This window comes from Cupriavidus sp. 2TAF22 (assembly GCF_052115045.1).
Classification (GTDB): Bacteria; Pseudomonadota; Gammaproteobacteria; order Burkholderiales; family Burkholderiaceae; genus Cupriavidus.
Genome location: NZ_JBFRFX010000019.1, coordinates 1 through 109,675, shown reverse-complemented (window position 1 = coordinate 109,675; position 109,675 = coordinate 1). Strand labels below are relative to the sequence as shown.

The 109,675-nt window shown below is 66.0% G+C and carries 120 protein-coding genes, 1 tRNA gene and 1 pseudogene (1 of these 122 cut by a window edge); 25 read left to right on the top strand and 97 right to left on the bottom strand.

All coding sequences use genetic code 11. The features are described 5' to 3' along the window. Together AB4Z48_RS22820 and AB4Z48_RS22815 are read right to left on the bottom strand one after the other, a co-directional pair. A protein-coding gene (locus AB4Z48_RS22820) for an acyl-CoA synthetase (protein ID WP_441618110.1) crosses the window boundary here: on the bottom strand, positions 1–845 show its 5' portion. It extends 661 nt beyond the left edge of the window; the window shows 845 of its 1,506 coding nt (coding positions 1–845); the start codon lies at positions 843–845; its stop codon lies off the left edge, out of view. Then, positions 845–1,756, bottom strand: a complete 912-nt coding sequence (locus tag AB4Z48_RS22815; protein WP_441618108.1) for an SDR family oxidoreductase — start codon at positions 1,754–1,756, stop codon at positions 845–847. Before AB4Z48_RS22815 ends, AB4Z48_RS22820 begins: the two co-directional genes overlap by 1 nt. Positions 1,757–1,892: 136 nt before the next feature. On the opposite strand from AB4Z48_RS22815, the gene AB4Z48_RS22810 reads away from it, so the two are divergent. The 4 genes from AB4Z48_RS22810 (at position 1,893) to AB4Z48_RS22795 (ending at position 6,339) form a co-directional block, all read left to right on the top strand. Continuing rightward, a complete protein-coding gene (locus AB4Z48_RS22810) occupies positions 1,893–2,819 on the top strand; it encodes a LysR substrate-binding domain-containing protein (protein ID WP_441618106.1) in 927 nt (308 codons plus the stop codon). Between the two features lie 154 nt (positions 2,820–2,973). Then, positions 2,974–3,504 carry a winged helix-turn-helix transcriptional regulator gene (locus tag AB4Z48_RS22805; protein WP_441618104.1) on the top strand — a complete coding sequence of 177 codons (531 nt, stop codon included), beginning with the start codon at positions 2,974–2,976 and terminating at the stop codon, positions 3,502–3,504. After that, positions 3,497–4,912 carry an MATE family efflux transporter gene (locus tag AB4Z48_RS22800; protein ID WP_441618102.1) on the top strand — a complete coding sequence of 472 codons (1,416 nt, stop codon included), beginning with the start codon at positions 3,497–3,499 and terminating at the stop codon, positions 4,910–4,912. The genes AB4Z48_RS22805 and AB4Z48_RS22800 overlap by 8 nt, the downstream gene beginning before the upstream one ends. A 293-nt stretch (positions 4,913–5,205) precedes the next feature. After that, the gene (locus tag AB4Z48_RS22795; RefSeq protein ID WP_441618100.1) at positions 5,206–6,339 is read left to right on the top strand and encodes a metallophosphoesterase; all 1,134 of its coding nucleotides are present in this window, start codon (positions 5,206–5,208) and stop codon (positions 6,337–6,339) included. 144 nt (positions 6,340–6,483) lie between these two features. Here the strand turns inward: AB4Z48_RS22795 and ettA are convergent, their stop codons facing one another. From ettA to AB4Z48_RS22775, 4 genes are all read right to left on the bottom strand, one after another. After that, positions 6,484–8,151 carry an energy-dependent translational throttle protein EttA gene (gene ettA, locus AB4Z48_RS22790; RefSeq protein WP_441618098.1) on the bottom strand — a complete coding sequence of 556 codons (1,668 nt, stop codon included), beginning with the start codon at positions 8,149–8,151 and terminating at the stop codon, positions 6,484–6,486. 117 nt (positions 8,152–8,268) lie between these two features. Then, on the bottom strand, positions 8,269–8,994 hold the full coding sequence (locus AB4Z48_RS22785) for a FadR/GntR family transcriptional regulator (protein WP_441618096.1): 726 nt from the start codon (positions 8,992–8,994) through the stop codon (positions 8,269–8,271). A 79-nt stretch (positions 8,995–9,073) separates the two neighbouring features. Further along, complete coding sequence (locus tag AB4Z48_RS22780; protein WP_441618094.1) at positions 9,074–10,147, bottom strand: Ldh family oxidoreductase; 1,074 nt, start codon at positions 10,145–10,147, stop codon at positions 9,074–9,076. Further along, positions 10,147–10,905, bottom strand: a complete 759-nt coding sequence (locus AB4Z48_RS22775; RefSeq protein ID WP_441618093.1) for an SDR family NAD(P)-dependent oxidoreductase — start codon at positions 10,903–10,905, stop codon at positions 10,147–10,149. Before AB4Z48_RS22775 ends, AB4Z48_RS22780 begins: the two co-directional genes overlap by 1 nt. A gap of 401 nt (positions 10,906–11,306) precedes the next feature. Between AB4Z48_RS22775 and AB4Z48_RS22770 the strand changes: the two genes are divergently transcribed. The 10 genes from AB4Z48_RS22770 (at position 11,307) to AB4Z48_RS22725 (ending at position 20,387) form a co-directional block, all read left to right on the top strand. Further along, positions 11,307–13,013, top strand: coding sequence for an IlvD/Edd family dehydratase (locus AB4Z48_RS22770; protein WP_441618180.1), 1,707 nt, complete (start codon positions 11,307–11,309; stop codon positions 13,011–13,013). A gap of 33 nt (positions 13,014–13,046) precedes the next feature. Then, positions 13,047–13,997: a C-terminal binding protein gene (locus AB4Z48_RS22765; RefSeq protein ID WP_441618091.1), complete on the top strand. Its 951-nt coding sequence runs from the start codon at positions 13,047–13,049 to the stop codon at positions 13,995–13,997. A 49-nt stretch (positions 13,998–14,046) separates the two neighbouring features. Further along, the gene (locus AB4Z48_RS22760; protein ID WP_441618089.1) at positions 14,047–15,219 is read left to right on the top strand and encodes an ABC transporter ATP-binding protein; all 1,173 of its coding nucleotides are present in this window, start codon (positions 14,047–14,049) and stop codon (positions 15,217–15,219) included. After that, complete coding sequence (locus AB4Z48_RS22755; protein ID WP_441618087.1) at positions 15,216–16,538, top strand: ABC transporter substrate-binding protein; 1,323 nt, start codon at positions 15,216–15,218, stop codon at positions 16,536–16,538. The genes AB4Z48_RS22760 and AB4Z48_RS22755 overlap by 4 nt, the downstream gene beginning before the upstream one ends. A 205-nt stretch (positions 16,539–16,743) precedes the next feature. Continuing rightward, a complete protein-coding gene (locus AB4Z48_RS22750; protein ID WP_441618178.1) occupies positions 16,744–17,643 on the top strand; it encodes a carbohydrate ABC transporter permease in 900 nt (299 codons plus the stop codon). After that, positions 17,640–18,515, top strand: coding sequence for a carbohydrate ABC transporter permease (locus tag AB4Z48_RS22745; RefSeq protein ID WP_441618085.1), 876 nt, complete (start codon positions 17,640–17,642; stop codon positions 18,513–18,515). The genes AB4Z48_RS22750 and AB4Z48_RS22745 overlap by 4 nt, the downstream gene beginning before the upstream one ends. Positions 18,516–18,656: 141 nt before the next feature. Beyond that, a complete protein-coding gene (locus AB4Z48_RS22740) occupies positions 18,657–18,875 on the top strand; it encodes a hypothetical protein (RefSeq protein WP_441618084.1) in 219 nt (72 codons plus the stop codon). Between the two features lie 69 nt (positions 18,876–18,944). Next, on the top strand, positions 18,945–19,439 hold the full coding sequence (locus AB4Z48_RS22735) for a M48 metallopeptidase family protein (protein ID WP_441618176.1): 495 nt from the start codon (positions 18,945–18,947) through the stop codon (positions 19,437–19,439). A gap of 51 nt (positions 19,440–19,490) precedes the next feature. Then, entirely contained in the window at positions 19,491–19,685 is a 195-nt protein-coding gene (locus AB4Z48_RS22730; RefSeq protein WP_441618082.1) for a hypothetical protein, read from the top strand. 162 nt (positions 19,686–19,847) lie between these two features. Further along, positions 19,848–20,387, top strand: a complete 540-nt coding sequence (locus AB4Z48_RS22725; protein WP_441618081.1) for an ester cyclase — start codon at positions 19,848–19,850, stop codon at positions 20,385–20,387. A gap of 16 nt (positions 20,388–20,403) precedes the next feature. Here AB4Z48_RS22725 and AB4Z48_RS22720 read toward each other — a convergent pair whose 3' ends face one another. Both AB4Z48_RS22720 and AB4Z48_RS22715 read right to left on the bottom strand, forming a co-directional pair. Further along, positions 20,404–21,726, bottom strand: coding sequence for a PQQ-dependent sugar dehydrogenase (locus AB4Z48_RS22720; protein ID WP_441618080.1), 1,323 nt, complete (start codon positions 21,724–21,726; stop codon positions 20,404–20,406). A gap of 395 nt (positions 21,727–22,121) precedes the next feature. Further along, positions 22,122–22,886: a ParA family protein gene (locus AB4Z48_RS22715; RefSeq protein ID WP_441618078.1), complete on the bottom strand. Its 765-nt coding sequence runs from the start codon at positions 22,884–22,886 to the stop codon at positions 22,122–22,124. A 671-nt stretch (positions 22,887–23,557) separates the two neighbouring features. On the opposite strand from AB4Z48_RS22715, the gene AB4Z48_RS22710 reads away from it, so the two are divergent. Further along, a complete protein-coding gene (locus AB4Z48_RS22710) occupies positions 23,558–23,896 on the top strand; it encodes a DUF1484 family protein (protein ID WP_441618076.1) in 339 nt (112 codons plus the stop codon). Between the two features lie 140 nt (positions 23,897–24,036). On the opposite strand, the gene AB4Z48_RS22705 is transcribed toward AB4Z48_RS22710, so the two are convergent. From AB4Z48_RS22705 to petA, 6 genes are all read right to left on the bottom strand, one after another. After that, positions 24,037–24,112 (bottom strand) — tRNA-Thr (locus AB4Z48_RS22705). Positions 24,113–24,185: 73 nt separating this feature from the next. Continuing rightward, positions 24,186–24,683 (bottom strand): ClpXP protease specificity-enhancing factor, encoded by a 498-nt coding sequence (locus AB4Z48_RS22700; RefSeq protein WP_441618074.1) that lies wholly within the window; start codon positions 24,681–24,683, stop codon positions 24,186–24,188. 69 nt (positions 24,684–24,752) lie between these two features. Further along, positions 24,753–25,364, bottom strand: coding sequence for a glutathione S-transferase N-terminal domain-containing protein (locus AB4Z48_RS22695; protein ID WP_441618072.1), 612 nt, complete (start codon positions 25,362–25,364; stop codon positions 24,753–24,755). Between the two features lie 256 nt (positions 25,365–25,620). After that, positions 25,621–26,364, bottom strand: a complete 744-nt coding sequence (locus AB4Z48_RS22690; RefSeq protein WP_441618070.1) for a cytochrome c1 — start codon at positions 26,362–26,364, stop codon at positions 25,621–25,623. A gap of 37 nt (positions 26,365–26,401) precedes the next feature. Further along, complete coding sequence (locus AB4Z48_RS22685; RefSeq protein ID WP_441618068.1) at positions 26,402–27,805, bottom strand: cytochrome b; 1,404 nt, start codon at positions 27,803–27,805, stop codon at positions 26,402–26,404. 2 nt (positions 27,806–27,807) lie between these two features. Next, positions 27,808–28,425 (bottom strand): ubiquinol-cytochrome c reductase iron-sulfur subunit, encoded by a 618-nt coding sequence (gene petA / locus AB4Z48_RS22680; protein ID WP_441618066.1) that lies wholly within the window; start codon positions 28,423–28,425, stop codon positions 27,808–27,810. Between the two features lie 211 nt (positions 28,426–28,636). Here petA and mscL point away from each other — a divergent pair, with 211 nt between their 5' ends. Continuing rightward, positions 28,637–29,071 carry a large conductance mechanosensitive channel protein MscL gene (gene mscL / locus AB4Z48_RS22675; RefSeq protein WP_441618064.1) on the top strand — a complete coding sequence of 145 codons (435 nt, stop codon included), beginning with the start codon at positions 28,637–28,639 and terminating at the stop codon, positions 29,069–29,071. Between the two features lie 45 nt (positions 29,072–29,116). On the opposite strand, the gene AB4Z48_RS22670 is transcribed toward mscL, so the two are convergent. Next, entirely contained in the window at positions 29,117–29,863 is a 747-nt protein-coding gene (locus AB4Z48_RS22670; protein ID WP_441618062.1) for a Nif3-like dinuclear metal center hexameric protein, read from the bottom strand. 19 nt (positions 29,864–29,882) lie between these two features. Here AB4Z48_RS22670 and AB4Z48_RS22665 point away from each other — a divergent pair, with 19 nt between their 5' ends. Further along, positions 29,883–31,079 carry a Do family serine endopeptidase gene (locus AB4Z48_RS22665; RefSeq protein WP_441618060.1) on the top strand — a complete coding sequence of 399 codons (1,197 nt, stop codon included), beginning with the start codon at positions 29,883–29,885 and terminating at the stop codon, positions 31,077–31,079. A 503-nt stretch (positions 31,080–31,582) separates the two neighbouring features. Here the strand turns inward: AB4Z48_RS22665 and AB4Z48_RS22660 are convergent. The 26 genes from AB4Z48_RS22660 to AB4Z48_RS22535 all read right to left on the bottom strand — a co-directional run bounded on the left by AB4Z48_RS22660 (position 31,583) and on the right by AB4Z48_RS22535 (position 52,581). After that, positions 31,583–32,674: a porin gene (locus tag AB4Z48_RS22660; RefSeq protein ID WP_441618058.1), complete on the bottom strand. Its 1,092-nt coding sequence runs from the start codon at positions 32,672–32,674 to the stop codon at positions 31,583–31,585. Positions 32,675–32,918: 244 nt separating this feature from the next. Next, positions 32,919–33,716, bottom strand: a complete 798-nt coding sequence (gene tatC / locus AB4Z48_RS22655; RefSeq protein ID WP_441618056.1) for a twin-arginine translocase subunit TatC — start codon at positions 33,714–33,716, stop codon at positions 32,919–32,921. Positions 33,717–33,870: 154 nt separating this feature from the next. Continuing rightward, positions 33,871–34,383, bottom strand: coding sequence for a Sec-independent protein translocase protein TatB (gene tatB, locus AB4Z48_RS22650; RefSeq protein ID WP_441618054.1), 513 nt, complete (start codon positions 34,381–34,383; stop codon positions 33,871–33,873). A gap of 118 nt (positions 34,384–34,501) precedes the next feature. Beyond that, on the bottom strand, positions 34,502–34,735 hold the full coding sequence (tatA, locus tag AB4Z48_RS22645; protein ID WP_441618052.1) for a Sec-independent protein translocase subunit TatA: 234 nt from the start codon (positions 34,733–34,735) through the stop codon (positions 34,502–34,504). A 183-nt stretch (positions 34,736–34,918) separates the two neighbouring features. Beyond that, entirely contained in the window at positions 34,919–35,275 is a 357-nt protein-coding gene (locus tag AB4Z48_RS22640) for a histidine triad nucleotide-binding protein (protein WP_441618051.1), read from the bottom strand. Between the two features lie 220 nt (positions 35,276–35,495). Further along, positions 35,496–35,873, bottom strand: coding sequence for a phosphoribosyl-ATP diphosphatase (locus AB4Z48_RS22635; protein ID WP_441618049.1), 378 nt, complete (start codon positions 35,871–35,873; stop codon positions 35,496–35,498). Continuing rightward, positions 35,870–36,277, bottom strand: coding sequence for a phosphoribosyl-AMP cyclohydrolase (gene hisI / locus AB4Z48_RS22630; RefSeq protein ID WP_441618047.1), 408 nt, complete (start codon positions 36,275–36,277; stop codon positions 35,870–35,872). Before hisI ends, AB4Z48_RS22635 begins: the two co-directional genes overlap by 4 nt. A 23-nt stretch (positions 36,278–36,300) precedes the next feature. Then, complete coding sequence (hisF, locus tag AB4Z48_RS22625; RefSeq protein WP_441618045.1) at positions 36,301–37,071, bottom strand: imidazole glycerol phosphate synthase subunit HisF; 771 nt, start codon at positions 37,069–37,071, stop codon at positions 36,301–36,303. 76 nt (positions 37,072–37,147) lie between these two features. Next, positions 37,148–37,894 (bottom strand): 1-(5-phosphoribosyl)-5-[(5-phosphoribosylamino)methylideneamino]imidazole-4-carboxamide isomerase, encoded by a 747-nt coding sequence (gene hisA / locus AB4Z48_RS22620; protein ID WP_441618043.1) that lies wholly within the window; start codon positions 37,892–37,894, stop codon positions 37,148–37,150. A 93-nt stretch (positions 37,895–37,987) separates the two neighbouring features. Further along, entirely contained in the window at positions 37,988–38,641 is a 654-nt protein-coding gene (hisH, locus tag AB4Z48_RS22615; protein ID WP_441618041.1) for an imidazole glycerol phosphate synthase subunit HisH, read from the bottom strand. After that, positions 38,638–39,261 (bottom strand): YchE family NAAT transporter, encoded by a 624-nt coding sequence (locus AB4Z48_RS22610; protein ID WP_441618039.1) that lies wholly within the window; start codon positions 39,259–39,261, stop codon positions 38,638–38,640. The genes hisH and AB4Z48_RS22610 overlap by 4 nt, the downstream gene beginning before the upstream one ends. Positions 39,262–39,414: 153 nt before the next feature. After that, positions 39,415–40,008, bottom strand: coding sequence for an imidazoleglycerol-phosphate dehydratase HisB (hisB, locus tag AB4Z48_RS22605; RefSeq protein ID WP_441618037.1), 594 nt, complete (start codon positions 40,006–40,008; stop codon positions 39,415–39,417). Between the two features lie 4 nt (positions 40,009–40,012). After that, positions 40,013–41,113, bottom strand: a complete 1,101-nt coding sequence (gene hisC / locus AB4Z48_RS22600; RefSeq protein ID WP_441618035.1) for a histidinol-phosphate transaminase — start codon at positions 41,111–41,113, stop codon at positions 40,013–40,015. Positions 41,114–41,209: 96 nt separating this feature from the next. Next, a complete protein-coding gene (hisD, locus tag AB4Z48_RS22595; protein WP_441618033.1) occupies positions 41,210–42,547 on the bottom strand; it encodes a histidinol dehydrogenase in 1,338 nt (445 codons plus the stop codon). A gap of 51 nt (positions 42,548–42,598) precedes the next feature. After that, positions 42,599–43,261 (bottom strand): ATP phosphoribosyltransferase, encoded by a 663-nt coding sequence (gene hisG, locus AB4Z48_RS22590; protein ID WP_006159652.1) that lies wholly within the window; start codon positions 43,259–43,261, stop codon positions 42,599–42,601. A 50-nt stretch (positions 43,262–43,311) separates the two neighbouring features. Continuing rightward, positions 43,312–44,562: a UDP-N-acetylglucosamine 1-carboxyvinyltransferase gene (gene murA, locus AB4Z48_RS22585; protein ID WP_441618031.1), complete on the bottom strand. Its 1,251-nt coding sequence runs from the start codon at positions 44,560–44,562 to the stop codon at positions 43,312–43,314. A 185-nt stretch (positions 44,563–44,747) separates the two neighbouring features. Beyond that, the gene (locus tag AB4Z48_RS22580) at positions 44,748–45,002 is read right to left on the bottom strand and encodes a BolA family protein (protein WP_441618029.1); all 255 of its coding nucleotides are present in this window, start codon (positions 45,000–45,002) and stop codon (positions 44,748–44,750) included. 68 nt (positions 45,003–45,070) lie between these two features. Then, a complete protein-coding gene (locus AB4Z48_RS22575) occupies positions 45,071–45,841 on the bottom strand; it encodes an ABC transporter permease (RefSeq protein ID WP_441618174.1) in 771 nt (256 codons plus the stop codon). Positions 45,842–45,897: 56 nt separating this feature from the next. Continuing rightward, positions 45,898–46,848 carry an ABC transporter ATP-binding protein gene (locus AB4Z48_RS22570; RefSeq protein WP_441618027.1) on the bottom strand — a complete coding sequence of 317 codons (951 nt, stop codon included), beginning with the start codon at positions 46,846–46,848 and terminating at the stop codon, positions 45,898–45,900. 252 nt (positions 46,849–47,100) lie between these two features. Further along, on the bottom strand, positions 47,101–47,505 hold the full coding sequence (locus AB4Z48_RS22565) for an STAS domain-containing protein (RefSeq protein ID WP_441618025.1): 405 nt from the start codon (positions 47,503–47,505) through the stop codon (positions 47,101–47,103). Positions 47,506–47,563: 58 nt separating this feature from the next. Next, positions 47,564–48,187: an MlaC/ttg2D family ABC transporter substrate-binding protein gene (locus tag AB4Z48_RS22560; RefSeq protein WP_441618172.1), complete on the bottom strand. Its 624-nt coding sequence runs from the start codon at positions 48,185–48,187 to the stop codon at positions 47,564–47,566. Between the two features lie 217 nt (positions 48,188–48,404). Beyond that, positions 48,405–49,232, bottom strand: a complete 828-nt coding sequence (locus AB4Z48_RS22555) for an MlaA family lipoprotein (protein ID WP_441618023.1) — start codon at positions 49,230–49,232, stop codon at positions 48,405–48,407. Continuing rightward, positions 49,229–49,747 carry an outer membrane lipid asymmetry maintenance protein MlaD gene (gene mlaD, locus AB4Z48_RS22550; RefSeq protein WP_441618021.1) on the bottom strand — a complete coding sequence of 173 codons (519 nt, stop codon included), beginning with the start codon at positions 49,745–49,747 and terminating at the stop codon, positions 49,229–49,231. Before mlaD ends, AB4Z48_RS22555 begins: the two co-directional genes overlap by 4 nt. Positions 49,748–49,796: 49 nt before the next feature. Then, on the bottom strand, positions 49,797–50,573 hold the full coding sequence (mlaE, locus tag AB4Z48_RS22545; RefSeq protein WP_441618019.1) for a lipid asymmetry maintenance ABC transporter permease subunit MlaE: 777 nt from the start codon (positions 50,571–50,573) through the stop codon (positions 49,797–49,799). After that, on the bottom strand, positions 50,570–51,391 hold the full coding sequence (locus tag AB4Z48_RS22540; RefSeq protein WP_441618017.1) for an ABC transporter ATP-binding protein: 822 nt from the start codon (positions 51,389–51,391) through the stop codon (positions 50,570–50,572). Before AB4Z48_RS22540 ends, mlaE begins: the two co-directional genes overlap by 4 nt. 152 nt (positions 51,392–51,543) lie before the next feature. Then, complete coding sequence (locus AB4Z48_RS22535) at positions 51,544–52,581, bottom strand: Bug family tripartite tricarboxylate transporter substrate binding protein (protein WP_441618015.1); 1,038 nt, start codon at positions 52,579–52,581, stop codon at positions 51,544–51,546. A 359-nt stretch (positions 52,582–52,940) separates the two neighbouring features. On the opposite strand from AB4Z48_RS22535, the gene AB4Z48_RS22530 reads away from it, so the two are divergent. Then, positions 52,941–53,468, top strand: coding sequence for a GNAT family N-acetyltransferase (locus AB4Z48_RS22530; RefSeq protein ID WP_441618013.1), 528 nt, complete (start codon positions 52,941–52,943; stop codon positions 53,466–53,468). Positions 53,469–53,562: 94 nt separating this feature from the next. Here AB4Z48_RS22530 and AB4Z48_RS22525 read toward each other — a convergent pair whose 3' ends face one another. From AB4Z48_RS22525 to pilM, 11 genes are all read right to left on the bottom strand, one after another. Beyond that, positions 53,563–55,026 carry a glutamate synthase subunit beta gene (locus tag AB4Z48_RS22525; protein ID WP_441618011.1) on the bottom strand — a complete coding sequence of 488 codons (1,464 nt, stop codon included), beginning with the start codon at positions 55,024–55,026 and terminating at the stop codon, positions 53,563–53,565. 135 nt (positions 55,027–55,161) lie between these two features. Then, the gene (locus AB4Z48_RS22520) at positions 55,162–59,937 is read right to left on the bottom strand and encodes a glutamate synthase-related protein (RefSeq protein WP_441618009.1); all 4,776 of its coding nucleotides are present in this window, start codon (positions 59,935–59,937) and stop codon (positions 55,162–55,164) included. A gap of 370 nt (positions 59,938–60,307) precedes the next feature. After that, entirely contained in the window at positions 60,308–61,030 is a 723-nt protein-coding gene (locus AB4Z48_RS22515; RefSeq protein WP_441618007.1) for a transposase, read from the bottom strand. A gap of 148 nt (positions 61,031–61,178) precedes the next feature. Continuing rightward, positions 61,179–62,336, bottom strand: a complete 1,158-nt coding sequence (locus tag AB4Z48_RS22510; protein WP_441618005.1) for a deoxyguanosinetriphosphate triphosphohydrolase — start codon at positions 62,334–62,336, stop codon at positions 61,179–61,181. A 50-nt stretch (positions 62,337–62,386) separates the two neighbouring features. Further along, positions 62,387–63,493, bottom strand: coding sequence for a 3-dehydroquinate synthase (gene aroB / locus AB4Z48_RS22505; RefSeq protein ID WP_441618003.1), 1,107 nt, complete (start codon positions 63,491–63,493; stop codon positions 62,387–62,389). Then, positions 63,480–64,091, bottom strand: coding sequence for a shikimate kinase (locus AB4Z48_RS22500; RefSeq protein ID WP_441618170.1), 612 nt, complete (start codon positions 64,089–64,091; stop codon positions 63,480–63,482). Before AB4Z48_RS22500 ends, aroB begins: the two co-directional genes overlap by 14 nt. 267 nt (positions 64,092–64,358) lie before the next feature. After that, on the bottom strand, positions 64,359–66,542 hold the full coding sequence (gene pilQ, locus AB4Z48_RS22495) for a type IV pilus secretin PilQ (protein WP_441618002.1): 2,184 nt from the start codon (positions 66,540–66,542) through the stop codon (positions 64,359–64,361). Then, positions 66,539–67,069, bottom strand: coding sequence for a pilus assembly protein PilP (locus AB4Z48_RS22490; protein ID WP_441618168.1), 531 nt, complete (start codon positions 67,067–67,069; stop codon positions 66,539–66,541). Before AB4Z48_RS22490 ends, pilQ begins: the two co-directional genes overlap by 4 nt. Continuing rightward, positions 67,069–67,755 carry a type 4a pilus biogenesis protein PilO gene (locus AB4Z48_RS22485; protein ID WP_441618001.1) on the bottom strand — a complete coding sequence of 229 codons (687 nt, stop codon included), beginning with the start codon at positions 67,753–67,755 and terminating at the stop codon, positions 67,069–67,071. Before AB4Z48_RS22485 ends, AB4Z48_RS22490 begins: the two co-directional genes overlap by 1 nt. 2 nt (positions 67,756–67,757) lie before the next feature. Beyond that, positions 67,758–68,420: a PilN domain-containing protein gene (locus AB4Z48_RS22480; protein WP_441617999.1), complete on the bottom strand. Its 663-nt coding sequence runs from the start codon at positions 68,418–68,420 to the stop codon at positions 67,758–67,760. 18 nt (positions 68,421–68,438) lie between these two features. Then, positions 68,439–69,509: a type IV pilus assembly protein PilM gene (gene pilM / locus AB4Z48_RS22475; protein ID WP_441617997.1), complete on the bottom strand. Its 1,071-nt coding sequence runs from the start codon at positions 69,507–69,509 to the stop codon at positions 68,439–68,441. 372 nt (positions 69,510–69,881) lie between these two features. On the opposite strand from pilM, the gene AB4Z48_RS22470 reads away from it, so the two are divergent. Next, positions 69,882–72,257 carry a penicillin-binding protein 1A gene (locus tag AB4Z48_RS22470; protein ID WP_441617994.1) on the top strand — a complete coding sequence of 792 codons (2,376 nt, stop codon included), beginning with the start codon at positions 69,882–69,884 and terminating at the stop codon, positions 72,255–72,257. Positions 72,258–72,330: 73 nt separating this feature from the next. On the opposite strand, the gene cyaY is transcribed toward AB4Z48_RS22470, so the two are convergent. Beyond that, positions 72,331–72,666: an iron donor protein CyaY gene (gene cyaY, locus AB4Z48_RS22465; RefSeq protein ID WP_441617992.1), complete on the bottom strand. Its 336-nt coding sequence runs from the start codon at positions 72,664–72,666 to the stop codon at positions 72,331–72,333. Positions 72,667–72,811: 145 nt separating this feature from the next. On the opposite strand from cyaY, the gene AB4Z48_RS22460 reads away from it, so the two are divergent. Both AB4Z48_RS22460 and lysA read left to right on the top strand, forming a co-directional pair. After that, the gene (locus tag AB4Z48_RS22460; RefSeq protein ID WP_441617990.1) at positions 72,812–73,057 is read left to right on the top strand and encodes a hypothetical protein; all 246 of its coding nucleotides are present in this window, start codon (positions 72,812–72,814) and stop codon (positions 73,055–73,057) included. Positions 73,058–73,059: 2 nt separating this feature from the next. Next, complete coding sequence (gene lysA, locus AB4Z48_RS22455; protein WP_441617988.1) at positions 73,060–74,328, top strand: diaminopimelate decarboxylase; 1,269 nt, start codon at positions 73,060–73,062, stop codon at positions 74,326–74,328. Positions 74,329–74,435: 107 nt separating this feature from the next. Here the strand turns inward: lysA and msrQ are convergent, their stop codons facing one another. From msrQ to AB4Z48_RS22415, 8 genes are all read right to left on the bottom strand, one after another. Then, complete coding sequence (msrQ, locus tag AB4Z48_RS22450; RefSeq protein WP_441617986.1) at positions 74,436–75,140, bottom strand: protein-methionine-sulfoxide reductase heme-binding subunit MsrQ; 705 nt, start codon at positions 75,138–75,140, stop codon at positions 74,436–74,438. Then, positions 75,140–76,144: a protein-methionine-sulfoxide reductase catalytic subunit MsrP gene (msrP, locus tag AB4Z48_RS22445; RefSeq protein WP_441617984.1), complete on the bottom strand. Its 1,005-nt coding sequence runs from the start codon at positions 76,142–76,144 to the stop codon at positions 75,140–75,142. Before msrP ends, msrQ begins: the two co-directional genes overlap by 1 nt. Positions 76,145–76,276: 132 nt before the next feature. Then, positions 76,277–77,074, bottom strand: coding sequence for an anti-sigma factor family protein (locus tag AB4Z48_RS22440; protein WP_441617982.1), 798 nt, complete (start codon positions 77,072–77,074; stop codon positions 76,277–76,279). Further along, positions 77,074–77,622, bottom strand: coding sequence for an RNA polymerase sigma factor (locus AB4Z48_RS22435; RefSeq protein ID WP_441617980.1), 549 nt, complete (start codon positions 77,620–77,622; stop codon positions 77,074–77,076). Before AB4Z48_RS22435 ends, AB4Z48_RS22440 begins: the two co-directional genes overlap by 1 nt. Positions 77,623–77,646: 24 nt before the next feature. Next, positions 77,647–78,087 carry a COG4315 family predicted lipoprotein gene (locus tag AB4Z48_RS22430; RefSeq protein ID WP_441617978.1) on the bottom strand — a complete coding sequence of 147 codons (441 nt, stop codon included), beginning with the start codon at positions 78,085–78,087 and terminating at the stop codon, positions 77,647–77,649. 149 nt (positions 78,088–78,236) lie between these two features. Beyond that, positions 78,237–79,409: a c-type cytochrome biogenesis protein CcsB gene (gene ccsB / locus AB4Z48_RS22425; protein ID WP_441618166.1), complete on the bottom strand. Its 1,173-nt coding sequence runs from the start codon at positions 79,407–79,409 to the stop codon at positions 78,237–78,239. Between the two features lie 68 nt (positions 79,410–79,477). Beyond that, entirely contained in the window at positions 79,478–81,715 is a 2,238-nt protein-coding gene (locus tag AB4Z48_RS22420; protein WP_441617976.1) for a cytochrome c biogenesis protein ResB, read from the bottom strand. A 199-nt stretch (positions 81,716–81,914) separates the two neighbouring features. Continuing rightward, complete coding sequence (locus tag AB4Z48_RS22415) at positions 81,915–82,574, bottom strand: c-type cytochrome (protein WP_441617974.1); 660 nt, start codon at positions 82,572–82,574, stop codon at positions 81,915–81,917. Between the two features lie 575 nt (positions 82,575–83,149). On the opposite strand from AB4Z48_RS22415, the gene yihA reads away from it, so the two are divergent. The 3 genes from yihA (at position 83,150) to AB4Z48_RS22400 (ending at position 86,472) form a co-directional block, all read left to right on the top strand. After that, positions 83,150–83,854 carry a ribosome biogenesis GTP-binding protein YihA/YsxC gene (gene yihA, locus AB4Z48_RS22410; protein WP_441617971.1) on the top strand — a complete coding sequence of 235 codons (705 nt, stop codon included), beginning with the start codon at positions 83,150–83,152 and terminating at the stop codon, positions 83,852–83,854. Between the two features lie 319 nt (positions 83,855–84,173). Beyond that, positions 84,174–85,166: a porphobilinogen synthase gene (gene hemB, locus AB4Z48_RS22405; RefSeq protein ID WP_441617969.1), complete on the top strand. Its 993-nt coding sequence runs from the start codon at positions 84,174–84,176 to the stop codon at positions 85,164–85,166. A 10-nt stretch (positions 85,167–85,176) separates the two neighbouring features. Further along, positions 85,177–86,472, top strand: a complete 1,296-nt coding sequence (locus AB4Z48_RS22400; RefSeq protein ID WP_441617967.1) for a magnesium transporter CorA family protein — start codon at positions 85,177–85,179, stop codon at positions 86,470–86,472. Positions 86,473–86,496: 24 nt separating this feature from the next. On the opposite strand, the gene dsbD is transcribed toward AB4Z48_RS22400, so the two are convergent. The 34 genes from dsbD to AB4Z48_RS22230 all read right to left on the bottom strand — a co-directional run bounded on the left by dsbD (position 86,497) and on the right by AB4Z48_RS22230 (position 107,744). After that, positions 86,497–88,365 (bottom strand): protein-disulfide reductase DsbD, encoded by a 1,869-nt coding sequence (gene dsbD, locus AB4Z48_RS22395; protein ID WP_441618164.1) that lies wholly within the window; start codon positions 88,363–88,365, stop codon positions 86,497–86,499. 165 nt (positions 88,366–88,530) lie between these two features. Further along, a complete protein-coding gene (gene cutA, locus AB4Z48_RS22390; RefSeq protein WP_441617965.1) occupies positions 88,531–88,881 on the bottom strand; it encodes a divalent-cation tolerance protein CutA in 351 nt (116 codons plus the stop codon). A 158-nt stretch (positions 88,882–89,039) separates the two neighbouring features. Continuing rightward, positions 89,040–89,435, bottom strand: a complete 396-nt coding sequence (rplQ, locus tag AB4Z48_RS22385; protein ID WP_130393142.1) for a 50S ribosomal protein L17 — start codon at positions 89,433–89,435, stop codon at positions 89,040–89,042. Between the two features lie 162 nt (positions 89,436–89,597). Next, complete coding sequence (locus AB4Z48_RS22380; protein ID WP_441617963.1) at positions 89,598–90,578, bottom strand: DNA-directed RNA polymerase subunit alpha; 981 nt, start codon at positions 90,576–90,578, stop codon at positions 89,598–89,600. A 181-nt stretch (positions 90,579–90,759) separates the two neighbouring features. Then, positions 90,760–91,383, bottom strand: a complete 624-nt coding sequence (gene rpsD / locus AB4Z48_RS22375; protein WP_441617961.1) for a 30S ribosomal protein S4 — start codon at positions 91,381–91,383, stop codon at positions 90,760–90,762. Between the two features lie 298 nt (positions 91,384–91,681). After that, positions 91,682–92,083 (bottom strand): 30S ribosomal protein S11, encoded by a 402-nt coding sequence (gene rpsK, locus AB4Z48_RS22370; RefSeq protein ID WP_017225223.1) that lies wholly within the window; start codon positions 92,081–92,083, stop codon positions 91,682–91,684. 24 nt (positions 92,084–92,107) lie between these two features. After that, positions 92,108–92,473, bottom strand: coding sequence for a 30S ribosomal protein S13 (gene rpsM / locus AB4Z48_RS22365; RefSeq protein WP_020203842.1), 366 nt, complete (start codon positions 92,471–92,473; stop codon positions 92,108–92,110). 19 nt (positions 92,474–92,492) lie between these two features. Beyond that, on the bottom strand, positions 92,493–92,609 hold the full coding sequence (gene rpmJ, locus AB4Z48_RS22360; protein WP_006160433.1) for a 50S ribosomal protein L36: 117 nt from the start codon (positions 92,607–92,609) through the stop codon (positions 92,493–92,495). A gap of 31 nt (positions 92,610–92,640) precedes the next feature. Further along, complete coding sequence (infA, locus tag AB4Z48_RS22355; protein ID WP_010812378.1) at positions 92,641–92,859, bottom strand: translation initiation factor IF-1; 219 nt, start codon at positions 92,857–92,859, stop codon at positions 92,641–92,643. Positions 92,860–92,882: 23 nt separating this feature from the next. Next, the gene (gene secY / locus AB4Z48_RS22350; RefSeq protein WP_020203843.1) at positions 92,883–94,226 is read right to left on the bottom strand and encodes a preprotein translocase subunit SecY; all 1,344 of its coding nucleotides are present in this window, start codon (positions 94,224–94,226) and stop codon (positions 92,883–92,885) included. A gap of 48 nt (positions 94,227–94,274) precedes the next feature. Continuing rightward, on the bottom strand, positions 94,275–94,709 hold the full coding sequence (gene rplO, locus AB4Z48_RS22345) for a 50S ribosomal protein L15 (protein ID WP_441617958.1): 435 nt from the start codon (positions 94,707–94,709) through the stop codon (positions 94,275–94,277). Positions 94,710–94,729: 20 nt separating this feature from the next. Next, a complete protein-coding gene (gene rpmD, locus AB4Z48_RS22340; protein ID WP_006160440.1) occupies positions 94,730–94,912 on the bottom strand; it encodes a 50S ribosomal protein L30 in 183 nt (60 codons plus the stop codon). A 13-nt stretch (positions 94,913–94,925) separates the two neighbouring features. Then, the gene (gene rpsE, locus AB4Z48_RS22335) at positions 94,926–95,444 is read right to left on the bottom strand and encodes a 30S ribosomal protein S5 (protein ID WP_006160449.1); all 519 of its coding nucleotides are present in this window, start codon (positions 95,442–95,444) and stop codon (positions 94,926–94,928) included. A gap of 21 nt (positions 95,445–95,465) precedes the next feature. Further along, the gene (rplR, locus tag AB4Z48_RS22330) at positions 95,466–95,822 is read right to left on the bottom strand and encodes a 50S ribosomal protein L18 (RefSeq protein WP_441617956.1); all 357 of its coding nucleotides are present in this window, start codon (positions 95,820–95,822) and stop codon (positions 95,466–95,468) included. Between the two features lie 11 nt (positions 95,823–95,833). After that, positions 95,834–96,367 carry a 50S ribosomal protein L6 gene (rplF, locus tag AB4Z48_RS22325; RefSeq protein WP_441617954.1) on the bottom strand — a complete coding sequence of 178 codons (534 nt, stop codon included), beginning with the start codon at positions 96,365–96,367 and terminating at the stop codon, positions 95,834–95,836. A 9-nt stretch (positions 96,368–96,376) separates the two neighbouring features. Continuing rightward, positions 96,377–96,772: a 30S ribosomal protein S8 gene (gene rpsH, locus AB4Z48_RS22320; RefSeq protein WP_017225229.1), complete on the bottom strand. Its 396-nt coding sequence runs from the start codon at positions 96,770–96,772 to the stop codon at positions 96,377–96,379. A gap of 27 nt (positions 96,773–96,799) precedes the next feature. After that, positions 96,800–97,105: a 30S ribosomal protein S14 gene (gene rpsN / locus AB4Z48_RS22315; protein WP_035807814.1), complete on the bottom strand. Its 306-nt coding sequence runs from the start codon at positions 97,103–97,105 to the stop codon at positions 96,800–96,802. Positions 97,106–97,114: 9 nt separating this feature from the next. After that, entirely contained in the window at positions 97,115–97,657 is a 543-nt protein-coding gene (rplE, locus tag AB4Z48_RS22310) for a 50S ribosomal protein L5 (protein WP_441617951.1), read from the bottom strand. Between the two features lie 25 nt (positions 97,658–97,682). Continuing rightward, positions 97,683–97,991, bottom strand: coding sequence for a 50S ribosomal protein L24 (gene rplX / locus AB4Z48_RS22305; protein WP_441617949.1), 309 nt, complete (start codon positions 97,989–97,991; stop codon positions 97,683–97,685). Between the two features lie 9 nt (positions 97,992–98,000). After that, on the bottom strand, positions 98,001–98,369 hold the full coding sequence (gene rplN / locus AB4Z48_RS22300; protein WP_017225233.1) for a 50S ribosomal protein L14: 369 nt from the start codon (positions 98,367–98,369) through the stop codon (positions 98,001–98,003). A 276-nt stretch (positions 98,370–98,645) separates the two neighbouring features. Further along, a complete protein-coding gene (gene rpsQ / locus AB4Z48_RS22295) occupies positions 98,646–98,924 on the bottom strand; it encodes a 30S ribosomal protein S17 (protein WP_020203849.1) in 279 nt (92 codons plus the stop codon). Then, positions 98,921–99,115: a 50S ribosomal protein L29 gene (gene rpmC / locus AB4Z48_RS22290; RefSeq protein ID WP_020203850.1), complete on the bottom strand. Its 195-nt coding sequence runs from the start codon at positions 99,113–99,115 to the stop codon at positions 98,921–98,923. Before rpmC ends, rpsQ begins: the two co-directional genes overlap by 4 nt. An 11-nt stretch (positions 99,116–99,126) precedes the next feature. Beyond that, a complete protein-coding gene (gene rplP / locus AB4Z48_RS22285) occupies positions 99,127–99,543 on the bottom strand; it encodes a 50S ribosomal protein L16 (protein WP_006160465.1) in 417 nt (138 codons plus the stop codon). Positions 99,544–99,545: 2 nt separating this feature from the next. Beyond that, a complete protein-coding gene (gene rpsC, locus AB4Z48_RS22280) occupies positions 99,546–100,349 on the bottom strand; it encodes a 30S ribosomal protein S3 (protein ID WP_441617947.1) in 804 nt (267 codons plus the stop codon). 9 nt (positions 100,350–100,358) lie between these two features. Next, on the bottom strand, positions 100,359–100,688 hold the full coding sequence (rplV, locus tag AB4Z48_RS22275) for a 50S ribosomal protein L22 (protein ID WP_020203852.1): 330 nt from the start codon (positions 100,686–100,688) through the stop codon (positions 100,359–100,361). Between the two features lie 9 nt (positions 100,689–100,697). Continuing rightward, positions 100,698–100,973: a 30S ribosomal protein S19 gene (gene rpsS / locus AB4Z48_RS22270; RefSeq protein ID WP_420994480.1), complete on the bottom strand. Its 276-nt coding sequence runs from the start codon at positions 100,971–100,973 to the stop codon at positions 100,698–100,700. Between the two features lie 21 nt (positions 100,974–100,994). Continuing rightward, positions 100,995–101,825 carry a 50S ribosomal protein L2 gene (gene rplB, locus AB4Z48_RS22265; RefSeq protein WP_441617944.1) on the bottom strand — a complete coding sequence of 277 codons (831 nt, stop codon included), beginning with the start codon at positions 101,823–101,825 and terminating at the stop codon, positions 100,995–100,997. Positions 101,826–101,827: 2 nt separating this feature from the next. After that, positions 101,828–102,142: a 50S ribosomal protein L23 gene (rplW, locus tag AB4Z48_RS22260; RefSeq protein ID WP_006160473.1), complete on the bottom strand. Its 315-nt coding sequence runs from the start codon at positions 102,140–102,142 to the stop codon at positions 101,828–101,830. Continuing rightward, complete coding sequence (gene rplD / locus AB4Z48_RS22255) at positions 102,139–102,759, bottom strand: 50S ribosomal protein L4 (RefSeq protein WP_441617942.1); 621 nt, start codon at positions 102,757–102,759, stop codon at positions 102,139–102,141. The genes rplW and rplD overlap by 4 nt, the downstream gene beginning before the upstream one ends. Before the next feature lie 11 nt (positions 102,760–102,770). Next, positions 102,771–103,421, bottom strand: a complete 651-nt coding sequence (gene rplC / locus AB4Z48_RS22250; RefSeq protein WP_441617940.1) for a 50S ribosomal protein L3 — start codon at positions 103,419–103,421, stop codon at positions 102,771–102,773. A 365-nt stretch (positions 103,422–103,786) separates the two neighbouring features. Continuing rightward, a complete protein-coding gene (locus AB4Z48_RS22245) occupies positions 103,787–104,278 on the bottom strand; it encodes a flavin reductase family protein (protein WP_441617938.1) in 492 nt (163 codons plus the stop codon). A 1-nt stretch (position 104,279) separates the two neighbouring features. Next, complete coding sequence (locus tag AB4Z48_RS22240) at positions 104,280–105,521, bottom strand: styrene monooxygenase/indole monooxygenase family protein (RefSeq protein ID WP_441617936.1); 1,242 nt, start codon at positions 105,519–105,521, stop codon at positions 104,280–104,282. A 95-nt stretch (positions 105,522–105,616) separates the two neighbouring features. After that, complete coding sequence (locus AB4Z48_RS22235) at positions 105,617–106,405, bottom strand: SDR family oxidoreductase (RefSeq protein ID WP_441617934.1); 789 nt, start codon at positions 106,403–106,405, stop codon at positions 105,617–105,619. A 103-nt stretch (positions 106,406–106,508) separates the two neighbouring features. After that, positions 106,509–107,744, bottom strand: a complete 1,236-nt coding sequence (locus tag AB4Z48_RS22230; protein WP_441617932.1) for a dienelactone hydrolase family protein — start codon at positions 107,742–107,744, stop codon at positions 106,509–106,511. Between the two features lie 255 nt (positions 107,745–107,999). On the opposite strand from AB4Z48_RS22230, the gene AB4Z48_RS22225 reads away from it, so the two are divergent. Beyond that, positions 108,000–109,013 (top strand): AraC family transcriptional regulator, encoded by a 1,014-nt coding sequence (locus tag AB4Z48_RS22225; protein ID WP_441617930.1) that lies wholly within the window; start codon positions 108,000–108,002, stop codon positions 109,011–109,013. A 107-nt stretch (positions 109,014–109,120) separates the two neighbouring features. Here AB4Z48_RS22225 and rpsJ read toward each other — a convergent pair whose 3' ends face one another. After that, the gene (rpsJ, locus tag AB4Z48_RS22220) at positions 109,121–109,429 is read right to left on the bottom strand and encodes a 30S ribosomal protein S10 (RefSeq protein WP_006160488.1); all 309 of its coding nucleotides are present in this window, start codon (positions 109,427–109,429) and stop codon (positions 109,121–109,123) included. Between the two features lie 95 nt (positions 109,430–109,524). Next, positions 109,525–109,675, bottom strand: a pseudogene (gene tuf / locus AB4Z48_RS22215) (elongation factor Tu); the annotation flags it as partial.

Here is a 109,675-nt window from a genome sequence, read left to right as displayed (position 1 = left end):
GCGCGCTTGACCTCGGGCGCGCACGGCGCGCCGGTGGAGGCGACGAAGCGCAGCGACGACAGGTCATAGCGCGCGCGCAGCTCGGCCGGTACCTTGAGCATGCGCACGTACATGATGGGCACCAGATACAGCACGTCGATGCGGTGCTTTTCCACCAGCGCCAGCACCTGCTCCGGATCGAAGCGCGCGCACAGCACCAGGCGCTCGCCCATCTGCAGCACGTTCTGGATGAACACACCCGGCGCGCTGTGGTACAGCGGCGCGGCCATCAGCGCGCGGCAGCCGGGCACGATGCCCATGGTCTGCGCCACCACCGAGCGCATGCGCTCGAGCTGCGCGTCCAGCGTGCCCAGCGGCACCGGCGCGCGCAGCACGCCCTTGGGGCGGCCGGTGGTGCCGGAGGTGTAGGCCATGTGGCCGCGCGGCGCCACGCGGGGGCCGTCATAGGGTTGCTGCGCGGCGAGCCAGCCGTCGTAGTCGGTGGCGCCGGCGGGCAAGGCTGTGTCGGCTTCCGCCACCGCCAGCACCTGCACGCCTTCCGGCACCACCGCGCGCACGCCGTCCAGCAGGCCGGCATGGACGATCAGCGCGCGCGCGCCGCTGTCGGTCAGCAAAAAGCGGATTTCCTCGGCGGTGAAGTGCCAGTTGATCGGGCAGTAGTAGGTGCCGGCGATGCGGCAGGCATGCACGATATCGGCGAAGACCGGATCGTTGCGCAGCAGCACGGCGACCACGTCGCCCTCGGCCAGGCCCAGCGCGCGCAGGCCGCCGGCCAGGCGCGCGCCGCGCTCGAGCAATGCGTCGCCGCTGCGGTGGGTGTCTTCGAACCAGAGGTCTGCGGCCATCAGTCGTCTCCTGCTTGCGTGGGGGTGGGGGCGTTCACGGTGCGGTTGGCGCGGTCGGCGGCGTTCTTCGCCGCGATGCGCTCGCGCGCGGCCTGCCACTCGGCATCGCCCCAGCCCAGGTACTGCTTGAAATAGGCGCCGTTGGCGAGGTAGTCGCCGCCGTCCAGCGCGATGGTCTGCCCGTTGATCCAGGAGTTGTCGCGCGCCAGCAGGAAGGCGGCCAGGTTGCCGATGTCCTGCGGCTGGCCGATGCGGCCGGTGGGGTTCTGCCCGCTGAGCTGGTCCTGCTGCGAATCCTGCGGGCGCAGGCGCGAGCCCGCGCCTTCGGTCGGGATCACGCCGGGCGCGATGGCGTTGCAGCGGATGCCGTGGCGGCCCCACTCCACCGCCAGCGACTTGGTCATCGCGTCCACGCCGGCCTTGGACATGGCGGACGGCACCACGAACGGCGAGCCGGTCCAGACCCAGGTCACCACGATCGACAGCACGGAGCCGGGATGGCCGTCGCGGATCCAGCGCTTGCCGACCGCCTGCGTGGTGTAGAAGGTGCCGCGGAAGACAATGTCGGAAATCGCGTGGAAGCCGTTGGGCGAGAGATCCTCGGTGCGGCTGATGAAATTGCCCGCGGCGTTGTTGACCAGGCAATCCAGCGGGCCGTGCGCGGTCCAGATGGTCTCGATCATGGCATCCACGGCGGCGGCGTCGCGGATGTCCACGGCATGGGTCACCACCTTGGCGCCGTGCCGGTCGCGCAGCATCTGCGCTGCCTCGTCGAGCACCGGCAGGCGGCGCCCGCACAGGTGCAGTTCGGCCCCCAGGCCGGCCAGGCGCTCGGCCATGATCAGGCCCAGCCCGGTGCCGCCGCCGGTGATCAGCACGCGCTGCCCGGCGAAAAGATCGTCCTTGAACATCTTGTCTCCTGTTTGGCCCCGCGCATGCCTGACCGGCGGGGAAAGCACACTGTAGCCCCGTCATGCGGCATCGACAATTCCCGCTCCCCGACTCACAATGTTGCGCCATATGTGACAATCCTCCATGGAATCCCGGATGGACCTGAACCTGATCCAGGCTTTCGTCGACATCGTCGAAGCCGGCAATTTGTCCGAGGCCGGCCGCCGGCGCGGCGTCACGCGCTCGCAGGTCAGCCGTCAGCTGCGCGAACTCGAGCACCAGGCCAACGCCCAGCTGCTGCGCCGGACCACGCGCCGGCTGGAGCTGACCGAGCCGGGCCACGCGCTCTACCAGCACGGTTTGCGCATCCTGCAGGAGGTGGCTTCGGCCCAGGCCGAGATCGACAGCCTGGGCAAGACCCTGCGCGGACATGTGCGCGTGAGCGTGCCGACCGGGCTGGGCGACACCTTCATCGCGCCGCTGCTGCTGGAGTTCGCCGGGCAGCACCCTGGCATCTCGCTGCGCGTGTTCTTCGCCAACCGCGTGGTGGACCTGATCGCCGCGGAAATCGACGTGGCCCTGCGGGTCACCTCGAAGCCGCAGCTGGACCACGTGGCGCGCGACGTCTGCGCGATCGACTGGCAGCTCTTTGCCGCGCCCGCCTACCTGGCCCGCTGCGGGACGCTGCGGGCGCCGGCGGACCTGGCGCGCTGCCAGTTCCTGTGCCCGCCCTATGCCGCGCGCCGCTTCGTGCTCACGCTGGACCGCGGCGAGCAGCGCGAGCAGGTGGCGCTGGTGCCGCACCTGCAGTCCGAGCATTTCCCCTTCCTGATGCGCGGCGTGCGCGACGGCCACGGCGTGGGCCTGCTGCCGGTCTACGCCGCCTGGGAGGACATGCGGGACGGCCGGCTGGTGCGGGTGCTGCCCGAATGGAACGCCGAAGGCCTGGGCAACCGGCTCTACATCATCACCACGCCCAACCTCCACCCGTCCATGGCCACGCGCGCCCTGATCGACTTCCTGCGCGAGCGGATCCCGGCGCTCGACGTGTTCGCCGCCGGGGGCGGCGGGCCGCCTTCCTGATCCGCCGCGCGCGGCGCGGCGGGAAAGGCACTGCGGGAAATCCGGCAAGCTTTCAAATTGCAAGTTAATATGCGTGGAACTGGCTTGCAAAACGAAAGCTACGGTGCGGATCCGATCCCGCCGACCCGCAAGCCGCATGGAGAAGACAAGGAATATGGGACACACAGACTTTGCCAGCATGCCTTGCCCGATTGCCCGCTCGATGGCGGTGCTGGGCGAGCGCTGGGCCATTCTCTTGCTGCGCGAGGCGTACTACGGCAGCACGCGTTTCGACGAATTCCAGCGGCACCTGGGCATTGCGCCCAACATCCTGAGCGCACGCCTGAAGACGCTGGTCGAGCACGACATGCTCGAGCGTGTGCCTGTGCCCGACAGCACGCGGCACATGTACCGCCTGAGCGCGAAGGGCCGTGACTTCTTCCCGGCATTCGTGGCGCTCAAGGCCTGGGCCGACCGCTGGATGAACGACGAGCGCGGCCCGATGACCTTGTTGCTGGACAAGCACACCGGTGAGGAGATCAAGGCGCATGCGCTGACGCGCGCCGATGGCCGCGCGCTGACGCTGGACGATCTTCGCGTGGCGCCTGGCCCGGCCGCCAACGGCTACCTGCGCCGCCGCTTCGGCGAGGCGGACCACGCGAAGGGCGAAGCGCAGACGAGCGCAACGGTGGCCGGCGATGCGTGAAGCGCAAGCCAACCCGCTGGCTGCAGCGGTACTCGCATCCGCCGCATCCGCCGCATCAGCCGCATCCGTCGCGGCTGCCGGCGCGCCCGCCCTGCAACCGCCGTTGCGCGAGTTGACGCGCCGTATCCTGGTGCTGGCCGCGCCCACCAGCCTGATCGCCCTCCTGCAGGCCACCGCGCAACTGATCGAAACCTGGCTGGCGGCGCGCCAGGGCACGGCGGCACTGGCCGGCTGGGCAGTGGTGCTGCCCTTCGCGCTGTTGCTGCAGCAGATGTCCACCGGCGCCATGGGCGGCGGCGTGGTCGCCGCCATCGCGCGCGCGCTCGGCGCGGGCAAGCGCGACGAGGCTTCCTCGCTGGTACTGCATGCGCTGATCATCGCGCTCACCGCGGGCCTGGTGTTCGCCGTGACGCTGGCCGGTTTTCCGCGCGGCATCCTCGGCGCGGTGGCCGGGCAGACCGCCGCCGACGCGGCCGCCACCTACGCGATCTGGCTGTTCGGCGCCGGCGCCGTGCCGGCCTGGCTGGCCAACACGCTGGCCTCGGTGCTGCGCGGCGGTGGCCGCCATGCGCTGGCGGCGCGCGTGCTGTCGCTGATGTGGATCGCCTTCCCGGTGCTGGCCTGGGCGCTGGCGGAGCCGGCCGGCATGGGCCTGGCGGGCATCGGCGCGGCGCTGGCCACGGTGTCGTGGGCAGCGGCCCTGGCGATGGCCGCCGTGGTGCTGCGCGGCGGTGCGGGCTTCGCGCCCACGCTGCGCGTGCGCCCGTCGCGTGCGCTGTTCGGTCGCATCCTGTCGGTGGGGCTGGTGGCCTGCCTGCTGGCCTCGGTCGCCAACCTGACCACCATCCTGGTGACGGCGCAATTGCGTCACTACGGCACCGCGGCGGTGGCCGCCTACGGCATCTCCGCGCGGCTCGAGTTCCTGATGATTCCGCTGGCCTTTGGCGTGGGCTCCGCGCTGACCGCGCTGGTGGGCCGCGCAGTGGGCGCGAACGACTGGACCACCGCGCGCCGCACCGCATGGGCCGGAGCCTTGCTGGCGCTGGCGGTGGCCGGCGCGGTGGGGGCTGCGGTGGGGCTGGCGCCGGCCGCCTTTGCCGGGCTCTTCACCAGGGATGCCGAAGTCGCGGGCATCGCCGCGCGGGCCTTGTCCTGGGTGGCGCCGGCCTTCGGCGGCTTCGGCCTGGGCATGGCGCTGTACTTCGCTTCGATGGGCGCGGGCCGCATGGGCTGGCCGGTGGCGGCCGGGGTCTCGCGCATCGCGCTGGCCGCCGGCGGCGGCTGGGTGCTGGCCAACATGGCCGGCATGGGGCTGGACGGGCACTTTCTTGGGGTGGCGCTGGGCATCAGCGCCTACGGCGTGGTCACCGCCTTCGGCGTGCGCGGCGGGAGCTGGGCGCCGCGCTGAATGGCGCGCCGCGCCGGGCCATTCAGGCTTTTTCTTGCAGGCGATGCGGGGGCATTCGGCAAGCGGGCCGGCGCGGCGCACGATGTGGACAATTCCCGGCTCGCCCTTGAATCTGCGCTCGCCCAGCCTCACCTAGTGAGTTCGCGCGCGGCGCACTGCGACGGCACGGACCGGGCATGGCGATGACGGCGCCGATGGCGGCACTGATGCCCGCCAAGGCGGCCCGGCAATGCGCGCAGCGGCTCCCCGGACCCGGCATGCGCCGGATCCGCCTCTCACTCCCTGGAGGTGGCATGCCCCCTCGCACCACCGTTTTCGTGGCCGCCCTCGTGGTCGGCTTGCTGCATGGCTATATCGGCCTGCGCCTGCTGCCCGACCTGCCGGTGGCCTTCGCCTTCAAGGCGCTGGCCGTAGCCTGGCTGGCGCTGTCCTGGCCCCTCATTCCCGCCGGCCTGCTGGCGCGGCGCCTGGACCAGCCCTGGTCCGACGCGCTCACCTGGGTGGGCATGCTGGCGATGGGCTTCTTCTCCTCGCTGCTGGTGCTGACGCTGGCGCGCGACGTGCTGCTGCTGGCCAGCGCCGTCACCGGCTGGCACCCTGCCTGGCTGCTGCCGCGCACGGCCGCCGCGGTGCCGGTGCTGGCGCTGGTGGTCACGGCGCTGGGCTTCTTCAACGCACGCCGGCTGGCGCAGGTGGTGGACGTGGAGGTGCCCATCGCCGGGCTGCCCGACGCGCTGCACGATTTCACCATCGTGCAGATCAGTGACATCCACGTCGGTCCCACCATCAAGCGCCCCTACCTGGAGCGCATCGTGGCGCGCGTCAACGGCCTGAATCCGGACGCCATCGCCATCACCGGCGACCTGGTCGACGGCACCGTGCGCGAGCTGGCGGCGCACACCGCGCCGCTGGGCAGCCTGCGCGCGCGCCACGGCACCTACTTCGTCACCGGCAACCACGAGTACTACGCCGGCGCCGATCCCTGGATCGCCGAACTGCGCCGGCTGGGCCTGCGCGTGCTGATGAATGAACACGTGGTGATCGGGCAGGACGAAGAGGCCCTGGTGCTGGCCGGCGTGACCGACTATACCGCCCACCGCTTCGATGAAAGCCATCGCAGCGACCCGGCTCGCGCGCTGGCCGGCGCCCCGGCCGTGGCCGCTGCGCGCGTGCTGCTGGCGCACCAGCCGCGCACCGCGCAGGCCGCCTCCGACGCGGGCTTCGACCTGCAGTTGTCCGGCCATACCCACGGCGGGCAGTTCTGGCCCTGGACGCTGTTCGTGCCGATGCAGCAGCCTTACGTTGCCGGGCTCAAGCGCCATGAGGCGATGTGGGTCTATGTGAGCCGGGGTACCGGCTACTGGGGGCCGCCCAAGCGCTTCGGCGCGCCGTCGGAGATCACGCGGCTGCGGCTGGTGCGCAAGTAGGCGCGGCCGGGCAATCGAAGAAACGAAAAAGGCCTCGCATTGTGCGAGGCCTTTGTGCTTGCGGCGACGGTGGCTTGTCGATGGCTGTCGCCCCGCTCCCGTTTATCGGAGCGGGGCGACAGCCGTGCCTTCGATACGCCAGTCTCAGCGTGCGATCGGCTTGTAGCGGATACGCTTGGGCTTGGCGCCTTCCTCGCCCAGGCGGCGCTTCTTGTCCGCCTCGTATTCCTGGTAGTTGCCGGGGAAGAACTCCACGTGCGACTCGCCTTCGAAGGCCAGGATGTGGGTGGCGATGCGGTCCAGGAACCAGCGGTCGTGGGAAATCACCATCACGCAGCCGGCGAATTCCAGCAGTGCGTCTTCGAGCGCGCGCAGGGTTTCCACGTCGAGGTCGTTGGACGGTTCGTCGAGCAGCAGCACGTTGCCGCCGGCGATCAGCGTCTTGGCCAGGTGCAGGCGGCCGCGCTCACCACCGGAGAGCGTGCCCACGTGCTTCTGCTGGTCCGAGCCCTTGAAGTTGAAGCGGCCGATATAGGCGCGCGACGGCGTTTCATAGCGGCCCACGGTAAGCACGTCGGCGCCGCCGGAGATTTCCTCGAACACGGTCTTGCTGCCGTCCAGCGCGTCGCGGCTCTGGTCCACGTAGGCCAGCTTCACGGTCGGGCCGACCTTGATCTCGCCGCTGTCCGGCGTTTCCTTGCCGGTCAGCATGCGGAAGAAGGTCGACTTGCCGGCGCCGTTCGGGCCGATGATGCCGACGATGGCGCCGGGCGGCACCTTGAAGCTGAGGTCGTCGATCAGCAGGCGGTCGCCGTAGGCCTTGCTCACGCCGTTGAACTCGATCACCTCGTTGCCCAGGCGCTCACCCGCCGGGATGAAGATTTCCTGGGTTTCGTTGCGCTTCTGGTATTCCTGGCTGTTCAGTTCGTCGAAGCGGGCCAGACGCGCCTTGGACTTGGCCTGGCGGCCCTTCGGGTTCTGGCGTACCCACTCCAGTTCCTTGTGCAGCGCTTTCTGGCGGGCCGACTCGCTCGACTCTTCCTGCTTCAGGCGCGCTTCCTTCTGGTCCAGCCAGGAGCTGTAGTTGCCCTTCCAGGGAATGCCGTGGCCGCGGTCCAGTTCCAGGATCCACTCAGCCGCGTTGTCGAGGAAGTAGCGATCGTGGGTCACCGCCACCACGGTGCCGGGGAAGCGCGTGAGGAACTGTTCCAGCCAGTCCACCGATTCCGCATCCAGGTGGTTGGTGGGTTCGTCGAGCAGCAGCATGTCGGGGCGCGAGAGCAGCAGGCGGCACAGCGCCACGCGGCGCTTTTCGCCGCCGGACAGGTTGCCCACCTTGGCGTCCCATGCCGGCAGGCGCAGCGCGTCGGCGGCGATCTCCAGCTGCAGCTCAGCGTTGTTGCCGTCGCTGGCCGAGAGAATGGCTTCGTACTTGGCCTGCTCGGCGGCCAGCGCGTCGAAATCCGCGTCCGGCTCGGCATATGCGGCATAGATCTCGTCGAGCTTCTTGCGCGCTTCGAACACGCCGCCCAGCGCCGCTTCCACGGACTCGCGCACGGTCTGCTCGGGGTCGAGCTGCGGCTCCTGCGGCAGGTAGCCGATATTCAGGTTGGGCATGGGCGTGGCTTCGCCCTCGATCTCCTTGTCGATGCCCGCCATGATCTTCAGCACGGTCGACTTGCCCGAGCCGTTCAGGCCCAGCACGCCGATCTTGGCGCCCGGGAAGAAGGACAGCGAGATGTCCTTGAGGATGTGACGCTTGGGCGGAACGATCTTGCCCACGCGGTTCATCGTGAATACGTACTGTGCCATGCGAATCCGATGGAATTGAGATAACCGGTCAAGTGTAGCAAAGCCGCTCCGGCCCCGGCCCGCCGGGACGGCCATGACGGTCTTTTCGGGCCGTTTTTCAGGCCCGTGGCGCGGCCGTCAGGGCGCGGGTCGCGCGCGCCGGCGCGCGCGGGTCAGGCTGGAGGTCAGGCGGCGGTAGGCGATATCCATATGCCGCTGCATGGCCGCGCGTGCCAGTTCGGGGTCCTTGCCGCGCAGCGCCGCCAGCACTTCGCGGTGCTCGGCGATCGCCTGGGCCCACACCTCGGGCGTCTCGAAGTGGCTGTGCAACTGATCGAACAGCGCGCCCAGGCGCAAATCGAACAGCCGCCGGACCACGCCCGCCAGCACGCTGTTGCCGGTGGCTTCAGCCACCCGCACATGGAACAGGCGGTCGGCGTCGAGCGGCTTGATGCCGGCGGCGGCATCCTCCGCCATCTGCTCGATCGCCCGCTCGATCGCATCGAACTGGGCCTTGCGCCCCGTGCGCGCGGCCAGCGCGGCGACCTCGCCCTCGACCAGCGCGCGCGCGCGGATCAGTTCGAGCGGGCCTTCCTCGCCGGACAGGTCAAAGCCGCCATTGGCGGGCGACGGCGGCGCGCAGACATAGATGCCCGAGCCCATTCGCACTTCGATATAGCCTTCGACCTCGAGCGCGATCAGCGCTTCGCGCAACGACGGGCGGCTCACGCCGAGCTGCACCGACAGGTCCCGCTCGGCCGGCAGGCGCGAGCCCACGGGGAACTCGCCTGCCAGGATGAGCGCACGCAGCTGGTTGCTGATCTGGCGGTAGAGCCGTTGCGGTTCGATCGATTGGATAGGCATGGACAAGCGGACCGGGTGGCCTGGGACGAAGCATCAGGGCGCGGATTATACGCTGGCGGTTCCCTCCGGCCGGCGCCCTTCAGCCAGCCAGCGGCGCGGGGAACGGCACCCCGTGGCGGGCCGCGCAGGCCCGCAGCGCGGGGGCAATGGTCGGATACAGCAGCACGCCCTCGCGCAGCTGGCGTTCGCGCAGCGCCAGACCGCGATCGCCCGGCATGCGCACGGCGGCCACGCCGGGGCGCGGCGGGTTGCGCCGGCAGGCTTCGCCGATCCAGTCGGCCTGGCGCAGGAAATCCGCCAGTCCGCCAAAGGCATCGGGGTCATAGAGCGCGATAAACACCGTGGCGCCCCAGCCATCGCCGCGCGCGGCGTCGTCGGCGCGGCCGCGGCCGGCCAGCGCGCCGGTCAGCGCCTCGACCAGCAAGGCCAGGCCGAATCCCTTGTGCCCCGCCTCCAGCCCGCCCAGCGGCAGGATGGTGCCGGGCGGACTTGCCGCGAGCACGGCCGGGTCGCGGCTGGCATGGCCCTGCGCATCGAGCATGCAGGCCTGCTCGTATTGCTGGCCGGCCTGATGCAGGCGCGCGCTCATGCCATTGGTGACGAGCGAAGCCGAGATATCCACCAGGAAGGGCGTGGTGGACGTTGGAATGCCGGCGGCGATCGGGTTGGGCGTGAACACGGCGCGCGTGCCGCCGTGCGGCGCCACGCTCTGCACCGACGGATCGGAACTGGAGAGCAGCATCATGAAGCCCTGGCCAGTGGCACGCAGCAGGTAGCTGGCCAGGCAGGCGATATGGTGGCTGCGCCGGATCACCAGGGCGGCGCTGCCGTACTGGCGCGCGCGTGGCACCAGCGCATCGATGCCCTGCGTGACCAGCCACGGCCCCGGCAGGCGCCGCCCGTCCCACAGCAGCGAAGGGCCGCGGTCCGCCAGTGTCTCGGCCATGCCGCCGCCGGCCATGGTGCCGTTTTCGATTTCCTTCAGGTAGGGCGCCAGCAGGGCCAGCCCGTGGGTATCGTGGCCCAGCAGGTCACCGTCGACCAGCACCTCGGCCACGGCCTGGGCCGGTGCGGCCTCCATGCCCGCGGCGCGCAGCAGCGCGCTGGCGAAGCCGGTGAGCGCGGACGGGTTGTAGCGTTCGGAGGCGTTCATCAGTAAGTGGCCCGGCCGCCGGAGATGTCGAACACGGCGCCGGTCGAGAAGGAACACTCGGACGATGCCAGCCAGGACACCAGTGCCGCCAGCTCCTCCACCTTGCCGAAGCGGCCCATGGGGATCCTGGACAGCATGTAGTCGATATGCTGCTGCGTCATCTGCGCGAACATGCCGGTCTGCACCGCCGCCGGCGTGATGCAGTTCACGGTGACGCCGCTCTGCGCCAGTTCCTTGCCCAGCGATTTGGTCAACGCCATGACGCCGGCCTTGGATGCACTGTAAGCCGAGGCATTGGGGTTGCCCTCCTTGCCCGCCACCGAGGCGATGGTGACGATGCGCCCGTAGCCGCGCGCGCGCATCTGCGGCGCCAGCGCACGGCAGCACAGGAAGGTGCCGCGCAGGTTGATCTCCATGACGCGGTCCCACTCCTCCACCGGATACTCCCAGGTGGTGGTGTTGGCGCCGGTGATGCCGGCGCTGGTGACCAGGATATCGACGGCGCCCGCCGCGCGCAGCGTGGCATCGCGCGCTGCGTCGACCTGGTCCGCCTTCGCCACGTCGACGCAGAGCAGATGAGGCCGTGCCTTGCCGAAGGCCGCGCCCGCCGCCTCCAGCGCCGCGGCATTGCTGTCCCACAGGCTGATGCTGGCGCCGCCTTCGGCAAGGCGCTGCGCGACAGCCAGCCCGATGCCCGCCGCGCCACCGGTGACGACCGCGTGACGACCTGAAAAATCGTATCGATTGCGCTCCGGCACGTCGTTCCTCCTGGATTACCCTGGGTTGCGCCAAGGGCGGCTCGCGCGGCCAGATTGGTTTGACCAGTTGGCCAGTGCGCGGAAGGTCCGCTGGATTCTAGGCAGCACATCGGCGAAAGTCCAGGTGCAATTCGGGCCGCCGCCCCGATTGCGTCGCCGCTCCCGACGCGCGTCATTGGTAATACCAGTTTACCTGTTGAAGCTCCTGAACTAGACTGCGCTCACTCGGCATGCGCAGCCGCAAGGCAGCGGCTGTCGTGCGCATCCGTATCTGCATTGCACAATAAAAGCAGGCATCGGCAGTCACGACAGCAAGGCGCTTGTCGTTGCTGCGCGGGTGCCGCAGAACGCAGGAGACCCGAGTGAACGACGAAAAGCCGCCGGCGCCCCCGAAACCCCCGATGCGCCGCAGCCAGGCCTGGTTCGGCCGCCTAGACCGCGACGGATTCATCTACCGCTCGTGGCTGAAGAACCGCGGCATCCCCCACGATCAGTTCGACGGCCGCCCCGTCATCGGCATCTGCAACACCTACTCCGAGCTCACGCCCTGCAACTCGCATTTCCGCACGCTGGCCGAGCAGGTCAAGATCGGCGTGTGGGAAGCCGGCGGTTTCCCGCTCGAGTTCCCGGTGATGTCGCTGGGCGAGACCATGCTGCGCCCGACCGCGATGCTGTTCCGCAACCTCGCCAGCATGGACGTGGAGGAATCCATCCGCGGCAACCCCATCGATGGCGTGGTGCTGCTGATGGGCTGCGACAAGACCACGCCGGCGCTGATGATGGGCGCGGCCTCCTGCGACCTGCCCACCATCGGCGTCTCGGGCGGCCCGATGCTCAGCGGCAAGTTCCGCGGCGGCGAGCTCGGCTCCGGCACCGATGTCTGGAAGATGTCGGAAGAGGTGCGGGCCGGCCAGATGTCGCAGGAAGACTTCTTCGAGGCCGAGAGCTGCATGCACCGTTCGCATGGCCACTGCATGACCATGGGCACCGCCTCGACCATGGCCAGCATGGTCGAGGCCCTCGGCATGAGCTTGCCCGGCAACGCCGCGATTCCCGCCGTGGACGGGCGCCGCAACGTGCTGGCGCGCGCCTCGGGCCGGCGCATCGTCGAGATGGTCAGGGACAACCTGGTGATGTCGCAGATCCTGACGCGCCCGGCCTTCGAGAATGCGATCCGCGTCAACGCCGCCATCGGCGGCTCGACCAACGCCGTGATCCACTTGCTGGCCATTGCCGGACGCATCGGCGTCCAGCTCGGCCTGGACGACTGGGACAGCATCGGGCATGAGCTGCCATGCCTGCTCGACCTGCAACCGTCCGGGCGCCACCTGATGGAGGATTTCTACTATGCCGGCGGCCTGCCGGCGGTAATCCGCGAACTGGGACCGGTGCTCGCGCGCGACACGCTGACAGTCAACGGCAAGACGCTGTGGGACAACTGCAAGGACGCGCCCAACTGGAACCGCGAGGTCATCCTCGCCTTTGATGCGCCCTTCAAGCCCAGTGCCGGCATTGCCGTGCTGCACGGCAACCTGTGCCCCGATGGCGCGGTCATCAAGCCCAGCGCCGCCACGCCGGCGCTGCTCAGGCACACCGGCCGCGCGGTGGTGTTCGAGGACAGCGAGCATATGCACCAGCGGCTCGACGACGAAACCCTCGACGTCGACGAAAACTGCGTGCTGGTGCTGAAGAACTGCGGCCCGCGCGGCTACCCCGGCATGGCCGAGGCCGGCAACATGCCGCTGCCGCCCAAGCTGCTGCGCAAGGGCATCACCGACATGGTGCGGGTCTCCGACGCGCGCATGAGCGGCACCGCCTACGGCACGGTGGTGCTGCACGTGGCCCCCGAGGCCGCGGCCGGCGGCCCGCTCGCACTGGTGCAGGACGGCGACCTGGTGGAGCTCGACGTGGCCGCGCGCAAGCTGCACCTGCATGTCGGCGATGAAGAGCTGGCGCGCCGGCGTGCAGCCTGGCAAGCGCCCCCGCTGCCGATGACGCGCGGCTGGACCCGGCTCTACGTCGAGCACGTGCAGCAGGCCAACCTGGGCGCCGACCTCGACTTCCTGGTGGGCAGGAGCGGGGCCGGCGTGCCCAAGGACAATCACTGAGGCATCGCCACCGAGACGCGAGCGAGCACAACGATGAAAATCCTGATCACGGACTACGATTTCCCGGATGTGGATCTCGAACAGGCGCTCTACCGCGACGCCGGCATCGAGGTCGTCACCGCGCAGTGCCGCAGCGAGCAGGATGTGATCGACGCCGCGGCGGGCTGCCAGGGCCTGCTGGTGCAATACGCGCCGGTCAATGCACGGGTGTTCGCCGCGCGCCCGGAGATCCGCGTGGTGAGCCGCTACGGCGCCGGCTTCGATACGGTGAACACCGCGGACGCGCGCGCGCACGGCATATGGGTCGGCAACTCGCCGGACTATGGCGTGGGCGAGGTGGCCACCCATGCGCTGGCGATGATGCTGTCGCTGCTGCGGCACATTCCCTTCTACGACCGCGACGTCAAGGCCGGCACCTGGCATTTCGGCAGCGCCGGCGAGCTACGGCGGGTCGGCGACATGACGCTGGGCATCCTGGGCCTTGGCCGCATCGGCAAGCGCATGGCGCATATCGGCCGCAACAGCTTTGCCCGCGTGATCGCATGCGACCCCTACCTGATCGACGGCGACTTCCCGCCCTATGTACAGCGCGTGGACCAGGAGACCCTGTTCGCGCAGGCCCACGCCATCTCGCTGCACGTGCCGCTGAACGATGAAACGCGCGGCATGGTGGGCGCCGCGCTGCTCGATCGCATGCAGCCCGGCGGCGTGCTGGTGAATACCGCGCGCGGGCCCGTGGTCGACATCGACGACTTGCTGGCGGCGCTGGACTCGGGCCGGCTCGACGGCGCCGCACTGGATGTGCTGCCGGTCGAACCGGCCGCCGACGCACGCCTGCTGCGCCATCCGCGCGTCGTGCTGTCGCCGCATGCGGCCTTCTACTCGACGGTGGCGGAAAAGGAATTGCGGCGCAAGGCCGCGCAGAACCTGGTCGACTGGGCCGTGCGCGGCCGCCCGACCTATGTGGTGGTGGCAGGCAGCTAGCTGGGCTGCAGGCAGGCCCCGACAAGAGCGGTAACCGGAGACACGAGGCATGGCATCGGTACAGATTCGAGGCGTCGAGAAGGTCTTTGGCGGCACCCAGGTCATCCGCGGCGTGGACATCGACATTCCCGATGGCCAGTTCACCGTGCTGGTCGGGCCGTCCGGATGCGGCAAGTCCACCTTGCTGCGCATGATCGCGGGCCTGGAGGAGATCACGACCGGCGAGATCGCCATCGGGGACCGGGTGGTCAACCAGTTGCCGCCCAAGGAGCGCGACATCGCCATGGTGTTCCAGAACTATGCGCTCTACCCGCATATGACGGTCTACGACAACATGGCCTTCTCGCTCAAGCTGGCCAAGGCGCCGCGCGAGGAGATCAAGCAGAAGGTGGACAAGGCCTGCGCCATCCTCGGCCTGGGCGCGCTGCTGGAGCGCTATCCCCGCCAGCTCTCGGGAGGCCAGCGCCAGCGGGTGGCGATGGGGCGTGCGATCGTGCGCGACCCGCAGGTGTTCCTGTTCGACGAGCCGCTCTCCAACCTCGACGCCAAGCTGCGCGTGCAGATGCGCGCGGAGATCAAGGAGCTGCACCAGCGCCTGCGCACCACCTCGGTCTACGTGACGCACGACCAGATCGAGGCCATGACCATGGCCGACCAGATCGTGGTGATGCGCGACGGCCGCGTGGAGCAGCGCGGCAAGCCGCTTGAGCTCTACGACCGGCCCGACAATCTCTTCGTGGCCGGCTTCATCGGCTCGCCGGCGATGAACTTCGTGCCAGGCACACTGCGCCGCCAGGGCGGCACGGCCACGGTCGAGTTTGCCGACGGCAGCCGCGTGCCCGCTCCCGCGCGCCTGGACAACAGCGCCGGCACCGACGGCCAGCGCGTGATCTACGGCGTGCGTCCGGAGCACCTGGACCTGGGCCCGCCCGGCCAGGGCCTGCCAAGCCGCGTCGCGGTGGTGGAGCCCACCGGTGCCAACACCGAGGTCTACTCGCGCTTCTGCGAGACCGAGTTCATTTCGATCTTCCGCGAGCGCCACAACTTTGCCGCGGGCGACATCCTGCACCTGGTACCCGACCACCAGCACACCCACCTGTTCGATGCCGATTCGGGCCAGGCGCTGTTGCGGTACGACGCGCCGCCGCCGGCGGGCGACCAGGGAAACAGGCATGACCAGCACGGGGCAGAACCCCTGACCACGGAGGAGACAAAGCAATGAGCACGACGACCCGCTTCACCAGACGCGATTTCCTGGCATCCACGGCTGCCGTGGCTGCCACCACGGCGCTGGGCGGACATGCCTTCGCCGCCCCGGCGCCGTTGCAGTACAAGCCGGAAGCCGGCGCCAAGCTGCGCGTACTGCGCTGGAAGCGCTTCGTGCAGGGCGACGAAGACCTGTGGAACGCCAACACGAAGAAATTCACCGAGCTGACCGGCATCGAGGTACGCGTCGACAACGAAGGCTGGGAAGACGTGCGGCCCAAGGCCGCGGTGGCGGCCAGCGTGGGCAGCGGCCCGGACATCATCGTCGGCTGGTTCGACGACCCGCAGCAGTACCCCGACAAGCTGGTCGACCTGTCCGACCTTGCCGGCTACCTGGGCGGCAAGTATGGCGGCTGGTACGACGTGTGCCGCAAGTACGGCACCCATAACGGCAAATGGATCGGCCTGCCGCTGGGCGTGGTCGGCAATGCGCTGGTCTATCGCGAGAGCCACGTCAAGGCTGCCGGCTTCGACACCATTCCCAAGGACACCGCCGGTTTCCTCAAGCTCTGCCAGGGCCTCAAGGCCAAGGGCACGCCCTGCGGCTTCGCGCTCGGCAAGGCGGTCGGCGACGGCAACAACTGGGCGCACTGGCTGCTGTGGTCGCACGGCGGCATGCTGGTCGACACCAAAGGCAAGGTGGTGGTCAATTCGCCCGAGACCTGGGCCGCGCTGGAATACGCCAAGCAGCTCTACGCCACCTTCGTGCCCGGCACGCTGTCATGGCAGGATCCGTCGAACAACAAGGCCTTCCTCGACGGGCAGGTCAGCCTGACCGCCAACGGCATCTCGGTCTACTACGCGGCCAAGAATTCCAAGGAGCCCAAGTTGCAGGAGATGGCGCAGGACATCCAGCATGCGCACTTCCCCATCGGCAACTCCGGCAAACCCACCGAGCTGATGCAGATCACGCAGATGATGCTGTTCAAGTACTCCAAGTACCCGAACGCGGCGAAGGCCTACCTGCAGTTCATGATGGAGCCGGAACAGTACAACCCGTGGATGGAGGCCGCCATCGGCTACGTCAGCCAGCCGCTCAAGGCTTACGAGGCCAATCCGATCTGGACCGTCGACCCCAAGCACACCGTCTATCGCGACTCCGCCGCGCTGATGCTCGACAACGGCCACGCGGGCCCGCTCGGCACCGCCTCGGCGGCATCCATGGCGGACTACATCGTGGTCGACATGGTGGCCGAGGCAGCCAGCGGCTCCAAGACCCCCAAGGAGGCAGCGGCGCGCGCGGCGCAGCGTGCCACGCGCTACTACAAGGCCTAGCGCTCGCCGGCGCTTGCCGCGCGGCATCGCCCGTGGCTAGCTCCCGCCCCCCGCCGCGCGGGGGAGGGAGCGAGGCAGCGTGCAGCTGGGCACGCCGGGCAAGCGGCGGCCACATGAAACCAGGCCCCTGGGACAAGGAGCTCCGATGGAACAAGGCATCGACAAGGCAATTGCCACGCCACGGCGGCCACCGCCGCGCGCACCCATGCTGTCCAGGCTGATGAACCACCGGCATGCGCTCGGCATGCTGTTCATGCTGCCGACCGGGCTGTTGCTGCTGCTCTTCCTGACTTATCCGCTCGGGCTTGGCGTCTGGCTCGGCTTCACCGACACCAAGATCGGCGGCGCCGGCGAATGGATCGGCCTGGCCAACTACGACTACCTGGTTGGCGACTCGCTCACGCAGCTGGCGCTGTTCAACACGATCTTCTACACCGTGGTGGCGAGCGTGCTGAAGTTCGTGCTGGGCCTGTGGCTGGCGCTGCTGCTCAACAAGAACCTGCCGTTCAAGTCCTTTTTCCGCGCCATCGTGCTGCTGCCGTGGATCGTGCCGACGGCGCTGTCCGCGCTGGCCTTCTGGTGGATCTACGATGCCCAGTTCTCCGTCATCAGCTGGACCCTGGTCAAGCTCGGCCTGATCGACCGCTATATCGACTTCCTGGGCGATCCCTGGCTGGCCCGCTTCTCCACCATCGCCGCCAATGTGTGGCGCGGCATTCCCTTCGTCGCCATCTCGCTGCTGGCCGGGCTGCAGACCATCTCGCCCACGCTGTACGAGGCGGCATCGATCGACGGCGTCACACCCTGGCAGCAATTCCGCTATGTCACGCTGCCGCTGCTCACGCCGATCATCGCGGTGGTGATGACCTTCTCGGTGCTGTTTACCTTCACCGATTTCCAGCTGATCTATGTGCTCACGCGCGGCGGCCCGCTCAACGCCACCCACCTGATGGCCACGCTGTCCTTCCAGCGCGCGATCTCGGGCGGCTCGCTGGGCGAAGGCGCGGCGATCGCCACCATGATGGTGCCCTTCCTGCTGGCGGCGATCCTGTTTTCTTACTTCGGCCTGCAACGGCGCGGCTGGCAACAGGGAGGCGACAAATGAAAGCGACCACCGCGCCCGAGCAACAGGGCATGGACTACCTGCAGTCGCTCCCGCGGCGCTGGGTGACGATCTACATCCCGCTGGGCATCTTCGTCTTCGTGCTGCTGTTCCCCTTCTACTGGATGGCCATCACCGCCTTCAAGCCGGACGGCGAACTGCTGATGGGCACCGCCAACCCGTTCCTGGTGATCGCGCCAACCCTGGCGCACTTCAAGAAGCTGCTGTTCAACACGCCGTATCCGGCCTGGCTGCTCAACACCGTGATCGTCTCCACGGTTTCCACCTTCGCCTCGCTGGCGGCCAGCGTGCTGGCCGCCTACGCCATCGAGCGGCTGCGCTTCCAGGGCGCCAAGCAGGTCGGCCTGGCCATCTTCCTGGCCTACCTGATCCCGCCCTCGATCCTGTTCATCCCGCTGGCGTCGATCGTGTTCCAGCTCGGCCTGTTCGATACGCGCTGGGCACTGATCCTGACCTATCCGACCTTCCTGATCCCGTTCTGCACCTGGCTGCTGATGGGCTACTTCCGCTCGATCCCCTATGAGCTGGAAGAATGCGCGCTGATCGACGGCGCCACGCGCTGGGAGATACTGGTCAAGATCATCCTGCCGTTGGCGGTGCCGGGCCTGATCTCGGCCGGCATCTTCGCCTTCACGCTGTCGTGGAACGAGTTCATCTACGCGCTGACCTTCATTTCCTCGTCCGAGGTGAAGACGGTGCCGGTGGGAATCGTCACCGAGCTGATCGAGGGCGATGTCTACCACTGGGGCGCGCTGATGGCGGGCGCCCTGCTGGGTTCGCTGCCGGTGGCGCTGGTGTATTCCTTCTTTGTCGAGTACTACGTGTCGGGCATGACCGGGGCGGTCAAGGAATAGGCGCGGGTGGCAGTGGCAGGCAATGGCAGGCAATGGCACGCAATCGCACCGGGCAGGCTAAAATGCGGCCTGCCCTGCCGCGCACGCCGCGGCGCCATTTGACACCGTTGCCCCCAGGCAACCGCTTCGCCACCCCGCCCGATGAGCAAACCCGCCCGCACGCTTACCTTCAAGTGCACCAAGTGCACCAAGCCCGTCACGCTGTTTCTGCAGAAAACGTCGGCCTGCTCGCATCTCCAGCCCTACCAGGGCTGGTGCAAATGCGGCGAACTGATGCGCCACGCTACCGGAGAGCAGGACGCCGTCCAGGCTTTCGTGGCGACCGGCGAGATCAGCCACCACCATCACCACCATCACTAAGCCACGGTGAGCCAAGGCAGCAGCCCCGCCTTCGCCGGCAATACCTGGCGCCCCGGCGCCAAGGATCCGCTGCGCTTTCTCGGCGGCTATCCGCCGGACGTGCTCGAACAGGTGCGCCAGATGGTGGCAGCCAACCGGCTCGGCGATCACCTGAGCAAGAAATATCCCGAACGCCACGCCATACAGACGGACCGCGCGCTGTACGAATACACCGGTGAGCTGAAGCAGGACTTCCTGCGCAGCGCGCCGCCGCTGCACAAGGTGGCCTTCGACGCCAAGATCGACACGGTGCACCGCGCGCTCGGCCTGCACACCGCGATTTCGCGCGTGCAGGGAGGCAAGCTCAAGGCCAAGAAGGAAATCCGCGTGGCTTCGGTATTCAGGCAAGCGCCGCCGGAGTTCCTGCGCATGATCGTGGTGCACGAGCTCGCGCACCTGAAGGAAAGCGATCACGACAAGGCGTTCTACCGGCTCTGCGAATACATGGAGCCGGCCTACCACCAGCTCGAGTTCGACACGCGGCTGTTCCTGGCATGGCGGGAGCTGGAGCCCGCGCAAGACTAACTAGCCGGCCACGGCCGCTGTCTTGCAGTAGCTTCCCTGCGCCGCCACCCGGTGCCGCATGCACACCTGCACCTCGCCCGCGGGCGCAGCCGCTTCCACCAGCGCGGCAAGACGCGCCAGCACAAGGTCCGCCATCGCGGCCTGCACCGGCGCCATGGCCAGCCCGACAGCGCTGCCGCCACGGCATTCGTCAAGGTACTGCGCAAGGTCGTCGGCGCCGATGGCGGCTATCTCACGCTGACCTGAGACTTTGCGGACGCCGGCCTGGCATGCGCCACAGGCCGACCCAATTAACAAACATGATTTGAAATTGATAGCGATATGACTATGTTTATCAATTTCAGATTGAATTCTATAGTGAGGACAACACCAACCGCGCCATCGCATTCACCGACACGGAGACCTCCGATGAAAACCACCCTCCTCGCCGCCGCGCTGGCCACCGCCGCATTGCTCTCGCTCTCACAGAACGCCACCGCCGCCAAGCAGGCCGATGAACTCGTTCGTCCGCAGCACGTGGCCGAAGCCGCCAGGCAGCCAGCCAACGCCGCCGTGCTGCTGGCCGCGCGCCGCTACGCCACCTTCTGGAACACCGGCGACGAGCGCTACGCCAGGCTCGCGCTCGACCCCGGCTTTACCGACCGCACGCTACCGCCCGGCCGCGAGCAGGGATTGCCGGGGCCGCTGCAGGCGTCGAAGGGATTCCGCACCGCCGTGCCGGACCTGAGCGCGCAGATGGAAGACGTAGTGATCGCCGGCGACCGCGCCGCGGTGCACCTGCGCTTTCGCGGGCATTTCACCGGGCAGTTCGGCAACGCCAAGGGACAAGGCCAGGCAATCGACTTCCAGGCCTTCGACCTGTACCGCGTGGCTGGCGGCAAGATCGTGGAGAACTGGCATCTGGAGGACAACCTCACGCTGCTCAAGCAGATGGGCGTGAACCAGTAGTGGTGACTTCGGGCGGCTACTTCGCCGCCGATACCCGCCACACGACGTTGCCCACATCGTCCGCCACCAGCAACGCGCCGCCCTTGTCGATAGCAACGCCAACGGGCCGTCCTTGCGCATCGCCGTCCTTGGTGAGGAAGCCCGTCAGCACGTCGACCGGCGCGCCGGCCGGCCTGCCGCCGGAGAACGGCACGAAGATCACCTTGTAGCCGCTATGCGGCTTGCGGTTCCACGAACCGTGCTGGCCGACGAACATGCCGTCCCTGAACCGCGCCGGCAGCGTATTGCCGACAGACGAGGCCAGGCCGAGCGATGCCGTGTGCGGGCCGACGGCGTAGTCGGGCGCGATGGCCCTGGCTACCATCTCCGGCCGCGGCGGCTTTACGCGGACGTCTACATGCTGGCCGTAGTAACTGAATGGCCAACCGTAGAACGCGCCGTCCTTCACCGAGGTGATGTAGTCCGGCACCAGGTCGCTGCCGATTTCGTCGCGCTCGTTCACCGAAGTCCATAACGCGCCGCTGACCGGCTCCCACGCCATGCCATTCGGGTTGCGCAGGCCGCTGGCGAAGACGCGGTGCGCGCCGGTCCCGGGATCGACCTCCCAGATGGCGGCGCGCCCCTCCTCCACGTCGATGCCGTTCTCGCCCACATTGCTGTTTGAGCCCACCGTGACATACAGCTTGCTGCCGTCCTTGCCGGCGATGACGTTCTTGGTCCAGTGATGGTTGATCGGGCCAGCCGGAAGGTCCACCACCTTGACGCCGGGCGCGGTGATTTCGGTCTGGCCCTGCTGATAGGGAAAGCGCAGCACCGCGTCGGTATCGGCCACGTAGAAATCGTTGCCGACCAGCACCATGCCGAACGGCGAATTCAGGTCCTTGAGAAAGACCGAGCGCGTATCGGCCACGCCATCGCCATTGGTATCGCGCAGCAGCGTGATGCGGTTGGCGCTGGGCACGCCCGCGCCCGCGCGTTTCATCACCTGCGTCATCACCCAGCCCCTGACGCCCCTCGCGTCATCCGGCTTGGGCGGTGCGTTGGTTTCCGCCACCAGCACATCGCCGTTCGGCAGCACGTAGAGCCAGCGCGGATGATCGAGCTTGTCGGCGAACGCCACCGTGGCCATGCCCTGCGCAGCGACCGGCTTTGCGCCATCCACCCAGCCCCGGGCGGGCGCGATGTTCACGGTGGGCAGCATCGTCTTGTTGGGCGGCGGCAGCTCTGGATTCACGCCCGTGCCGGCCGAAACCGGCAAGGTTGCCGAATCGCCGCAGGCGGCCAGGCAAGCCACCATCAATACGCACAAGGACAAGGCCGGCAAGCGCTGCAAAAGCATGATGGGCTACCCCGCAATGGAAAGACTGAGCGCCCGCGATGCGAAGCCGCAGGCGATAGCGAAACCACGCCGGCCCGTGCGAAAGCCGGGCCGGCGGACGCATCCATATTCACTATAGGGGCAGCGGACTGGCCGTACTGTCAGCCAAACCGCAGGCGCGCGTAGGACAACGACGGCGGCCGCATCATCACCGCGTGCCCCTCACGCGCCACGCCATTCAGTCGCAGGCGTAGCGGAACGCGCCATCCAGGTCCACCGGCAGCACCCGCGTGCGCAGGTGAGCGGCTTTGGAGGAAACGGATTTGAGGGCGGCTTCCGGGCAGCGCTCAAGTGAACTTGCCCCGCCTAAGCTAGCCAGATTGCATGACCAGAAGACAGGCCGCCGGAGCTTGCCCCTATCCGACCAGTTCGCGATGCAATGCCACGTATTCCTGGGCGAGCTTGTGCCGCGGGTCCAGGTAGATCATCGGCCTGGCGTGCTGATGGGATTCGCGGATCTTCACCGACGAGGACAGGCGCGAGCCCAGCACCGGCAAACCTTCGCTCACCAGTTCGTCCACCAGCTGCTGGGGCAGGCTGGCGCGCGGCTGAAACTGATTGATCACGATCCCCTCCACTTCCAGCGCCGCATTATGGTCCTGCTGGATCTCCTTCACGTTGTCCAGCAGCGTGTACAGGGCGCGGCGGGAAAAGTCGTCGCAGTCGAATGGAATCAGGCAGCGCTCGACGGCAATCAGGGCCGAGCGGGTGTAGAAGTTCAGTGCCGGCGGCGTATCGATATAGATTGCATCGTACGTATCCAGCTCGTTCAATGCATCGCGCAGCTTGTAGATCTTGTAGCGCGATTCGAGCTTGCCATGCAGCGCATCGAGATCGGGGTGCGCCGGCATCACGTCGAGATTCTCGAACTGTGTCGAATGCACGAAGGAAGAGAACTCAACCGGCTTGAAGCTGTAGGTCAGGGCGGTCTCGAAGAAATCCGCCACCGTCGGGGTCGCTTCGCCGGCCTGCTTGCCGAGCAGATACTGGCTGGAATTTCCCTGCACATCCAGGTTGATGACCAGGGTGCGCAAGCCTTCGCTGGCACTGATTGCCGCCAGGTTGCACACAATGGTCGACTTCCCAACACCGCCCTTCTGATTGAATACGACGCGCCGCATTTGCCCTCCCCCGTGGAATTCTCCCGACTGAAGGCAAGAGCTTACCGTCAGGCCGCTCGTTGTGCCTGCACTGCAGCATCAAGATTCGACTTGATTGTGGGGCGCGCTTCCGTGGGCGGGCCGGCAGCGTCACTTCGTTGCGGACCAGGACGACTCCAGCAGAATGCCGGAAAGCTTCGGCTGCTTCTGGTGACGACCCATTTTTCACCCGCCCTTCTTTCGTTTGTATTGCCGGCTGGACAGGGCTTTACGGCTGGATTTGATAGATATTACACAAGGTGTTAAATATGGTATCCGTGGTCGTCGGTTGGATTGACATGGATGGTGGGGTCATCAAGAATGACTCATCGCCGAAACAACGGTGATCGGGTTTAGCAGCCTGAAACGTCCAAGGCGGACAGCCGCGCCATGCGGCTATCTTTTCGTCCGCGATGCCCTCGCACGTCCATACCATGGGCGGGCCTGGGTGGGGAGCCTCCGGGCTCGCCGGCATCCTTGGACACCGGTCTGCTAACCCGCCCTGTGCCCGCCCACCCCGTTTAGCAGCGGAAGGCGGGTGAAACCCTGTCCAAGGAGGCTGCAAATGCCTGTTGTTTTCGCTCGTGCTGAGCAAACGCAGATCCAACGCAAATCCTGTTCGCTGCAAGCATTAGTTCGTGAGGAGGGGACTCATGACTGAGCAGGCCGAAACGACGCTAGCACCAATCGGGCATATGCAGCGTGACCTGTTGGCCGAGTTGCACGGCCTTGCACTATGGAAAGAGGATTCTGCAGCAACGCGTATCCACGAGATCGTCAGTCAGTTGATAGCGATCGAGGAGCAAGTACGAGGCAATGTCCTTGAGCAATGCGATCGACTTCTGCAAGTCAGCGCGGCAATACGGTTGATGTTGACGCTCCTGGATCAGGACGATGCGGCATGCGCCGAGCCCTCGGGGTTGCACTGCATGCTCTCGCTGCTAAAGAGTCGACTCGACTCGGCAGTTGATGGCGTGCAGGGGATGTATTGAGGACCAGGTGATGCCTCGGTGATGCCTCAACGGTCAGCCCCTGAAAAAACACCTTGCCCGGCGACCACGCACTTCCTAAGTGAGCGCGAGCCTGCAAAACGAAAACGGCCCCCAATCGCTTGGAGGCCGTTTTCAAATTCTGGTGCCGGCTGCAGGACTCGAACCCGCCACCTGATGATTACAAATCAACTGCTCTACCTGATGAGCTAAGCCGGCATGTTTGGTGCAGACAGCGATTCTACTGCATGCGGCGCGAAATGACGATGCCTTGATGCAGCCTGCGCCGTACTTACTTCACCACCTTCAGCGAAGGCTTCTTGGCGCCGATGCGCGAGACCGGCGGCGGCGTGGGTTCGTCGTCGCCGTTGTGGCCTTCGGTAGTGTCAGCCGTGACCGGGGATTCGCTTTCCACCGTTGACAGCTTGGGTGGCGGGTTGTTCTCGCGTTCCGTGGCGGCCTGGGTGTCGGGCACGCTGCGCTCCACCGGGAAGGCCATGCCCTGGCCGTTCTCGCGGGCGTAGATGGCGAGCACGTTTTCAATGGGTACGTCGATCTTGCGGGAGACGCCGCCGAAGCGCGCGCTGAAGCCGATCCATTCGTTGCCCATGTCCAGGCCGCTGGTGGCGTCGAAGCTGACGTTGAGCACGATTTCGTTGTTCTTGACGAACTCGCGCGGCACGCTGGTGTTGGCGTCGACGAAGACGGCGATGTATGGCGTGAAGCCGTTGTCCGTGCACCACTCGTAGATGGCGCGGATCAGGTAGGGCTTGGTGGAGGTTTCAGGCATTGGGCTTCCAGTGGCGCGGGGCGCGTTCCGGGCGGCCCGAAGCGGTGCGCCTCGGGCCGGGGGGCCGGTTTAGCGGCGCATCACCTTTTCCGACGGGGTGAGCGCTTCGATGTAGGCCGGGCGGCTGAAAATGCGTTCGGCGTACTTCAGCAGCGGCGCGGCGTTCTTCGACAGCTCGATGCCGTAATGATCCAGGCGCCACAGCAGCGGGGCGATGGCGACGTCGAGCATGGAGAACTCTTCGCCGAGCATGTACTTGTTCTTGACGAAGATCGGCGCGAGCTGGGTCAGGCGGTCGCGGATGGAGGCGCGGGCACGCTCGTGGTTCTTCTCGGCGGCCTTGCCCTTTTCGTTTTCGAGGGCGTAGACGTGCGTGAAGAGTTCCTTTTCGAAGTTGAACAGGAACAGGCGGGCGCGGGCGCGCTGCACCGGGTCGGCCGGCATCAGCTGCGGGTGCGGGAAGCGCTCGTCGATGTACTCGTTGATGATGTTCGACTCGTACAGGATGAGGTCGCGCTCGACCAGGATGGGCACCTGACCGTAGGGGTTCATCACCGAAATGTCTTCCGGCTTGTTGAACAGGTCGACGTCACGGATCTCGAAATCCATGCCCTTTTCGAACAGGACGAGGCGGCAACGTTGGGAGAACGGGCAGGTGGTGCCCGAATACAACACCATCATGGTTGGATTCCTTTGAAGCGGGGTCGATTGGCTGGATCGGTATTCTGGCAGAACCGCTATGCAGAAAGCAAATTAGATGATATTAAATCACTTTTGTGCGTGATTTTGGCGGGTAAATGCGCTTTGTATGGCACTTTTGCCATTATCGGCAAGCGATCCATTCAAGCGAAAAGGGCTGGGGCGAACGTCGGTTTCGCGACGCCCGCGCCAGCCCCCTGCCCCTTCGGGGCTTGCGCCCCTCGGGCTTTACTGCCGATTACTTGATGTCCTTCCAGTACGAGGCGTTCAGGCGCCAGGCAAAGACGGTGAACACGCCGAGGAACATCAGCACCCACACGCCGAGGCGCTTGCGCTGGTTCTGGGCGGGCTCGGCCATCCAGTCGAGGAAGCCGACGAGATCGGTCACGGCCTGGTCGTACTCGATCGTGCTCAGCTTGCCCGGGGTGACCTGCTCGAAGCCGGCGAACTTGTGGACCTTCTCGCCGTGCTCTTCGACTTCGGCGAACTTGGCGGCGCGCTGGCCCTGCAGCTCCCACAGTACGTGCGGCATGCCGACGCTCGGGAACACCAGGTTGTTCCAGCCCGTGGCGCGGTTGTCGTCGCGGTAGAAGGTGCGCAGGTAGGTGTAGAGCCAGTCGTCGCCGCGGGCGCGGGCGATCACCGACAGGTCCGGCGGGGCCGCGCCGAAGAAGGTCTTGGCTTCCTTCGGCTGCATGGCGATGGTCATCATGTCGCCGACCTTGTCACCACTGAACAGCAGGTTCTGGCGGATCTGGTCGTCGGTCAGGCCGATGTCCTTGAGGCGGTTGTAACGCATCATGGACGCGCCGTGGCAGTTCAGGCAGTAGTTCACGAACAGCTTGGCGCCGCGCTGCAGCGAGGAGAGATCGCTGGTCTGCACGGGTGCCGGCTCGAGGGGGTAGCCCCCTTCGCTGGCCATGGCGGGCGCGGCGGCAAAGCAGGCGCCGGCCAGCGCGAGAATCGAAAGCAGCTTTTTCATCGTGTGTCCTTGTGCTTTTGTCGGGGTTCGTCCGGTCTCAGTGCGGGTGGAACGTCACGCGTTCCGGCACGGGCTTGAACTGGCCGACGCGGCTCCACAGCGGCATGGTCAGGAAGAAGGCGAAGTACAGCAGGGTGCCAAGCTGCGACACCTTTTCACCCACCGGCGACGGGGGCATGACACCCAGGTAGCCGAGCACGATGAACACCACCACGAACACGCTCAGGATGGTCTTGTGGAAAGCCGGGCGATAGCGGATCGACTTCACCGGCGAGTGGTCCAGCCACGGCAGGAAGAACAGGATCACCACCGAGCCGCCCATCACCAGCACGCCCCAGAACTTGGCGTCGATGAAGTAGAAGCCCACGGCCAGGATCACGGCGATGGCGAGCGCGCCAACCTTGATGCGGGCATCCTTGCTGCGCAGGAACACCATGCCCAGCAGCACCGCGAAGAACACCCACAGGATCGGCAGGAAGTTCGAGGTGGTGGCACGCAGCATCGAATAGAACGGCGTGAAGTACCAGACCGGCGCGATATGCGGCGGGGTCTTGAGCGGATCGGCCGGGAAGAAGTTGTTCGACTCCAGGAAGTAGCCGCCGACCTCCGGGAAGAAGAAGATCACCGCGGAGAAGATCATCAGGAAGCCGCCCACGCCCAGCAGGTCATGCACCGAGTAGTACGGGTGGAACGGGATGCCGTCCAGCGGGATGCCGTTCTCGTCCTTCTTGGCCTTGATCTCGACGCCGTCCGGGTTGTTCGAGCCCACTTCGTGCAACGCGATGATGTGCGCGACCACCAGGCCCAGCAGCACCAGCGGCACGGCGATGACGTGGAAGGAGAAGAAGCGGTTCAGGGTGGCGTCGCTGACGACGTAGTCGCCACGGATGAACAGCGACAGGTCCTGGCCGATCACGGGAATCGCCGAGAACAGGTTCACGATCACCTGGGCGCCCCAGTACGACATCTGGCCCCACGGCAGCAGGTAGCCCATGAAGGCTTCGGCCATCAGGCACAGGAAGATCAGGCAGCCGAAGATCCAGACCAGTTCGCGCGGCTTGCGGTAGGAGCCGTAGAGCAGGCCGCGGAACATGTGCAGGTACACGACCACGAAGAAGGCCGAGGCGCCGGTGGAGTGCATGTAGCGCACCAGCCAGCCCCAGGGCACTTCACGCATGATGTATTCCACGCTGGCGTAGGCCACGGGAATGCCGGCGGCGTTGAGCGTGCCGTCGGGCTTGTAGTTCATCACCAGGAAGATGCCGGTGACGATCTGGATGACCAGGACAAGCAGCGCCAGCGAGCCGAAGAAGTACCAGAAGTTGAAGTTCTTCGGTGCGTAGTACTTGGAGAGATGGTCTTCCCAGAGCTGCGTAGCGGGGAAGCGTGCGTCGATCCAGCCCAGCAGGCCAGTCGTCTTGACTTGTTTTTCGGCCGCCATGGTCAAGCGTCTCCTTTTTCATCCTTGCCGATCACGATCTTCGTGTCGGACAGGAACTGGTAGGGGGGTACGTCAAGGTTTTGCGGGGCCGGCTTGTTCTTGAACACGCGGCCAGCCAGGTCGAAGGTCGAACCGTGGCAGGGGCATAGGAATCCGGGGTCGGAACCGAGCTGGGGATTGGAGCCGGCGCCGAAGGGGCCGGAGGGCGAGCAGCCCAGGTGGGAGCAGATGCCCACCACGACCAGGAGGTCCTTGTGGTCGGCGCGCGAGCGGGTTTCGTTCTTGCAGTACTCGGGCGTCTTCATGGTGAAGGGCACGTCCGAGTTGGGGTCGGCGACTTCGGCATCGGTCTTCTTGAGCGACGCGAGCATTTCCTCGGTGCGCTTCAGAATCCAGACAGGCTTGCCACGCCATTCCACGGTCATCATTTCGCCCGGCTTCAAGGCGCTGATATCAGCCTCGACTGGTGCTCCGGCTGCCTTGGCTTTCTCTGACGGCGCGAACGTGCTGACGAACGGCACTGCGACCGCCACGCCTCCGATGCCGCCAGCGACTGACGTCGCAATCAACCAATTGCGGCGACCCTTATCCACGTTCTTCACGTTTTGCTGGTCACTCATTCCAAACCCCAGGGGATGTCAAATTAGATTTTGCGTCAACCGTAAATTGTACCTTAGGCACATGAGGCATTGAAAGGCGCAGAGTTACTCACGTTCGCGCGATAATCGGACAGAAATCAGCTATGTGGCCTGCAGGCTTGCGTTACGGGCAGTGATGCGGCAGGCTTTTGTCCTGACGACCGTTCAAACCAAGCAACAGAGGGAGAAAAGCATGGGGATGATCTCGGAGTTCAAGACCTTCGCAATGCGCGGCAATGTGATCGACCTGGCCGTGGGCGTGATTATCGGCGCGGCGTTCGGCAAGATTGTCGATTCGGTGGTGAACGACCTGATCATGCCGGTGGTCGGCCGCATCATCGGCAAGCTCGACTTCTCCAATATGTTCGTCGCGCTATCGGATCCGCCCGCGGGCGTGCCGCACACGCTCGATGCCCTGAAAAAGGCCGGCGTGCCGGTCTTTGCCTACGGCAACTTCCTGACCATCCTGGTCAATTTCCTGATCCTGGCCTTCATCATCTTCATGATGGTGCGCGCCATCAACAAGCTGCGCGCCGAAGAGCCGAAGGTGGAAGCGCCTGCGGCCACGCCGGAAGACGTGGTGCTGCTGCGCGAGATCCGCGACAGCCTGAAGGCGCGCCAGGCCTGAGCGCGCAAGGCCCGGGTGGCGGGCGCATGCCGCGCCCCGCCGCTGTCAGACCGGGTTCGGAATATCGATGAAGGTATGGCGCAGGCCGAACTGCTGCGCCAGGTGCTCGCCGAGCGAGCGGATGCCGTAGCGTTCGGTGGCATGATGCCCGGCCGCCAGGTAGGCCACGCCGCTCTCGCGCGCGAGATGGGTGGTCTGCTCGGAGATCTCGCCGCTCAGGTAGGCATCCACGCCGGCTGCCACGGCACCGTCGAAATAGCCCTGGGCACCGCCGGTGCACCAGCCCACCGTGCGAATCATTTGCTCGGGATCGCCGATGGCGAGCGGTTCACGCTCGAGCACGCCGCCCACGTGGGCGGCCAGCGCGGCGAGCGGCATGGGTTGCGGCAGGGTGCCGGTCCAGCCGAGCTGGTCGTCGCCAAATCGACCGGTGGGTGTAAATCCTAATTGCAAGCCGAGCTGGGCGTTATTGCCGAATTCCGGATGATTATCGAGCGGCAGGTGATAAGCCAGCAGGTTCACATCGGCCCCGAGCAGGCGTTTCAGGCGGGCGTGTTTTTGGCCGATTACGCGGGCGTCTTCGTTTTTCCAGAAATAACCGTGATGAACCAAAATGGCATCGGCACCCGCCTCGATGGCGGCTTCGACCAATGCCAGGCTCGCGGTCACGCCGGTGACGATATTTTCCACTTCAAGGCGGCCTTGCACTTGCCATCCGTTCGGGCAATAGTCTTTGTATCGAGGGACCTGAAGCAGGTCGTTCAAGTACAATTCAAGATCTTTTGTTTTCATTTTCTGCCCAAACTCCAATATGTTGCGCCGATTCTGGCTGTTCTTTGCTCAGGCTGTCACCGTCGTGCTGGCCGTGTGGTTCGTCGTGGCCACGCTAAAACCGGAATGGCTGCAACGCGGCCGGGTGGCCGTGCAATCCGGGTCGCCGATCGTCGCGCTGAAGGAGGTGGTGCCCAACATTGCGGGTTCCTCGGCGCAGGGCTCCTATAGCGACGCGGCGCAGCAGGCGATGCCGGCGGTGGTGAACATCTTCACCAGCAAGAATGGCAGCAAGCGCACACCCAACAACCCGCAGGCGGAAGATCCATGGTTCCGGTTCTTCTTCGGCGACCGCCTCCCGGAACGGCAGGAACCGGTATCCAGCCTCGGCTCGGGCGTGATCGTCAGCGCGGAAGGCTACATTCTAACCAACCACCATGTGGTGGACGGCGCCGATGAGATCGAGGTGGCCCTCACCGACGGCCGCAAGGCGAATGCCAAGGTGGTTGGCTCGGATCCGGAAACCGACCTGGCCGTCCTGAAGATCACGCTGAAGGACCTGCCCGCGATCACGCTGGGCCGGATCGAGAACGTCAAGGTTGGCGACGTGGTGCTGGCCATCGGCAACCCGTTCGGCGTCGGCCAGACCGTGACCATGGGCATCGTGTCGGCGCTGGGCCGCAGCCACCTGGGCATCAACACCTTCGAGAACTTCATCCAGACCGATGCTGCCATCAACCCGGGCAATTCGGGCGGTGCGCTGGTCGATGCGCAAGGCAACCTGCTGGGCGTCAATACCGCCATCTATTCGCGCTCGGGCGGCTCGCTGGGCATCGGCTTCGCCATTCCGGTGTCGACCGCGAAGCAGGTGATGGAATCGATCATCTCCACCGGCACGGTGACGCGGGGCTGGATCGGCGTGGAACCGCAGGACATGACGCCGGAGATCGCCGAGTCGTTCGGGCTCGAAGCCAAGGAAGGGGCCCTGATCGCCGCCGTGGTCCAGGGTGGCCCGGCCGACAAGGCCGGCGTGAAGCCGGGCGATGTGCTGGTCTCCGTCGATGGCCAGACCATCACCGACACTACCGCTCTGCTCAATGCCATCGCCCAGCTCAAGCCGGGCGCGGAAATCAAGATGAAGGTGGTGCGCCGTGGCAAGCCGATCGAGCTGGCAGTCATGATCGGCAAGCGCCCCCCGCCGCCGCGCCGCGCGATGCCGCTCGATGAGGAGGAATAAGCCGCCGCGCAGCCGCGCCCGCCCGGCCTGAGCCTTGCCTGACCCCGCCTTTCGTGGCGGGGTTTTTTGTTTCCGGGGTGGCAGTGCTGGCTGCGCTTGCCGATGCCGGCTTCGGCGCATTGAAGCCGCGAAAGCGTACCCGGTGCTGCGCTCACGGCAGTCCCGGCGGCTACGTGAACGAAATCGCGCAAAAGCTGTGCATCGAAGCCGGGAGCGACGCGCGGGCCCGGGAAGCAGCCGGCTGCGCAAGAGCGATTGAGCGCCACGGCCGGCCCCTCCCGCCTGGCCGGCATGCCATCCAGGCCGCCACGCTGTCCGCCGGCGCTGGCCCATGGGTAGTCAGCTTGCACGATACGGGAATGCGCCCTGCCCCGTCGCGAAGCCGGACAAAGGCGACAGCAGACAGCCGTGCCCCGGGCGCCAAAAACAAAACGCCGGCATCCTTGCGGATGCCGGCGTTTTGAGTTCAAGCCAATCTAGAGCGAGCTTACGCCCGCGCTAAATTAGAACTTGTGGCGAACACCAACGATGCCGCCGAACTGGTTGCCACCAGTTTGGACGGTCGGACCAGACGTAATTTGGTCGTTGAAGCCATTCACGCTCAGAGCCGAATTGCCACCCTTGTTGAGGATGTACGTAGCCGAGGCGTACAAGTCGGTACGCTTCGACAGCGCGTAGTCGGCGGTCGTCACGAACTGCCACGGGTTAGCCTTGGCGTTACGCAGGTTCTGGTAGTAAGCGGAGCCCGACAGCGAGAAAGCCGGGGTCAGCTGATAGCCCAGACCAACCCAACCCAGGTTCGAGGCGGTGTTCAGCACGCCGGAAGCACCCGGCAGGGCCACGTTGTTGTAAGCGTGAGCGTAGCGGTAGCCAGCGTAGACCTTGGCCGGACCGAATGCGTAGGTGCCAGCGATGGTCGCGCGACGGATCAGCTGATTGCCGTTGTTGAGAGTTGCCGTCGAGACGTTCGATTGGTCATAAGCAGCACCAACCGAGAACGGGCCTGCAGCGTAGCTCGCCAGGAAGCCGTACTCGCGGCCGTTGGTGAAGTTACCCGCAACCTCTTGGTTGTTGTTGTTGAAGCTGTAGAAGGCCGAAGTGGTCAGGCCACCGAAAGTGCCGGTGTACTTGACGGTATTGTCGGCGCGGGCAGCGAATTCCGGAGCCGTCGCGGTAATGCTGTAACGGGTCGAAATGGCCATCGGATCATAGATCAGGCCGAAATCATAGAACGTGGTCTGCTGGCGGCCCAGGGTCAACGTGCCGTACTGGCTCTGCAGGCCGACGTAGGCGTTACGGCCGAACAGACGATTGCCTTGAGCCGAAGTACCGTTGTCAACGTTGAAGCCGCTTTCCAGGACGAAAATGCCCTTCAGGCCGCCGCCCAGGTCTTCCACGCCACGCAGGCCCCAACGCGAACCGGACTGGTTGCCCGACTGCAAGGCAAACAGGTTGTGGTTGCCGTTGGTAGTTGCGTTCTTGTTGGTGTATTCAATACCAGCGTCAACAACGCCGTACAGGGTCACGCTCGATTGGGCATACGCACCACCAGCGGCCAGGGCAGCGACAGCGGCTGCAAACAGTTTCATCTTCATATCGACACTTTCCTTGTCAACTGATTGGGAAATCTTGGCTTGCCCAAGTGCTTGGGCGACGCATTTACCTCACGTCTGCTGCGTATTATGGGTCAGCCCCCCCGGCCGCCAGAAGGCTTTTTCGTCGTAAACCGTGGATTGCGGGGGATTTTGTTGTGATGTCGCAACAGCCTGGAAGCGCATTTTCACCGTTTTGGTGCAAAAGTTGCGCCCCCAAGCTTTGCTTCCGAAGCGGTACGCGTTCTCAGTCCGCCTGCGCTTCGCTGGCTGCCGGGTCTGCCGCGACGGGTCGCGAGGTGAAGCGGGCCATGATCAGTCCCAGCTCGTAAAGTGCTACCAGCGGCACGGCCAGCAGCAGTTGGGACAGCACATCGGGCGGTGTCACCACGGCGGCGATCACGAAGGCGCCGACGATCACATAGGGGCGGATCTGCTTGAGCTTTTCCAGCTCGACCACGCCAAAGCGCACCAGCACGATCACCACCACGGGCACCTCGAAGGTAATGCCGAACGCCAGGAACATGGTCATGGCGAAGCTGAGGTATTTATCGATGTCCGTCGACATCTCGGCCCCCAGCGGGGCGTTGTAGTGCGCCATGAAATGGAACACCGTGGGGAACACCAGGAAGTAGGCGAAGGCCACGCCGCAGATAAACAACAAGTAGCTGCTGCTGACCAGCGGGACAATCAGCCGCTTCTCATGCTGGTACAGGCCGGGCGCGACAAACTGCCAGATCTGGTACAGCACCCATGGCAACGCGACCAGGAAGGCCACCAGCAGCGTGACCTTCATCGGCACGAAGAACGAGCCGGTCACGTCGGTGACGATCATCCTGCCGCCCTTGGGCAGCGACTCCATGAGAGGCCGGGCGAACAGGTTGAAGATATTCGGTGCCCAGTAGACCAGGCAGACGAAGACCAGGATCACGCCGGAGGCAGCCTTGACGATGCGCGAGCGCAGCTCCACCAGGTGAGAGATGAAGGTTTCCTGCTGGCCTTCGTCCTGCGGGTCTTGGGGATCTTGGGAACGGGAGTCGCTCATGGCGTGGACCGCTCAGCCCGGCGGGCTGGCATCGAAAAATCGGTGACAAAATCGGCGATGTTACGCCGGCGCGGAGCGCATGTCGGAGCGCAAGTCCGAACGCACGACAGCGACAGCCGGCCGGGTACCGGCGTGTTGGCAGACCCGGTCATGCTCAATCGAAGAAAGAGCGTGCGGGACCGGTGGCGGGACGGTGGCGCTTGACGCGCGCGGCGCCGGATTGCGCCCATACGCGGACATTGTGCTGGCGCTTGAACCACAGCGGCCGCGCGCCTTGCTTGACGCGCCAGCTCTTGCGGCCGTTATGGAGCTTGTGCGCCGTATCCCAGGAAGGCACATAGCCGCTGTCCACGGCCGCCCCGCCCGGCGCGGTGCCGGCATCGGTGCCGGACAGCGCATCGTTGAAGGACTGGGTGTGCTCGTGCACTTCCTTGTGGATGGTGCGCTCGACATCGCGCGCGGCATCCTCGAACTCCGTGCGCATCTTGCGCAGTTCGTCGAGTTCGACCTCGCGGCTGACTTCCGCCTTGACGTCGTTGATATAGCGCTGCGCGCGGCCGACCAGGGCGCCGACCGTGCGCGCCACTTTCGGCAGCCGCTCGGGACCGATCACCACCAGCGCCACCGCGCCGATCAGTGCAAGCTTGGAAATGCCGAGATCGATCATGCGAGCGTCGAAAGGGAGGTGCCGCCGCCAAGTCCCGTGGCGCGCGGGACCTCACGCAGGCTTGGCACTGCTGGCGGGTGGGATGACATCGGATGAGCCGGCAAGGATCGCATCGCGCTTACTGCTGGCGCGACTTTTCCTTGGCTTCCACGTCGATGGTGGTGCTGTCGCGCAGTTCCTTGGCCGGCGCGGCTGCCGCGGCGTCTTCGCCATTGGGGTCCTTCATGCCGTCCTTGAAGCCCTTCACGGCGCCGCCCAGGTCCTGGCCGATATTGCGCAGTTTCTTGGTACCAAAAACCAGCATGACGATCACCAGCACGATGAGCCAGTGCCAAATGCTAAACGAACCCATTTTCTGCTCCTGATGAAGCCGGGGGCGGCGCCTTGCCACCCCGGCTCGTTGTTCCGTCACTGAAGGCCATGCCGGGCGACGGTTGCCGGCATGGCGTCTGACCGTGGACGTCCGGCCCGCGGTCCTGCATGGTTTGGCTGCAAGCCTGGCGCGACGCCGGTCCTCAGGACCTGGGCGTCGGGATCAGGGCAGCGGCACCTTCCACTGGTTGCGCGGGCCGCCAAGTACGTGCAGGTGGAGGTGATAGACCTCCTGCCCGCCATCCGGGCCGGTATTGATCACCGTCCGGAAACCGTTCCCGCAGCCTGCAGCACGCGCCAACTCCGGCACCTTCAACATCATTCTAGCAAGCACAGCGCTCTCGCCGGTTCCGCAATCGGCCAGCGAATCGACATGCGCCTTGGGGATAACGAGGAAGTGTACCGGGGCTTTCGGGTGGATATCGTGGAAAGCCAGCATTTCGTCGTCTTCGTAGACCTTGTTCGACGGAAGCTCGCCGGCCACGATCCGGCAGAAGATGCAATTTTGCTTTGAATTCATGAAAATTTCATTGCGTGCCGCAAATCGAGCCGCGCAGTGCGCCACGAGGCGCCCCCGCCGCGGCCTGCCAGGAACCGATCGGCGAAGCCGCCGGCCACCCATAATATAGCGCACAGTGCACACAGCTTATGCGTGAGCTTGCGCAGGCTGGCGAGCCGGTCGGCATCCGATGCGTGCGCCGCACCGCTCCCGCCGCGTTCCTGCCGCGATATCCTCAGGTTCAGGCGCCGGGCTCGCGGCGCGCCTTTTCCTCGAGCCCGGACAGCCCTTCGCGGCGCGCCAGCTCATTGACCACGTCAGCCGGTTCCAGCCCGAAGCGCGCCAGCAGGACCATGCTGTGGAACCACAGGTCGGCCACTTCGTAGACCACCTTGCCGACGGCTTCCTCGCCCAGCCCGGCGGCGCGCGCGTCCTTGGCCGCCATCACGGTCTCGGTGGCTTCCTCCCCGATCTTCTTCAGGATGGCGTCGTCGCCCTTGTGGAAGAGGCGCGCCACATAGGATTTGTCGGGATCGCCGCCATTCTCGGGCTTGCGCGATTCCAGCACCGCAGCCAGGCGCGCCAGCACGTCGGTGCTGCTTGCTTGCGTGTCGCTCATGGCTTGGCCGCGTAGATGGTGGACGGATCTTTGAGCACCGGTTCCACGGTCTGCCAGTCGCCGTTGTCGGTATCGCCCTCGAACTTCTGGAAGAAGCATGAGTGCCGCCCGGTGTGGCAGGCGATGCCGTCGTTCTGCGTGACCTTGAGCAGCACCACGTCTTCGTCGCAGTCCAGGCGGATCTCGTGGACCTTCTGCACGTGGCCGGACTCTTCGCCCTTGTGCCACAGTCGCTTGCGCGAACGCGACCAGAACACCGCCTCGCCAATCTCCACGGTGCGCTGCAGCGCCTCGCGGTTCATGAACGCAAACATGAGTACATCGTTCGAGCCGATTTCCTGGACGATCACCGGCACCAGGCCGTTATCGTCCCACTTAACCTTGTTGAGCCACTTCTTTGCCATGTCGGTTCGCCGTGTTCCAGATTTCAGATCCGCACCGGAATGCCCTCGCGGGCCATGAATGCCTTTGCCTCGCCAACGGTGTGCTCGCCGTAGTGGAAGATGCTGGCGGCCAGTACCGCGTCGGCACGGCCCAGCTTGATGCCGTCGGCCAGGTCCTGCAGCCCGCCCACGCCGCCGGAGGCGATCACCGGGATCGATACGGCGTCGCTGACCGCGCGCGTGAGTTCCAGGTCGAAGCCGCTCTTGGTGCCGTCCCGGTCCATGCTGGTGAGCAGCAGTTCGCCCGCGCCGCGCGCGGCCATCTCGCGCGCCCATGCCACGGCGTCCAGTCCGGTGGCCTTGCGCCCGCCATGGGTGAAGACTTCCCAGCGCGCCGGCTCGCCTGGCGCCGAGCTGCGCTTGGCGTCGATCGCCACCACGATGCACTGCGAGCCGTAGCGCGCGGTGGCATCCGACACCAGCTGCGGGTTGGCGATGGCCGAGGAGTTGACGCTGATCTTGTCCGCGCCGGCATTGAGCAGGCGCCGCACGTCTTCCACGGCGCGCACGCCGCCGCCCACCGTCAGCGGGATAAAGACCTGGGAAGCAACCGCCTCGATGATGTGCAGGATCAGGTCGCGGCCGTCGCTGGTCGCGGTGATATCGAGAAATGTGATTTCATCGGCGCCTTGCTCGTCATAGCGGCGGGCGATCTCGACCGGGTCGCCCGCGTCGCGCAATTCGACGAAGTTGACACCCTTGACCACCCGCCCGTTGGTCACGTCGAGGCAGGGGATGATACGTTTGGCTAGCATGTGATTCCTTGCCCGCCACGGCGCCTGCACGTGCGGGCGCCGGTGGCTGCAATTGTCGCGCGGGAGGCGCGTTGTCTTACTGCTCGGCGCCGAGCTTGTCGGCAAGTGCCTGGGCTTCGGCGAAATTGAGATCGCCCGAATAGATCGCACGGCCGCAGATCACGCCTTCCACGCCATCCTTCTGGACACGGCACAGGCGTTCGATATCGGCAAGGTCGGACAGCCCGCCGCTGGCGATCACCGGAATCGTCGCCGACTGCGCCAGCTTGACAGTGGCATCGATGTTGATGCCCTGCAGCATGCCGTCGCGGCCGATATCGGTGTAGATGATGGCTTCCACGCCGTAGTCCTCGTACTTGCGCGCGAGGTCGGCGACTTCGTGGCCCGTCAGCTTGCTCCAGCCATCGGTGGCGACCTTGCCCTCGCGGGCGTCCAGGCCCACGATGATATGGCCGCCGAACGCCGTGCAGGCATCCTTGAGGAAGCCGGGATTCTTGACCGCGGCCGTGCCGATGATGACGTAGGACAAGCCGCCGTCGAGCCAGCGCTCGATGGTGTTCAGGTCGCGGATGCCGCCCCCCAGCTGGATCGGGATCTCATCGCCCACCTCGGCGATGATGGCCTTGATGGCAGCTTCATTGCGGGGCTTGCCCACGAACGCCCCATTGAGGTCGACCAGGTGAAGGCGCCGTGCGCCCTGATTCACCCAGTGACGTGCCATGGCGGCGGGATCTTCGGAAAAGACGGTGGCCTGGTCCATGTCGCCTTGTTTGAGGCGTACACATTGACCGTCCTTCAGGTCGATGGCCGGAATGAGCAACATAAGCGTGAAGAGCGTTTGATTGAAAGAGAAGAAAGATGAGCCTAGGCCAGCATGGCCGTTCGGCCCGGTCCCGGTAAAGTCACTATATGAGGATCAGGGATTCCAGTGCACGAAGTTCCGGTAGATCTGCAAGCCCATGGCGGCGCTTTTTTCAGGGTGGAACTGCGTAGCGAAAATATTATCGCGCGCCACCGCGCTCGTAAATACGACTCCGTACTCGGTCTCGCCGGCAATATGCGCCGGATCCTGCGCATGCACGAAATAGCTGTGCACGAAATAGAACCAGCTCTCGTCGGGTATCCCTGCCCACAACGGATGAGAGCGGGCCTGCCGCACGCGGTTCCAGCCCATCTGCGGCACCTTGAAGCGCGAGCCGTCCGGCTGGGTCATCCCCTCCAGTTCGAAGCGGATCACCTCGCCGGGCAACAGGCCCAGGCACGGGGTGCTGCCGCCGGCCGTCCTACTTTCCTTGCTCAGGTCGAACAGCATCTGTTCGCCAACGCACACTCCCAGCAGCGGCTTGCTGGCGGCGGCCTCGATCACGGCCTCCTGCAAACCCGATGCGCCGAGCGCGGCCATGCAGTCCGGCATGGCTCCCTGGCCCGGCAGCACCACGCGGTCCGCCGCGCGGATCGCCGCGGGGCGGTCCACCACCTGCACATCCGCCTCCGGCGCCGCGGCACGCAAGGCCTGCGCCACCGAGCGCAGGTTGCCCATGCCGTAATCCACAATTGCTATGGTAGTCATGATTTCAAAACAGGCAACAATGTCTTCAGCCCGTCCACAATGAATTCTACGGCCAGCGCCGACAGGATCAGGCCCATCAGCCGCGTGCCGATATTGATGCCGGTGCGCCCGATCACGCGGGCAATCGGGTCAGCGGCGCGGAACGTCATATATACCACTGCGCCGAGCGCCAGTCCGATCCCGACCAGGATCAGCAACTGGTACCAGTGCTGCGTCTTGCCAGCGTAGACGATTACCGTGCTGATCGAACCGGGTCCGGTCAGCAGCGGCAGCGCCAGCGGCACCACCGCGACGCTGGCCTTGGCTTCGGCTTCATCTTCCTCCTCCGGCGTCGCCTTGGTGCGGCCGGTCTGGGCATTGAGCATGTTCATGGCCATCATGATCATGATCAGGCCGCCGCCCACCTGCAGCGAAGCCACCGAGATATTGAAGAACTCGATGATCTGCTGGCCCAGCAAGGCGGAGATACCCACCACGATCGCCACCGAAATGGACGCGATCTTGATGGTGTGCAGCTTTTCCTGCTCGGTCTGCTGGTTGGTCAGGCTGATAAAGAACGGAATCGCCCCGATCGGGTTGATCAGCGCCAGCAGCGAGATGAACGACTTGAGCGTATCCATCGGGTTGGGCCTGGGCCGTTGGTCTGGCGTGAATGGCGCACGGATATCGTACGCGTCTCGCGCCAAGGTCTGCATCGGGTACCGCGTTGACCGGAGGTTATCGCAGGCAACGCTTAGCTTGCCGGCGCGCGCGGGTGGCGGCGCCGGCCGGATTCAGCCTACCAGGGTGCCCTTGGTCGACGGGATTGTATTGCCCGCGCGCGGGTCCATCTCCACCGCCATGCGCAGTGCGCGGCCGAACGCCTTGAACACGGTCTCGCACTGGTGGTGGGCATTGATGCCGCGCAGATTGTCGATATGCAACGTGACCGCGGCATGGTTGACGAAGCCGCGGAAGAACTCGATGGTGAGGTCCACGTCGAAGCTGCCCACGCGCGCGCGGGTGAACGGCACGTGGAACTCCAGGCCGGGGCGGCCGGAGAAATCGATCACCACGCGCGACAGGCATTCGTCCAGCGGCACGTAGCTGTGGCCGTAGCGGGTGATGCCCTTCTTGTCGCCGATGGCCTTGGCGACGGCCTGGCCAAGCGCGATGCCGACGTCTTCCACCGTGTGGTGGTCGTCGATATGGGTATCGCCGGTGGCTTCGACTTCGAGGTCGAACATGCCATGGCGGGCAATCTGGTCCAGCATGTGGTCGAGGAACGGCACGCCGGACGCCAGCTTCTGGCGGCCGGTGCCGTCGAGATTCAGGGAAACGCGGATCTGCGTTTCCGAAGTATTGCGGGTGACCTCTGCAACACGCATGGTGTTAATCCTGCAACGCCGCGGCAAAGGCGGCGAGAAATTGCGCGTTCTCTTCGGGAGTGCTGACCGTGACGCGCAGACAATTGGCCAGCAACGGGTGCATTTTACCCACGTTCTTGATCAAAACCTTGCGTGCGAGCACGCCTTCGAACACCCGCGCGGCGTCGGGCACGCGCACCAGCAGGAAATTGGCGTCGCTGGGGAACACCGTCACCCCGGGCATGGCGGCCAGCGCGGCGGCCACGGTGGTGCGTTCGGCGCGCAGCTGCGCGGCCTGCTGGTCGAGCACGTCCACGTGCTCCAGCACGAACAGCGCCGTGGCCTCGGTCAGCACGTTGACGTTGTACGGCGGGCGCACCTTGTCGAACTGCGACAGCCATGCCGGTGCGCCTGCCAGGTAGCCCAGGCGGATGCCGGCCAGGCCCAGCTTGGATACCGTGCGCATCACCAGCAGGTTGCCGAACTCGGCCAGGCGCGGCATCCAGGTGTCCTGCGCGAACGGCTGGTAGGCCTCGTCCACCACCACCAGGCTGTGGCTGACCTCCCCCTGCGCGGCACGCACGATGGCTTCCATGTCGGATGCATCGAACAGGTTGCCGGTCGGATTGTTCGGGTAAGCCAGGTAGACAATGGCGGGCTGGTGCTCGGCCATGGCCGCCAGCATGGCGGCGCGGTCCAGCGTGAAGTCCGCGTTGAGCGGCACCCCGACGAACTCGAGCCCGGCGAACTGCGCCGACATGGCATACATGACGAAGCCCGGCACCGGCGCCAGCACCTTGGCGCCGGGCCTGGCCACGGCCAGCGCGAGGATGCTGATGAGCTCGTCCGAGCCGTTGCCCAGCAGCACGTCCATGCCGGCCGGCACCTGCATCACCGTCTTCAGGCGCGCGCGCAGCGCTTCGCTGCTGGGCACCGGATAGCGGTTCAGCGCCACCTCGGCCAGGCGCGCGGCCAGCTGCCCGCGCAATGCGTCGGGCAGGGTGTAGGGGTTCTCCATGGCGTCCAGCTTCACCAGACCGTGCGAATCCGCCACATGGTAGGCGCCCATGGCGCGTACGTCGTCACGGATGATGCGTTCGATCAGGGAAGGCTGCACGGCTGACATTGGATTTACCTCTGAGTGAGTGTCGGTGAAACGGTTGGTGGCTGCGGGTGGCCGGCGGCGGGCATCCCGCCCGCCGGCCACCCGGCCTCAGTTACCTCAGTTGCGCCTGAGGCGGTACTCCGCGCTGCGCGCGTGGGCCTGCAGCCCTTCGCCGTAGGCCAGTTCGGCGGCGATCTGGCCGAGCATCTGCGCGCCGTGCTCGCTCACCTCGATCAGGCTCGAGCGCTTCTGGAAGTCGTATACGCCCAGCGGCGACGAGAAACGCGCGGTGCGCGAGGTGGGCAGCACATGGTTGGGGCCGGCGCAGTAGTCGCCCAGCGATTCGCTGGTGTAGCGCCCCAGGAAGATGGCGCCGGCGTGGCGGATCCGCTCGGCCCAGTGGCGCGGGTTCTCGGCGGAAATCTCGAGGTGCTCGGGCGCGATCGCGTTGGCGATCTCGCAGGCCTCGTCCATGTCGCGCACGCGGATCAGCGCGCCACGCCCGGTCAGCGATGCCCGGATGACATCGCGGCGCGGCATGCTGTCGAGCTGGCGGCGGATGCTCAGCTCCACTTCGGCCAGGTAGTTGGCGTCCGGGCACAGCAGGATGGACTGCGCCAGTTCGTCGTGCTCGGCCTGCGAGAACAGGTCCATCGCCACCCAGTCCGGGTCGGTGGTGCCGTCGCAGATCACGAGGATTTCGGACGGGCCGGCAATCATGTCGATGCCGACGGTGCCGAACACGCGGCGCTTGGCGGCGGCCACGTAGGCGTTGCCCGGCCCGACGATCTTGTCTACCTGCGGCAGCGCGGCGGTGCCGTAGGCCAGCGCCCCCACCGCCTGCGCGCCACCGATGGTGAACACACGGTCCACCCCGGCGATCTGCGCCGCGGCCAGCACCAGTTCGTTGCGCACGCCGCCCGGCGTGGGCACCACCATGATCACTTCCTTGACGCCGGCCACGCGCGCCGGAATCGCGTTCATCAGCACGGACGAGGGGTAGGCAGCCTTGCCGCCCGGCACATAGATGCCGACGCGGTCCAGCGGCGTCACCTTCTGTCCCAGCACGGTGCCATCCGACTCGGTGTACTCCCAGCTATGGCTGCCGCACTCGATCTTCTGCTTCTCGTGGTAGCCGCGCACGCGTGCCGCCGCGGCCTCCAGCGCCGCGCGGCGCTTGGGCTCGAGCTCTTCGAGTGCGGCTTCCAGCTCGGCCTGCGAGATTTCCAGCGCGGCCATCGAAGCGGCTTCGACGCGGTCGAAGCGCTGCGTGTATTCCAGCACCGCGGGGTCGCCGCGGTCCTTCACGTCGGCCAGGATCTGCGCGACGGCGCGCTCGATGGCTTCGTCCTCGCCCGCCTCGAAGGCCAGCACCTGGCGCAGTTCGGTGGCGAAGCCCGGCTCGGTCGAATCCAGCCGGCGGATTACCAGGTTTTCCATAGCGTTCTCGTTCATGACTCCATTCCCCGGGTCCATGCCCTAGTCCTTTCCATGCCGCTCACAGCCTCAGGCCAGCGCGGCGGAGGCCCGCTCAAACGCGTCGAGGATCGGGGCCAGCCGCTCGCGCTTGAGCTTCAGGGCAGCCTGGTTGACCACCAGGCGCGACGAGATCTGCGCGATCTCCTCCACTTCGACCAGGTTGTTGGCACGCAAGGTCCCGCCGGTGCTGACCAGGTCGACGATGGCGTCGGCCAGCCCCACCAGCGGCCCGAGTTCCATCGAGCCATACAGCTTGATCAGGTCCACGTGCACGCCCTTCTTGGCGAAGTGCTCGCGCGCGGTCTGCACATACTTGGTCGCCACGGCCAGCCGCGCGCCCTGGCGCACCGCACTGGCGTAGTCGAAGCCGGCCGAGGTCGCCACCGACATGCGGCACTTGGCGATATTCAGGTCGATCGGCGCGTAGAGCCCGGCCATGCCGTGCTCCATCAGCACATCCTTGCCCGCCACGCCAAAATCGGCCGCGCCGTACTGCACGTAGGTCGGCACGTCGGAGGCGCGCACGATGATGACGCGCACGTCCGGATCGGACGTGGGCAGGATCAGCTTGCGGGAAGTTTCCGGATCCTCGGTCACGTGGATGCCGGCCGCCTCGAGCAAGGGCATGGTTTCGGTGAAGATCCGGCCCTTGGAAAGGGCCAGCGTCAACTGGGTCGGGGAGGGGCTCATCTGTGTCCTTGTTCTGGCTCTCTTGTCGGGCGCGTGGCGTGCGCTTGCGCTCAGGCGATGCGGCGGATCTTGGCGCCCACCGCCGACAGCTTGTCTTCCATGCGGTCGTAGCCGCGGTCGAGGTGATAGATGCGGTCGATCACGGTCTCGCCCTCGGCCACCAGGCCGGCGATCACCAGGCTGGCGGAAGCGCGCAGATCGGTGGCCATCACCTTGGCGCCCGACAGCCTGGGCACGCCGGTGACCACCGCGGTATTGCCTTCGACCGCGATGTCGGCGCCGAGCCGGCCCAGCTCCTGCACGTGCATGAAGCGGTTTTCGAAAATGGTCTCGGTGATGCGCGCGACGCCGCCAGCGATGCTGTTGAGCGCCATGAACTGCGCCTGCATGTCGGTGGGGAACGCCGGATACTCGGCGGTGCGGAAGCTCACCGACTGCGGGCGCTGACCCATCCGCAGGCGAATCCAGTCCTCGCCGGTCTCGATGGCGGCGCCCGTTTCGCGCAGCTTGTCCAGCACGGTGTCGAGGATGCCCGGCGAGACGCCGCGCAGCACCACGTCGCCCAGCGTGGCCGCGGCCGCGCACAGGAAGGTGCCGGCCTCGATGCGGTCGGCGATCACCGAATGGCTGGCGCCGTGCAGGCGCTCCACGCCCTGCACCACCAGGCGGTCGGTGCCGATGCCTTCGATGCGGGCGCCCATCTTGACCAGCAGGCGCGCCAGGTCGGTCACTTCCGGTTCGCGCGCGGCATTCTCCAGCACGGTCTCGCCTTCGGCCAGGGTGGCGGCCATCAGCAGGTTCTCGGTGCCGGTCACGGTAATCATGTCGGTCACCACGCGTGCGCCCTTCAGGCGCCTGGCGCGGGCGTGGATGAAGCCATGCTCGATGGTGATCTCGGCGCCCATGGCCTGCAGGCCCTTGATGTGCTGGTCGACCGGGCGCGCGCCGATGGCGCAGCCGCCGGGGAGCGAGACGCGCGCCTCGCCGAAGCGCGCCACCAGCGGACCGAGCACCAGGATCGAGGCGCGCATGGTCTTCACCAGTTCGTACGGCGCTTCGGGCGAATTGACGTCAGCGCCGTTCAGGGTGACGCGCGCGCCGTCCTGCTCGGCCTTCACGCCCATCTGGCGCAGCAGCTTGAGCGTGGTGCGTACGTCCTGCAGGTTAGGCACGTTGTCGAGCGATACGGTGTCGGCCGCCAGCAAGCCCGCGCACAGGATCGGCAGCGCGGCATTCTTGGCGCCCGAGACGCGGATCTCGCCTCGCAGCGGGCCATTGCCCTGAATCTCGAGTTTGTCCATCTTTTCTCGTTTCTGGCCGGTGCACAACACAAGCTGGCGTCCGGCGTCGTTCGTCACGTTCCGTTGCAGCGCGCCAAGGCGCACGGCCACGGGATCTGGTACCCGCGGGCCGCCCGCGCCGGGCGGCCCTGTTTGTCACGTCCGGCCTGTCGGGCGGCCAGCTTGTCTGTGCGGTGGACGCGGCCTTACTTGGCCTCGCCCGCCTGCGCCTGCCATTCGGCCGGCGTCAGCGTCTTCATCGAGAGCGCGTGGATCTCTGCGCGCATGCGGTCGCCCAGCGCGGCGTAGACCTGCTGGTGCCGCTGGATCAGGCGCTTGCCGTCGAACTGGGCGCTGACGATGGTGRCGAAGAAGTGCTGGCCGTCGCCCTCCACTTCGAGGTGTTCGCAGGACAGCCCCTGGGCGATGTAGTCCCTGACTTGTTGCGGTGTAGGCAGCATGATGTGTATTGGCGTTGGTTCGCGTGCGGGTCCGTGGCGGGTCGGCGTCAGGCGGCGTTCAGTGGCGTTCAGTGGCGCAGCTTGTAGCCGCTCTTGAGCATCCGCAGCGCAATGGCCGCGAGCACCACGAAGGCGGTGCCCACCACCGCCAGGCTGAAGGTCGGCGCAATGTCGGAGACGCCGAAGAAGCCGTAGCGGAAACCGTCGATCATGTAGAAGAACGGGTTGGCGTGCGACACCGCCTGCCAGAACGGAGGCAGCGAGTGAATGGAATAGAACACGCCGGACAGGAAGGTGGCCGGCATGATCAGGAAATTCTGGAAGGCCGCGAGCTGGTCGAACTTCTCGGCCCAGATGCCCGCGATCAGCCCCAGCGTGCCGAGGATCGCCGCACCCAGCAGCGCGAACACCACGATCCAGCCGATATTGGCGAAATGCAGGTTGGCGAACCACGCCGTCACCAGCAGCACGCCCAGGCCCACGGCCAGGCCGCGCACGATCGACGCCACCACGTAGGCGCCGAACATCTCCCAGTGCGACAGCGGCGGCAGCATGATGAACACCAGGTTGCCGGTGATCTTGGACTGGATCAGCGAGGACGAACTGTTGGCGAACGCGTTCTGCAGCACGCTCATCATCACCAGGCCCGGCACCAGGAAGGCGGTGTAGCTGATCTGGTCGTACACCTTCACGCGGTTCTCCAGCACATGGCCGAAGATCAGCAGGTACAGGATCGCCGTGAGCACCGGCGCGGCCACGGTCTGGAAGCTGACCTTCCAGAAACGCAGCACTTCCTTGTAGAGCAGCGTGCGGAAGCCCACCAGGCCACCCACCGCCATCGGCGTCAGGTGCGCGTTGATGGCGTCCCGCCCGCCGTCGAATTCGGTCGGCATCTTCATGCTGCGGCCTCCACTGCCGTATCCGGCAGCGCACCCGGCATATGGCCTTCGCGTCGCATGATCTGCACGAACACGTCTTCCAGGTCTGCCTTGTTGATTTCCATGTCTTCGATCTCGCAGCCAGCTTCGCGGCAGGCGGCCAGGATGGGCTCGACCGCCGGATAACCCGACAGCCGCAGCCGCACCGCGCGCTCGCCCGGATTGGCGGGCATGCGCAGCGGCTCGAGCGCGGCCGGCAGCGTGCCCCTGGACAGCGTCAGCGCCAGTTGCAGCCCGGCGAACTGGTTCAGCAGGTTGCTGGTGCGGTCCAGCGCCACCACCTCGCCGAACTTCAGCATGGCGATGCGGTCGCACAGCGCCTCGGCCTCTTCCAGGTAGTGCGTGGTGAGGATGATGGTGTGGCCTTCGCGGTTCAGCCGCGAAATGAACTTCCACAGCGTCTGGCGCAGCTCCACGTCCACCCCGGCGGTCGGCTCGTCGAGCACGATCACGGGCGGGCGGTGCACCAGCGCCTGCGCCACCAGCACGCGGCGCTTCATGCCGCCGGAGAGCTGGCGCATATTGCTGTCGGCCTTGTTGGTGAGATCCAGGTTGGCCATGATCTCGTCGATCCAGTCGTCGTTGCGGGTCAGGCCGAAATAGCCCGACTGCAGGCGCAGCGTCTCGCGCACCGTGAAGAATGGATCGAAGACCAGCTCCTGTGGCACCACGCCCAGCATGCGGCGCGCCAGGCGGTAGTCGGATACCACGTCGTGGCCAAGCACGCTGACGCTGCCCGAATCGGCGCGATTCAGCCCGGCGAGAATGGAAATCAGCGTGGTCTTGCCCGCGCCATTGGGGCCGAGCAGGCCGAAGAATTCTCCGCGCTCGACAGTGAAGCTGACGCCCTTGAGCGCCTGCAGGTTGCGGTAGCGCTTGCGAACGTCGGTGAGTTCGATGGCTTTCATGGCCGGATACTGTTTGGCAGGCGCTGCGGGCTGTCGGCTCGCGCGCCGGCCTCCTTGAAATGGCGGGGACCGCCTGGGTGCTTCGACCGGTTCTTGCGTCTGCTCCGGGCCTTTTGCGCCGGAACGGTCGAACAACCCGGAATTATAGGGGATGCGGGGGCAGTCCCGCTCTGAGCACGAGGCGTGGCGGCTGCCATCGCCCGGGCATCGCAGTGGCAGGTGCCGCCTCGGCGGCCTGCCATGGATGCCGGTTCAATGTCGGTGGGAAGCGGTGTGCGGCGCGCCGGCGCCGGCCTGGGGCGCCAGTTCCAGCAAGGAATCGACGCCGTACAGCGCGGCCAGCTGGGCCAGCTGCGGCGGTACGCCGACAAAGGACAGCGCCTGGCCGCGGCCGGCGGCGTCGCGCTGCCACGCCAGCAACACGGCCACTGCGGCGGAATCGACCTGCGTCAGCGCGCTGCAATCCACCCTGGCCTCGCCCTGGGCCAGGCGAGCCAGTCCGTCACGCAGCACGGTGGCGGCGTTCCGGTTGGTCAGCGAGGTGTCGAGCGAGAGCATCTGGCAGGATTCGGGATGTCGGCGGTCGAAGCGGTATGCGCGCTTCCGGCGTGGAAAAACGCGCCCGCCGGTCGGACGGGAGCGTTCATTGTAAAACACTTCGCCCACTCATGCTGCGCCGCAACCTGCCATTTGCGCAGGCTGCAAGGCGCGCATCTCAGTTCTTCGCGTTGGCCAGCTGGCGATTGCGGTCCTGCAGCGTCTTGATCACGCCGTCCACGCCCTGCTGGCCGACGATGGTGTTGAAGCTGCCCTTGTAGGCCTCGGTCAGCCAGGCACCCAGCACATTGATGTCATAGACCTTCCAGCCCTGCGGCGTCTTCTCGAGGCGGTAGTCCAGCTGGATCGGCTCGCCCTTGTTGATGACCTGGGTGCGGATGGTGGCGTCGGTGTCGTCCGCCGTGCCGCGGTACGGGCGGAACTGCACCTGTTGGTCCCGGATCTGCGCGATCGCGCCCGAGTAGGTACGGATCAGCAGGGTCTTGAATTCGTCAGTGATCTGCTTTTGCTGCTCCGGCGAGGCCTTGGACCAGTTGCGGCCCATGGCGATCTGCGTCGTCCTCTGGAAATCCGCGTTGGGCAGGATCTTTTGTTCAACCAGCGCGGAGATCTTGCCGATATTGCCGGCCTGCATGTCCTTGTCCGTCTTGACAGTCGCCATCACGTCGTTGACCACGGCCTTGACGAGGCCATCGGGTGTGCTGGCATCCTGCGTCTGGGCATGGGCAGCCCCGGCAAAGGCAGCTACGGCGAGAAAAGGCAGCAACAGTCGCTTGATCATCATCTTCGTCCTTCCTTATCAAATCAAACGCAAGAATCGCCGCGGCGCGGCAACCTGCGCAATCCGGCTTCAAGTGCCGGTAGTGGCCCTGCCCCGGTTGGAGCGAGGCGGGCCGGGGGAGTTCGTGACACCAGAGCTTCCGGCGCCACATTCAAACAATTTGTTGCAGCGCTCACAGCCGCGTCACGTCGTCACGCGCCGGCGAGCGGGTAGCGGCTCAGCGGCCGAAGCGGATGCCCCCCGGCATCTGCACGGGCGGCGTAGGCAACGACTGATTTTCCTGCTGGGAGTCGGCCGGTGGCGCCGAAGGCTCGCCCTCCTCTTCGCTTTGCGGAGGATTGCCGTCGTAGATCTGGTACTCGCGGCGCTGCAGGTAAGCGTCGCGCAGGAAAGTGTACTTGTCGAGCGCGGCCTCTTCGATCAGGTTGGATGCGCCCAGCAGCGAAGCGCGCGTGCTGACGATGCGCACCCCGGTCAGCGTATTGCGCGCCCACACCGGATCCAGATAGGCCAGCGGGTCCATCTGGCGGTCCACCAGCATGCCGACGGTATCGCGCACCGTGCTCGGCCCGAACAGCGGCAGCACCAGGTATGGGCCGGAAGGCACGCCCCACACGCCGAGGGTCTGGCCGAAATCTTCCTTGTATTTCGGCAGGCCGGCCGGCGTGGCGATGTCGATCAGGCCGCCGAGGCCCAGCACGCTGTTGATCGCCACGCGCATGGTGTCTTCCGCGGCGCGCGCGGGCTTGCCCTGCAGCAGGTTGTTGACGGCGGAGTAGACGTCGCTGACGTTGGAGAACGCGTTGTCGATGGCGGTGCGCACCGGCGACGGGATGAAGTCGGCGTAGAGCTGGCCGACCGGCTTGAGCACGCCCTTGTCAAAGTCTTCGTTGATGCGCGAGACCTCGCGGTTGAAGGGCTCGATAGGGTCCTTCGGGTTCGCTGTCGGGCCCGTCGCGCACCCCGCCATCAACAAGGCGGCCGCAGCCGCCGTCAACCACTTCTGTCCCCCGCGCCACCACGCAGGGACACCTTTGCCACTCATTTCAACCCCCCTGCGGGGGCGCTGGCCGCACTCCCGCCCGCGTTGTTGCCACCGGCACCTGCGTCCGCGGCCTTGTTATACAGGAACTGCCCGATCAGGTTTTCCAGCACCACGGCAGACTGCGTCATGGTGATGCGCGCGCCCTCGGCCAGCATGGCCGTGTCGCCGCCCGCCTCGAGGCCGATGTACTGCTCGCCCAGCAAGCCCGAGGTGAGGATCTTGGCCGAGGTGTCCTTGGGAAACTGGTAGCGCTTTTCCAGGTTCATCAACACGGTGGCCTGGTAGGTCTTGTCGTCGAAGCGGATGTCCACCACACGGCCCACCACCACCCCGGCGCTCTTGACCGGCGCGCGCGGCTTGAGGCCGCCGATGTTGTCGAAGCGCGCCTGCACGGCGTAAGTGTCCTGGAACGACAGCGAGCTCATATTGCCGGCCTTCAGCGCCAGGAACAGCAGCGCGACAAAGCCCGCCACCACAAACAGACCAACCCAGAAATCGAGGGTATTTCTTTTCATCTCTCGTCTCTTCTTCAAGTACAGCGCCCTCGGCAATGGCCGTGGCGGCTCAGCTGAACATCAGCGCGGTCAGCAGGAAATCCAGTGCCAGCACGGCCAGCGAGGCAATCACCACGGTACGCGTGGTGGCGCGCGACACGCCTTCCGGCGTGGGCTTGGCCTCGTAGCCCTGGTACAACGCTATAAACGTCACCGCGATGCCAAAAATGAAGCTCTTGATCACACCATTGAGCACATCGGCACGCACATCCACGCCGCCCTGCATCTGCGACCAGAACGCGCCGGCATCCACGCCGATCATCTGCACGCCGACCACATAGCCGCCCAGGATGCCCACCGCGCTGAAAATCGCGGCCAGTACCGGCATGGCCACCACGCCGGCCCAGAAGCGCGGCGCGATGACGCGCTGGAGCGGATTCACCGCCATCATCTCCATCGCGGTGAGTTGTTCGCCGGCCTTCATCAAGCCGATTTCGGCAGTCAGCGAAGTGCCGGCGCGCCCGGCGAACAGCAACGCGGTCACCACCGGCCCCAGTTCGCGCACCAGCGACAACGCCACCAGCAGCCCGAGCGCCTGCTCGGAGCCGTAGCGGTTGAGCGTGTAGTAGCCCTGCAAACCCAGTACGAAACCGACAAACAGCCCCGATACGGCAATGATCACCAGCGACAGGTTGCCGACGAAAAAGATCTGGTCGCTCACCAGGCGAAAGCGCCGCAGCAGCGCCGGCGACATGGCCAGCACCGTGAAGAACATGCGCGTGGCGTGGCCCAGCCCGCCCACGGACTTCCGCACGGCGGCGCCGATATTCGTGAAGAATCCCATCATCGGGCGGCCCCGCTGGTGAAGTCATCGGCCAGCGAAGGCCCGGGATAGTGGAACGGCACCGGGCCGTCGGCCTCGGCATGGACGAACTGGTGCACGAAGGGATCGGTCGAGGCGCGCAGCGCGTCCGGCTCGCCTTCGGCGGCGATGCGGCCGTTGGCGATGAAATAGACGTAGTCCGCGATCTGGAAGGTCTCGTTGACGTCGTGCGAGACGATGATGCTGGTGGCGCCGAGCGCGTCGTTCAGGCTGCGGATCAGGCGTGCCGTCAGGCCCAGCGAGATCGGGTCGAGCCCGGCGAAGGGCTCGTCGTACATCAACAGGGCGGGATCGAGCGCGATCGCTCGCGCCAGCGCCACCCGGCGCGCCATGCCGCCGGAGATCTCGGAGGGCATCAGGTCGCGCGCGCCGCGCAGGCCGACCGCGTTGAGCTTCATGAGCACAAGGTCGCGGATCATCGACTCGGGCAGGTCGGTATGTTCGCGCAAAGGGAAGGCAACGTTGTCGAATACCGTCAGATCGGTGAACAACGCGCCGAACTGAAACAGCATGCCCATCTGGCGGCGCACCGCGTACAGGCCGTTGCGGTCAAGCGCGGGGATATTGGCACCGTTGAAGAGGATTTCACCCTTCTGGGGCCGCACCTGGCCGCCGATCAGGCGCATCACGGTGGTCTTGCCGCAGCCGGAGCCGCCCATCACGGCCACTACCTTGCCGCGCGGGAAGCGCATGCTGAGGCCCGACAGAATAGGCGTGCCGCCCGCCGCATAGGCGAAGTCGACAGCGTTGATCTCGACGAGGTTTGAGGCGGATTCGGTCACGTTTGCACCGTTTTGGCAGTCCGCCATTATAAGGGCTACTACCTAGCACTGCCCGGGCCGGTGTGGCGCAATCCACATCCATTGACCGCAAATAATTGTTTCATCACTTTTTGCGGTTAAAGCAATGTTCGAGACACTTTCGACGGGACGATCTAGGGCTCCGTCGGTCCGCCCGCCTGCCGCAGGATCACCTGCCACTGGATCGACTCCGAACGGATGGCGGTGGCAAACGCTTCCGGCGAATCCCGCAACGGGGTCAGCCCCGCCGCCAGCAGGCGGTCCCGGACCTCGCGCTCGGCCATCACGGCGTCCAGTTCGTCGGCGAGTCGCGCGACGATGGCGTGCGGCGTCTTGGCCGGCGCCATCACGCCGAACCAGGCCCCGGCGCCATAGCCATCGAGGCCGGACTCCTGCAACGTGGGCACGGCCGGCGCCAGTTGCGAGCGCGCCATGCCCGTCACGCCCAGCAGGCGCAGGTTGCCATTCCGGATATGGGCTTGCACGGCGGCAAAAGAGCAGAAACAGGCACTGACGCGGCCAGCCAGCATTTCCTGCACCACCGCGCCCTCCCCCTTGGCCGTCACCAGCGGCACGCCGTTCGGCACGCCGTGCACGGCGTATTCCGCGTACAGGTGGGAAGGGCTGCCGGCCTGCCCGGAGCCGTAGCTATAGGACGCGGGGCTGGCCTTGACCGCGCTCAGCCACTGCTGCGCCGTGCGCATCGGCAGGCGCGCGTCGATCACCAGGAACAACGGCATGGTGGCCACCCGCGCGACCGGGGTGAAATCGCGCACCACATCGTAGGGCACCGGCTCCAGGCCCGGCTGGATCAGCATGGTGGCCTGGTGGAACAACAATGTATGGCCATCGGAACTGGCCTTGGCGACCAGGTCGCCGGCCGTGGTGCCGCCAGCGCCGGGCCGGTTGTCGACATCGACCGGCACGCCCAGGCGCACCGACAGCCGCTCGGCCAGCATGCGCGCCACGGCGTCCGGCACGCCGCCCGCCGGGAACGGCACGACCAGGCGCACCGGGCGCACGGGAAAGGAGATCGGTCGGGTGAAGGCAGCGGGCGTGGCGGACGGCGGCGGGACTGCCGGCCGCGCCAGGCAGAGGCCGGCGGCGCCGGACAACAGCCCGCCCAGGCAAAGCGCCAGGACGCGCGCGGCGAAGCGCTGCAGGGCCGGCACGCGCCGCGCCGGCAAAGAGGGCACAGCGGCCCCGGCGCGCAAGCTGTGCCGGAGGTGCTGCAGACAGGCCGGCCATGCGGCGGGGTGAAGCAACTTCGCCTTACCTCGCCAAAGCCGCGGAAAAATGCGCACTTCGGACATCAATTCCTCCGAGCCACGGGCGTTGCCGGTGACATATGGGTCGGCTGAAAAGGGGATGAGCGAGGCAGTCTTTGTTCTAATTGTTCGGTTCATTCTACGAACAATGCCCTGGGCCGCACAGACCACGTTAACCATAGCCGGGACAACCCTGTGCGCGTCCCGCGGACCCGCGCCGTCAGCGGGAATCCGGGCAGGGACGCCGTCTATAATCGCCCGCCATGAACGAAATGATCCTGCGGCCGATGAGGGCCGCCGACCTGCCCGCGGTGCTGGAAATCCAGGCGCTGTGCTATCGCGGCGCGTTGCACGAATCCCGCGCGGCACTGGCCAGCCGGCTGGCACTGTCGCCGGCCACGTGCTGGGTGGCGGCGTCAGCGGACCGGCAGGAAGCGCCGGCCGCCTACCTGTTGACGCATGCGTGGCCGCAGGACAGCCTGCCGCCGCTGGACGGCATGCTGGCAAGGCACTGGGAAGACGGCGGACTGACCTGGTTCGTGCACGACATGGCGGTGGCGCCGGCGGGCCAGGGACACGGCCTGGCGCAGCGGCTCTACCAGGCGGCACGCGCTGCGGCGCTCGATGCCGGACTGCGCTCTTCGCGGCTGGTGGCCGTGCAATCGGCCGCTGCCTGGTGGGCGCGACTCGGCTACCGGCAACTGGCACCGGCGAGCGCCGCGCTGTCCGCCAAACTGGCCGCCTATGGCGACGACGCGGTATTGATGGGCTGCACGCTGCCGCCCCGCTGACCGCCGGGCCGGCCCAGCACATAAAAAACCCGCCCGGCTTGCGCGGGGCGGGTTGTTGCCGGCTGCCAGCCGGCGCGTCAGAGCCTTCGCGGACTCAGCGCGGCAGTTCGGAGTGTCCCATCAGGAACGCATCCACCGAGCGCGCAGCCTGGCGGCCTTCGCGGATGGCCCACACCACCAGCGACTGGCCACGGCGCACGTCGCCGGCGGCGAACACCTTCGCCACGTTGGTGTGGTAGGCGCGCTCGCCTTCGGTCGAAGCGCGGGCGTTCTTGCGTGCGTCGGTGTCCACGCCGAAGGCGGAGAGCAGCGAACCCACCGGGTTGGTGAAGCCCATCGCCAGCAGGACGAGGTCGGCCTTGAGGATGAACTCGCTGCCGGGCACTTCCTGCATCTTGCCGTCCTTCCACTCGACGCGGCAGGCCTTCAGCGCGGTGATCTTGCCATTCTCGCCGACGAATTCCTTGGTCGCCACCGACCAGTCACGCTCGCACCCTTCGTCGTGCGACGACGAGGTGCGCAGCTTGATCGGCCAGTACGGCCACACCAGCGGCTTGTTCTCTTCTTCCGGCGGCTGCGGCAGCAGCTCGAACTGGATGATCGATTCGGCGCCGTGGCGGTTCGAGGTGCCGACGCAGTCCGAACCCGTATCGCCGCCGCCGATCACGATCACGTGCTTGCCGTCGGCGCGCATCGGGTTGGGCGCGTCACCGGCGACTTCCTTGTTCTGCGGGATCAGGAATTCGAGCGCGTAGTGGATGCCGTCCAGGTCGCGGCCCGGCACCGGCAGGTCGCGCGGCACTTCCGAGCCGCCGGCCAGCACGACAGCGTCGAACTGGTCCTGCAGCGCCTGCGCCGAAATGGTTTCACGCGCGTAGTTCAGGATGCCGGCCGGCAGTTCGCCGTCGGTCACCATCACGCCGGCGCGGAAGGTCACGCCTTCGGCCTGCATCTGCTCGATGCGGCGGTCGATCAGCGTCTTCTCCATCTTGAAGTCGGGGATGCCGTAGCGCAGCAGGCCGCCGATGCGGTCGTTCTTCTCGAACACGGTCACGTCGTGGCCGGCGCGCGCCAGTTGCTGGGCGGCAGCCATGCCGGCGGGGCCGGAGCCGACCACGGCCACGGTCTTGCCGGTCTTGTGCCTGGGCGCCTGCGGCGCGACCCAGCCTTCTTCCCAGGCCTTGTCGATGATCGCGTGCTCGATCGACTTGATGCCGACCGGCAGTTCGTTGATGCCCAGCGTGCAGGCCGCTTCGCACGGTGCCGGGCAGATGCGGCCGGTGAACTCGGGGAAGTTGTTGGTCTGGTGCAGCACTTCGATCGCCGACTTCCAGTCCTGGCGGTACACCAGGTCGTTGAAGTCAGGAATGATGTTGTTGACCGGGCAGCCGTTATTGCAGAACGGGATGCCGCAGTCCATGCAGCGCGCGCCCTGGATCTTCGCTTCGCTGTCGGACAGCGCGAAGACGAATTCCTTGTAGTGCTTCACGCGCTTGGTTACGGGCTCGTAACCTTCGTTCTGGCGCGGAAATTCGAGAAAGCCAGTCGCCTTACCCATGTTGCGTCCTTGGTCTTGCTGCGCGGCACCGGCGCATGCGCCGGCCCCGCTGTGAGGTCAGTATCTTGTGAGCCGGCGGCGCAGAGAGCGCCGCCGCCCATGCTTGGTCGGGCCCGCGGGCCCCGCCTGTCTAGCTCAGGCCGCGATGGCTTCGCGGTCGCTGTCGCGGGCTTCCTGTTCCTTCGCGTACATCTCGCCCAGGGCGCGCTTGTACTCGGTCGGGAAGACCTTCACGAACTTGCGGCGCGTCGTGGTCCAGTCGGCCAGCAGTTCCTTGGCGCGTTCCGAGCCGGTGAAGCGGAAGTGCTGCTCGATCAGGCCCTTGAGGATGGCCTCGTCGAGCTGGCGCTTGCCGCCGACCTTGTGCCAGGAAGCGGGCGACTGGCCCTTCTCCTGGTCCGCGGAGGCCAGCACGGCTTCGAGCGCGACCATCGAGGTGTTGCAGCGCTTGTCGAACAGGCCGTCCTCGTCGTAGACGTAGGCCACGCCGCCCGACATGCCGGCCGCGAAGTTGCGCCCGGTGCCGCCCAGTACCACCACGGTGCCGCCGGTCATGTATTCGCAGCCATGGTCGCCGGTGCCTTCCACCACGGCGGCGGCACCCGAGTTGCGCACCGCGAAGCGCTCGCCGGCCACGCCGTTGAAGAACGCTTCGCCGGCGATGGCGCCGTACAGCACCGTATTGCCCACGATGATGTTGCGGGTGGGGTCGCCGCGGAACTCGTGCGGAGCGCGCACGATCACGCGGCCGCCCGACAGGCCCTTGCCCACGTAGTCGTTGCCGTCGCCCACCAGGTCCAGCGTCACGCCGTGCGCGAGGAAGGCGCCGAAGGACTGGCCGGCGGTGCCTTGCAGCTGGATGTGGATGGTGTCGTCGGGCAGGCCTTCATGGCCGTACTGCTTGGCCACCACGCCCGACAGCATCGCGCCGACGGTACGGTTGACGTTCTTCACCGGCTGGATGAACGACACGCGCTCACCCTTGTCGATGGCCGGGCGCGCCTTGGCGATCAGCACGTGGTCCAGCGCCTTGCCGGCCTCGAGCGACAGGCCGTGGTCCTGGCTGTCGGTGTGGAAGCGCGGCAGCTCGGCGGGGAACGGCGCCTGGTAGAACACGCGGGCGAAGTCGAGGCCGCGTGCCTTCCAGTGTTCGATGCCGGGCTTGGTGTCGAGCAGGTCGGCGCGGCCGATCAGCTCGTCGAAGGTGCGGATGCCCAGTTGCGCCATGATCTCGCGGGCTTCTTCGGCGATGAAGAAGAAGAAGTTCACCACGTGCTCGGGCTTGCCCTGGAATTTCTTGCGCAGCGCCGGATCCTGCGTGGCCACGCCCACCGGGCAGGTGTTCAGGTGGCACTTGCGCATCATGATGCAGCCTTCGGCCACCAGCGGCGCGGTGGCGAAGCCGAACTCGTCGGCGCCCAGCAGCGCGCCGATCACCACGTCGCGGCCGGTCTTCATCTGGCCGTCGGCCTGCACGCGGATGCGGTTGCGCAGGCCATTGAGCATCAGGGTCTGCTGGGTTTCGGCCAGGCCGAGTTCCCACGGCGTGCCGGCATGCTTGATCGACGACAGCGGCGAGGCGCCGGTGCCGCCGTCATGACCGGCGATCACCACGTGGTCGGCCTTGGCCTTGGCCACGCCGGCAGCGACGGTGCCCACGCCCACTTCGGACACGAGCTTGACCGAGATGTCGGACGCCGGGTTGACGTTCTTCAGGTCGTGGATCAGCTGTGCCAGATCCTCGATCGAGTAGATGTCATGGTGCGGCGGCGGCGAGATCAGGCCGACGCCCGGCACCGAGTAACGCAGCTTGCCGATGTAGTCCGAGACCTTGTGGCCAGGCAGCTGGCCGCCTTCGCCGGGCTTGGCGCCCTGCGCCATCTTGATCTGGATCTGGTCGGCCGAAGCCAGGTATTCGGCGGTCACGCCGAAACGGCCCGAGGCGACCTGCTTGATCTTCGAGCGCAGCGAATCGCCCGCCTGCAGTTCCAGGTCGCGCACCACGGCTTCCGGTCCCAGCAGCGACTGCATCGTATCGCCCTGCTTGATGGGGATGCCGCGCAGTTCGTTGCGGTAGCGCTTCTCGTCCTCGCCGCCTTCGCCGGTGTTGGACTTGCCGCCGATGCGGTTCATCGCGACGGCCAGCGTGGCGTGGGCTTCGGTGGAGATCGAGCCCAGCGACATGGCGCCGGTGGCGAAGCGCTTGACGATTTCCTTGGCGGGTTCCACTTCCTCGAGCGGAATCGCGCGGGTCGGATCGACCTTGAACTCGAACAGGCCGCGCAGCGTCATGTGGCGACGGCTCTGGTCGTTGATGATGTTGGCGTATTCCTTGTACGTCTGGTACGCGCCGCGGCCGTCGTCGGCACGCACCGCGTGCTGCAGCTTGGCCACCGAATCCGGGGTCCACATATGCTCTTCGCCGCGGATGCGGTAGGCGTACTCGCCGCCGGTCTCGAGCATGGTGTCCAGCACCGGGTTGTCGCCGAAGGCGTCCTGGTGCAGGCGCAGCGCTTCCTCGGCCACTTCGAAGATGCCGATGCCTTCGACGTTCGACGCGGTGCCGTGGAAGTACTTCTGCACGAGTTCGCGCGACAGGCCGATGGCTTCGAAGATCTGCGCGCCGGTGTACGACATGTAGGTGGAGATGCCCATCTTGGACATCACCTTCTGCAGGCCCTTGCCGATCGCCTTGACGAAGTTCTTGACCGCCTTCTCGGGCGAGAGGTCGCCGGACAGGCCTTGCGCCATGTCGGCCAGCGTCTCCATCGCCAGGTACGGGTGCACGGCTTCGGCGCCGTAGCCGGCCAGCAGGGCGAAGTGATGCACTTCGCGCGCGGTGCCGGTTTCCACCACCAGGCCGGCCGAGGTGCGCAGGCCCTTCTCCACCAGGTGGTGGTGGATGGCCGAGGTCGCCAGCAGCGCGGGGATGGCCACGTGCTCCGCATCGACGCGGCGGTCCGACACGATCAGGATGTTGTAGCCCGAACGCACGGCATCCACGGCTTCCGCGCACAGCGAGGCCAGGCGGGCTTCGATGCCTTCCTTGCCCCATGCCTGCGGATAGCAGATGTTCAGTTCATACGTACGGAACTTGCCGCCGGTGTAGTGCTCGATGTTGCGGATCTTGGCGATGTCCTTGAAGTCCAGCACGGGCTGGGACACTTCGAGGCGCATCGGCGGGTTGATGTTGTTGAGTTCGAGCAGGTTCGGCTTCGGGCCGATGAACGACACCAGCGACATCACCATGTTCTCGCGGATCGGGTCGATCGGCGGGTTGGTGACCTGGGCGAACAGCTGCTTGAAGTAGTGGTACAGCGTCTTGTTCTTGGACGAGAGCACGGCCAGCGGGCTGTCGTTGCCCATCGAGCCGGTGGCTTCCTCGCCGGACAGCGCCATCGGCGCCATCAGGAACTTGACGTCTTCCTGCGTGTAGCCGAAGGCTTGCTGGCGGTCCAGCAGGCGCGCGTCGGGCTTCTTCTCGGCGGCCACGTCCTCGGGCTTGGCGTCGAGCTCGTCGAGCTTGATGCGCACGGCGTCGATCCAGCTCTTGTAGGGCTTGGCGTTGGCCAGGTTGTCCTTGAGCTCCTTGTCGTCGATGATGCGGCCCTGCTCCATGTCGATCAGGAACATCTTGCCCGGCTGCAGGCGCCATTTCTGCACGATGCGCGACTCGGGGAACGGCAGCACGCCGGCTTCCGAAGCCAGCACCACGACGTCGTCCTCGGTCACGTAGAAACGTGCCGGGCGCAGGCCGTTGCGGTCCAGCGTGGCGCCGATCTGGCGGCCGTCGGTGAAGCAGATCGCGGCGGGGCCGTCCCACGGCTCCATCATGGCGGCGTGGTATTCGTAGAACGCGCGGCGGTTGTCGTCCATCAGCGTGTGCTGTTCCCAGGCTTCCGGGATCATCATCATCATCGCGTGGACGAGCGGGTAGCCCGCCATCGTCAGCAGTTCGAGGCAGTTGTCGAACGAAGCGGTGTCCGACTGGCCGGGATAGATCAGCGGCCACAGCTTGGGCAGGTCGTCGCCCAGCACCGGCGACGAGATCGCGCCGGTTCGCGCGTTGACCCAGTTGACGTTGCCCTTGACCGTGTTGATTTCGCCGTTGTGGGCGACCATGCGGTAGGGGTGGGCCAGTTCCCAGGCCGGGAAGGTGTTGGTGGAGAAGCGCTGGTGCACCAGGGCCAGGGCCGAGACGGCGCGCGGGTCCTGCAGGTCGAGGTAGTACTCGCCGACCTGGTTGGCCAGCAGCAGGCCCTTGTACACCACCGTGCGCGCCGACATCGACGGCACGAAGTATTCCTTGCCGTGCTTGAGCTTGAGCGCCTGGATGGCGTGGCTGGCGGTCTTGCGGATCACGTAGAGCTTACGTTCCAGCGCGTCCGTGGTCATGATGTCGCGGCCGCGCCCGATGAAGATCTGGCGGATCACCGGTTCCGTGGTGCGCACGGTCGGCGACATCGGCATATTGCAATCCACCGGCACATCGCGCCAGCCGAGCACGACCTGGCCTTCCAGGCGCACGGTGCGCTCGAGCTCCTGCTCGCAGGCCAGGCGCGAAGCGTGTTCCTTCGGCAGGAAGATCATGCCCACGCCGTACTCGCCCGACGGCGGCAGGGTCACGCCCTGCTTGGCCATCTCTTCGCGGTAGAACTGGTCGGGGACCTGGATCAGGATGCCGGCACCGTCGCCCATCAGCGCATCGGCGCCGACCGCGCCGCGGTGGTCCAGGTTTTCCAGGATCTTCAGGCCTTGCTGGACAATCTCGTGGCTCTTCTTGCCCTTGATATGGGCGACCATGCCGACGCCGCATGCGTCTTTTTCATTGGCGGGGTCGTACATGCCCTGGGCTTGCGGAAGCGAGGTGGGCGCGTGCGCGGCGACGGCAGACTCTGCGGCCTGCGCCATCGTTTGCTTCGGTTGGGATTGCGATTGGTCCACTGGCTTGATTCCGGTGAGGGCTGCGCAGCCAGCAAGGCAGGCCGGAACGGGGACCGCACTCTGCCACCTGGGCCGGCCGGAACCGGGAGCGGGATGACGAGAGGACAAGCGGGGCCGCAGCGGCGTACGCAAGCGTGACGCGCCGCACAATGAATGTGGGTGGAGCAACTATAAAAGAATCGTCCCAGTCCCGCAAAAAAAATAAACGGGGTCAGATCATAATTAATCCCGCACCACAACGGGGATGGTGATTATTTGGGGACAGGTTATTTTTTGGTGCACCGCAAGGCGTTTTGTGAGGCGATCGCCCCTTGCCCTGCGCAGCGGGTGTCCGCGCTTACGCAGACCCGGGTTCGGCCTCCCCACCCCCGGCGCCACGACCGGCGGGCCGGCCCTTCGGCAGCGGTTGCACGCGCCGGCTGCCCTGGCGCTCCAGTTGTGCCAGGAAAGCCGCGTCACCAAGCGGCCAGCCGCTGTGGGCGTGGCTGCGCAGCGTCGCCAGCGTCATCGAAGACAAGCCCTCGGCTGCCACCGTGCGATAGTTCGACTGGCGCTCGAACGGTGTATTGCCGAGAGCCCAGTATGCGGAGTGATCGCTTACCAAAGGACTGGCCTCGATGCCGGCGTGATGGCGGTAGCTGCTCCAGCGATCGCCATCCGGCGCGACCACGTCGCCCGCGCGTACCGCATTGCCTTCCACGTACAGCATCGCCTGCAGCATCCAGGCGGCGGGATCGAACACCGCCGAGCGGAAGCGGCCATCCCAGAGGGTGCCGGTGCGGCCGGCGGCGCGGTTGAAATAGCGGGCATAGCGGCGCCCGACCGCCTGCATGGTCAGGCTCAGCGAGTCGGCATGACGCGGGGTGGCCACCAGGTGCACGTGGTTGGGCCGCAGGGCATAGGCATGGATGGCGAGATCGTGTTCGCGCGCCGCCATGCGCAGGCAATCCAGGTAGTGCAGGTAATCGTCGGGACAGAGAAAAACCGGCTGGCGGTTGTTGCCGCGTTGCAACACGAGGGCCGGCAGGCCTGCGGGCGAAAAACGAGGGAGTCGGGCCATGATCGGGGGCGGGATTCGAAGCGGACGCCCTGCCGGACCAGTCGCCGGGGGGGGCGCAAAAACCCGATGATAGCCCAGACGCAGCTTGATCCGTCCCCATTTCATTGGTGGGGCTGCCGCCCCGACGGCGCGCCCTGGCCAGGCTGGCTCAGCCGGCGCCCTCGTGGACCGCGAAGATGCGGCGATGCTCGCGGATCGCGTAGCGGTCGGTCATGCCGGCGATGTAATGCGATATCAGGCGAGACTGGTCGCGGCCTTGCCCGGCCTGGTATTGCGGCGGCAGCAGGCGCGCATCCGCCATGAACACGTCGAACAGGTCGGTGATGATGCGCTGCGCCTTGGCCGACATGCGCATCACCAGGTAGTGCCGGTACAGATGGCGGAACAGGAAACGCTTGAGTGTCGCGGCCTCCTCGCGTACCGCGGCGCTGAAGGCGACCAGCGGGCCGGCAGCGCGCACCGCGTCGATATTGCGCGGGTTGGCCGCGGCGATATTGTGGCTGGTGGTCTCGATCAGGTCGACGATCAGGGTATTGATCATGCGCCGGACGGTCTCGTTGATGGCGCGCCGGCCATTGATGCCGGGGAACGCGGCCATCGCCTCGGCGCGGTGGCGGGCCCACATCGGCACCTCGTCCATCTGTTCGAGCGTGAGCAGGCCGGAGCGCAGGCCGTCGTCGATATCGTGGTTGTTGTAGGCGATCTCGTCGGCCAGGTTGGCCAGCTGGGCTTCCAGCGACGGCTGCGTGCCCTCCATGAAGCGCCGGCCCAGCTCGCCCAGCGCCGACGCATTGACGCGCGAGCAATGCTTGAGCACACCTTCGCGCGTCTCGAAGGTCAGGTTGAGACCGTCGAAGCCGCCATAGCGCTCTTCCAGCTCGTCCACCACCAGCAGGCTCTGCAGGTTGTGCTCGAAGCCGCCGTGATTCTTCATGCAAGTGTTCAGCGCATCCTGCCCGGCGTGGCCGAAGGGCGTGTGGCCGAGGTCGTGGGCCAGCGAAATGGCCTCGACCAGATCCTCGTTGAGCCGCAGGTTGCGGGCGATCGAGCGGGCAATCTGCGCCACTTCGAGGCTATGCGTGAGCCGGGTGCGGAACAGATCACCCTCGTGATTGACGAATACCTGGGTCTTGTACTCCAGCCGGCGAAAGGCCGTGCTGTGAATGACCCGGTCGCGGTCGCGCTGGAATTCGCTGCGCGAGGACGACGGCGGTTCGGCGTGCACGCGTCCGCGCGACTGGGCGGAGCGGGCAGCGTAAGGGGCGAGATGGCTTTCGAGGTCGGTCATGCGGCATCCGGTCGGCATCCGGCCAGAGCGTGCGCGCCGGCCGGGGTTGCGAGGCACAACCGATCGCGTCAGGCGACCGGCGCCTCGGTAGGAGGCCTGAGCACCGCGTGCTGCAGCGTGGCGCGCAGGTCGGAATCCGGAACGGTGGTGATGAAGGCTTCGCCCAGCTTCCTGAGCAGGATGAACTTGACGCTGCCGGCTTCCGCCTTCTTGTCCACTTTCATCAGTTCGATGTAGCGGTCCGTGCCGAGCTCCGGGGCCACCACCGGCAGCATGGCCGCACGCGTGAGCTGCACCAGGCGCGCACGCGTCTCGATATCGATGAAGCCGAGCCGGTGCGACAGGTCTGCCGCCATCACCATGCCGCAGCCCACGGCTTCGCCGTGCAGCCACTCGCCGTAGCCCATGCCCGCCTCGATGGCATGGCCGAAGGTGTGGCCGAAATTGAGGATGGCGCGCAGGCCGCCCTCGCGCTCGTCCTGGGCCACCACGGCGGCCTTGATCTCGCACGAGCGCTGCACGGCCAATGCCATCGTGTCCGGGTCGCAGGCATTGAGCGCGCGGATATTGCGCTCGATCCAGCCGAAATACTCCGCATCCGCGATGGCGCCGTGCTTGATCACCTCGGCCAGGCCGGCGGCCAGTTCGCGCTCCGGCAGCGTGCGCAAGGTGTCGATATCGGCAATCACCGCGTTGGGCTGGTGAAAGGCGCCGATCATGTTCTTGCCCAGCGGGTGGTTGATGCCGGTCTTGCCGCCCACGGAGGAATCCACCTGCGCCAGCAAGGTGGTCGGCATCTGCACGAAGGGCACGCCGCGCATATAACAGGCAGCGGCAAACCCGGTCATGTCGCCCACCACCCCGCCGCCGAGGGCGACCAGCGTGGTCTTGCGGTCGGCGCCCGCGGTCAGCAGCGCGTCGAAGATCAGGTTGAGCGTTTCCCAGTGCTTGAAGGCCTCGCCGTCAGGCAGGGTCACCGTGCGCACGGTCTTGCCGAGCGCGGCCAGCGTGGCCTCGACCCGCGCCGCGTAGAGCGGACCGACGGTCTCGTTGGTGACGATGACGGCATGCTGCCCACGCACGTGGGGACGCAGCAACTCGGCCTGGTCGAGCAGGCCGGTACCGATATGGATGGGGTAGCTGCGCTCCCCCAGGTCGACTTCAAGGGTGATCATCGTGATCCTGGTCCTGCACCGGTAGTGTGTCGGCGTCCGTGCCGTCGTCCCGTCCGGGTTCGCCGGGTTCGCCCGGCTCCCCGGGCTCCTCGGGCTCTTCCGCGGACACGCTGAAACCGGCCATTTCAAGTTGCATCAACACCATATTAGCAAGCTGGGCCACCGAGGGCTTGCCGGTTTCGATGATGAAATCCGCCACCTCGCGGTAAAGCGGGTCGCGCTCCCCATAGAGCGCTTCGAGCCTGCCCTTGGGGTCCGCGGTCTGCAGCAGCGGGCGGTTGCGGTCGTGGCGCGTGCGCAGCCACAGGTCGTGCGGACTGGCGCGCAGGTAGACCACGGTGCCGCGCGCCTTCAGGTGGGCGCGGTTCTCCGGGCGCAGCACCGCGCCGCCGCCGGTGGCCAGCACGATGCCGCTGCGCTGGCTCAGCTCGTCGATCATGTGTGCCTCGCGGTCGCGGAAGCCGGCTTCGCCCTCATGCTCGAAGATGATCGGAATCCGCACGCCGCAACGCGCCTCGAGTTCGTGGTCCGAATCGAAGAAGGGATAGTTCAGGCGCCGGGCCACGGTTCGGCCGACGGTGGTCTTGCCGGCACCCATCAGGCCAACAAAGAAAAGGTTCGGGCGGGTGACTGTCACTGGCGTATCGGGCGGAAGCCGGGTCTCTGGCCGGCCACCGCAGTGGAAAACAGCGTCATCTTCTTATGTCGGAGCATTCCGGGCAAGTGGCAGGAAACGCGCTTGCGGCGGCCCACCCCTCGACCTGCCCCGCTCCCGCGCCCGCCAGCCCGGGCAATAAAAAGGCCGCATCGCGAGCGATGCGGCCTGCCAGTCTACTGCATCCGGCGTATCCGGCGTAGTTCGGGCCTATTTCAGCGAGACGCTCTCGTTGAGCACGCGCGGCGTCAGGAACACCAGCAGCTCGGTGCGGTTGTTGACCTTGGCGCTGTCCTTGAACAGATTGCCCAGGATCGGGATGTCGCCCAGGAAGGGCACCTTGTTGACGTTGGTGGTCTCGGTCTGGCTGTAGATGCCGCCGATCACCACCGTGCCGCCGTTCTCCACCAGCACCTGCGTCTGCACGTGCTTGGTGTCGATGGCGAAGCCCGCAGTGGTCTGGATGCCCACGCTGTCCTTGTTGACGTCCACGTCCAGCAGCACATTGCCTTCGGGCGTGATCTGCGGCGTCACTTCCAGCTTCAGGTTGGCCTTGCGGAACTGCACGGAGGTGGCGCCGCTGGAGGTGGCCGCCTGGTAGGGCAGCTCGGTGCCCTGCTCGATCAGCGCCTTGATATTGTTGGCGGTGACCACGCGCGGGCTGGAGATGATCTTGCCCCGTCCGTCCGCCTCCAGCGCCGAGAGCTCGAGCGCAAGGAAGCGGCCGGCGGTGTTGCTGAACAGGCTCACCGCCACCGAGCTGGGATTCACGCCATTGATCGCCGCCGCCGGCAGGCTCAGCGCCGGGGAGTTGTCCCAGGTGCCGGCCTGCGAGATCGGGTTCGTGACGGGGCTCAGCACGTTGGTAATCGAGTTACCCACGGCCGAACCACTCGTCTTGGACGCAAATCCGAGACGGACCCCCAGGTTGCGGCTGAAGGTGTCGTTGGCCTCGACGATGCGCGCCTCGATGATGACCTGGCGCACCGGGATGTCGATCTTGCCAAGGAAGTTCTGCACTTCTTCGAGCTTGATGGCGATATCCGACACGAACAGCTGGTTGGTGCGGGGATCGGCCGTCAGCGAACCGCGCTTGGACAGCATGCGCGTCGTGCCGGTCGTCAAGCCACCCACGCCACCAAGCGGGGTAATGCTGGACATGGCTCCGGCACCTGCACCGGCACCCACACCGCCAGCAGCGGCCAGTCCGAGCAGCATGCGGCGCACATCCTCCGCGCGCTGGTAGTTGAGCTGGAACACCTGGCTGCGAATCGGTTCGAGATCATTGATCTGCTGCTGCGACTCGAGCTCGAGCTTTTCCTTGGTGGCCAGCTCGGCCTTGGGTGCCACCCACAGCACATTGCCGTTGCGGCGCGAGGCCAGGCCCTTGGCGTCCAGCACGATCTGCAGCGCCTGGTCCCAGGGCACATCCTTCAGGCGCAGCGTCAGGTTGCCCTGCACGCTTTCGCTGGTGATGATGTTGAGGTTGGTGAAGTCGGCGAACACCTGCAGCAGCGAGCGGATATCGATGTTCTGGAAGTTCAGCGAGAGCCGTTCGCCGCGGAAGCCCGCGCCGCTGATCAGCTTGGCCGGATCCTCCTTGACCGGGCGTACCTCGACCACGAACTGCGTATCGGTCTGGTAGGAGCTGTATTCCCAGTTGCCGCGCGGCTCGATCGTCAGGCGCGTGTTGCCGCTGTTGTCGCCGGCGCGCATGCCCTGCACCGGCGTGCCGAAATCGCTGACATCGTAGCGCCGGCGCAGGCCGTCGGGCATGCCGGTGTTGAGGAAGTCGACCACCACGTTCTGGCCCTGCTGCGCGATATTGATGCCGGAATCGCGCGAGGACAGGTCCACCACGATGCGGCCCGCGCCGTCCGGGCCACGGCGGAAATCGATATTGCGCACGGTGGGCCGGTTGGCGGCCATCTGCGACGCCTGCGCCGAGCTCGGCGCGAAGGTCGGCGCCGCCGGGCGCGAGCTCTGCGCCACGTTGTCGAGCAGCACCACGAACTGGTTGCCGCGGACTTCGGTGCGGTAGCTGGCCACGCGCGCGAGATCGAGGACCACGCGCGTGCGGTCGCCGATCTGCACCACGTTGGCGCTCTTGAGCAGCTTGCCGCCGAAGTCGTACTGCGCGCGGCCCGGCGCAAAGCCGGTATCGAGGAAGTCGATGGCAAGCTTGGGCGGGTTCTGCGTGGTGAAATCCGCCGGCTTCTGCGCGAGCGGCCCCGCCATCTCGACCGTGAAGACGGTCTGCTCGCCCAACGCGGTGGCGTCCACGCGCTTGACCGCGTTGCCTGTCGTCGATTGCGCCATCGCTGCCGGCGCGGCCAAGGCAAGCATCATCACCGCGGCGCCCGCAAGCGCCCGGTACCAGCGACCCATGATCATGCCGACCCCTCCAGCTTCAGGCTGGTGATTTTCTCTTTCCACTCGGCTACCCCTTCCCGGACCAATTCGCGCAACACGATCTCCTGATCGTTGATGCGGACCACCCGGCCGTAGTTCTGGCCGAGATACTGCCCCACCTTGACGTGGTGGATCTTGTTGTCTACCTGCACGACGCCATATGTGTCGCCACTCTTCTTCATGGCGCCCAGCATCTTGAAGTTTTCCAGCGGGTAGTCCTCCAGCGGCTCTCGCCGCCGGCCGGACTCCGGCGATTCGGACAAGACCCGGTTGAGGTCGCCGATCTTGTTCTGGGCAAACGGCTCGGGCGCGCTGCGGCCGGCGTAATCGCGCGGCACATAGGGCTTGGGCTCGGGCAGCGGCGCGGGCGGCGGCGCCTTGGCGGCGCGCGCCTGTGCCATCCACTGGCGCAGGCCGTCCTCGTCGCTGGCCCCGCACGCCGCCAGCAGCGCGGCACCCAGCAGCGCACAGGCGCAGGCGCGCACGCATGAAGCCTGGATCGCTGGCATCATTTCTTGGCTCCCGCGGCATTCTTGGCCGCTGCCGCGGTCGCTTCCGCCTTGCGCTGCGCCGCCTGTTCGTCGGCATCGAGCGCGCGGTAGGCCATGGCAACGGCCTCCATCGCCAGCCCGCCGTCCTTGCCCGTGGTGAACTGCAGCCCCTGCATCGACACGATGCGAGACAGCGCGGCCACGTCGGCGTTGAACTGCGCCACGTCGTGATAGCGGCCGGTGACCTTCAGGTTGACCGGGATCTCGGCGAAATAGGGCTTCATCACGGCAGCCTGCGGCTTGAACAGCTCGAACTGCAGGCCGCGCGCCACGCCGGCATGGTTGACGTCCGCCAGCAGCGCGTCCATCTCGGTCTTGTTCGGCAGCTGGCGCTCGACCAGCGCTACGCGCTGCTCCACTTCCGCCTTCTGCTTGCGCAGCGCATCCAGGTTGGCGACCTGCCCCACCTTGCTCTGGTAGGACGCTTTCAGGCTTTCCTGCTCGGCGTGCTTGCGATCGAGCTCGTCGAGCTTGCCGCTCAGGTAGAACTGCCAGCCCAGCACCAGCACCAGCACCGCCGCCAGGACCGCGAACAGCACACGCGGCGCGGCCGGCCAGGTTTCGGGCTCGTTGAGATTGAGGCCGCGGAACTGCGCGGTGAGGTCGTTCAGCGTGGCCAGCGAGATTTCGGAATTGAGTGCCATGGTCAGCCCTTCCCGCCCTGGGCGCCTTGCGCCGCAACACCGCTGGCGGCGCCGGCCTTGCCGTTCTTGCCGCCCTTCGCGTCATCCGGCGTCTCTGGCGCGCGGTAGGCAAAGCGCATGGAGAAGTCGAACAGGCGCCGTTGCTCGCGCAGGTTGTTGGTCATCATCACGGCCTTGGATTCGACCAGCTCGGCCTTGTCCAGCCAGTCCACCAGGCTGAAGTTGCGCAACAGCTCCGACACGCGCTCGTTGGACTGGGCGATGCCGGTCACGGTAAAGGCATCGCCGGTCTGCTTGAGGGTGGTCAGGTAGACGCCCTCGGGCACCTGGCGCACCAGTTCCTCGAGCAGCTGCACGGGCCGGTTGCGTTCGTTCTGCAGGCCTTCGATGGCCTTCTGGCGCTGCAGCAGTCCTTCGATGTCCTTGCGCAGCGAATTGACTTCGCGGATCTGCAGGTCCAGGCGGCTGTTCTCGACGGTGAGCACCTGGTTCAGCCCGGCCACCGCTTCGACGCGGCTGTCGATGTACAGGCCGCCAAGCAGCACCACCAGCGCGCCGGCCCCGGCCGCGCAGCCGAGCAGCGTGTAGACCTTCTTGCGGCGCGAGGCCTTGCGGGCCTCGTGGTACGGCAGCAGGTTGACTGTCGGGATCGTGTTGGTAGGCATGCGGCTTTCCTCGCTGGCTTACTGCAGGCCGCGCAGCGCAAGCCCGGCGCTCACGATGTAGGCCGGCAGGTCGCGCTGGAGATAGCGCTCGTTGACCTTGCCGGCAGTCATCATGTTGGCGAACGGGTTGGCCAGCGTGGTGGTGATCTCGGTCTGCTGCTCGATCGCGGCCTGCACGCCGACCAGCGAGGCATGCCCGCCGGAGAGCAGGATCTCGTCGACCCGGCCGATGCTCGACGCAGACAGGAAGTTGCGCACGGCGCCCTGCACCTCGACCGCCAGCGCTTCCAGCGAAGGCCTGAGCAACTGGGTGCGCCACGATTCGGGCAGCGTGTTCTTGCGCTTCTTGATCTCGGCCTTGAGCGCGTCCAGCGTGAACATGCGCGCCGCGCTCTGGGTGAGCTGGTCGCCGTAGCTGTTGAGCGGCTGCTCGTAGAGCTCTTTCCAGCCCTGGTAGAAAATGGCCTTGGAACGGCTGCCGCCGAGGTGGATGACGGCCACCACGGGCAGTTCCTTGGCATCGGTCTCGCTGAGGTCGGGCTTCACGCCCAGCATCTGCACCACCGAGCGCTGCACGGCGTATTCCTCGACGTCCATCACGTGCGGCTTGAGCCCCGCCATCTCGGCGGCGGTCACGCGTTCCTGCACGCGGTCGCTGTTGGCAGCGGTCACGCGCACGCCGATGCCGCCCTCGGTCTCGCTGGGACCGATCACGGCGAAGTCGAAATTGACGGCCTGGGAGGGGGGATAGAGACGGTGCGCCTCCGATTCCACCTGTACGTAGAGTTCATCCTCGGACAGGTTGTCCGGGAGGCTGACGGTTTGCGATTCCGTCAGCATCGAAGGCACGCCGAGCACAACCTCCTTGCCGCGAATCCCGGCCTTGCCGAGCGCTCGCTTCAGGGCGATGCCCACCGCTTCGATATTGACCACGTTGCCATCGGCAACGGCATTGCGATCCAGCAACTCGCTGGCGCATTTTTCCAGCCGATAGTCGGTCTTGCCACTGCCCACGGACAGCTCGACTACCTTCACGCTGGACGACCCGATGTCCACGCCGACCGTCGTACGGCGCAACAACCCCGACAAGATACCTCGCCGCAAGGTGACCCCCTGACCGTTGAACTCGCCTTGGCTTGCTAGCTCTAATTTGGCGAGTCTGTTTTGTTTCTTGGATGAAACGTTTTGCTCTTTTAGTTGATGGATTCTCACAAAAACGTGGGGCGCTTGCAATGTGCCGGTTTGACCACGATTGCTTTTCGTGAGCACCCCACATAAAGCGTTGTCAAAATCCCACGGAACCCCGCCGCCCCTGCGCTCCGCCCCTCGCCGCGTTTCATGCAGATCTAAATCGCATTACATCTTGTAACAGCCCGATAGCGACGCTCGCGCCACAGCACGTCCGGAGCACCCAATCCCCGGAGATATAATCCCCGGCACCTCTAACTAGGTATTTCCCTTATGGCCACAGCACAACAGAAGCCGTCCCTGCCCGCCCGCCGTCCGATCTGGATGCGGGCAACCTTTTGGGTACTGGGCCTGCTGGTGGCCGGCATCGTGGCGGTGGCGCTGCTGCTCGGATACGCATTGCTGGTGGCGGCACCGAACCTGCCCTCGCTCGACACCATCACGGATTACCGCCCCAAGATCCCGCTGCGCATCTACACGGCCGACAACGTGCTGATCGGCGAGTTCGGCGAGGAACGCCGCAATTTCGTGCCGATCGCCGAGATCCCGGACGTCATGAAGAAAGCGGTGCTGGCCATCGAGGACGACCGCTTCTACGAACACGGCGGCGTGGACTTCGTCGGCGTGCTGCGCGCCGGCCTGGCCAACCTGCGCGGCGGGCTGTCGCAAGGTGCGTCCACCATCACCATGCAGGTGGCGCGCAACTTCTTCCTCTCCAGCGAGAAGACCTATACCCGCAAGCTGTATGAAATGCTGCTGGCCTACAAGATCGAGGCCAACCTGTCGAAGGACCAGATCCTCGAGCTGTACATGAACCAGATCTACCTCGGGCAACGCGCCTATGGCTTCGCCAGCGCGGCCCGGGTGTACTTCGGCAAGTCGATCAAGGACGTGACGCCGGCCGAGGCCGCCATGCTGGCGGGCCTGCCCAAGGCGCCCTCGGCCTACAACCCTGTGGTCAATCCCAAGCGCGCCAAGGTGCGCCAGGAATACATCCTGCAGCGCATGCGCGACCTGCGCTACATCACGCCCGAGCAATATGACAAGGCCATCCACGAAGAGCTGAAAGTGCGCGGCGAGGGCAACGAATTCTCCACCCACGCCGAATACGTGGCCGAGATCGTGCGCCAGCTGATGTACGCGCAATACCGCGAGGAAACCTACACGCGCGGCCTGACGGTCTACACCACGCTCAACAAGCAGGACCAGGACGCAGCCTACGAGGCGGTGCGCTCCGGCATCATGAACTACGAGCGCCGCCACGGCTACCGCGGCCCCGAGGCCTTCATCGACCTGCCCTCCGGCGCCGACGAGCGCGAGCAGGCCATCGACGACGCGCTGCTGGAACACCCGGGCAGCGACGACCTGCGCTCCGCCGTGGTCACCAGCGTGTCCGCCAGGCAGGTCACCGCCACGCTGCTGTCGGGCGAAGTCGCCACCATCGAAGGCCAGGCGCTGCGCTTCATCGCGCCGTCTCTGGCGGCCAACGCGCAGCCCAAGGCCAAGATCCGGCCCGGCGCCATCATCCGCGTGACGCAGGACGAAAAGGGCGCGTGGTCGGTGACGCAGCTGCCCGAGGTCTCGGCGGCCTTTATCTCGCTCAACCCGGAAGACGGCGAGATCCGCTCGATGGTGGGCGGCTTCGACTTCAACCGCAACAAGTTCAACCACGTGACGCAGGCCTGGCGCCAGCCCGGTTCGAGCTTCAAGCCGTTCATCTACTCGGCCGCGCTGGAGAAGGGATTCTCGCCCGCCACCGTGATCAACGACGCCCCGATCTCGATCGCCGACAACGGCGGCCAGGTGTGGGAGCCGAAGAACTACGACGGCAAGTTCGAGGGCCCGATGACCATGCGCCGCGCGCTGGCCAAGTCCAAGAACCTGGTGTCGGTGCGGATCCTGCGCGCCATCGGCACCCAGTACGCCCAGGACTACATCACGCGCTTCGGCTTCGACGCCGACAAGCACCCGGCCTACCTGCCGATGGCGCTGGGCGCGGGCAGCGTCACCCCGCTGCAGATGGCGGGCGCCTACTCGGTGTTCGCCAACGGCGGCTACCGCGTCAATCCCTATCTGATCCACAAGGTGGTCGACGCGCGCGGCAACGTGATCTCCGAGACCAAGCCGCAGCGCGCCGGCGCGGACGCGGTTCGCGTGCTCGATGCACGCACGGCGTTTATCGCCGATTCGATGCTGCGCGAAGTGGTGCGCTCCGGTACGGCCAACAGTGCCAAGCAACGCCTGGGCCGCAACGACCTGGCCGGCAAGACCGGCACCACCAACGACGCCGTTGACGCCTGGTTCGCCGGCTACACGCCCAAGCTGGTGGCGATCGCATGGATGGGCTACGACCAGCCCAAGAGCCTGGGCGTGCGCGAAACCGGCGGCGGCCTCGCGCTGCCGATCTGGGTGGGCTATATGGGCAAGATGCTCAAGGGCGTGCCCGAGATCCCCGAGCGGCAGGCGCCCGAGGGCGTGGTCATGGTGGCCGGCGACTGGACCTTCGAAGAAAATGCCGGCGGCGCCGGCGTGGCTTCGGTGGGGCTGGGCGATCCGTGGCCCGGCAAGCCGGACGAGAGCTCGCAGTCCCCGGCTGACGTGGAAGGCGAGAAGAAACGGATCCTGGAGATGTTCGGCGGCGGCGGCTGAGCCGCGCCCGACGGGATCGTTCCGTATCAGTGCTATCAGTGCCGGCGTTCGCCAGGACGCCGGCACACAGCACTCAGACCAGCTTCAGCTTCACCCCGGCCTGCTGGCTCACGTAGTCCGACAGCGCCGCATACAACTCCCCTCCCCCGCGCGTATCCAGCCATTGCCGGCCATCATGGCGGAAATGGAAGCCGCCCGAACGCGCCGCCACCCACAGCTCCTGCATCGGCGCCTGGCTGTTGACGATGATCTTGGAACCGTCTTCGAATTCCAGCTCGATCAGGTTGCCGGCGCGGTTGATTTCGATGTCGGCATCGGCCGCGTCGGCGGCCGATTCCACCGCGCTCTCCAGCCTGTCCAGCTCTTGCTGGGCCAGGGCCAGGAACTCGCTTTCACTCATGGGGGGCATGCTAAACTCCAAGACCGCCCGGCCAGCGCCACTCGCGTGTCGCCCGGCCGGTAGCGTGTTGAATCAAGTTTCGTATTTTCGTTGGTCCCGCCAGCCCGGGCCCCGCTGCGGGGACGGGTCGGGACGACTCTTCTAGGACGACCCGATGTTGCGTCGTGTTGCGATTGTATCGGCGATTGCCGCCAGCCTTGCGATGCCCCTGCTCTCGGGATGCGGCATCCGCGGCCCGCTGACGATGCCCCGGCCACCGGCCGCGCCGGCCAAGCCGGCCGTGCCGGACCCCGGCCTGGGCAATCCGAGCTTGCCGAACGTGCCCAGTCCCGCCCCCGCGGCGCCCGCCCCGGCCACCGATACCGCGCCGGCCCCGGCCGCCACCCCCACCGCCAAGTAACCATGACCGCCTTCTTCCATCGCCACGACGGCGCGCTTGCCGTCGAGCACGTACCGCTCGCGCGTATCGCTGCCGAATACGGCACCCCCACCTATGTGTACTCGCGCGCCGCGCTGAGCGCCGCCTACCAGGCTTACGCCGCGGCGTGCCAGGGCCGCCGCGCGCGCGTGCAGTACGCCATGAAGGCCAACTCCAACCTGGCCGTGCTGCAGGTCTTCGCCAAGCTCGGCGCAGGCTTCGACATCGTGTCCGGGGGCGAGCTGCAGCGCGTGCTGGCGGTGGGCGGAGATCCGCGCAAGGTGGTGTTCTCGGGCGTGGGCAAGACCGCCGCCGAGATGGAACTCGCGCTGTCGCACGACGTGCTGTCGTTCAACGTGGAATCGATCCCCGAGCTGGACCGCCTGAACGCCGTGGCCGGCCGCATGGGCAAGCGCGCGCGCGTGTCGCTGCGCATCAACCCGGACGTGGACGCCAAGACCCACCCGTATATCTCCACCGGCCTGAAGGGCAACAAGTTCGGCGTGGCCTTCGAGGACGTGCTGCCGACCTACCGTGCCGCGGCCGCGCTGCCGCACCTGGAAGTGGCCGGCATCGACTGCCACATCGGCTCGCAGATCACCGAGGTCTCGCCCTACCTGGAAGCACTGGACAAGGTGCTGGACGTGGTCGAGGCGCTCGAGCGCGAAGGCATCAAGCTCGAGCACATCGACGTCGGCGGCGGTCTCGGCATCACCTATGACGACGAGACTCCGCCGGACATCACCGGCTTCGCCCGCACCCTGCTCGACCGCGTGGCCGAGCGCGGCCATGGCCATCGCGAAGTGCTGTTCGAGCCGGGCCGCTCGCTGGTGGGCAATGCCGGCGTGCTGCTGACGCAGGTGGAATTCCTCAAGCCGGGCGCGGCCAAGAACTTCTGCATCGTCGACGCGGCCATGAACGACCTGGCGCGCCCCGCCATGTACGAGGCCTACCACCGCATCGAACCCGTGCAGTTGCGCGAAGCGGCACAGGTCGCGCCCGTGACCTACGACATCGTCGGCCCCGTGTGCGAATCCGGCGACTGGCTCGGCCGCGACCGCGCGCTGTCGGTGCAGCCGGGCGACCTGCTGGCAGTGATGTCGGCCGGTGCCTACGGCTTCGTCATGAGCTCCAACTACAACACCCGCCCGCGCGCGGCCGAGGTGATGGTCGACGGCGACGACGTGCACCTGGTGCGTGGCCGCGAACGCGTGGAAGACCTGTTCCGCGACGAGCGCCTGCTGCAGGGCTGACCCACTCGCCCGCCGGCCCGCGCCGCTTGGCGCACCAGGGCTGGCGCGTGGTGGTGGCCGACAGCGCTATCTCTGACGCCCGCCGTCTGGCTGGGTGCGTGCGTGCCTCAGCGGCGTGCCGGCTGCGGCGCCGGCCTGCGCCACCACCACCAGACCCGCATGGCGAGCAGGACGAACACCACCGCGGCGTAGATCGATACCGTGCCGAAATCGTGCTTGCCCGCCTTGTGCCACCAGAAGTGCAGGATGCCCAGCACCACAATGGCGTAGATGGAGCGATGCAGCCATTGCCAGCGCTTGCCGCCCAGGCGCCTGACCATGGCGTTGGTCGAGGTGGCCGCCAACGGCACCAACAGCACGAAGGCGGCAAACCCCACCGTGATGAACGGACGCTTGGCGATGTCCTTGATCATGTAGGCCACGTCGAAGCCCCGGTCCACGGCAAGCCACAGCAGGAAATGCTGCAGCCCGTAGAAGAAGGCGAACAGGCCTAGCATGCGCCGCAGGCGGACCAGCCAGTTCCAGCCGCTCAGCCGCCGCAGCGGCGTCACCGCCAGCGTGGCGCACAGCATCACCAGGGTCCACGTGCCGGTCGAGCGCGTGACGAACTCAAGCGGGTTGGCGCCGAACTGACCGGTGAAGCCGAGCAGCAGCAGGCGCAGGAAGGGCAGCAGCGCCAGCAGCCACACGGCCGCCTTGACGGCGCGCACGCGGCCGGGAGCCAGGCCCGCCTGACCCGCTTGCCCGGCCCGGCGCGCGGGACGCGCCCCAGGCGCCGCGACGCGCGGCGGGGACAAGTCCGGCGTCGCCATCAGAAGAACTTCCTCAGGTCCATGCCCTGGTACAGCGACGCCACCTGCGGCGCGTAGCCGTTGAACGGCAGCGTCTTGCGCTTGGGTGCGAACAGGGCGCTGAAGCCGCCACCGCCCTTGTCCTCGCCGATGCGGCGCTCGGTGGCCTGGCTCCAGCGCGGATGGTCCACTTCCGGGTTGACGTTGGAATAGAAGCCGTATTCCTGTGCCGCGGCCAGGTTCCAGCTGGTGCTGGGCTGCTTGTCGACAAAGCGGATCTTGACGATGGATTTGGCGCTCTTGAAGCCGTATTTCCACGGCACCACCACGCGCACCGGCGCGCCGTTCTGGTTGGGCAGCACCTCGCCATAGAGGCCGAATGCGAGCAGCGTCAGGGGATGCATGGCCTCGTCCATGCGCAGGCCCTCGGTGTACGGCCAGTCAAGCACGCGGCTGCTGACGCCGGGCATCTGCTTCTTGTCGTCGAGGGTGACGAATTCCACGTACCTGGCCCCGGCCTGCGGCTCCACGCGGCGGATCAGCTCGGCCAGCGAATAGCCGCTCCACGGGATCACCATCGACCAGCCTTCGACGCAGCGCAGGCGATAGACGCGCTCCTCCAGCGGCATCAGGCGCAGCAGTTCGTCGATATCGTAGACCTTGGGCTTCTTCACCAGGCCTTCGACGGCGACCTGCCACGGCCGCGTGCGCAGGGTGCCGGCATTGCGCGACGGATCGGACTTGTCGGTGCCGAATTCGTAGAAATTGTTGTACGTGGTGATGTCCTCGTACGACGTGCGCTTTTCCGGCACCACGTAGGCGTTGTTGGGCGTCGCCGGCAGCTTCTGCCCGTGTGGCGTCTGGGCCAGCGCCCGGCGCGAGAACCAGGGCGTGAGCGTGCCCCCGACGGCACCTGCCGCCGCCATTGCCATCAGGCGCCGACGGGCATCGAAGACGCCGCGCGGCGTGATCTCGCTGGCGGCGATATCGTCGCCGCGCAGCCATTTTGGAGAGGGAATCAGCATCGTTATGGTTCCTCGTTGCATGCTTGTTCGCGCACACCTGCCCACGGGAGGCCGCCTGCGCGATCGGATCTCATGCTCAGTCGCTTGGTGCGGACGAATCCTGACAGCTTTTTCGCGTCCGCGTCGGCGGGCTCAGCCGCCCTGGTACTGGTGGTACACGGCTTGCGCGAGCGCCAGCAACGCGGCACGCCCGAGCGGGCCGGCCAGGGCGAAGCCGAGGTCGCGGTCCACCCAGTAGAACGCCGTGGTGCCGGGGGTGCCGGGCAGGCTCTCCAGCCGGAAGGCGGTGTCGGGGGTGCCGGACGCCATGTGCCGCAGCTGCAACGAGACCCGGTTGCCGTCATCGGCCTCGTACATGAGGATGGCGGACGGGCCGCCTTCGGCCACGCCCAGGCGCCCGCCGATCAGGCGAAAGCCCTGGGCACGCAGGTCGGGCACGCGCAGCGGCGCGCCAAGCCGCTTGGACAGCCAGGCGACCAGGTGCGTCTCGTCCACCGCGGCAACCTCGACCGGATGTCGCACCTCGGGCGCGTAGACTACGTGGCTGGCCAGCGCATCGCGCGCGAAGCGCTCGACCGAAGGCGTCCTGGCGGCGAGGACATCGGCACGCCCATGGGCCAGCCAGCCGGCCGCGCCGCCGATCGCCAGCGACGCCAGGCTCGCGGCCAGCGCCATGCCCCAGCCCGCCATGCGCCGTGCCGGCCCGGCGGCGCGGCCTTGCAGCCTCGGGGGCAGCGCGCGCAGGGGCACGGCTTCATTGAGCACGCCATCCAGCGCGGCGTGCAGCTCTCCGGTCTGGCGGCGCCATGCGCTGACCCGCGCGGCGGCCTCGGGATGGGCCGCCAGGAACGCTTCCACCTCGGCGCGGCGGGCCGGGTCGAGCTGGCCGTCCGCATAGGCGTGGAGATCGGTTTCGCTGATCGGGGACATCACTTGACTCGCTGCAGACCATGCACGCCACCGGCGGCGCCGGCGTGTGGCGCGGCCGGGCTGCCATCGAGCAGCTCGCGCATCTGCTCGCGCGCGCGCGCCAGGCGCGACATCACCGTGCCGACCGGCACGCCCAGCAATTGCGCCGTCTCGGCATAGGTGAACTGCTCCAGGCCAACCAGCAGCATCACCGCGCGCTGGGCTTCGGGCAGGCGGGCGAGCGCCCTCTCCAGGTCCAGCCCGAGGGCGGGTCCGGGCGCAGCACTGGGTACGTCGGGAAGGGTGTCGGCAAAGGTCACGAGATCGGCACGCCGGTAAGCATTGATGCGCAGCCTGTGCATCATCGTCAGCAGCCAGGACAGCAACCCGTCGGCGCCGTCGCCCCACCAGGCGCCGGTGCGCAGGCGAAAGCGCCAGCGGTAGCGCAGGGCGCGCTCCAGCGTGTCCTGCACCAGGTCGTCGGCGCTCGCCGCGTCCCCGGTCAGGCCGCGCGCGTGGCGCCGCAGGCGCGGCGCCAGCGCGACCAGCTGGCGGTCGAAGCCGTCCATGCCCTCAGGCTGCACGCGCCGCGTTCAGGGCGTGGCGACGTGCCAGACGTTGTTGAAGTTGTCGCCAGTGCGGTCGCCCGGCTTGGCATCCTTGGCGAAGCGGTACAGCGGCTTGCCGCGGTAGGCCCACTGCTTGGAACCATCGTCGCGCGTGATGATGGTGTAGCTGCCCATGGCGCTGGTGCCCGGCGAGGCCATCAGCGGCGGCCAGTTGGTGGAGCAGGCGCCGTTGCACACGCTCTTGTCGCCGCCGTCGCGATCGAAGGTATAGAGCGTCAGGCCTTGCGGATCGGTCAGCGCACCGTTGGCGACCTTCACCGTGGGCGGCATATTGCCGCCGCCACCGCCCATGCCACCCATGCCCGAACAGGCGGACAGCAGTACGGCGGAGCAGGCCAGGGCGAGCGCGGCAGGACGTGACAGCGAAGTCAGGGACGGGAAAGCGGAAAGACGGGAACGGGCCATGATGGGTGTCTCCATGCGATTGCGATGCGGCGCCGCCAGCCGGCGCCGTCCCTTCAGTAAACACCGGATGTGACGACTTTATTCCATATGGGCGAAAAAAAACCCGCCGGGTTCTCGGCGGGCTTTCTTCTTGCAGCGCAGCATCCGGATCAGAGTTCGCCGTAGCTATGCAGGCCGGAGAGGAACATGTTGACACCAAGGAAGGCGAAGGTCGTCACCAGCAAGCCCACCAGCGCCCACCACGCCGCCATCGTGCCGCGCAGGCCCTTCATCAGGCGCATGTGCAGCCAGGCCGCGTAGTTGAGCCAGACGATGAGCGCCCAGGTCTCCTTCGGATCCCAGCTCCAGTAGCCGCCCCAGGCCTCGGCCGCCCACAGCGCGCCGAGGATGGTGGCGATGGTGAAAAAGGCAAAGCCCACGGCGATGGCCTTGTACATCACATCGTCCAGCACTTCGAGCGCGGGCAGGCGCTCGGCGAGGATGCCGTGCTGCTTGAGCAGGTACGCCACCGAGACCATCGCAGCCAGGGCGAAGGTGCCATAGCCGATGAAATTGGCGGGCACGTGGATCTTCATCCACCAGCTCTGCAGCGCGGGCACCAGCGGCTGGATCTCGCTGGCGTCGCGGCTGACCGTGTACCAGAGCAGGAAGCCGACCGCGGCCGACACCACCAGCATCACGAACGGCCCGAGCGCGCGGGTGGCGTAGTGGCCTTCGTAGTACAGGTAGAACAGCGAAGTGATCAGCGTGAACAGCACGAACACTTCGTAGAGGTTGGAGATGGGAATGTGGCCGATGTCGGCGCCGATCAGGTACGACTCGTACCAGCGCACCAGCATGCCGGTGAAGCCCAGCACCACCGCCGCCCACGCCATCTTGCTGCCGATCTGCAGGCCGGTCTCGGCGCGCGCCAGCAGGCCGCCCCAGTAGAACAGCGTGGACAGGAACACCAGCGCGCTCATCCACAGGATGGCCGACTGGCTCGACAGGAAGTACTTGAGGAAGAAAGCCTGCTCGGCACGCGCGAGCTGGCCGTGATAGAGCTGGATGGCGAACAGCGACAACACCGCCAGTGCCACCATCAGCAGCCGCAGCGGCTTCCAGTGCCAGCCCAGCAGCGCAAAGGTGGGCACCGCGGCGATCAGCACGCCCTTGTCGTAGACGTTCATCCACTCGCCGTAGCGCGTGAGCGCGAAGCCCGCCCCCACTGCCAGCAACAGCGCGAACAGCCAGTCGGCCCATCCCAGCCGGCGCAGGAAGGACGGTTCCAGGTAAGCCTGGTCGGCACCGTCTGCGGCACGTGCGGGCGCGCTCGCCGGCATCGCCGTCCTGGCCTGATTCACATTCGAAGACATAGTGGTTCCTGCTTGATTGCGGGGGCTGGCCTCGTTCAATGCGTGGCCGGCTTGCCCTTGCCGGCGTCGCCGGCGTCAACTGCATCACCTGCGCTGCCGGCTGCCCTGCCGACGTCATCGCGCAGGGCGGCAAATTCCTTCTCGAAATCCAGCGTTCGGCGCTGGGTGGACATGGCCATCAGCACGTGGCTGGCTGCGCCCTGCCCGTCTTTGCCGTCCCCGGCGGCCTCGGTATCCGCCGCCGCGGCGCCCCGATCCTTGACCCAGACCCAGACCCGGCGCTCGCGGATGTAGAACATCGAGAACACGCCCAGCACCAGCAGCAGACAGCCAAGATACACGATGTTCTTTCCTGGTGCACGGGTCATCTGGAACACGCTGGCCTTGACCTCGGTGAAGTCGTCGAGCTGCAGGAAAACCGGTGCCGTGTAGAAGAAGCCGTCGGACAGGGCGTTGATCGCCTGCTGCAGGAAAGCGCCGCTCTGGGCACTGTTGGGCACGACCGGCAGCTTGTCCTGGGCGCGCGCCAGCTGCCACAGCTCCCACATCGCGCCATTGAGGATCTTGAGCAGGACGTCGGCCGCCTTCTGCTGCTCGGCCGGCGGCACCGACTTCTCCAGGAACCCGGCGATGGCGGTGAAGCCGCCCGGCGGCGCCTGCGGATTGCTGCGCGCGGCGCCGGCAAACAGGTCGAGCGCGCGCAGCGCGCTTTCGGCCAGCTGGCCGCGCAGGGTCTCGCGATCGGCGCCCGGCATCGAGGCGAGCGCGAAGCGGCGCGCCGCCTCGCCGCGCAGCGCGCGGTCCTGCAAGGCGGCGCGCAGGCGCATCCAGTCCGCCACGCTGTTCTGCTCGTCGGCGGGAATGCGCAGGTAGCGGAACGGCTCGCTGGGCGAGTCGCGCATGCCGGCCAGGAAGACCGTCTGGCCGTCCAGCTGCACCGGCACCATGTAGTTGTTGAACTCGCGCGCCTGGCCGTTGCGGTCGCGCAGCTTGTACTGCACCGACGGGCCCACGTTGCGCAACTCCTTCGCGCGCTCGGGATTGACGGCCGAGCCGAGGTGGGATTCGAGCTTCTCATTGAACGACTTGCGCGCCACGCCGCGTGCGTCGGGCTTGCCGGAGGCGTCGGTGACGTTCTCGATATTCATCAGGCGGAAGTCGCTGAACTCCACCGTGAGGCCCTCGGCATCCGCGGCGCTGCCGGTACCGGCGAGCGGCGTGTTGGCACCCACGGTGCCGGCGAAGGCGAAGGTCTTGTCGCTGCCGCCCTGCATCGGGTAGCCGACGAATTTCAGCCTGGAGCCGCCGTCCTCGAAGCTCGACTGGTAGATGGCCACGCCATCCACCACCAGCGGCTCGTTGACCTTGACCGTGGCCTCGGTGCGGCGGCCGGTGGCGCGGTCGGTGATGATCACGTCGGAGGCGAACAGCTTGGGCATGCCGGTCGAGTAATGCTCGACCGTGAATTTCTTCAGCGTGATATTGAACGGCAGGTCCTGCACCAGCGCGCCGTCCGCGATATTGAGGATGGCGGTGGACACCGTCGAGCCTTCCGGCACGAAGGCATTGCCGCGGAAGCCCGGATTGTTGACCGACAGGCGGTGCTGCGGCGGGATGTCGTTGATCACGGCATTGCCGCTGATCGGCGTCTTGCCGCCGAACCACATCTGCGCGCGGATCAGCATGTCGCCGTCGAGCAGGCCGCCGATGCAGATCACCACGATGGCCGTATGCGCGAGGATATAGCCGAGCTTGTTGGCCGCGCCCGCCTTGGCGGCCAGCAGGGTGGCGCCCTCATGCGGCACGGTCTTGATGCGGTAGCCCCGGTTGGCCAGCAGCGCGGACAGGCGCGCCACCGCGTCGGCGCGCGGCCGGCCGGCATCGAACTCGGCGCGGTGATGGAAGGCACGCAGGCTGCGCTCTCGCACATGGTCCTTCCACGAGCGCATGTCGTTGACCATCTTGGGCGCGTTGCGGGTCAGGCACAGCGAGGTGGAGATCACCAGGAAGGCCAGGATCAGAAGGAACCACCAGGAGCCGTAGACCTTCTGCAGCGACAGCGTGTGGAACAGGTCGGCCCAGAACGGCCCGAACTGGTTGACGTAGTTGGGATACGGCTCGTTTTGCTTGAGGACCGTGCCCACCACGCTGGCGATGGCGATCACCGTCAGCAGCGCAATGGCGAAACGCATCGACGACAGCAGCTCCACCGCGTCGCGCAGCAGGCGGTGGGAGGTCTTCAGGTGCAGTCCTGAGGTGGAAGCGCTCGACATATGCAGTGTGGCCCTGGGCCATCAAATAAAAAGAGGGTGGACTTGCTCGCGCAGGCCACCCTCTTCGATTGCTGCCGGCCGCTTGCTTGCGCCGGCGCGGAACGACTTGGTGAGGTTGTTTTCAGGGAGAAGCCTGGCGACAGTACCGCAGGCGCGGCCAGCAGCGCAATGACGCCAGGGTTTCGTCTGAACTGACCTCTCAACGCACGCCGGCGACGTAGTCGGCGACAGCCTTGATCTCGGCGTCCGACATCTTGGCGGCGATCGTGGTCATCACGGAATTGTTCTTGCGCGTGCCCTGGCGGAACGCGACGAGCTGGGCCTCGGTGTACTCGGACCACTGGCCGCCGATGCGCGGGTACTGGGCCGGGATGCCGGAGCCGTTGGGGCCGTGGCAGGCCGCGCAGGCCGGCACGCCCTTGGCGGCGATGCCGCCACGGTAGATCTTCTGGCCGGCTTCGATGGTGTCCTTGTTCTTGGCGGTGGCGGGCTTCAGGGCCTGCTTGGCCAGGTAGGCGCCGACGTCCTTCATTTCCTGATCGGACAGGGCGGCCGCGTACGGCGACATGATGGCGTTGCTGCGGCTCTTGGCCTTGAAGTCGTCGAGCTGCTTGTGGACGTATTCGGGATGCTGGGCGGCCAGCTTCGGATTGGCGGCGCCGCCGCTGTTGCCGTTGGCGCCGTGGCAACTCAGGCAGGCGGGCACATTGCGATCGGGGGCACCTTGCGTGTACAGCGTTTCGCCCTTGGCCGGGTCGGCCTTCGCGGCGGGCTGCTCGGCTGCAGATGCCAGACCCGTCATGGCGGTTGCAGGCAGAGCCAGCGCCACGACAGCCAGAAGTTTCGCAATGCGGTTCATTCGCACACCTTGTCTGAATTGTTTTGAATTCCACGGAGCACGCCGTTCAGCCCCCTGCCCGCGGTGAGGACGCGCAGGACTGGGACTTTGACATCGGAAATTCATCACGACGGCCGCCCGGCCGCCTGAACAGACAACGCCCAGACGCGACCCGGATGGCGCCACGCCCGTGCGAACGAATCGATCGGATGTGGCGGACCGTGCGAATATCCAGGTAGCAGACCCCCGGCCCTTGCTTGCCTCGCTGTGCCGGCGCCGGTTCTTGGCGCCGCCGCAACGAGACCGGAACTGAGAGGCCGCGCTACCACGATGGAACGGACACGCAAGGCTTCCCTCCTGAAATGACGCGGGCCAAGGATGCCACGCGTCACCCAATCGGGAGGCCGTTAACCGCGTTATTGTACAATAAATCGTGTGCCGGATAGAGGATGTGCGCGCCGCGACGCGGCCCGACGTCACCCCCGGCCAATCAGGCGGCATATGTGCCGCCCGCCTCACTCACATCGGCGCGATCACGCCGGCAGCTCCAACGTCTCGCGCCCAGCTGCCGCCGACCCGCCTCATTGCCCACGCGCATGTCCCTCCTACATCAGGCCCGCTTCTTCGTCACCGTCAACCACCTGCGCGACCTGCCTGCCACGGCGGTGCCGGAAGTGGCCTTTGCCGGCCGCTCCAATGCCGGCAAGTCGACCGCCATCAATATCCTGTGCAACCAGAAGCGGCTGGCCTTCTCTTCGCGCACGCCGGGCCGCACGCAGCACATCAATTATTTCTCGGTGGCGCCCGTCAAGGCGCCGGATCCGCTGGCCTTCCTGGTCGACCTGCCCGGCTACGGCTACGCACAGGTATCGGGCTCGGCCAAGTTCCACTGGCAGGGGCTGCTCAGCGACTACGTCCAGACCCGCACGCAACTGGCCGGGCTGGTGCTGATGATGGACGCGCGCCGGCCGTTTACCGACCTGGATTGCCAGATGGTGGAGTGGTTCCTGCCCACCGGCCGCCCGATCCACGTGCTGCTGACCAAGGCGGACAAGCTGACCAACAGCGAGAATTCCCAGGCCTTGCGCGAAACGCGCAAGGTGCTGGCCGGCTACGCCGAACAGCTCGACACGCCGGTGCCGCTGACCGCGCAGCTGTTCTCCAGCCTCAAGCGCCGCGGCATCGAGGAAGCCCAGCGCGTGGTGGCCGGGTGGATGGCGTTGCCCGAGGCGCAACCGCCGGTGGCGCCCGGCACGGAGCCCGCGCCTGCCGAAGGCGCGCCCGGCCTCGCCACGGAATAGGCTCCGGCGCGTACCCGCCGCTGCGCAAACCGCGCCCGCGCGCGGCGGCGAGGCGACAAAAACGCAAGGCAAAAAAAACCCCGTTGCAAGCAACGGGGGCGAACTTTCCCGCCGGTTGAAGGCGGGTACCCGCTCAGGGAGGAGTAGCGGGGGACGCTGCATCACGCAAGCGCAACACAGAGTGTCCGCGAGTATGATAGCGGGCACGATCAAAAGTTTAGTTTTTCTTTCGGAGCGGCCTGCTCGAGCACTCGCCAGCCAATCGCGGCCGGCGGCGCGGCCACTCCCGCCATTCCTTCCGATCCCTCATCCTCAAGCCATGTCCACTTTCCCCGAGTACCGTCCACGCCGCATGCGCCGCGATGACTTCTCGCGCAGGCTGATGCGCGAAAACCGCCTGTCGCCGGACAACCTGATCTACCCGGTTTTCATCCTCGACGGCCAGAACCAGCGCGAAAGCGTGGCGTCCATGCCGGGCGTGGAGCGCGTCTCGGTGGACCTGCTGCTGCCGGTGGCAGAGGACTGCGTCAAGCTGGGCATCCCGGTGATCGCGCTGTTCCCGGTGATCGACCCGGCGCTGAAGACGCCGGACGGCATCGAGGCCACCAACGCCGAAGGCCTGATCCCGCGCGCCGTGCGCGCGCTGAAGGACCGCTTCCCCGAACTCGGCGTGCTGACCGACGTCGCGCTGGATCCGTACACCAGCCACGGCCAGGACGGCGTGCTCGACGACAACGGCTATGTGATCAACGATGTCACGGTCGAGATCCTGGTCAGGCAGGCGCTCACGCAGGCACAGGCCGGCGTGGACATCGTGGCGCCGTCGGACATGATGGACGGGCGCATCGGCGCGGTGCGCGCCGCGCTGGAGGACAACGGCCACATCCATACCCGCATCATGGCCTATTCGGCCAAGTATGCCTCGGCGTTCTACGGCCCCTTCCGCGACGCGGTGGGCTCGGCGGCGAACCTGGGCAAGGGCAACAAGATGACCTACCAGATGGATCCGGCTAATACCGACGAGGCTCTGCGCGAAGTGGCGCAGGACATCATGGAAGGCGCCGACATGGTGATGGTCAAGCCGGGCATGCCGTACCTGGACATCGTGCGCCGCGTGAAGGACGAGTTCCGCTTCCCCACCTACGTCTACCAGGTCAGCGGCGAGTACGCGATGCTCAAGGCCGCCGCGCAGAATGGCTGGCTGGATCACGACAAGGTCATGATGGAATCGCTGCTGGCCTTCCGCCGCGCCGGCGCCGACGGCATCCTGACCTATTTCGCGCGCGACGCCGCCCGCCTGCTCACGCGCTGAACCGGCCCGGATGCAGCTGCTAGGTTTTTCCGCCAGCCAGGTCCACCAGCTCGCCTCGCTCGACGAGGCGCGCGACTTTCTCGCCGGCAACGCAGCGGCCCGCTTCGTGTGGGTCGACACGCCGATCGAGGAGGTCAGCGCGGCGCCGGCGGCCTGGCGCGACAGCGTGCAGGCGCTCACCGGCGCGCCGGTGCTGGACCTGCACCTGATCGACGCCACCAATCCTGCGCATCCGTCGTATTTCGATACGACCCATGCGTACGACATGGTGATCTTCCGCAAGCTCACCTTCGAGACCAGCCGGCTGATCGCCGAGGCGGGCGGCGAGTCCGCGGCGAGCGCGGYGGCACCGGTCGCGGCGAATCCGCAGACGCTGCCGGACCAGCCCGCAACGGGCGCGCCCGCCGCACCTGCCTCGCCCGCCCCGGCAGCCACGCGGCCGCGCGCGGCCAAGCCGCGCCGCTACCCGCCGGGCTTCCTGCCCGCGCTGGCGCGGATCGACACCCAGCCGGTGACGTGCTTCGTCTTCGACAATGTGCTGCTCACGGTGCGGCCGGCGCAGTCGCGCACGCTCGACCAGGTGCGCCAGCGGCTGCTCGAACTATGCCGGGACCCGCGGCCGCAGACGGCGTCCAAGGCACGGTCCAACGGGCACGCCGCGCTGGTGCATGGCATCCGCCCGCCGACCCGCCCCGAGGACCTGATGCTCAGGCTGCTCAACGCGATGGTCGACCGCTACCTGGAACTGCGCGCGCCGCTCACGCGCCAGCTCGACCGCTGGCAGCGCGCGCTGCTCAGCACCCGGCGCAGCTTTTCGAGCTGGGAAGGGCTGCTCGACGCACGCATCGAGCTGCGCCGGCTCGAGCACCTGTGCGAGGAGCAGCACGATGCCCTGCAGGAATTCCGCGACAGTCTGCTGGACAACAGCTACAGCATCGCGAGCGAGGGGCAAGCCACATCGGCGGGCCGCGATGACGCACTGCTGGTGCGCATCAACGATGTGATGGAACATATCTCGCGCGTGCTAGCCCACGCGCGCCGGCTCGAGGATTCGATCGAATCCGCCGTGCAGATCCATTTCTCGGCGGTAGCCCACCGTACCAACCGCACCATGCGCACGCTGACGCTGATCACCGCGCTGTTCATGCCGCTCACGTTGATCACTGGCATCTTCGGCATGAATTTCGAGCGCATGCCGTGGCTGCGCGAGCCGGAAGGCTTCTGGTGGTCGCTGGGGCTGATGGGCGCGGTGGTGGTGGTGCTGGCCGCGGTGTGGGGGCTGGGGCGGCGGCTGGACCACAACTGAGCGGCCGCTCCCCGCGCCCGACTCTCAGATGCTGGCCTTGGCGTCGAACGCGCGCGCGAGGCTGTCGAGGAAGCGCGCGGCCGGCTGGTAGCCGATCACGCGGACCGGCCGCTCGCGCCCGTCCGTGCCGTACAGGATGATGCCGGGCGGACCGAACAGGCCGAAGCGCTTGAGCAGCGCGCGATCGTCTTCATTGTTGCGGGTGACATCGGCCTGCAGCATCACCACGCCGGACAGGCGCGAGCGCACACGATCGTCGCTGAACGTGAAGCGCTCCATTTCCTTGCAGCTCACGCACCAGTCGGCATAGAAATCCAGCAGCACCGGCTTGCCCGCGGCGGCGGCCTGCGCCACGCGCGCATCGAGCTCGGCCACCGAACGTACCCGCTCGAAGCGTGCCTCGGACACCTTGCCGACGACGGCTTCCGGATTGGCGCGCAGGGCCGCCAGGTGGGCCAGCGGCTGCAGCGGATCGCGGCCGCCGGAGGCCAGCCCCACCAGCAGGATCGCACCGGCCAGCGCGGCCAGCAGGCCGAGGCCCTTGCCCACGCGGGCCAGGCCATGCGCATCCGGGCCGAGCGCCTCGAAGGCGCTCAGGAACACGGCGCCCACCAGCAGCAGGGCAGCCCACCCCGTCATCAGCACCCAGGCTGGCAGGACCGGGCTGACCATCCACAGCGCCACGCCCAGCAGCAGAAAACCGAAGAAGCGCTTGGTCATCTCCATCCAGCGCCCGGCGCGAGGCAGCAGGTTACCCGCGCCAACGCCCACCAGCACCAGCGGCAGGCCCATGCCGAGCGCCATGGCGAACAGCGCCGCGCCACCGGTCATGGCGTCGCCGGTACGCGCGATATAGGCCAGCGCGCCGGCCAGCGGCGCGGTCACGCAGGGGCCGACGATCAGCGCGGAGATTGCGCCCATGGCGGCGGCGCCGGCCAGCTGCCCGCCCTGGCGCCGGTTGGACGATGCCGTCAGCCGGGTCTGCCAGCGCTGCGGCAACTGCAGTTCGTAGAGGCCGAACATGGACAGCGACAGGCCCACCATCAGCGCGGCGAACAATGCCAGCACCCACGGGGCCTGCAGCGCGGCGGACAAGCCTTCGCCGAGCACCCCGGCGGCCACCCCGACGCCGGTGTAGACCACCGCCATGCCGAACACATAGGCCAGGGACACCAGCAGCGCACGGCCGCGCGTGACGTGCTCGCCCACCACGATGGAGGACAGGATCGGCACCATCGGCAGCACGCAGGGGGTGAAGGTCAGCAGCACGCCGAGGCCGAAGAACAGTGCAGCGATCAGGCCGAGATTGCGGCTGGCCAGCGCGCCCGCGATGCGGTCGTTCTCGTCGGCCGGGCCCGACAGGGGGGCGGCAGCCGCGTCGGCCGCGGCGCTGGCGTTGCCAGCGCTCCTGGCCGTCCCCGCAGGGGCGGGTACGCCGGCAGGAGTCGAATCCGCCTTCGCAGTCTTGCCAAACAGGCCGTCGAGCGCACCACCGCCCACCTTGAAGACACTCTCCATCGGCGGATAGCACAAGCCCTTGTCGGCGCAGCCCTGCGAGGTCACCACCAGCGACCACTTGCCATCGGCGGGCGCGGCTTCGACCGGCACGCGAATGGTCAGGCCACCGTGATAGGTCTCCATCTCCTTGCCGAAGGTCTCGTCGAACTTGACCTTGCCCGGCGGAAACGCAGGCGCGCCCAGCTTGACCGATGCCGGTTGCGCGGCAAAGGCAAAACGGTCGCGGTAGAGGTAGTAGCCGTCGGCCACGTCGAAGCGGACCTCGATGGTCTGCGCGTCGACCTGGCGCGCGGCGAAGCGGAACGCCTGTTCCGGCGGCAGGAAGTCTTCCTCCGAGGCCGCATGCGCGATACCGCCGAAGCAGAGCCACAGCATGGCCAGCAGCGAGAACAGCAAGCGCACTGCGGCATTTTGCCGCACCACCGTTGTTGCCGGCTGGCGGCCCAACGCGCCCGACTCCACTGCGAAACCCATGCTCCGTCCTTGAAAATATCGTTGGTCTTGCCGCGCGGCGATCGGCATCACGGCCGCCCGGCGTTGCTATGCCCGCTCGTCACCGGCCGGGGCCGCACCCGTTTCCTCGGCGACCCAGGCCAGGTAGGGCGCGAAGCCGGCCACCACGGGCACGGCCACGATCTCCGGCACCTCGTAGGGGTGGGCCAGGCGGATCGCGGCTTCCAGCGCCGCGTAGCGGTCCTGCGTGGTCTTGATCACCAGCGGCCACTCCTTCGCCGTCTCGATCTCGCCGCGCCACCAGTATTCGGACTCGCACGGCGCAAGCCGGTTCACGCAGGCTGCCAGGCGCGATTCCAGCACGGCGCGCGCCACGCGCGCGGCGGCTTCGGCATCGGGCAACGCCGTCATCACCAGTATCGTCTCGCTGTCGCTCATCGCTCGTCTCCCACTCGCCACCCGGCCCCAGGCTTGCGGCCCGCAAACCGGGGGCCGCAAAAACAAAAGAGCCAGGCATCTAGCCTGGCTCGATTGTAAGCGGTGTCCGCGCCAGCCGCCGGGGACCAATGGTCGCAGGCGGCGGGACGGCATCAACCTTATTCCGCGGCTTCTTCTGCCGGGGCTTCGGTGATTTCCGGACGGTCAACCAGCTCGACCAGCGCCATCGGCGCATTGTCGCCCTGGCGGAAGCCGAACTTCAGGATACGCGTGTAGCCGCCCGGACGAGCGTTGTAGCGCGGGCCGAGTTCGTTGAACAGCTTGGTGACCATGTCGCGGTCGCGCAGGCGGGCGAAGGCCAGGCGGCGGTTGGCAACGGTGTCCTTCTTGGCCAGCGTGATGAGCGGCTCGACAACCTTGCGCAGTTCCTTGGCCTTGGGCAGGGTGGTCTTGATCAGCTCGTGCTGGAACAGCGAGTTGGACATGTTGCGCAGCATCGCGAGACGGTGCGACGAGGTGCGGTTCAGTTTCCGCAAACCATGACGGTGACGCATGATGATTCCTTTATTGCAATGTTTGACCAGCTCTTCTATCGCTTGGCCGGGTCAATCCCCGGTTCGGCGCGGGCCGGTAGTCGATTGGAGCGGCCGGCACATGCCGGCTGCCGGGATCACCGGCGCGGCGCGGGGACCTGCCCCCCGCCGCGCGCGGCGAAATTACTTCTCCAGACCTGCGGGCGGCCAGTTCTCGAGCTTCATGCCAAGGGTCAGGCCGCGCGAAGCCAGCACTTCCTTGATTTCGTTGAGCGACTTGCGACCCAGGTTCGGGGTCTTCAGCAGCTCGTTCTCGGTGCGCTGGATCAGGTCGCCGATGTAGTAGATGTTTTCGGCCTTCAGGCAGTTGGCCGAACGCACCGTCAGCTCCAGGTCGTCGACCGGGCGCAGCAGGATCGGGTCGATCTGCGGCGTGCGGCTCGAAGCGGCTTCCGCCGACGACTCGGTGCCTTCCAGCGCGGCGAACACGGACAGCTGGTCGACCAGGATGCGGGCCGACTGGCGGATCGCTTCCTCGGGCGAGATCACGCCATCGGTTTCGATGTTCATCACCAGCTTGTCGAGGTCGGTACGCTGTTCCACGCGAGCGGATTCCACTGCGTACGACACACGGCGCACCGGCGAGAACGAAGCGTCCAGCACGATGCGGCCGATGACCTTGCCCGCTTCGTCGCCGAACTTGCGCACGTTGCCCGGCACATAGCCACGGCCTTGTTCGACCTTGACCTGCATGTCGAGCTTGCCGCCGGCCGACAGGTGAGCGATCACGTGGCCGGGGTTGATGATCTCGACATCGTGCGGCAGCTCGATATCGGCAGCCGTCACAACGCCTTCGCCTTCCTTGCGCAGCGACACCGTGACTTCATCACGGTTGTGCAGCTTGAAGACCACACCCTTCAGATTGAGCAGCAGGTTGACTACGTCTTCCTGCACGCCATCGATGGTGGAATACTCGTGGACCACCCCAGCGATCGTGACTTCGGTCGGGGCATAGCCGACCATCGACGACAGCAGCACGCGACGCAGGGCGTTACCGAGCGTATGGCCGTAGCCACGCTCGAACGGCTCCATCACGACCTTCGCGTGATGGTCGCCCAGCGGCTCTACGGCGATGATTTTAGGCTTGAGGAGTGCTGTTTGCATTAGGTTGTCCTTTTCAATACCCTCGGCTCGTTACACCGATAAGGCTGACGTATGGAACCTGAAAATCCCATCGTACGATGGGCAATAAGCCCGGCGCGCGGCAGCGCGTCGGGCTGAATGTGAAGCTTGACGAGAAACGCAAGCCCCTGACCGTTCGATGGTGTCGGACAGATTCGTGCGATTAACGCGAATACAATTCGACGATCAGGCTTTCGTTGATGTCACCGGAGATATCGGCGCGATCCGGCACTTGTTTATACGTGCCTTCGAATTTCTTCGCGTCAACGGCGACCCATTGCGGGAAACCAGATTGCTCGGCCAGCGACAGCGCTTCGGCGATACGGACTTGCTTCTTCGACTGCTCGCGGATGGTGATGACGTCGCCAGCCTTGACCTGTGCCGACGGCACGTTCAGGGCCTGACCGTTCAGCAGGATCGCCTTGTGCGACACGAGCTGGCGCGCTTCGGCGCGGGTCGAGCCGAAGCCCATGCGATAGACGACGTTGTCCAGGCGCGATTCCAGCAGTTGCAGCAGCTTTTCGCCGGTGTTGCCCTTGCGGCGGTCGGCTTCGGCGAAGTAACGGCGGAACTGGCGCTCGAGCACGCCATAGATACGCTTGACCTTCTGCTTTTCACGCAGCTGGTTGCCGTAGTCGGAGGTGCGCGTACCCGAGGTACGGCCATGCTGGCCCGGCTTGCTGTCCAGCTTGCACTTGTCGGCGAGCGAGCGACGTGCGCTCTTCAGGAACAGGTCGGTGCCTTCACGGCGGGAGAGTTTGGCCTTCGGGCCGATATAACGTGCCACTTTATCTTCCTTCCTGATCGATCGCGGCGCCTTGTGTACGCGCCGCGAGTCCGCCTTCTCCGCCCCTTGGGGGCGCCTGAGTGGCAGACGGTGGGCTTATCCAGCGCGCTCCCGGAGGGGCACGCAAAAGCATGACTGGCTACTGCGCCAGGCGGCGGACCAAGACTTCGACCCGACAAACGCAAAGGCGCAAAACGAAAACCTGCCGCAAAGCTGATGCAGCAGGTCAACGTGCGATGATACCACACCGGGCCACCGGCAAGAAACCCCGCCGGCCACCCGGGTATGACAGCGTCGCTTAGATGCGGCGGCGCTTCGGCGGACGGCAGCCGTTGTGCGGCACCGGCGTCACGTCTTCGATCACCGAGATCTTGATGCCCAGCGCGTTCAGCGCACGGACAGCCGATTCACGGCCAGGGCCGGGGCCCTTGATGCGCACGTCCAGGTTCTTGATGCCCTGGTCTTGCGCCACGCGGCCGGCGTTCTCTGCTGCGACCTGGGCTGCAAACGGGGTCGACTTGCGCGAACCCTTGAAGCCCTGGCCACCCGAGGTCGCCCACGCCAGGGCATTGCCCTGACGGTCGGTGATCGTGATGATGGTGTTGTTGAACGAAGCGTGGACGTGCGCAATGCCGTCGGCAACGTTCTTCTTGACCTTCTTACGCGCGCGCTGGGCGGCGTTATTCGGACCTTTTGCCATTAGTTTCTTCCTCTGCCTTCGGCTTTACTTCTTCAGAGCCACGCCGGCCTTACGCGGACCCTTGCGGGTACGGGCGTTGGTGCGGGTGCGCTGACCGCGCATCGGGAGACCCCTGCGGTGACGGACGCCACGATAGCAACCAAGGTCCATCAGACGCTTGATGTTCATCGTGGTTTCACGACGCAGGTCACCCTCGACCGTGGCCTTGCCGACTTCGTCACGAAGCTTTTCCAGGTCGGCGTCGGTCAGGTCCTTGACCTTCTTGTCAAACGGAACGCCGGTGGCCTCGCAAATCTTGCGGGCGCGCGAGCGGCCGATACCGTAAATAGCCGTCAGGCCGATCTCGGTATGCTTGTGGTTCGGGATGTTAACCCCTGCGATACGTGCCATTCGTCAATCCTCTTTACGATTAGCCTTGGCGTTGCTTGTGGCGGGGATCCGACGAGCAGATCACGCGCACGACACCGTTGCGCTTGATAACTTTGCAGTTGCGGCAAATGCGCTTAACAGAAGCCAGCACTTTCATGATTTTCCTCTTCCTTCAATTCCTGTTCGCTTCACTTCGTCCGAAAGACGATACGCGCGCGTGACAGATCATATGGAGTCAGCTCAACCGTCACCTTGTCACCCGGAAGAATCCGGATGTAGTTCATTCTCATCTTTCCGGAGATGTGGCCCAGCACTACGTGGCCATTCTCCAGTTTGACTCGGAACGTCGCATTGGGAAGGTTTTCCAGGACCTCCCCCTGCATCTGGATGACGTCGTCTTTTGCCATACCTAGCCCGTACCGACCCGGCTTTAGCGCAAGGTCAAATTACCCTTGAAATTCGCTTTCTTCAGCAGGGACTCATATTGCTGCGACATGACATAGGACTGGACCTGGGCCATGAAGTCCATCGTGACGACCACGATGATCAGCAGCGAGGTTCCGCCAAAATAGAACGGAACGTTCCAGCGCAGTACCAGGAATTCCGGCAACAGGCAGACCAGTGTGATGTAGATCGCACCAGCCAGCGTCAGACGCACAAGGATCTTGTCGATGTAGCGCGTCGTCTGCTCGCCCGGACGAATGCCCGGAATGAAGGCACCGCTTTTCTTCAGGTTATCCGCCACTTCACGGCTGTTGTACACCAGAGCCGTATAGAAGAAGCAGAAAAATACAATCGCAGCAGCGTACAGCAGGATGTAGACCGGCTGGCCCGGCGACAGCGTTGCCGCCAGGTCCTTGATGAACCGGCCTGCAGCGCCCGTCGAGTCAGACGTGAACCAGCCCGCGATGGTCGCCGGGAACAGGATGATCGACGATGCGAAGATCGGCGGAATCACCCCTGCCATGTTCAGCTTCAGCGGCAGGTGCGACGACTGACCGCCGTACACCTTGTTGCCGACCTGACGCTTGGCATAGTTCACCAGGATCTTGCGCTGGCCACGTTCGACGAACACCACGGCGAACGTCACGCCGGCGATGATCGCGACAATCAGGATCGACGCGATGATGCTCATGGAACCAGTGCGAACCAGTTCGAAGAGACCGCCGATCGCGTTGGGCAAGCCCGCCGCGATACCGCCGAAAATGATGATCGAAATGCCGTTGCCCAGACCCCGCTCGGTGATCTGCTCACCCAGCCACATCAGGAACATCGTGCCGGTCACCAGCGTGATCACCGCCGTAGCCCGGAACATCAGACCCGGGTCGATCACCAGGCCGGGCTGAGACTCCAGCGCGACCGCGATCGACAGCGCCTGGAAGGTGGCCAGGACCACCGTGCCGTAGCGCGTGTACTGCGTGATCTTGCGTTGACCCGCCTGCCCTTCCTTCTTCAGCGACTCCAGCTGCGGCAGCACGATCGTCAGCAATTGCATGATGATCGACGCCGAGATGTACGGCATGATGCCGAGCGCGAAGACGGTAAAGCGCGACAGCGCACCGCCCGAGAACAGGTTGAACATCCCGAGGATGCCACCCGACTGACTCTGGAAAAGCTTCGCAAGCTGTTCCGGATCGATCCCCGGCACCGGAATATGCGCTCCGATGCGGTACACGATCAGGGCCAGCACCAGGAACATCAGCCGGCGCTTGAGGTCGCCGTACTTCGCCGTGTTCTTGGCTTGCGTGCTTGCATTGGGTTTCGCCGTGGCCAAACGATGCTCCGACTGTGACTCGCCTATGCTGCGAAATCAGCTGCTAAATTACGCCGCGATCTGACCGCCGGCGGCTTCGATCGCAGCCTTGGCGCCAGCGGTGGCACCCAGACCCTTGATCGTCACCTTGCGGGTCAGCTCACCGGCCTTGATGACCTTGGCGCTCTTGATCAGATCGCCCACCAGGCCAGCCTGCTTCAGAACCAGCAGATCCACTTCGGCAGCTTCCAGACGCTCGATGTCGCGCAGGCTCACCTCGGCGGTGAATTCCTTCGTCAGCGAGGTGAAGCCACGCTTCGGCAGACGACGATACAGCGGCATTTGACCGCCTTCGAAGCCGACCTTGTGGAAGCCGCCCGAACGCGACTTCTGACCCTTGTGACCACGACCGGCAGTCTTGCCCAGGCCGGAGCCGATACCGCGGCCGACGCGACGCTTGGCGTGCTTCGAACCGGCGGCCGGTTTCAGGTTGTTCAGTTGCATCTTGCTCTCCGTGTCCTGTATCAGGCCAGAACCTTGACCAGGTACGACACCTTGTTGATCATGCCGCGCACGGCGGGCGTGTCCTGCAGCTCCGACACCGAGTTGATGCGGCGCAGGCCCAGGCCACGGACGGTGGCGCGATGATCCTCACGCGTGCCGATCAGGCTGCGCACGAGTTGCACTTTTACGGTTTGTTGCGACATTTCGTCCGACTCCTTAACCGAGGATGTCTTCAACCGACTTGCCGCGCTTCGCGGCGATCTCGCCGGGCGTGCTCATCTTCTGAAGACCGTCCAGCGTGGCGCGAACCATGTTGTACGGATTGGTCGAGCCGTGCGACTTGGTCACCACGTTGGTGACGCCCATCACTTCGAAGATCGCGCGCATCGGGCCGCCGGCGATCACGCCGGTACCTTCCTTGGCCGGCATCATCAGCACCTTGGCGGCGCCGTGCTTGCCCACGACTTCGTGTTGCAGCGTGCCGTTCTTCAGCGAGACCTTGACCATCTTGCGACGGGCTTCGTCCATTGCCTTCTGAACTGCCACCGGCACTTCCTTGGCCTTGCCCTTGCCCATGCCGATGCGGCCATCGCCGTCACCAACCACAGTCAGCGCAGCGAAACCGAGAATCCGGCCACCCTTCACCACCTTGGTGACGCGGTTGACCGAGATCATCTTCTCGCGGAGGCCGTCGTCGCGTTCGTCCTGCTGGACTTTTGCTTGCATTTTTGCCATGACGTATCTCTCTATGTGCGCTTAGAACTTGAGACCGGCTTCACGCGCAGCGTCAGCCAGAGCCTTCACGCGACCATGGAAGCGGAAGCCGCCGCGATCGAACGCAACGGTTTCCACGCCGGCAGCCTTCGCCTTTTCGGCGATGCGCTTGCCAATCAGGGTCGCGGCGGCGGCGGTAGCACCGCTGCCAGTCAGTTCCTTGCGCACTTCTGCCTCGACGGTCGAAGCCGAAGCCAGCACTTGCGTGCCGCACGGCGAGTAGACCTGGGCGTAAATATGCGAATTCGTACGGAACACGGTCAGACGATTGATCTTCATCTCCGCGATCTTGGCGCGGGTCTGACGTGCACGGCGCAAACGAGCGTCTTTCTTGTTCATGATTGCACCCCTTACTTCTTCTTGGTTTCCTTCAGGATGACGCGCTCGTCCGAGTAGCGAACGCCCTTGCCCTTGTAGGGCTCAGGCGGACGGTACGCGCGAACTTCCGCGGCAACCTGACCGACTTTCTGCTTGTCCGCACCCTTGATGATGATCTCGGTCTGCGTGGGCGTTGTCGCCGTCACGCCTTCCGGCATCGCATGGATCACGTCGTGCGAGAAACCAAGCTGGAGCTTCAGCGCAGCACCTTGCAGCTGGGCACGGTAGCCCACGCCGACCAGGTTCAGCTTGCGCTCGAAACCGGTGGTCACACCCTTGACCATATTGGCCACCAGGGCGCGCATGGTGCCCTGCAGTGCGTTTGCTTCGCGCGATTCGTCGGCCGGGGCGAAGGTCAGCGTGTCGTTTTCGACCTTGACCTGCACCAGGCTGTGAATCGGCTGCGTCAGCGTGCCGAGCGGGCCCTTCACGGAGAGCACGCCAGCCGCCACATTGACTTCTGCGCCTTTGGGCAGCGCGATGGGAGCCTTACCTACACGGGACATGGTTACTCCTTACGCGACGTAGCAAAGAACTTCGCCGCCCACGCCAGTGGCACGTGCCTTGCGGTCGGTCATCAGACCCTGCGGGGTCGAGATGATCGCGACGCCCAGGCCGTTCATCACTTGGGGAATGTCGCTGCGGCCCTTGTACACGCGCAGACCGGGCTTCGAGACGCGCTCAATGCGCTCGATGACCGGACGGCCGGCGTAGTACTTCAGACCGATGCTCAGTTGTGCCTTGCCGCCTTCTTCCTTCACGGCGTAGTCGTCGATATAGCCTTCGTCCTTCAGGACCTTGGCGATTGCCACTTTCAGCTTCGACGACGGCATGACAACCGACGCTTTCTGCACGCCTTGGGCGTTGCGGATGCGCGTCAGCATATCGGCGATAGGATCGCTCATGCTCATACTGTTTCTCCTGTAGCCTGTGCGTAATTACCAGCTGGCTTTCGTCAGACCCGGGATTTCGCCACGGAAGGCGATTTCACGGATCTTGTTACGCGCCAGGCCAAACTTGCGGAAGGTACCGCGGGGACGACCGGTGATCGCGCAGCGATTGCGCTGACGGGTCGGGTTCGCGTTGCGCGGGAGCTGTTGCAGCTCCAGACGTGCGCCATAACGCTCTTCTTCCGACTTTTCCTGATCGTCAATAATGGCCTTGAGGGTTGCGCGCTTGTCGGCATACTTTGCCACGAGCTTGGCGCGCTTCTTCTCACGTTCAATCAGAGCCAATTTAGCCACGGTAACCCCTTAATTGCGGAACGGGAACTTGAATGCGCCGAGGAGTGCCTTGGCTTCCTCGTCATTCTTCGCCGTCGTCGTGATGCTGATGTTCAGACCACGCAGTGCGTCGATCTTGTCGTACTCAATTTCGGGGAAAATGATCTGCTCTTTCACACCGATGTTGTAGTTGCCACGACCATCGAACGAGCGGCCCGACACACCACGGAAGTCACGCACGCGGGGCAGTGCCACGGTGACGAAACGATCCAGGAATTCGAACATGCGCTCGCCACGCAGCGTCACCATCGCGCCGATGGGATAACCCTGGCGGATCTTGAAGCCGGCGATTGCCTTCTTGGCCTTGGTCACCACCGGCTTCTGACCGGCGATCTTGGTCAGGTCGCCCACGGCCAGCTCAATGACCTTCTTGTCATTGATGGCTTCGCCAAGGCCCATGTTCAGGGTGATCTTGGTGATGCGCGGCACTTCCATGACCGACTTGAAACCGAACTGTTCGATCAGCTTCGGTACGACCTGTTCTTTGTAAAACTCTTGCAGACGTGCTGTCATGCTCAACTCCTATCCTTGCCCAGAATCAAGCTGCCACGACGGCGCCGGTGGTCTTCAGCACGCGCACGCGCTTGCCGTCTTCCACCTTGATGCCGACGCGCGACGGCTTGCCATTGGCATCCACGAGCGCAACGTTGGAAATATGCAGCGGCATGACCTTGTCGACCACACCACCAGTGGTGCCCAGCATCGGGTTCGGACGTGCGTGCTTCTTGGCAACGTTCACGCCGTCAACCACGACCTTGTCGCCGAGCATGGCTTGCACGGTACCGCGCTTGCCCTTGTCTTTGCCGGTCAGGACGATGACTTCGTCGCCTTTGCGAATCTTGTTCATGGCGGCTCCTTACAGCACTTCCGGCGCGAGCGACACGATCTTCATGAAGCGCTCGGTACGGAGTTCACGAGTCACCGGCCCGAAGATACGGGTGCCGATCGGCTCGAGCTTGGTGTTCAGCAGGACAGCGGCATTGCTGTCGAACTTGACGAGCGAACCATCAGCGCGACGCACGCCCTTGGCGGTACGCACGACGACGGCATTGTAAATATCGCCCTTCTTCACGCGACCGCGCGGCGCTGCGTCCTTGACGGTCACCTTGATGATGTCGCCCACGCTCGCATAGCGGCGCTTGGACCCACCCAGCACTTTGATGCACAGTACTTCGCGCGCACCAGTGTTATCGGCCACTTCGAGCCGGCTTTCTGTCTGAATCATGGTGTTATCTTCCCAACTTAATCCACCGGGCAACGCCCGCCGGTCAGTCTTGGTCCCGTCGGTCTCCGGCTTTGCGCCAGCAACCGTTTGGGTTGATCAACTTTGAAGTCGGTAGTTACCAGGCGGCCTGAACATGGTTAATCAGGAGCCGCTCGGCCTAGGTTCGCTCAGTCAATTCGCCGGGGTGATACAGCTAAGGCGAATGCAACAAAGCGGAAGTCCAGGATTATAGCACATAACCCTGGACTCGCAAGTCAACCGCAAACCTTGTGGTTTTTAGATGACGCGCGCAGCTTCGACCAGACGGGAAACCACCCAGGACTTGGTCCGCGAGAGCGGACGCGATTCCTGGATCTCGACCTTGTCGCCTTCCTTGTACTGGTTGGCTTCGTCGTGTGCGTGGTACTTCTTGGAACGCAGCACGTACTTGCCGTACAGGGGATGCTTGACGCGGTTTTCGATCAGGACCGTGACGGTCTTGTCCATCTTGTCGCTAACTACACGGCCGACCAGAGTGCGGCGAAGCGACGATTCCGTTTGTGCAGTTTCAGTCATTTCGTGGTCGCCTTCTCGTTCAGCACGGTTTGCACCCGCGCGATGTCCTTGCGCACCTTCTTCAGCTGGCTGGTGTTCTGCAGCTGTTGGGTGGCCTTTTGCATGCGCAGGCTAAATTGGGCCTTCAGCAGCTCGGAGAGCTCCTGGTTCAGCCCTGCGGCATCTTTGCCGCGAAGTTCGGATGCTTTCATCCCTGCTCTCCTTACGTCCCGACCTGGCGCACCACGAAATTGGTGGCGATCGGCAGCTTGGCAGCTGCGAGGCGGAACGCCTCACGTGCCAGCTCTTCCGTCACGCCATCCATTTCGTACAGCATCTTGCCCGGCTGGATTTCTGCCACGTAGTATTCCGGATTGCCCTTACCGTTACCCATACGGACTTCGGCGGGCTTCTTCGAGATCGGCTTGTCCGGGAAAATCCGGATCCAGATGCGGCCGCCACGCTTGATGTGACGGGTCATCGCACGACGTGCCGACTCGATCTGGCGAGCCGTCAGACGGCCACGGCCCATTGCCTTCAGGCCGAATTCACCGAAAGACACGGCGTTGCCACGGGTAGCCTTACCCGTGTTGCGGCCCTTCTGCTCCTTGCGGTATTTTCTGCGCTTAGGTTGCAGCATCGTTATTCTCCACTCTTCGCATCTGCGCCAGGCCCAGCGCGGCGACCGGCACCGGCACCAGCACCACCGCGGCGGTTGCCGCCCGGACGGCCTTCGCCTTCACGGCGGCGGCCTTCGGGACGACCCGGGCGACGGCGACGTTCGTCTTGCGGCTCTTCCACCACCGGCGCGTCGTTGCGGCCGAGGTGATCACCCTTGTAGACCCACACCTTGACACCGATGATGCCGTAGGTGGTTTCTGCTTCGGAGAAGCCGTAGTCGATGTCGGCGCGCAGGGTGTGCAGGGGCACACGGCCTTCGCGATACCATTCGGTACGTGCGATTTCGATGCCGTTCAGACGACCGGCGCTCATGATCTTGATGCCCTGGGCACCGAGGCGCATCGCGTTCTGCATCGCGCGCTTCATGGCGCGGCGGAACATGATGCGGCGCTCGAGCTGCTGGGTGATCGAGTCGGCGATCAGCTGCGCATCGGTTTCCGGCTTGCGGATTTCCTCGATGTTCACGTGCACGGGCACACCCATGCGGCGTTGCAGCTCAGCCTTGAGCAGTTCGATGTCCTCGCCCTTCTTGCCGATGACCACGCCCGGACGCGAGCTATAAATGGTCAGGCGTGCATTGCGGGCGGGGCGCTCGATGACGACGCGGCCAACCGAAGCGTTCTTGAGCTTCTTCTTCAGAAACTCGCGAACTTCGATGTCTTCCTTCAGCATGCCGGCGAACTTCGTGTTGTTGGCGTACCAACGCGAAGCCCAGTTACGGCTGACGGCCAGACGGAAGCCAGTCGGATGAATCTTCTGTCCCATCGTGACTCCTTAGTTGCCGAGCGTCACAGTGATGTGACAAGTTTGTTTCTCGATGCGGTTGCCGCGGCCCTTTGCTCGTGCCGTGAAACGCTTGAGCGAGGTTGCCTTGTCGACGAAGATGGTCTTGACCTTCAGTTCGTCGATGTCGGCGCCTTCGTTGTGCTCGGCGTTGGCGATGGCCGATTCGACCACCTTCTTCACGATCCCTGCAGCCTTTTTCGGGCTGAACGTCAGGACGTTGAGCGCGCGCTCGATCGGCAGACCGCGGATCTGGTCGGCGACCAGGCGAGTTTTCTGGGCGGAGATGCGGGCACCGCGATGAATCGCTTTCACTTCCATGATGGCACCTTACCTCTTCGCTTTCTTGTCAGCCGCGTGGCCCTTGAACGTACGCGTGAGCGCAAATTCGCCGAGCTTGTGGCCGACCATGTTTTCCGAAACGTACACCGGCACGTGTTGACGGCCGTTGTGGACGGCGATCGTCAGGCCGATGAATTCCGGCAGAATGGTCGAGCGACGCGACCAAGTCTTGATGGGCTTCTTGTCCTTGCCGCCCGTGGCCGCTTCCACCTTTTTCAGCAGGTGGGCGTCACAGAACGGACCCTTTTTTGCGGAACGTGTCATGTCTAGGCTCCTACCTACCGATTAACGCTTATGGCGGCGCTGCACGATCATGCTGGCAGTGCGCTTGTTGCTGCGGGTACGGTAACCCTTGGCCGGGGTACCCCACGGCGAAACCGGGTCACGACCAGCAGCGGTCTTGCCTTCACCACCACCGTGCGGGTGGTCCACCGGGTTCATCACAACGCCACGCACCGTCGGGCGGATACCGCGCCAACGGGTTGCGCCGGCCTTGCCGATGACGCGCAGGCTGTGCTCTTCGTTGCCGACTTCGCCAATGGTGGCACGGCATTCGATGTGCACGCGACGCACTTCACCCGAGCGCAGACGCACTTGAGCGTAGATGCCTTCACGAGCCAGCAGCACGGCGGAACCGCCGGCGGCGCGGGCGATCTGGGCACCCTTGCCAGGCAGCATTTCCACGTTGTTGATCGTGGTACCGACCGGGATGTTGCGGATGGGCAGGTTGTTACCAGCCTTGATCGGCGCTTCCGAGCCGTTCATCAGCGGCTGGCCAGCTACCATGCCCTTCGTGGCGATGATGTAGCGGCGTTCGCCGTCGGCGAACAGCACCAGCGCGATATTGGCGCTGCGGTTCGGATCGTATTCCAGGCGCTCGACCTTGGCGGCGATGCCGTCCTTGTCGTTGCGCTTGAAGTCGACCACGCGGTAGTGGTGCTTATGACCACCGCCCTTGTGGCGGGTGGTGATGTGACCGTTGTTGTTACGGCCCGACTTCTGGAATTGCTTTTCCAGCAGCGGAGCATGGGGCGCGCCCTTGTGCAGGTTGGGGTTAACAACCTTCACCATGGAGCGACGGCCCGGGGACGTCGGCTTGGTCTTGACGAGTGCCATGATTACTTGGCCTCCGCTTCAAAATTGATTTCCTGACCCGGCTTGAGCGAAACGTAAGCCTTCTTCACGTGGTTGCGACGCCCCATGAAGCGGCCAAAGCGCTTTTGCTTGCCCTTTTGGTTCAGGATCTGAACGGACTGCACCTCGACCTTGAACAGCAGTTCGACCGCCGCCTTCACGTCTGCCTTGTTGGCATCGCGAGCGACTTCGAACACGACTTGTTCGTTCTTGTCGGCGACCAGGGTTGCCTTTTCGGAAACCACCGGGGCGAGCAGCACCTGCATCAAACGATGATCGTTCTTGGCTACTTGCGTCATTTCAGCAACTCCTCGATCTGCGCGACGGCTGCCTTGGTCACCAGCACCTTCTTGTAGTGCACGAGCGACAGCGGGTCAGCCTGGCGCGGCTCGACAACTGCCACGTGCGGCAGGTTGCGCGAAGCCAGGTAGAGGTTTTCGTCGAGGCTGTCGGTGATGATCAGCACCGAGTCCAGGCCCATGGCCTTGAACTTGTCGGCCAAGAGCTTGGTCTTGGGCGCATCGACGGTGAAACCTTCCACCACGTTGATACGACCTTCACGTGCGAGCTGCGAGTAAATCGAGCGCATGCCGGCACGGAACATCTTCTTGTTGACCTTCTGCGTGAAGTTCTCTTCCGGCGAATTCGGGAAGATGCGGCCGCCCCCGCGCCACAGCGGCGAGGAAGACATACCGGCACGAGCACGGCCCGTACCCTTCTGACGCCACGGCTTCTTGGTCGTGTGCTTGACCTCTTCACGATCCTTCTGCTTACGGTTACCGCTGCGAGCGTTGGCCTGGTAAGCGACGACGATCTGGTGAACGAGGGCTTCGTTGTAGTCACGGCCGAAGACTTCGGGCGAGGCGTCAACGCCTGCGCCGACTTGGCCATTGTCCTGAAGGAGCTTGAGTTCCATTGATTCGCTCCTTAAGCTTTGGCTTTGGCCTTGACGGCCGGGGTCACGATGACCTTGCCGCCCTTGGAACCGGGGATCGCGCCCTTGACCAGCAGCAGCTTGCGCTCTGCGTCGATCTTGGCGATTTCCAGGTTCTGGACGGTGCGGGTGACGTCACCCAGGTGGCCCGTCATGCGCTTGCCGGGGAACACACGGCCCGGATCCTGCGCCATACCGATGGAACCCGGCACGTTGTGCGAACGCGAGTTACCGTGGGTGGCACGACCGGATGCGAAATGGTGGCGCTTGATGGTACCGGCGTAGCCCTTACCGATGGTCACGCCCTGGACGTCGATCTTCTGACCGACTTCGAACAGGTCGACCGACAGCGAACCGCCAGTTTGCAGTTCGCCAGCCTTAGCGGCATCGATACGGAATTCGCGGATGATTTCGCCAGCTTCGACACCGGCTTTGGCGAGGTGACCCGCCAGCGGCTTGGTGACGCGGCTAGCGCGGCGTGCGCCGAAAGTGACTTGAACCGCGGTATAACCGTCGGTCTCGTCCGTCTTGATTTGCGTCACGCGGTTGTCGCCGACCTCGACCACGGTAACGGGAATCGAATCACCGTCGTCCGTGAAAATACGGGTCATGCCAACCTTGCGACCTACAAGGCCAAGGCTCATGGTTTGCTCCATTCCCAGCTGCGATTGGCCGGGGCTGATTGATACACGAAAACTGTGTGTTTGCAGTACAAGGGCTTGCGCTAAAGAAGACTGCGCATGGCCAAAATGGCCAGCCCGATTACCCATAGACAAACGGGTAGCCTTACACTATATCCGACTGGTTTGGAAAGAGCAAGAGTTTGAGTGGGAGGTAGTGACGGTGCGCGGGGCTGCGTGTTGCTTTATGGCGTTTTCCCGCTCTTTTGCCGTCGGATCGCGGCGCGATTGTGCTGCTTTCGCTCCTCACCGGCTCCGCGTTGCGGGGTTCGCGCCGCGGATGGCCCCGGTCCGGGCCTCCCATCGCCGCCGGCGATTCCCCAAGGGTCTTACGGCCCGACCCTGACGAACTCGCCGCCATAGAACACCAGTGGGTCCCCCTCCCCCACCTCAAACCCTTCGACCGCGCCCACGATCAGCAGGTGATCCCCCACCGGATCGGCGCGCTCGACGCGGCAGGCAAGCGTGGCCAGCGCTTCTTCCAGGTACGGCACCCCGCGCTCGCAGCACCGGTGCGCGATGCCCGCGAACTTGTCCTCGGCCGGCGTCGCGAAGCGGCGCGCCAGTCCCCCCTGCCCTGCGCGCAGGATGCTGACGCCGAAACTGGCGCCAGCGGCGAAGTGCGCGACATTCGGCGAATGCAGGGCCAGGCTCCAGAGGATCAGCGGCGGCGCCAGCGACAGCGAGGCGAAGGAGTTGATGGTAAGGCCGATCGGGCGGCCGCCAGCGCCGCGCGCGCCGATGACCGCCACGCCCGTCGCATAGCGCCCGCAGGCGCGCCGCAGGGCCCGGGGGTCGTGCATCGCTTGGGCGACCGCCATCTCACGCCGCCCTTGGCAGATGCCGGTCGATCAGTTGCTGGCAGGCTGTGGGATCCGCCCACCAGGGGAAGAAGTCCGGCGGATTGTCGAAGCCGTTGGCGATGCGCGCGGCCAGTGCCGGCGCCTGCCCGGCGGCGCCGAGCAGCGACAGGATATGCGGCGGCGGCGGCGTGAGCAGGGAGTTGGTCCAGTTCACCACGTCGCCGGCGTACTGCCAGTACCGCGCGAAGGTCTGCTCCATCCAGCCAGCATCGAAGGCGCGCTCGCCGTGCGTGACGATGGCGTCGAGGTAGACCTTGCAGCACTTGGCGGCGTTGTTCGAGCCCTGCCCGGTGATGGGATCGTTGACTACCACCGCGTCGGCCATGCCGAAGACCAGCTTGCCGGATGGCAGCGTCATGACAGGATGGCGCACGGTCGGCGTGAAGCGGCCGGCCAGGATGCCCTGCTCGTCGGTCAGCGTCACCGCCTCGCAGCGTTGCGCCTCCCACGGCAGCCACGTGCGCAGGATGCGCAGGCTTTCGGCGAGGTGCTGCTCCGGGGTGCGGGCTTCGGCCCAGCGATCCATCGGGCCGCCCGGCACGCCTTCGAACACCATGATCTCGCAGGGCCCGCTGAGCGTCAGCGCGGGGAAGACGAAGTACTCGCCGATGCCCGGGATCAGGTTGAAGGCGACGCGCGAGTACGGGCTGCTGGGCCGCATGCCGTTCACATAGGTCAGCGCCAGCGCGCGCTGGGGCGCGGTGAAGGGACTGCGGGCGGGATCGCGCTCGAAGCGGCTCACGATCTCACCCTTGCCGGCGGCGAGCAGCACCAGGTCGTGCTCGCCTGCCAGCGCCTCCAGCTCGGCCACGCCGGCGTCGGCGATACGCAGGTCGCCGCCGCGCTGCGCGAAGGCCTCCATCCAGGCGGGCATCTTGAGACGCTGGTCCACTGCCAGTGCCGGACGCTCGAGGCGGGCGGCCCAGTCGATCAGCTTCGCACCGGGCTGCTCGGGGTGCGGCACCGCCAGGCCGATGCCTTCGACGGGCGGGCACGTATCGTCCCACCAGCCGAGCCCGAGTTCGCGCTCGCACTGCAGGGCGCGGTCGAACATGCACTGGCTGGACATGACTTTGCCCGCGCGGACCTGGTCCGGCGTGCGGTTGGTCATCAATGTCACCTGGTAACCCCGGGCCTGCAGGCCGAGGGCCATCTGCAGGCCGGACTGGCCGGCGCCCACGATGGCAATGCGTTGGCTCATGGCAATCTCCTCGATGCGGATAGCGCGCTTGGAATGACGGTCTGGATTGGCGGTCCGGCGCCGGCTCGTGCCGGCCGCCCTCGGGCTGCGTGGCGTCAGCCTGCGAGCCGTGGAATCGCGGGGACGTTCTGCTCCGGCCCCATCGCCGCGTAGCCGCCATCCACGGCATAGTCGGCGCCGGTGACGAAGCTGGCGTGGTCGGAGCAGAGGAACAGCACGACCTGGGCCACTTCGTCGGGCTCGCCGGCGCGGCCGAGCAGGTGGAAGTCGGCCGCCACGCGATCGGTGCGCTCGCGGTTGCCGCCGCTGACCTCGTCCATCAGCCGGCACCAGGTCCAGCCGGGCGAGACGGCGTTGACGCGAATGCCGTCGGGCGCGAGGTCCATGGCCATGCTGCGCGTGAGTTGCCGGATCGCCGCCTTGGAGGCGGGATAGAGCCAGCGCCCGGTCTGCGCCACATTGGCCGAGATGCTGGTGAAGTTGACGATGGCGCCGCCGCCGCGCTCGCGCATGACGCCGTGCACGGCCTGCGCCAGCATCACGCCGGATACGACGTTGACGTCGAGCGCGGCAAGCCAGTCGCGGCGGCCTGACCTGAAGCCGTCGTCGAGATAGGTACAAGCCAGGTTGACCAGGTAATCGATGCCGCCGAAATGCTGCTTCACCTGCGCCACCGCGGCACCGACCTGGACGTCGTCGGTGATGTCGGTGCGCACGAACAGCGCCCGTTCGCCGAGTTCTGCGGCGATGCGCTCGCCGCCGGCGGCGTCGATGTCGAGTATGGCTACCCGCGTGCCGGCCTGGGCGAAGGCCCTGGCCACGCCCGCGCCGATCAGGGTGGCGCCGCCGCTGACGATGGCGACCTTGTCCTGCAGTCCTTTCATGACGTTGTCTCCCGATGATGGGGCGTCGCCGCACAAGGCGGGCGCGCCCTTTTTGAAATATGAATACGTCGCGACGAGATCAGGATCCCTTCGAAGGCGGCGGCTACTTGCCTTCGCTCTCCTGCCAGCGCGCCATCAGCGTGTTCGACGGCAGCGTTTCATCGAGCAGCTTGCGCGCCGTTTCCACGCCGGCCACGGGCAGGCCCGCGGGATCGAGCTTGCCGATCTGCACCAGCACGCTGGCCTGGTCCCAGTAGATGTGCTCGTGATAAAGCTTGTCGCCGCGGAACTTGACGATGGCGATGAGCGGGACTTCCACCCGCTTGCCGGTCGGCGGCACGCCCGGAAGCATCCAGTCGATCTCGCAGGTATGGGTGAAGCAGAACAGCATCTCGTCGACGATCTGGCTGGCACCTACCGTGCGTGAGAGCGGGATCAGCGTGGTGTCGGGCGGATTGCTGTGGACGAAATGGTTCTTGTAGAAGCGCTTGAGCTGGCTGTGGCCCACGCCGCCGGTCATGGTCGGGATATGGTTGACGTAGGGCTGGGCCACCATCGTCGCCATGGTTGCGTCGACATCGCGGGTGGCGAATTCGTATTCGCAATGCTTGTCCCACAACGCCGAGAAGTCGTAGTACGGGCCCATCTCGGCGCGCAGCGCGCCGATCGAGCGCTGGTGCGCCATCAGCGCAGAGGGGCGGTCATAGTGCTCGCCGCCGGCGCGCGCGAAGGCGTGGTCGACGTCGGGGTAGACATAAAGCTCGATGCCGTCGCGGCCGCCCAGCGCGGCGCGGATCTGCGCCTGTGCCTCGGGTGGGCAGAAGCCGTCGCGCTGGGCGACATGCAGCACCAGGCGGCCCTTGATATGGCGGGCCTCATCCAGCGCGCGTTCGATGCCGACCCCGTAGTACGCTACCGCGCAAGCCACCTCGTCGAGCCGGCAGGCGGCCAGGTAGGCCAGCTTGCCGCCCAGGCAGAAGCCGAGCACGCCGGCATGCCCCGCGCATTCGGGGCGCGCGCGCAGCGCGGCAAGCGTGGCGCCGACGTCCTGCACGCCAAGGTCTTCGTCGAACCGCTGGTAGAGGCCGAGCGCGCGCTGGAAATCTTCGCCGCGCTCGTCCAGCTCGATGCCGGGTGCGAGGCGCCAGAACAGATCCGGGACCAGCACCGTGTAGCCCTCCTCGGCGTAGTAGTCCGCCACCGCTCGCATGGTGGCGTTGACGCCGAAGATTTCCTGGCACAGCACGATGCCGGGGCCCTTGCCCGCCGCGGGTGTGGCCAGGTAGGCGTTGAACGCACCGCTGCCGTCGGCGGCTTGGATCTGGATGGTCTGGCCCATGAGCTGCGTTCCTTTCTTGTCTTGTCGGGGGGTTGGGGCTGCCGTGCTGGATTCCATGATGGGATATCCGCACTGCAGCAAGCTAGCCGCCGGATGCAGCGGCTATCCGATTAGTGCAGGAAAATGCCGGCCCGGGCAAGGGACGCGCGAAACCGGGGCGCGGCGATCCACTATAGTGGTGCGAAGGAACCCGCCCGCGCGGGACCGTGGAGCCACCCCCAGCAACGGCGCGCACTGACGCCGAGGAGCGAGACAATGCCGCAGCCCCCCGCTGCCACGGCCGCCGAGCCGCTGGCAGGCGCCCTGCTGTCAGACCCAAGCCGGCTGGTCTTCGCCTCGACCGACCACGCGCGCACCCGTGCGGCGGTCGGCGCGGTCTTCAAACCCCACAAGCTCACCATTGCCGGCACCCTGCTGGCCGCGCGCATGCATCACGCGCCACTCGGCGCGGTATCGTTCAACCGGTTGTCCTACGGGGCCGAGGTCCGGATCGAGCCGGGCCCGCTCGAGGATTTCCTGCTGGTGCAGATGCCTGTCGCCGGGCATGCCGAGATCCGCTGCGGACGCCAGCACATCGTTTCCGACCAGGACACCGCCTCGGTGCTGACGCCCGCCGATCCGCTACAGATGCGCTGGAGCGCCGATAGCGACCAGCTGATCGTGCGCGTGGAGCGCGGCGCGCTGGAGCGGGTCTGCGCGGCCCACCTTGGCCATCGCCCGCAGCAGGCGCTGCGCTTCGAACTTGGCATGGCCTGGCGCCGCCAGGCATCCTGGTACCAGCTGATGCACTACCTGGCGGAGCTGCTCGCGCTGGCGCCGGACGCGGCGCGGCATCCGCTGACCGCCTGCCAGCTCGAGCAGCTCGTGATCGGAACGCTGCTGACGGTGCAGCCGAACAATCTCAGCGATGCGCTGCAGGCACGGGGCAAGCCGCTGGCGCCGCGCCATGTCAGGCTGGTGGAGGAATACATCCATGCGCATGCCCATGCGCCGCTGACGCCGGCGGTGCTGGCCGAGGTGGCCGGCGTCAGCCTGCGGGGCCTGTACGCGGGCTTCCGCGAGCATCGAGGCATCAGCCCCATGGCCTATCTGCGCGCGGTGCGGCTCGAGCGCGTCCGGCACGATTTGCTCAACGACAAGACCGTCGACTCGGTGACGGCGGCGGCGCTGCGCTGGGGCTTCAGCCACCTGGGGCGGTTCAGCGTGGAGTACCGCAAAAGCTTCGGCGAACCGCCGGGCCGGACCTTGCGGCGGCGCGGACCGCCGTAAGGGTGCGCAGCCGCGCACGGCACAGGAGCCCAAAAGCAAAAACGGCGAACCGAAGTTCGCCGTCTCTGTTGCCCGAGGCCGCCGGAGCGGCCTTGCGCGGAATGACTTTACACCTTGATTTCGACGTCGACGCCTGCCGGCAGGTCGAGCTTCATCAGTGCGTCAACGGTCTTGTCGGTAGGATCGACGATGTCCATCAGGCGCTGGTGAGTGCGGATCTCGAACTGATCGCGGCTGGTCTTGTTGACGTGCGGCGAACGCAGGATGTCGAAGCGCTGGATGCGGGTCGGCAGGGGCACCGGGCCCTTGACGATCGCGCCAGTACGCTTGGCGGTATCCACGATTTCGGCTGCCGACTGGTCGATCAGGCGATAGTCGAAAGCCTTCAGGCGGATACGGATCTTCTGGTTCTGCATGATATTTCCTTAAAAGAGCGATGGGCGCGAGCGCCCTGGAACATGGGAAAAGGCCAGCGGTATTGTACCGCCAGCCAGTTCCAGGAAGTTTTTTATCAGTCGAGGATCTTTGCCACGACGCCGGCGCCGACGGTACGACCGCCTTCACGGATGGCGAAACGCAGGCCTTCTTCCATGGCGATCGGGGCGATCAGCTTGACGGTGATCGACACGTTGTCGCCGGGCATGACCATTTCCTTGTCTTGT

Bases quoted from the DNA above. Each gene is read 5' to 3' on its own strand.
- AB4Z48_RS22815 (WP_441618108.1), bottom strand. From the start codon at position 1,756: ATGTTCAAGGACGATCTTTTCGCCGGGCAGCGCGTGCTGATCACCGGC.
- AB4Z48_RS22810 (WP_441618106.1), top strand. From the start codon at position 1,893: ATGGACCTGAACCTGATCCAGGCTTTCGTCGACATCGTCGAAGCCGGC.
- AB4Z48_RS22805 (WP_441618104.1), top strand. From the start codon at position 2,974: ATGGGACACACAGACTTTGCCAGCATGCCTTGCCCGATTGCCCGCTCG.
- AB4Z48_RS22800 (WP_441618102.1), top strand. From the start codon at position 3,497: ATGCGTGAAGCGCAAGCCAACCCGCTGGCTGCAGCGGTACTCGCATCC.
- AB4Z48_RS22795 (WP_441618100.1), top strand. From the start codon at position 5,206: ATGCCCCCTCGCACCACCGTTTTCGTGGCCGCCCTCGTGGTCGGCTTG.
- ettA (WP_441618098.1), bottom strand. From the start codon at position 8,151: ATGGCACAGTACGTATTCACGATGAACCGCGTGGGCAAGATCGTTCCG.
- AB4Z48_RS22785 (WP_441618096.1), bottom strand. From the start codon at position 8,994: ATGCCTATCCAATCGATCGAACCGCAACGGCTCTACCGCCAGATCAGC.
- AB4Z48_RS22780 (WP_441618094.1), bottom strand. From the start codon at position 10,147: ATGAACGCCTCCGAACGCTACAACCCGTCCGCGCTCACCGGCTTCGCC.
- AB4Z48_RS22770 (WP_441618180.1), top strand. From the start codon at position 11,307: ATGCGCCGCAGCCAGGCCTGGTTCGGCCGCCTAGACCGCGACGGATTC.
- AB4Z48_RS22765 (WP_441618091.1), top strand. From the start codon at position 13,047: ATGAAAATCCTGATCACGGACTACGATTTCCCGGATGTGGATCTCGAA.
- AB4Z48_RS22760 (WP_441618089.1), top strand. From the start codon at position 14,047: ATGGCATCGGTACAGATTCGAGGCGTCGAGAAGGTCTTTGGCGGCACC.
- AB4Z48_RS22755 (WP_441618087.1), top strand. From the start codon at position 15,216: ATGAGCACGACGACCCGCTTCACCAGACGCGATTTCCTGGCATCCACG.
- AB4Z48_RS22750 (WP_441618178.1), top strand. From the start codon at position 16,744: ATGCTGTCCAGGCTGATGAACCACCGGCATGCGCTCGGCATGCTGTTC.
- AB4Z48_RS22745 (WP_441618085.1), top strand. From the start codon at position 17,640: ATGAAAGCGACCACCGCGCCCGAGCAACAGGGCATGGACTACCTGCAG.
- AB4Z48_RS22740 (WP_441618084.1), top strand. From the start codon at position 18,657: ATGAGCAAACCCGCCCGCACGCTTACCTTCAAGTGCACCAAGTGCACC.
- AB4Z48_RS22725 (WP_441618081.1), top strand. From the start codon at position 19,848: ATGAAAACCACCCTCCTCGCCGCCGCGCTGGCCACCGCCGCATTGCTC.
- AB4Z48_RS22720 (WP_441618080.1), bottom strand. From the start codon at position 21,726: ATGCTTTTGCAGCGCTTGCCGGCCTTGTCCTTGTGCGTATTGATGGTG.
- AB4Z48_RS22715 (WP_441618078.1), bottom strand. From the start codon at position 22,886: ATGCGGCGCGTCGTATTCAATCAGAAGGGCGGTGTTGGGAAGTCGACC.
- AB4Z48_RS22710 (WP_441618076.1), top strand. From the start codon at position 23,558: ATGACTGAGCAGGCCGAAACGACGCTAGCACCAATCGGGCATATGCAG.
- AB4Z48_RS22700 (WP_441618074.1), bottom strand. From the start codon at position 24,683: ATGCCTGAAACCTCCACCAAGCCCTACCTGATCCGCGCCATCTACGAG.
- AB4Z48_RS22695 (WP_441618072.1), bottom strand. From the start codon at position 25,364: ATGATGGTGTTGTATTCGGGCACCACCTGCCCGTTCTCCCAACGTTGC.
- AB4Z48_RS22690 (WP_441618070.1), bottom strand. From the start codon at position 26,364: ATGAAAAAGCTGCTTTCGATTCTCGCGCTGGCCGGCGCCTGCTTTGCC.
- AB4Z48_RS22685 (WP_441618068.1), bottom strand. From the start codon at position 27,805: ATGGCGGCCGAAAAACAAGTCAAGACGACTGGCCTGCTGGGCTGGATC.
- petA (WP_441618066.1), bottom strand. From the start codon at position 28,425: ATGAGTGACCAGCAAAACGTGAAGAACGTGGATAAGGGTCGCCGCAAT.
- mscL (WP_441618064.1), top strand. From the start codon at position 28,637: ATGGGGATGATCTCGGAGTTCAAGACCTTCGCAATGCGCGGCAATGTG.
- AB4Z48_RS22670 (WP_441618062.1), bottom strand. From the start codon at position 29,863: ATGAAAACAAAAGATCTTGAATTGTACTTGAACGACCTGCTTCAGGTC.
- AB4Z48_RS22665 (WP_441618060.1), top strand. From the start codon at position 29,883: ATGTTGCGCCGATTCTGGCTGTTCTTTGCTCAGGCTGTCACCGTCGTG.
- AB4Z48_RS22660 (WP_441618058.1), bottom strand. From the start codon at position 32,674: ATGAAGATGAAACTGTTTGCAGCCGCTGTCGCTGCCCTGGCCGCTGGT.
- tatC (WP_441618056.1), bottom strand. From the start codon at position 33,716: ATGAGCGACTCCCGTTCCCAAGATCCCCAAGACCCGCAGGACGAAGGC.
- tatB (WP_441618054.1), bottom strand. From the start codon at position 34,383: ATGATCGATCTCGGCATTTCCAAGCTTGCACTGATCGGCGCGGTGGCG.
- tatA (WP_441618052.1), bottom strand. From the start codon at position 34,735: ATGGGTTCGTTTAGCATTTGGCACTGGCTCATCGTGCTGGTGATCGTC.
- AB4Z48_RS22640 (WP_441618051.1), bottom strand. From the start codon at position 35,275: ATGAATTCAAAGCAAAATTGCATCTTCTGCCGGATCGTGGCCGGCGAG.
- AB4Z48_RS22635 (WP_441618049.1), bottom strand. From the start codon at position 35,873: ATGAGCGACACGCAAGCAAGCAGCACCGACGTGCTGGCGCGCCTGGCT.
- hisI (WP_441618047.1), bottom strand. From the start codon at position 36,277: ATGGCAAAGAAGTGGCTCAACAAGGTTAAGTGGGACGATAACGGCCTG.
- hisF (WP_441618045.1), bottom strand. From the start codon at position 37,071: ATGCTAGCCAAACGTATCATCCCCTGCCTCGACGTGACCAACGGGCGG.
- hisA (WP_441618043.1), bottom strand. From the start codon at position 37,894: ATGTTGCTCATTCCGGCCATCGACCTGAAGGACGGTCAATGTGTACGC.
- hisH (WP_441618041.1), bottom strand. From the start codon at position 38,641: ATGACTACCATAGCAATTGTGGATTACGGCATGGGCAACCTGCGCTCG.
- AB4Z48_RS22610 (WP_441618039.1), bottom strand. From the start codon at position 39,261: ATGGATACGCTCAAGTCGTTCATCTCGCTGCTGGCGCTGATCAACCCG.
- hisB (WP_441618037.1), bottom strand. From the start codon at position 40,008: ATGCGTGTTGCAGAGGTCACCCGCAATACTTCGGAAACGCAGATCCGC.
- hisC (WP_441618035.1), bottom strand. From the start codon at position 41,113: ATGTCAGCCGTGCAGCCTTCCCTGATCGAACGCATCATCCGTGACGAC.
- hisD (WP_441618033.1), bottom strand. From the start codon at position 42,547: ATGAACGAGAACGCTATGGAAAACCTGGTAATCCGCCGGCTGGATTCG.
- hisG (WP_006159652.1), bottom strand. From the start codon at position 43,261: ATGAGCCCCTCCCCGACCCAGTTGACGCTGGCCCTTTCCAAGGGCCGG.
- murA (WP_441618031.1), bottom strand. From the start codon at position 44,562: ATGGACAAACTCGAGATTCAGGGCAATGGCCCGCTGCGAGGCGAGATC.
- AB4Z48_RS22575 (WP_441618174.1), bottom strand. From the start codon at position 45,841: ATGGCGGTGGGTGGCCTGGTGGGCTTCCGCACGCTGCTCTACAAGGAA.
- AB4Z48_RS22570 (WP_441618027.1), bottom strand. From the start codon at position 46,848: ATGAAAGCCATCGAACTCACCGACGTTCGCAAGCGCTACCGCAACCTG.
- AB4Z48_RS22560 (WP_441618172.1), bottom strand. From the start codon at position 48,187: ATGATCAAGCGACTGTTGCTGCCTTTTCTCGCCGTAGCTGCCTTTGCC.
- AB4Z48_RS22555 (WP_441618023.1), bottom strand. From the start codon at position 49,232: ATGAGTGGCAAAGGTGTCCCTGCGTGGTGGCGCGGGGGACAGAAGTGG.
- mlaD (WP_441618021.1), bottom strand. From the start codon at position 49,747: ATGAAAAGAAATACCCTCGATTTCTGGGTTGGTCTGTTTGTGGTGGCG.
- mlaE (WP_441618019.1), bottom strand. From the start codon at position 50,573: ATGATGGGATTCTTCACGAATATCGGCGCCGCCGTGCGGAAGTCCGTG.
- AB4Z48_RS22530 (WP_441618013.1), top strand. From the start codon at position 52,941: ATGAACGAAATGATCCTGCGGCCGATGAGGGCCGCCGACCTGCCCGCG.
- AB4Z48_RS22525 (WP_441618011.1), bottom strand. From the start codon at position 55,026: ATGGGTAAGGCGACTGGCTTTCTCGAATTTCCGCGCCAGAACGAAGGT.
- AB4Z48_RS22520 (WP_441618009.1), bottom strand. From the start codon at position 59,937: ATGGCGCAGGCCGCAGAGTCTGCCGTCGCCGCGCACGCGCCCACCTCG.
- AB4Z48_RS22515 (WP_441618007.1), bottom strand. From the start codon at position 61,030: ATGGCCCGACTCCCTCGTTTTTCGCCCGCAGGCCTGCCGGCCCTCGTG.
- AB4Z48_RS22510 (WP_441618005.1), bottom strand. From the start codon at position 62,336: ATGCCGACCGGATGCCGCATGACCGACCTCGAAAGCCATCTCGCCCCT.
- aroB (WP_441618003.1), bottom strand. From the start codon at position 63,493: ATGATCACCCTTGAAGTCGACCTGGGGGAGCGCAGCTACCCCATCCAT.
- AB4Z48_RS22500 (WP_441618170.1), bottom strand. From the start codon at position 64,091: ATGGGTGCCGGCAAGACCACCGTCGGCCGAACCGTGGCCCGGCGCCTG.
- pilQ (WP_441618002.1), bottom strand. From the start codon at position 66,542: ATGATCATGGGTCGCTGGTACCGGGCGCTTGCGGGCGCCGCGGTGATG.
- AB4Z48_RS22490 (WP_441618168.1), bottom strand. From the start codon at position 67,069: ATGCCAGCGATCCAGGCTTCATGCGTGCGCGCCTGCGCCTGTGCGCTG.
- AB4Z48_RS22485 (WP_441618001.1), bottom strand. From the start codon at position 67,755: ATGGCACTCAATTCCGAAATCTCGCTGGCCACGCTGAACGACCTCACC.
- AB4Z48_RS22480 (WP_441617999.1), bottom strand. From the start codon at position 68,420: ATGCCTACCAACACGATCCCGACAGTCAACCTGCTGCCGTACCACGAG.
- AB4Z48_RS22470 (WP_441617994.1), top strand. From the start codon at position 69,882: ATGGCCACAGCACAACAGAAGCCGTCCCTGCCCGCCCGCCGTCCGATC.
- cyaY (WP_441617992.1), bottom strand. From the start codon at position 72,666: ATGCCCCCCATGAGTGAAAGCGAGTTCCTGGCCCTGGCCCAGCAAGAG.
- AB4Z48_RS22460 (WP_441617990.1), top strand. From the start codon at position 72,812: ATGTTGCGTCGTGTTGCGATTGTATCGGCGATTGCCGCCAGCCTTGCG.
- lysA (WP_441617988.1), top strand. From the start codon at position 73,060: ATGACCGCCTTCTTCCATCGCCACGACGGCGCGCTTGCCGTCGAGCAC.
- msrQ (WP_441617986.1), bottom strand. From the start codon at position 75,140: ATGGCGACGCCGGACTTGTCCCCGCCGCGCGTCGCGGCGCCTGGGGCG.
- msrP (WP_441617984.1), bottom strand. From the start codon at position 76,144: ATGCTGATTCCCTCTCCAAAATGGCTGCGCGGCGACGATATCGCCGCC.
- AB4Z48_RS22440 (WP_441617982.1), bottom strand. From the start codon at position 77,074: ATGTCCCCGATCAGCGAAACCGATCTCCACGCCTATGCGGACGGCCAG.
- AB4Z48_RS22435 (WP_441617980.1), bottom strand. From the start codon at position 77,622: ATGGACGGCTTCGACCGCCAGCTGGTCGCGCTGGCGCCGCGCCTGCGG.
- AB4Z48_RS22430 (WP_441617978.1), bottom strand. From the start codon at position 78,087: ATGGCCCGTTCCCGTCTTTCCGCTTTCCCGTCCCTGACTTCGCTGTCA.
- ccsB (WP_441618166.1), bottom strand. From the start codon at position 79,409: ATGCCGGCGAGCGCGCCCGCACGTGCCGCAGACGGTGCCGACCAGGCT.
- AB4Z48_RS22420 (WP_441617976.1), bottom strand. From the start codon at position 81,715: ATGTCGAGCGCTTCCACCTCAGGACTGCACCTGAAGACCTCCCACCGC.
- AB4Z48_RS22415 (WP_441617974.1), bottom strand. From the start codon at position 82,574: ATGAACCGCATTGCGAAACTTCTGGCTGTCGTGGCGCTGGCTCTGCCT.
- yihA (WP_441617971.1), top strand. From the start codon at position 83,150: ATGTCCCTCCTACATCAGGCCCGCTTCTTCGTCACCGTCAACCACCTG.
- hemB (WP_441617969.1), top strand. From the start codon at position 84,174: ATGTCCACTTTCCCCGAGTACCGTCCACGCCGCATGCGCCGCGATGAC.
- dsbD (WP_441618164.1), bottom strand. From the start codon at position 88,365: ATGCTGTGGCTCTGCTTCGGCGGTATCGCGCATGCGGCCTCGGAGGAA.
- cutA (WP_441617965.1), bottom strand. From the start codon at position 88,881: ATGAGCGACAGCGAGACGATACTGGTGATGACGGCGTTGCCCGATGCC.
- rplQ (WP_130393142.1), bottom strand. From the start codon at position 89,435: ATGCGTCACCGTCATGGTTTGCGGAAACTGAACCGCACCTCGTCGCAC.
- AB4Z48_RS22380 (WP_441617963.1), bottom strand. From the start codon at position 90,578: ATGCAAACAGCACTCCTCAAGCCTAAAATCATCGCCGTAGAGCCGCTG.
- rpsK (WP_017225223.1), bottom strand. From the start codon at position 92,083: ATGGCAAAAGGTCCGAATAACGCCGCCCAGCGCGCGCGTAAGAAGGTC.
- rpsM (WP_020203842.1), bottom strand. From the start codon at position 92,473: ATGGCACGTATCGCAGGGGTTAACATCCCGAACCACAAGCATACCGAG.
- rpmJ (WP_006160433.1), bottom strand. From the start codon at position 92,609: ATGAAAGTGCTGGCTTCTGTTAAGCGCATTTGCCGCAACTGCAAAGTT.
- infA (WP_010812378.1), bottom strand. From the start codon at position 92,859: ATGGCAAAAGACGACGTCATCCAGATGCAGGGGGAGGTCCTGGAAAAC.
- rplO (WP_441617958.1), bottom strand. From the start codon at position 94,709: ATGCAACTGAACAACCTGAAACCGGCCGCCGGTTCGAAGCACGCCAAG.
- rpmD (WP_006160440.1), bottom strand. From the start codon at position 94,912: ATGTCGCAACAAACCGTAAAAGTGCAACTCGTGCGCAGCCTGATCGGC.
- rpsE (WP_006160449.1), bottom strand. From the start codon at position 95,444: ATGGCAAAAATGCAAGCAAAAGTCCAGCAGGACGAACGCGACGACGGC.
- rplR (WP_441617956.1), bottom strand. From the start codon at position 95,822: ATGAACAAGAAAGACGCTCGTTTGCGCCGTGCACGTCAGACCCGCGCC.
- rplF (WP_441617954.1), bottom strand. From the start codon at position 96,367: ATGTCCCGTGTAGGTAAGGCTCCCATCGCGCTGCCCAAAGGCGCAGAA.
- rpsH (WP_017225229.1), bottom strand. From the start codon at position 96,772: ATGAGCATGAGCGATCCTATCGCCGATATGCTGACGCGCATCCGCAAC.
- rplE (WP_441617951.1), bottom strand. From the start codon at position 97,657: ATGACAGCACGTCTGCAAGAGTTTTACAAAGAACAGGTCGTACCGAAG.
- rplX (WP_441617949.1), bottom strand. From the start codon at position 97,991: ATGAACAAGATTCGCAAAGGCGACGAAGTCATCGTCCTGACCGGCAAA.
- rplN (WP_017225233.1), bottom strand. From the start codon at position 98,369: ATGATTCAGACAGAAAGCCGGCTCGAAGTGGCCGATAACACTGGTGCG.
- rpsQ (WP_020203849.1), bottom strand. From the start codon at position 98,924: ATGACTGAAACTGCACAAACGGAATCGTCGCTTCGCCGCACTCTGGTC.
- rpmC (WP_020203850.1), bottom strand. From the start codon at position 99,115: ATGAAAGCATCCGAACTTCGCGGCAAAGATGCCGCAGGGCTGAACCAG.
- rplP (WP_006160465.1), bottom strand. From the start codon at position 99,543: ATGCTGCAACCTAAGCGCAGAAAATACCGCAAGGAGCAGAAGGGCCGC.
- rpsC (WP_441617947.1), bottom strand. From the start codon at position 100,349: ATGGGACAGAAGATTCATCCGACTGGCTTCCGTCTGGCCGTCAGCCGT.
- rplV (WP_020203852.1), bottom strand. From the start codon at position 100,688: ATGGAAGTGAAAGCGATTCATCGCGGTGCCCGCATCTCCGCCCAGAAA.
- rpsS (WP_420994480.1), bottom strand. From the start codon at position 100,973: ATGACACGTTCCGCAAAAAAGGGTCCGTTCTGTGACGCCCACCTGCTG.
- rplB (WP_441617944.1), bottom strand. From the start codon at position 101,825: ATGGCACTCGTCAAGACCAAGCCGACGTCCCCGGGCCGTCGCTCCATG.
- rplW (WP_006160473.1), bottom strand. From the start codon at position 102,142: ATGACGCAAGTAGCCAAGAACGATCATCGTTTGATGCAGGTGCTGCTC.
- rplD (WP_441617942.1), bottom strand. From the start codon at position 102,759: ATGGAACTCAAGCTCCTTCAGGACAATGGCCAAGTCGGCGCAGGCGTT.
- rplC (WP_441617940.1), bottom strand. From the start codon at position 103,421: ATGAGCCTTGGCCTTGTAGGTCGCAAGGTTGGCATGACCCGTATTTTC.
- AB4Z48_RS22245 (WP_441617938.1), bottom strand. From the start codon at position 104,278: ATGGCGGTCGCCCAAGCGATGCACGACCCCCGGGCCCTGCGGCGCGCC.
- AB4Z48_RS22240 (WP_441617936.1), bottom strand. From the start codon at position 105,521: ATGAGCCAACGCATTGCCATCGTGGGCGCCGGCCAGTCCGGCCTGCAG.
- AB4Z48_RS22235 (WP_441617934.1), bottom strand. From the start codon at position 106,405: ATGAAAGGACTGCAGGACAAGGTCGCCATCGTCAGCGGCGGCGCCACC.
- AB4Z48_RS22230 (WP_441617932.1), bottom strand. From the start codon at position 107,744: ATGGGCCAGACCATCCAGATCCAAGCCGCCGACGGCAGCGGTGCGTTC.
- AB4Z48_RS22225 (WP_441617930.1), top strand. From the start codon at position 108,000: ATGCCGCAGCCCCCCGCTGCCACGGCCGCCGAGCCGCTGGCAGGCGCC.
- rpsJ (WP_006160488.1), bottom strand. From the start codon at position 109,429: ATGCAGAACCAGAAGATCCGTATCCGCCTGAAGGCTTTCGACTATCGC.